Consider the following 114,298-nt stretch of genomic DNA (forward strand, 5'->3'; position numbering starts at 1 on the left):
GCTGGCGGAGAAAAAAATCGCGCCGATGCTGGTGGTTATTCCGGATACCGAAACCGACGCCAAAGGCGTGGTGCCGGAAGATTACGTCACCAAAGATCGCCGTAAGGAGTTTTATCCGCGTAATGCCGCAGCGGCCGATAAAGAACTGACCGGCGACATTATCCCGCTGATTTCTAAAACCTTCCGCGTGCGCGATGACGCCGCCGGACGCGCACTGGCCGGGCTTTCACAAGGCGGTTATCAGACGCTGGTCAGCGGCATGACGCACCTCGACCAGTTCGGCTGGCTGGCGACGTTAAGCGGTGTAACTACCACGACAGTCCCGAATGCCGACGTCGAAAAACGCTTCGCCGAACCGGATAAAATCAACGCGCAGCTGAAAAACTTCACGTTAGTGGTGGGGGAAAAAGATGTAGTGACGGGTAAGGATATCGCCGGACTGAAATCTGAGCTGGAAGAGAAAAAGATTAAATTTGATTACCACGAATACCCGAATCTCGGCCACGAAATGGACGTCTGGCGCCCGGCCTATGCGGAGTTTGTGCAGAAGATATTTAAGTAAGTTTGAACCGCAATGTAGAAAAGTTAGCTCCTCCCCCTGCGAAGGGGAGGAGCTGATCGGCGCTTTAACCTATCGTTAAGCGCTTTTCTTCGCCTGCTGGCTGTGGCGTTCCAGCAACGGTTTCAGGAAGCGGGCGGTATGCGATTCTTTGCACTCCGCGACGGTTTCCGGGGTACCGGCGACCAGAATCTGCCCCCCCCCCGCACCGCCTTCCGGCCCGAGATCGACAATCCAGTCCGCGGTTTTAATCACGTCCAGATTGTGTTCAATCACCACGATGGTATTACCCTGATCGCGTAACTGATGCAGCACTTCCAGCAGTTGCTGAATATCGGCAAAGTGCAGGCCGGTTGTCGGTTCGTCGAGAATATACAGCGTCTGACCGGTACCGCGTTTGGACAGCTCACGCGCCAGTTTCACGCGCTGCGCTTCACCGCCGGACAGCGTAGTCGCTGACTGGCCGAGGCTGATGTAAGTCAGACCGACGTCGATCAGCGTCTGCAATTTACGCGCAAGGGCAGGAACGGCATCGAAGAAATCACGCGCTTCTTCAATGGTCATCTCCAGCACTTCGTGGATGCTCTTGCCTTTGTATTTGATTTCCAGCGTTTCGCGGTTATAGCGTTTGCCTTTGCACTGATCGCACGGCACATAAATATCCGGCAGGAAGTGCATTTCGACTTTGATCACGCCGTCGCCCTGACAGGCTTCGCAGCGTCCCCCTTTGACGTTGAAACTGAAACGCCCCGGCGTATAACCGCGTGAACGTGATTCCGGTACACCGGCAAACAACTCGCGCACCGGTGTGAAAATGCCGGTGTACGTCGCCGGGTTAGAGCGTGGCGTACGGCCAATCGGGCTCTGGTCGATGTCGATGACTTTGTCGAAATGTCCCAGGCCTTCGATTTCGCGATACGGTGCGGCTTCGGCAATGGTCGCGCCATTGAGTTCGCGCTGTGCCAGCGGGAACAGCGTGTCGTTAATCAGCGTCGATTTACCGGAACCAGACACGCCGGTGATGCAGGTGAAAAGGCCCACCGGCAGCGTCAGCGTCACGTCTTTCAGGTTGTTGCCTTTCGCGCCTGAAAGTTTCAGCACTTTTGCCGCATCCGCAGGGACACGCTGCGCCGGTACCGAAATTTCACGTTTACCGCTCAGGAACTGGCCGGTCAGTGAGTTTTCCGTCGCCATGATGTCTTCCGCGGTGCCTTCAGCCACCACTTCGCCGCCATGAACGCCAGCACCCGGACCGATATCAATAATATGGTCAGCGGCGCGGATCGCGTCTTCGTCGTGCTCGACCACAATCACGGTATTACCGAGGTCGCGCAGGTGGATCAGGGTTTCCAGCAGACGTTCGTTATCGCGCTGATGCAGGCCGATAGACGGCTCATCCAGCACGTACATCACGCCCACCAGCCCGGCACCAATCTGGCTCGCCAGACGGATACGCTGAGCTTCACCGCCGGACAGCGTTTCCGCAGAACGGGACAGCGAGAGGTAATTCAGGCCAACGTTCACCAGGAATTTCAGGCGATCGCCAATCTCTTTCAGCACTTTCTCAGCAATTTTGGCGCGCTGACCGCTGAGTTTCATATTGCGGAAGAAATCCATCGCATGGCCGATGCTGAAATCAGAGATTTCCGGCAGCGTGGTTTCTTCGACAAACACATTGCGCGCTTCTTCACGCAGGCGGGTGCCACGACATGAAGTACACGGACGGTTGCTGATGTATTTGGACAGTTCTTCACGCACCGCGCTGGATTCCGTTTCTTTATAACGGCGTTCCATATTGTGCAGCACGCCTTCAAACGGATGGCGACGGATAGACGTATCACCGCGATCGTTGATGTATTTGAATTCAATCGTGGTTTTGCCGGAACCGTGCAGGATGGCGTGTTGCACGTCGCTGCTCAGGTCATTAAACGGCGCTTCCACGTCGAAATCATAATGCTCGCCAAGAGAGCGCAGCATCTGGAAGTAATAGAAGTTACGGCGATCCCAGCCGCGGATCGCGCCACCTGCCAGAGAAAGTTCAGGGTTTTGCACCACGCGTTCCGGGTCGAAGAACTGCTGCACGCCCAGCCCGTCACAGGTCGGACAGGCACCGGCCGGGTTGTTGAACGAGAACATACGCGGTTCAAGCTCGCGCATGCTGTAGCCACACACCGGACAGGCGAAGTTGGCGGAGAACAGCATCTCATCGGCTTTCGGGTCATCCATATCGGCGACCACGGCGGTACCGCCGGAAAGCTCGAGCGCGGTTTCAAACGATTCCGCCAGACGCTGTGCCAGATCATCACGCACTTTAAAGCGGTCAACGACCACTTCAATGGTGTGCTTTTTCTGCAATTCCAGTTTCGGCGGATCAGACAGGTCACAGACTTCGCCGTCGATACGCGCGCGGATATAGCCTTGCGACGCCAGGTTTTCCAGCGTCTTGGTGTGCTCACCTTTGCGGTCTTTAACAATGGTTGCCAGCAGCATCAGGCGCTGACCTTCCGGCTGCGCCAGCACATTATCCACCATCTGACTGACGGTCTGGGCTGACAGCGGAATATTATGATCCGGGCAGCGCGGCTCGCCCACGCGGGCAAACAGCAGACGCAGGTAGTCGTGGATTTCGGTGATCGTCCCGACGGTAGAACGCGGGTTGTGCGATGTTGATTTCTGCTCAATCGAAATCGCCGGAGACAGACCTTCAATATGGTCGACGTCCGGTTTTTCCATTAAGGATAAAAATTGGCGTGCGTAGGCAGACAGCGACTCGACATAGCGGCGCTGGCCTTCGGCGTACAGCGTATCGAACGCCAGAGAGGACTTGCCTGAACCGGATAAGCCGGTGACAACAATCAGTTTGTCGCGCGGGATAATCAGGTTGATATTCTTGAGATTATGGGTGCGTGCGCCCCGAACTTCGATCTTATCCATTCATCATTCCCGGATTAACTTGATAGCTCACCGTGCCGGTGACCGTCGTGAAACAAAGCTTCGCGCCAGCCATCGAATCGGGCACAGAGAAGAACGTAACGCGCAATTATGACACAAATCACAGCCCATGCCACCCCAAAACCTGAATGTATATCCAGTACTCGATGTAACAATGGAATGTTTGCTGAACAATCTGGAAAGAATGCCGCATCCTCAGACATCCATGGTACGAAGGTATCGTTTTATGGTTATAATGCTGCAAAGTGTGACCTTCCACACCTCGGATTGTGGTTTCAACCACGACATACATCATCAGGAGAATCCACATGGCCAGCAGAGGCGTAAACAAAGTTATTCTCGTCGGTAATCTGGGACAAGACCCGGAAGTCCGCTACATGCCTAACGGCGGCGCGGTTGCCAACATCACTCTGGCAACCTCTGAAAGCTGGCGTGACAAAGCCACCGGCGAGCAGAAAGAAAAAACTGAATGGCATCGTGTGGTGTTGTTCGGCAAATTAGCTGAAGTCGCGGGCGAATACCTGAAGAAAGGTTCTCAGGTTTACATCGAAGGTGCACTGCAAACCCGTAAATGGACCGATCAGGCTGGCGTTGAAAAATACACCACCGAAGTCGTCGTTAACGTGGGCGGCACCATGCAGATGCTCGGCGGTCGTGCCGGCGGCGGCGCACCAGCAGGTGGCGGTCAGCCATCCGCAGGCGGTCAGCAAAGCGGTTGGGGTCAGCCTCAGCAGCCACAAGGCGGCAACCAGTTCAGCGGCGGCCAGCAGGCTCGTCCGGCTGCGCAAAACAACTCGCCAGCACAGAACAACGAACCGCCAATGGATTTCGACGACGATATCCCGTTCTGATACCTGCCTTCGGGCATCCATGTCAGAAATGAAAAAAGCCCCGCAAGGGGCTTTTTGTTGTCTGGAATTCAGGGCTTTCTAATTCCTCAAACTTTCCCCACAGCCCCGAACACTAATCTGCCCTGATGGAACGTCGCTTTCACCTCGGACACCCTGGCTACCGCTTCGGCGGAGCAGCTGGCGTCGACCAGGATCATTTCGGCGTTATCGTTCACCGCAGGCCACTGGCGTTTGCCGCTGTCGTCGAGCGGCAGGACATTACCGGTGGCGATAGCGAGGGAGCGCGTCAGGCCGAATTCGTCGGAGTTGCCGTAGAGCTGGGCATACAGGCTGGCTTTTTCCAGCATGCTGCCGGTGCCAAACGGCGACCAGTGGTCGATCACGCTGTCGGTGCCGGTCATCACGAAAACACCGTTCTGGCTGAGCTGCGGCAGCGGCATGTTCAGTTTGCCGAGCGGAATGGTGGAGGCGACGGTGAACTGCTGCTCGGAAAGCCCGGTGATCACGCCCTCCAGTTCTGCACCCTGCATCATTGCCAGCGCGAAACCGTGGCTGAGCGTCACTTTGCCTTTCAGCTGCGGGTTTTTCTCCACAGTCTGAATCATGTATTTCACCGCCGCAATCCCGGCTGGCGTAGTTTCATGCAGATGAATATCCACGCCTTTGTTTGTATCCAGCGCAATCTGGAACATCGCATCGAGGGATTTTTCCATCGCGCCGTCTACATTCGTCGGGTCCAGCCCGCCGACGTACTGCACGTCCATTTGCATCGCTTCGCGCATCAGCCCGTCGACTTTCGAATGCAGTAAACCGTGCTGCGGAAATGCCACAATTTCACAGCTGAAATCCTGCTGATGTTTTTCCAGCGCGATTTTCAGATGCTCGAGGCTTTTCAGGCCACTCACCGGGTCGATATTGCAGTGACTGCGTGCCACGGTCGTGCCTTTGGAATGCAGCAGGCCGATGATTGCTTCGGCGTGTTCCACCGAGGTCGGCAGCAGTTGCGGGATCAGCACCTGTTCGCGGGCAATCATGTCCATGATGGTTTTACCTTTACGCGGGCGCGGCGCTTCCCACTTGCCGCCGTAGAAGGTCTTGTCGAGGTGGATGTGCATGTCGCGCATGGCGGGCAGCAGGAGTAATCCCCGCGCATCAAAGGCAGGTAAGGTACTGGCCGGTGCATCTTTTACCGGCTGGATCGCCACAATTTTGCCGTTATTGATTTCCAGATGGTACAGCCCGGTTTTCGTGGCAATCACGATATCGCCTTCGCGCTCAAAACCCTCTTCCAGCCGGACATTACGCAGCTGGTAGTGCGGAGCAGAAATGGCATTGATCTGACTGGCATCGTCACATTTTTCGTTCATTGCGCCTGCTTTAAACGGCGAGGCCGATGCGATGCCGGAGGCCATCCCTGCGGTGAGCAGTGCGCCGGTGGCGGTGATTTTGGCGCTATGAGAGAGAAAGTTTCTGCGGCTTTGTTGCTGAGGATTTTGCACGTCGAATTCCTTAATCATGATGCGGGAGGATGCTGCTTCCCTTTCACCCTAAAAGATATCGCCGGTTCCGGCTGCGATTTTTCCCACTGCCTGTCAGTGGAAAACCTAATGCCTAGCTGAGCTGGCAAAAATCCTTTAATTTTCCGGCCAGTGCGATTTGCGCAGGCGTCGCGTCAGGGCGGTAAAACAGCGCCAGTTCGACGTTATCAATCTGTGGCAATCCGCTTTGTGCACCCAGAATCCGGTGTTCCGGCAGACGGCAGCTGGCTGGCAATAATGTCACTCCCAGTCCGGCGGCACTGGCGGCGACCAGCGCGGCGAGGCTGGCGCTGCTGTAACTGATGCGCCAGCTGCGCCCGAGTGCATCGAGCGCCTGACACAGTTCTTCGCGGTATAAGCCGTTGAGCGGGAACAGCACCAGCGGGATCGGATCCCGTTCAAACGCCGGAAACGCGGCGCTGTCGAGCCACAACATCGGCTCGGGACGCGAGGCATTGGCTTTCTCACCGGTCAGCTGCTTCACCAGAAGAATATCCAGCATATCCTGTTGCCAGGCGCGGCGCAGTTCGTGGCTCAGGCCGCTGGTGACGTCGAGGCGGATATGCGGATGGGCGCGGCAAAACTGCGCCAGCAGCGACGTGGTGGCGGCCGCGAAATCTTCCGGCACGCCGAGTCGCACCACGCCGTCCGGCCACTGATCGCTCAGCGCATCGTGCGCTTCACCGTTAAGCGCAATGATGCGCCGCGCGTAACCGAGCAGCCGTTCGCCTTCTTCGGTGAGCTGTACCTGATGGGAGGTGCGTTCCAGCAGCGGTTTGCCCAGCGTTTCCTCCAGCCTGCGGATCTGCTGGCTGACGGTCGATTGCGAGAGATACACGCGGTCGGCGGCGCGGGTAAAACTGCCAGTTTCGCAGACGGCGACAAAACTGAGTAACTGCTGCGGGCTGAACATCGGATAGCGATTCATTTTATAAATACTTATGTTTAACGTATTCGAAATACCAATACTACGCAGAGTATCAACCTTCGCGCCCGCGCACCACACTGACTCATTGCGCGGTGTTTTCACCTCTCCTGCTCCAAAAGTACGCCTCGTTTTAGGGCATTTCTTCCGCGCTCCGGCAGTTTCTGATTGCACTTAAGATTGTATACAAGGCTTCGGCAGCAAAATGTCTTTCTGGTACAGAAATTGCTTTTCCCCTGTATGACTCAGGGGAGAAAAATATGAAAGCTGTCGTGATTGGTGGCGGTATTGGCGGTGCGTGTGCGGCTATTGCGCTGAAGCGTTTTGGTATCGAAACGGCTGTATACGAGGCGGTGAAGGAGATCAAACCGGTGGGTGCGGCGATTTCGATCTGGCCGAACGGTGTGAAATGTCTGAACTATCTGGGCATGAAAGACGCGCTGCGCGAACTTGGCGGCAACATGCGTTTTATGGCCTACAAAGAATATCAGCAGGGTCAGACCATGACGCGGTTCAGTATGGATCCGCTGATCCAATGCGTCGGCGAACAGCCGTATCCGGTAGCGCGCGCGGAACTTCAGTCGATGCTGCTCGATACTTATGGCCGCGATCAGGTGCAGTTTGGCAAGCGCGTGACGCACGTTGAAGAATCCGCCGACAGCGTCACCGCCTGGTTTGACGACGGCACCTCTGCGACCGGCGATGTGCTGATCGCCGCCGACGGCACCCATTCTATTATCCGCCAGCACGTTCTGGGCTATGCGACAGAGCGCCGCTACGCCGGTTACGTCAACTGGAACGGACTGGTGGAAATCGACGAAAGTATTGCGCCTGCCGATCAGTGGACGACGTTTGTCGGCGAAGGCAAACGCGTTTCGCTGATGCCGGTGAGCGGCAATCGTTTCTACTTCTTCTTTGATGTGCCGCTGCCAAAAGGTTTGCCACAGGACCGCACCACCGTGCGCGACGATTTGCAGGGCTACTTTGCGGGCTGGGCAGAACCGGTGCAGAAACTGATCAGTCAGATTGATCCACAGACCACCAACCGCGTCGAAATCCACGACATCGAACCTTTTATGCAACTGGTAAAAGGCCGGATTGCGCTGCTCGGTGATTCCGGCCACAGCACCACGCCGGATATCGGGCAGGGCGGCTGTGCGGCGATGGAAGATGCGGTGGTGCTGGCCAATATGCTGCAAACCAATTCATTAGGCATTGAAGATGCGCTGCTGCGTTATCAGGAAAAACGCGCGTATCGCGTGAAGGATCTGGTACTGAAAGCGCGTAAACGTTGCGATGTCACCCACGGCAAAGAAATGGCCGTCACCGAACAATGGTATGAAGATTTAAAAACCGAAACCGGCGAACGTATTCTTTCCGGCATGTGCGAAACCATTCTCGGCGGCCCGTTGGAATAGCGCCGTCATGCGTGAGAAATAACTTTTTACAACTCCTTAAAGTTTCCTGTGTTTTTGCCGAAAATAGCATCAGAAGGATCAAGGTATCCACTGGCGCTATGACGCAAAAACATAGGGACTCATCAGGATGACAGTTATCTCTGCGACAGGTAATCAGGCGCTCAATACGCGGGTTACGGCGACAAAATCACTGACGGTAGTCACCTCTGCCGCCAGTCAGCAGCAAGCGACGACGGCGCAATCCACCGCGGTGATGATCGGCCAGACCGACACCCCGTCGCCGGTCTATAACATCACCAAACCGGCACTGGTCTGGGAACGTTCTTCCAGCGACCTGATGTCTTCAAAGCTCGCGTCGAATTTCAGTAACGCCGGTAATGCAGCGCGTTTTACCGGGCTCGGCGCGGCACTGCTTGAGCGTTTTACCACCGACAGCAGCAGTTATTCGCAATCGGTGATGAAACAAACTTCCGCTCAATCAGCCAGTTCGGCAGGCAACGTTGCCGCTCAAACTCAGCTGCATACCAAAGCCGATAACCAGATAAGCCTGAGCATTAAAACGGCCAGCGGCGCGCTGGTGGATATTACGCTCGGCAGTGATGATGACGGTCTCGGCGTGCAGGTGAATGTCAGTAAAGGCACGCTCAGCGATGCCGATCGCAAAGCACTGGCCGGGCTGGCAGAAGGTTTTCAGAAAGCGATCGATGGCCTGACGGCGCAGCCGCCAAAGCTGGATCTGAGTGGCCTGACAAAATTCGACACCTCGGTGTTGTCGTCGGTGGATTTACACGCCACGCTTGGCACCACCAACACCCAGACGCTGGATTTTCATGCTGATGCCAGTACGCGCTCGGTGAAATCAACCGGTGTTACGGGCACGGTGGATATCAGCGTCGACATGAGCAAGCGCGCGCTCCTGGGCACGGATATCCAGCAGAAACAGGCGCTGAACAGTTATCTGAAGCAGATCAACAGCGCAGGCAGTCGTGGCAATGCCGATGATTCGCTGATGGCGATGTTTAAAGATGCCTTTACCGCGCTGAACAGCAATTACGGCGATACGGCAACAACGTACAAAAGCCGTGGTTCTGAACCGGTGTATTTCTCGCTGACCAAAACCGATAAAAACATGATGACCGGGCTGGCGGATTTCACGGCGTCAGTCTCGCAGACGCCGGTAGATTCCACCAATCCGATGCGTCCGGACGAAACTGATATGTTCTCCTATCAGCTTTCACAGGCCAGCACGATTACCGGCACCGGTACGCAGGATCGCAACATCACGCAGAAGCAGCAGTCACATCTGGTCGCCAGCTATCATCAGTCGCTGACGCCGGGTCTGCAGCTCAACCTGACCAGTGACCGTAACTCGCAGAATTACCTGTATTATCAGATTGATGATAAGTCGGAAAGCACTACCTCCGTGCAGTATCACAAAGGGGCGCTGGTCAGTGCGTCGGTCGATCAGTCGGCCAGCCACTTAACGCATATTCAGAAATATGTGAAAGGCGCGCTGGAGTCCGATACCACCACGCCGGAATCCGTGTCGAAAACCACTGATCTGCTTGGTCAGCTGCAATCGGCCTGGGAAAATAACGCGCCGCGGATGTCATTCCGGGATTATCTCAATCATCAGACCCTGCCGGATCTCAGCCCTCTGGTGCTGATGAAATCTGATCCTGCGCAGCTGAAAAGCCGGTCTTAATAAGCGCAGATGAAACCAAAACAGCCTCTGCCGAGGCTGTTTTTTTAGGGTTTTATGGCGGGTTCACATCTCAAATTTCGTGCCTTTCAACGTGATTTCATCAAATTGCAGATGATGCATAAACTCGCGCAAAATCAGTAAAGTGGCGGCGAAATCATTGCCGTCGGGAATGCCTTCGAAATGTGCGGGACGGCCATTTATCACCAGCGCCAGCCGGTCGAAAGTGCGCTCTACGGCGTCGAGCGACAGCGTCATCACTTCGTTTTCCGCTTCACCGGCAATGCGGGCCAGCGCGCGGATATCATTATCGGTGCTGAATAATCTGGCGCCCGGTGGAATGTCATGCCGGATGCGGATCACTTCGTCCTCGACCACCATAATGGTGGTTTCCATTTCATCCGGCGTCGGCGGCGAATGGCGGAAATAGCCGACGGACGTCAGCTGTGAGCCCAGTGTCAGGAGCAAATTTTTATCTTCGTTATCATCATTTCGGACGATAACCCGCGTTTCTTCGCTGCCGATATGCAGCAATACAGCAGGTGTGGTCATCGGTTTCTCCCAATCATTAGCGTTCTGATTTATTCCCCGACAGCAGGATCAGGCAATCCTTGCACAGTATTGGTCTATCTGAGATTTGCATACAAGTCTTAGCATGAAAGCTCATTCACCGGAGGCTTTCATGAAACAGATTAATCAAATCTATATTAATGGCGAATTCGTCACCCCGCACGGCAATGAAGTGATGGACCTGATTAATCCTGTGACCGAACAGGTCGCGGCGCAGGTTCGTCTGGCTGATGAAACGGATACCCGCCAGGCAATTGCCGCCGCTAAGGCCGCATACGTAACCTTTTCGCGCACCTCAAAAACGCAGCGCATCCAGTATTTACAGCAACTGCACGATGCCGTACTGGCGCGGGCGGATGAGCTGGAAGCGGTAATGAGTGCAGAATACGGCGGCTCGCTGGCAATGGTGCAGGGCACGGTGGCGCGGTCTTCCGGCGCATTTTTGCAGGCGATAAAACTGCTCAATGAATATGACTTTGTGCGCCAGATTGGCCGGGCAAAAGTGGTGATGGAGCCGCTGGGCGTAGTCGGGCTGATTACGCCGTGGAATGCGAATTACGGTTTCATCTGCAATAAAATGGCAACCGCGCTGGCGGCGGGCAGTACGGTGGTGATTAAGCCCAGCGAACTGAGCGCGGGACAAACGCAACTGCTGACCGAATGCCTGCACGCCGCAGGATTACCGGCAGGCATATTTAATATCGTCACCGGTCGCGGCGATGTGGTGGGGGCGGAAATGACCCGTCATCCGGATATCGCTAAAATCTCGTTTACCGGTTCGACGCTGGTCGGCAAAACCATTGCCCGCGACGCGGTAGATACCCTGAAACGCGTCACGCTGGAACTCGGCGGCAAGTCGCCCAATATTCTGCTGCCGGATGCCGACCTCGCGAAAGCCATTCCGCTGGCGCTGGCGGTCGGTACCATGAACAACGGTCAGGCATGTATCGCCGGAACACGTCTGCTGGTGCCGCAGGAACGGCTGGAGGAAGTGAAAACGCATCTGTTGCAAGCGGTGGCAAATGTGAAAGTTGGTGACCCGACGCAGGCAGATATCCAAATCGGCCCGCTGGTGACGGCAAAACAGTACGCCCGCGTGCAGAATTATATTCGTCTCGGTATTGAAGAAGGGGCGCAGCTGCTGTGTGGCGGTGAAGGAAGGCCGGAGGGAGTAGACCGCGGTTATTTCGTCAAACCGACGGTGTTCGTGAACGTCACGCCTGATATGACCATCGCCCGCGAGGAGATTTTCGGGCCGGTACTTTCGGTGCTGACTTACCGCACTGTCGAAGAAGCGGTGCGGATGGCCAACGATACGGTGTACGGCTTGCAGGCGTATGTCAGCGGGGAAAACCGCCAGCAGGCGCGGGAAGTCGCGGCGCAGATTGTTGCCGGAAGGGTGTTCGTTAACGGCATGTATGACGCGCCGGATGCGCCGTTTGGCGGTTTCAAGCAGTCCGGTTTAGGGCGCGAATTTGGTACTTACGGGCTGGAAGCGTATCTTGAACCGAAGACCCTGATCGACGATGAGTGAGACGCCATGAAGTCAGATACGTCCATGATTTCCCTGAGCGCGCGCGTTTTGCGCGCTTTTTCCGCCCTGCAGCCGGAAGAAAATTCCTGTCCGACGGCACTGCCGTGGCTGTCATTTATCCGTTTCACTCATCCGACCGCGCTCAATAAAGGCATGCTGGAACCGTCGATGTGCCTGATTTTACAGGGGAAGAAAAAGGTTTTGATCGGCACTGAGGTGGTGGAATACGGCGCGGGCAGTTATCTGCTTTCCGCCATCGACATGCCGGTTTCGGGGCAGGTGACGCAGGCATCAGAGGATCATCCGTATCTGGGGATCCGTATCGATCTGGATCTGAAAGAAATGGCGGATCTGATGATCGACATGCAGCTCGATCAGCGGCTGATCCCTAAATCCGGCAGCGCGACCTATGTGGCGAAATCGGATGATTATCTGGCAGATGCATTTTTACGGCTGGTGACGATGCTGGATATTCCGCAGGACTTGCAGGCGCTCGGACAACTGGTGAAAAAAGAGATTTTTTACCGGCTGATCACCGCGCCGGAAGGTGGTCATTTTTATCAGCATCTGCTGTCGTATTATCAGGGCAAGGGCGTCAGTGAGGCGATCCAGTGGATCAAAGCTAATTTCGCTCATCCGCTGCGCATGGACGAACTGGCGAAAACGGTCGGCATGAGCGTTTCCAATCTGCATCACCGTTTTAAAGCGCTGACGGTGATGAGCCCGCTGCAATACCAGAAACAAATCCGCCTGCTCGAAGCGCGCCGCCTGTTGCTGAGCGGTAATATCGACGCGGCGACGGCAGCGTTCAGGGTCGGTTATGAAAGCCCGTCGCAGTTTAACCGTGAATACCGCCGCTCATTTGGTGCGCCGCCGTTGCAGGATATCGGCCAACTGCGCCAGCAGGGCGTCACGCTGTAAGCGGATGCGGATCCCGTCGCGCAAACTCTTTCACTATCCAGTCGATGAATACCCGTACGCGTGGCGAAAGCTGACGGTTACGCGGGTAGAGCAGCGAAACCGGCAGCGAACCGGCCGGGAAATCCGCCAGAATTTGCACCAGACTTCCCTGTGCCAGATCCTCCAGCAGACCGTAATGCGGCACCTGAATAATGCCCATTCCGCGCCGCGCCGCTTCTTTCATGCTTTCCGCACCGTTGACCGATAAACTTGTCGGCAGCATAATTTCACGCGTTTTGCCCTGCGACTGAAAAACCAGTGGCAACAGGCCGCCGGTGGCACTGGAACGAAAACCAATCATCCGGTGACCGGCCAGACTTTCCGGCGTTGCGGGTGTGCCGAAACGCCGGAGATACTCCGGGCTGGCACAGGTAATTTCGGGCAGAGTGCCGAGCGCACGCGCCACCATATCGCTGTCTTTCAACTCTCCGGCGCGGATCACGCAGTCTATTCCTTCGCGCACCAGATCCACCAGCCGGTCGCCTTCACTCATGTAAAACTCAATGTCGGGATACTGCGCCAGAAAATCCGGCAGACCGGGCAGCAGAAAATGCCGCGCCATCGAGCCGTGCACATCCACCCGTAACAGCCCTTTAGGCTGCGCACCGGCAAAGGCCATTTCGGCATCTTCCACATCCGCCAGAATGCGCAGACAGCGCTGGTAATAGGCTTCGCCATCCAGCGTCGGGCTGACGTGACGGGTGGTGCGTTGCAAAAGCCGGATGTTCAGCCGCGTTTCCAGCTGCTTTATCGCGTCAGTGACGGTCGAACGTTTCAGGTTCAGCGCCTGGGCGGCCTGCGTAAAACTGCGCAATTCCACCACGCGGGTGAACAGCTGCATGCTGTCGAGTTTATCCATGATGATTGTTCGCTTTTTCCGGATAGTGATAACGAATATCAGGGAATTATCCGGCAGCGTCAATCGGCTACTCTTTCTTCATCGACAACAAATCCTCATCACTGAAAAAAGGAAACACATCATGACTTCATCCAGACAGAAAGTCGCGCTGGTCACCGGCGCATCACGTGGTATTGGCGCAGCCATTGCAGAGCGTCTGGCGCGCGACGGGTTTACCGTGATTGTGAACTATTCACGCGGTGCAGCAGAAGCCGACGCGGTGGTCAGTAAAATCGAACAGGCAGGCGGCAGGGCTATCAGCGCGCAGGCGGATGTCAGTGATGCAGCGGCGGTCAGCCGGATGTTTGCCAGCGCGGAACAGGCGTTTGGCGGCGTGGATGTGCTGGTGAATAACGCGGGCATTATGACGCTTTCGGCGATTGCCGACACCGACGATGCGGCATTTGATCGCCTCATCGACATCAACCTGAAAGGCACCTTCAACACGCTGCGTGAAGCGGCGAAACATCTGCACAATGGCGGGCGGATCATCAACTTCTCATCGACTGTCGTCGGTTTATATCAGCCGACGTATGGCGTGTATGCCGCGACCAAAGCCGCTGTCGAGGCGCTGAGCCGCGTGCTGACCAAAGAAATGCGCGGCCGTCAGATAACCGTTAATACCGTGGCACCCGGCCCGACAGCCACGGATTTATTCCTCAACGGCAAATCGGATCAGCTGGTCGAAACCATCGCCAAAACTTCTCCGCTTGAACGCCTCGGTCAGCCGGAAGATATCGCCTCCGTCGTCGCGTTCCTCGCCGGTCCCGATGGCGCATGGGTCAACGGCCAGACGCTGAAGGCGAATGGCGGGATTATTTAATCGGTTATGATCACGCGTACTGCGCTTCGCCGTTGCCGAAAGACCAGTTTTCTTTCGGTACTTCGACCAGGCTGATGAAGACGTCTTCTAAGCGTAAGCCGACTTTTTCGTGCAGTCCGTAGGCCACGGCGTGGTAGAAAGCTTTTTTCATGTCTGTCGTGCGGCCCGTGTTGAGGGTTATCTGAATCACGATGCAGTTAGGGCTGCGCTGGATATCCAGATAGTCCGGCGAAATCATCATTTCTGCCGGAGAGTGTTCGGAGATGACAATAAACTTGTCGTTTTCCGGTACGTTCAGCGTAGAGCACATCGCGTCATAGACCACATCGCCGACGGTTTTGCGGTAGGTTTCGGGTTTTCCTTCGACCATATCAATACGTACAAAAGGCATTTTATTTTCCTCGTTATTTTCTGAAGGCCGCATCTCTCAGGATGCGGCCTTTAAGGTATGCAACACGAGGAGCCGGTCTGTCGAGCGATTTTTTGTACGCACCGGTAACCCGCTTTACGTCGTTGCTGTCTTTCTGCGTAACATCTCCAGCCACGACGGGCGGCAGAACATCACCAGATTCCCCAGCAGGATCAGTGCCAGCCCGATGACCGCATTAGCGTGCCACTGGTAACCTTCATAAAAAGTGGAAACCGTCAGTGCGACCAGCGGGAAAAGCAGCGTGCTGTAGGCGGCCTGACTGGCACCGATACGCCCGACCAGCGTGAAGTAAATCCCGAATGCCAGTACCGAGCCAAATACGCAAAGATAAACCAGCGAGCCAAGATATTGCGACGTCAGGTCAATGGCGAAAGAAGCGCCCTGCACCAGACTCAGTGCGCCCATCACTGCGGTGCCGTAAAACATCGCGTAAGTATTAGTGGAAAGCACATCCAGCCCGTGATGCTGATGGCGGGCGCTGATCATATTGCCGAGTGAGAAACCGTAGGTGCCGAGCAGGCTCAGACCGATGCCTTTCAGCAGTTCCGGCGCGATATGTGCGGCGCTGAGATCATGCCAGAAAAGGGTGATAATTCCTGCCAGCCCGAGAATGGAGGCCGGAATAACCGCCGGTGCCAGTTTCTGGCGGAAAAACAGCATGCCGTTGAAGGCATTAAACAGCACGGCCATAGAGAAAATCACCGATTCCAGCCCGCTGGTGATGTAAGCCGCCGCGTGATAAAAACAGTAAAAATTGAAGCAAAAAACGCAGCAGCCCTGAACCATGCAGAACAGGTGGTCTTTCAGCGCCAGACGGCGCAACCGGCGTGTTGCCAGCAATGCCACCAGCATAATCACCGCCGCCAGCAGGAAACGGTAAAAAATCGACACCGTCACCGGCACGTCGCCCTGTTGCAGGTAAATGGCGAACCAGGTGGTGCCCCAGATAATAATGACCAAAATATAAAGCAAAGCGTTCATCGGTTTCTCTCACGCAAAAAAAGTAATGGCTGAGAGAAGTCTGCCGGAAGGGGGGATTGCAGGCTTTCAACGACTTGCGCTGAGTTGCATATTCTTGCGCATTTTTTCGTTCACCGGCACAGCTTGATCTGGCTCTGTGGCGGGGAAAAACCGTAAACTGAATCACTTCTTTTCTCCACACGGACATGCCATGACTAAGGTTTATCAGGCTTTCGAAACGCTGCGTCAGCATAAAGCGGTTCTGCATGACAGTGTGGAGCTGGGTTGCGGTATACAGCTGGCGTCGTGGTCGAATAAAAATGACATCGTGAATCAGGAAAGCGCCGATCACCATACGCTGAGTCTGTACGTTGCCGACGGTTACGAGTGTTATCACAAAACCCGTGGCGGCTGGCGCAATGGCGGCGGGCCGGATCGTTTTTGTCTGATGCCCAAAGGCAGCATGTCGAGCTGGGACGTGCGCGACGATTTGTCGTTTGTGCATCTGTATTGTTCCGATGAGCATCTGCGTCATCTGGTCGAACAGACCTGGGATCGCAGCCCGGCGGCAATTGATCTGGAAGAACGCACGTTCAAAGAAGACTCGCAGATTACGCTGTTGTATCGCCACTTTTTACTCAGCAGTCAATGGCAGGAAAACAGCAATCAGCTGATGCTGAGCAGCGCGGCTAATCTGCTGCTGGCGCATCTGGTCAAAAATTACACCCATCTGCAATGGGCGCTGCCGACGATGCGCGGTGGGCTGGCGCCGCATATTCTCAATCGCGTAAAAGATTACATTCACACTCATCTGGCAGAATCTTTATTGCTGCCGGAACTGGCCGCGCTGGCACAACTCAGCGAATTCCATTTTGCCCGCATGTTCAAGCAAAGTATGGGCATGGCGCCGCATCAGTACGTGATGAATGCCCGGCTGATCCGCGCGGAAAATCTGCTGAAAACCAGCCAGATGGACATCACGTCTATCGCACTGGAGTGCGGATTCAGTTCCACCAGCCATTTCAGTAACCGTTTTAAATCCGTCCGTGGTATGACGCCGTCAGCGCTGCGCGGCGGCATTATCGTCTGATTTTCATTTCCCGTTAAAACCCCTCTTCCGGTCCGTGTAATTCCAGTGCTAAGTTAATGGAAACTCACTTTATTCAGAGAAAACTATGCTGACCCAAGCACCTGTTATTGAAACCGAACGCCTGATATTACGCGCCCATCACATGGATGATTTTGAACATATTGCTGCGCAATGGGCCGATCCGGCAGTGGTGAAATATATCGGCGGTACACCGTCGAGCCGCGAAGCCAGCTGGAGTCGCCTGCTGCGTTATCCCGGCCACTGGCAGATGCTCGGTTTCGGTTACTGGATTGTGTTCGAAAAAACGGAGGGTGCAGAAGGCGCGTTTGTCGGTGAAATCGGTCTGGCAGAATATCAGCGCGACATCACGCCATCGCTCCATGGTATGGCAGAAATGGGCTGGGTGGTTTCACCGGCGTTCCACGGCAAAGGTTATGCCTCTGAAGCCGCACAGGCGGTGATCCGCTGGGCTGAAACAAATCTGGACTGTCAGCTATGCTGCATTATTGAACCGGCGCATCAGGCTTCTGTTCGTCTGGCGGAAAAATGTGGTTTCGTGGCCAAAACCGATACCACCTATCACGGCTCAGCCACACGGATTTTTGTTCGTCCGTCGTGACAGGCCATTTGTGCAGCACTTAATAGGGGACATCATGCTGAAGATTCTGGGTAAATCACCGTCGATCAATGTGCGCAAAGTGTTGTGGACCTGCGACGAACTGGGGCTGGATTACGAGCAGGAGCAGTTTGGCGCAGGTTTTCAGTCTACGCAGACAGAGGAATTTACAGCGCTGAATCCGAATGCGATGGTGCCAGTGGTGCTCGACGGCGAATTCGTCCTGTGGGAATCCAACGTGATTTGCCGCTATCTGGCGGCGCGGGAAGGGCGTGAGGATTTGCTGTCATCCGATCCGAAACGTCGTGCGCTGACGGAACAGTGGATGGACTGGCAGGCCGGTGAGCTGAATAACGCCTGGCGCTATGCGTTTCCGGCGCTGGCGCGCAACAGTCCGCAACATCAGGATCCGGCACTGATTGATGCCGGTGTCAGCGAATGGAACCGTCATATGCAGATGCTGGAAGAACAGCTGCAGCGCAGCGGCGATTATATACTGGGGGATAATTTCACCCTGGCAGATATTCCGCTCGGGCTGGCGGTGAACCGCTGGTCGATGACGCCGATGCCCCGTCCGGCGTTACCGGCAGTGACGGCGTACTATGACCGGCTGAATCAGCGCGAAGGTTTTCGTCAGTATGGTCGTAATGGTCTGGTATAAGAACTGGCAGCAAAAATATGACGCAGCAATGTCCCGTGCTGCGTCATGTTGTCTAAATATATTTCTAATATTTAACTGCCGTTGGGATTATTTAAAATCCACCCGCATCAGTTCACTGATTGATTGTCCCCGCGTAGAGGTTACACACTTATCAATATAACTTTTAAAAGCAGTGGGTTTAGGAATGCCCATATTCAATAAGCGTGAGTTATCAAATTTCACATTTAATTGTGCAAAGCCGCCGTAAAGTTTAATGGCGCGTAAAATGATTTTGTCATTACACGGGCCAAGCACATCTTTAAATTGTTTACGGATGCCGGTGAAGTCCTGGTAACTGATCTGCTCATATTCACTGATAATACGCGGGGCGTTATTTGCTTTCGCCACGGATGTATCAATTTCATGGAATGGCGTACACATTTCCTCACCGGAAGAAATATGATAGAAATTATGGCTGAGCTCGGTCGCCAGACATAATTTGGCCAGTACCATTGCGCAATAATCTACCGGAATAACATCCACCTGATCGTCGAGCGTACAGGTAAATTTCTTCAGTTTTATCGCCATCATAAACACCCAGAAAATGCTGCTCGAAGGCTGGCAGCCGTGCTGGGTGTGACCGACGATAATCGACGGACGTGCGACGACAAACGGCAGTGACGGGCATTCTGTACGCACCCGGTTTTCGATGGCGCGTTTGGATGCGGTGTATTGCACCAGGTCTTCGTTCTGCTCGTTATCCGGCATGCCTTCATAGAATACGCTGTCTTTATCCGGCATGGAGGCCATCGCCGTGCCGACATGCACAAATCTTTGCAGCCCTCTGACCTGCGCCATGCGTTTGGCAAAGACCAGCGAGCCTTCAACATTCACCCGCCACATGGCCGGATTATTACCGAATGAAGCAATGGCGGCACAGTTAATGACATGGGTGACATTATCTAAACGCGGATCCAGAATAAAACTTGCCGGCTCAGCTAAATCACCGGTTAATATTGACTGTTCGCTCAGCGCGGAAAGCTGTTCATCACTGAGTTCAAATTTCTTTAAATTATCGATAATTCTGGCGAGTCCCGTCGCATTATCGTCAGCCCTGACTAAAAGTAGTAATTTGTTTTTGGTGGTTAATTGCTGACGCAGAAAATATTCAACAACAGCTCCGCCAACAAAACCAGTGGCGCCGGTAATTAATAGAGTGTTCATAATAGACAACCTGCAACGGGAAATTACCGGCACAGTACCACCACCATTCTAAACGGAGCGTATACCGTTTCCTGACCTTAATAAACGAAGACTAAACAGTACGGAAAGCTCAAATCACGGAAAAAGTTCCGGTGACATTAAAATATAATAACTGGCAGAACTTATTTACAGTGAGAAATAATTATCAGGCGAGAAGTAATTATTTAAGTCAAATTTACAGCGGCGGTGCGCAGGGGGGAAACACCGACACCGGGAGTCTTCTTTTTTACGCAGAATGACAATAACCTGTGTGCAGAAAGTATCCACTCTATCGCCACTGCGTTAAACTGTACCCCTGAAAGCAGTAAGCGATAAGGATTAAGAAAGGATGACGCGAACGGCGTGTCTGGTGTGTAATGAAGGGAATATTGCGCAGGTCATTCCCTCATGCGCTGAAATAAGGTACAAGGCTGCATGAAAATCCCAAATAGAATCCAACCTCTGGTGGATGACGGCCTGATTGATGATGTGGTCCGTCGACTGAAAAGTGGCAAAGAGGCCGACGTGTACACCGTTTTATGCGGTGAAGAGATCCGTTGTGCCAAAGTTTATAAGGAAGCAACGCAACGTAGCTTCAAACAGGCCGTGCAGTATCAGGAAGGCCGAAAGGTGCGTAACAGCCGCAACGCGCGTGCGATGCAAAAGGGCACTAAATTCGGACGTAAACAGCAGGAGGAGTCCTGGCAAACGGCGGAAGTCGATGCACTGTTTCGTCTGGCAAATGCCGGTGTGCGCGTACCGCAGCCCTACATTTGTCTCGATGGCGTGCTGCTGATGGAGCTTATCACCGATGCCGATGGTGTGGTCGCACCGCGCCTCAGTGATGTCATCCTGAGTGAAGAAGAAGCCGTCGCAGATTTCGCAACCATGATCCGCAATATCGTGCGCATGCTTTGTGCCGGTATCGTTCACGGGGATTTGTCAGAATTTAACGTGCTGATGGATGCCGACGGGCCGGTGATTATCGACCTGCCGCAGGCCGTCGATGCCGCTGCCAATAACCATGCCGAATCGATGTTTGAGCGCGATGTGAATAACATGACGGAGTACTACAGTCAGTTCGCACCGCAGTTGCTGGCAACGCGCTATGCCAAAGAAATTTGGGCATTGTACGAAGACGGCAAACTGACACCGGAATCACCGCTGACCGGCTTGTTTGCCGAAGATACGCATAAAGCGGACGTGGATTCACTGCTCGATGAAATCATTGCCGCCGAAGATGAGTATTATGATCGTCAGCGGGCAATGAAGGAACGCGATTTAGATCATTAAGTCTTTATTCCGGCATCACCGAATGCTTTCCGCAAAAACCGGCGTTCTGCAAAATATGCTGGCCGGTTTCTGAAAGAATAAATTCTGCCAGCGGTTTCCCTTTTTCGGTGCAGGTGGCCAGCGCGTAGATGGCGCGGACATTGTAATCTGCCGGAACGTTGAAAACTTCCAGCTCGTCATTCTCCCGCAGCAGCGTGGCATAACTGGTATAGCCGATAAACACATCGGCTTGTCCGCTGCAAATCAGCCATTCCGCCGCCAGTTTCCCTTCCGGCACTTTGGCTGATTTCTCACCGCCCACCAGCCGTAAGGCCTTATTGCGCAAGGTTTCTCCGGCCCCCGGATGGCGACGCTCAATATTTTCAAACATCTGCCAGGTATAGTCGCCGGAGGGATCACTTTTTGGCGTAGATGTCGCCAGCCGGAAACGCGAATCGAGTAATACCTTCAGCCAGCTGAGCGTTTCCAGTTCCGGCACTTTTCGCGCAGTCACACACAGGCTGTTGCCGCAAAAATTGTCCACTGACAGCGCTTTACCATGCTGCTGTAACGCCAGCGGGTGCGACGTATTGGCACTAGCAAACAGGTCGACTTTTTCTCCCTGCTCGATGCGCTCACGTAAAAGCCCGGCAGGGCCGAACTGTGCATTCACTTTCGTGCCGGTTTCTTGAGTAAAGGCTTCACACAACGGTTGCCATGCCCGGCGCAGGCTACCTGCGGCCAGCACTTTGATTGAATTTGTCATCAGGTCTCCTTGTCACATTACCTCAACAATAAACGCCGGGGATGAGGTTATTTCCCCGCGCGCGCCGCGTCTGCCGCGGGTTTAAAATCCGTCCGGTAGAAGCGCTGGTAATACGCGTCTGCCTGTTTTTGCATATCGATGTCTGCGAATTTTTGCGGATACAGTTTTTTCGCCATCCACAGTTCACCGATCGCCAGCGCTTCGGGCATCGGGTAGCCCCAGGCTTTGGCGTATTCCGGCATCAGATAAACACGATGATTTTTAACGGCATCAATACTTTGCCATTGCGGATCACTGTTGATCTGCCCGACCACTTCCGGATATCTGTCCTGCACGAATATGACCTGCGGATCCCAGGCGATCACCTGTTCCATCGCCACCTGTTTGAACCCTTTCACGGTGGCGGCGGCCACGTTCATCGCACCGGCATGTGACATCATCAGCCCGGTATATTTACCGGAGCCGTAAGTGGTCAGGTCTGGATTTGCCATGTACGTGCGGATCCGCTGTTCAGGCGGAATGTCTTTGAGACGCCCGGCGGCCAGCTGGCGCTCTGAAAAAGTATAGTCGATCAATTCCTGAGCCTGTTTCTGGTGATTAACCACTTCACCAATCAGCGCGATGCCTTTCCTTAACCCTTCGCTGTACGCCTTATCTTCATCAGGCAGCACCGGATTCATTTTGTGTTCTTCGCCTTTGGGATCATCACGCAGTGAAATCGCGACTACCGCAATACCGGCCTGGCTGATCTGGTCGATCATTTCCTGCGGCGCGTAGTTGGTGACAAAAACCACCTGCGGATGCAGCGCTACCACGCTTTCCAGATTTACGCTGGTCAGGTCGCCCACTTCCGGCGTTTTTGCAAGCTCTGGTGCGAGACGCACATAACCGCTGCCCAGCTGTTTCTGCCAGTTATTCAGCACGCCGACGATGTCTTTAGTGGCATCGAGCTGAACCAGCAGATTCAGGGTCTGATGTTGAAGAACAACCACGCGGTCCACTTGATTGGGGATCGTGACCTGACGGCCCAGCTGGTCAGTTATCTGGCGAGAGGCCAAAGCGGAAGGGGAGGCAAAGCTCAGGGCAAGCCCGAGCAGGGCGACCGAAGGTAAAAAGCGGGATGATAATGCGCGCACGGATAAATCCTCTGGTTTCGTTGTGCAGAGGATTATATAGCGTTGGCCGCTAAGTGAATATGATCGGTGACAACGGACAGTTTTTATAAACTCAACGCTATTTACGACCGTCGAGCAGCATACGCACCGCCAGCCCGCCCAGAACCGCGCCCATGAACCAGCGCTGAAGCACCATCCACAAAGGGCGCCCCGCGAGGAAGATGGCGATATAACCGGCTGACAGGGCGATCAGCGCGTTAACGGTCGCACTGATCAGTATTTGCGAGCAGCCCAGGATCAGCGACTGCGTCAGTACATGACCCTGACCCGGCACGAGAAACTGCGGCAGTAACGTCAGGTACAGGACTGCCACTTTCGGATTCAGCAGGCTGGTCACCAGCCCCATGCTGAAGAGTTTTTTATTGCTGTCGCGTGGCAGGTCTTTAACCTGAAACGGCGAGCGGCCGCCAGGTTTTACCGCCTGCCATGCCATATACAGCAGATACGCTGCGCCGCCGATGCGCAGGGTGTCATAGGCGAACGGCACCGCCATGAGCAGCGCAGTAATACCCAGCGCGGCGAACAGCATATAAAACAGAAAGCCCAGCACCACTCCCCCGAGTGAGATCAGGCCTGCCTTTGGCCCCTGACACAGTGAACGCGAAATCAGGTAGATCATGTTCGGGCCGGGCGTTAACACCAGTCCGAGGCAAATCAGTATAAAGGGGATCAGGTGGGCGGCATCAGGCATGCAAATCTCCGGCGAAAAGCAGAAAAGTTAAGCACACAGATATAGAGTGTTTTGCGCTGTTTAAGCAAGCGTCAGGTTGTCATTTTTTATTCATCGGTTCTGGTGCATTCTATGGCAATGACTTTTCTCCTTCAGACTGAATATTCAGGATTTATGATGATCAACACGACGATGTCCCTCCGTCTGACGATGGCCAGCCAAATTGCGGCACAGGCGGCTGAGCTGGCGCTGAGCTTTTTTAACCGCCGGGACACCATTGAGGTCAGCAGCAAACGCACGCAGGATTTCGTTTCAGAGGCGGATGTGGCGGTCGAGAAGTTTATCCGTGGTCAGCTGGCAGAACATTTCCCGCAAGACGCCATTATCGGTGAGGAGCTCGGCGGCGTGCTGACAGAGGCACCTTGCTGGGTGATCGACCCCATTGACGGCACGTCGAATTTTTTGCGCGGTTCGCCGCTGTGGGGGGTGTCGCTCGGGCTGGTGGAGAACAAAAAGCCGGTGATGGGCATTGTCGCGCTGCCGGTATTAAACGATCTGTTTGCCGCAGAATCCGGAAAGGGGATTTTCCATAACGGTAAGCCTTTTCGCCGTGATGACCGTTTTGGCGATGTGCAAGTGGTTTCCCTCGGTGACAGTTCTGACGATAAGCTGGCGGAAGCGTCGGCATTTTATCAGGGGCTCCGCGCCGCTGACTGGTCGGTGCATTGCTATCGCTGTACGACCATCGGCATGGTGTTTGCCGCTAAAGGCATTATCGACGGACATCTGCAACGCCGCACGACACTGTGGGACATTGCCGGTGGCGCTGTGCTTTGCCAGGAAGCCGGACTGCAAACCGTGGTGAAATTCGCGAAAGCGCCGGACGGTAGCGACAATTACCGGCATATGTCAGTGGCGGCCGGAACGCCGAATCTGATGTCTGACATTGCGCCGTTATGGCCGGACTTTGAACCGAAGTAAACCGAAATAAATGCGTTGAATTGCTTTCGCTGCGCGCTTATCCCGCACAGCGAAAGCAGGGAGTCATTACGCTTTCTGTTTGATGGTGAGCTGCGGTTCCCAGTCGGTAGCGGGATGTTGGGCAATCTGTTGCGGTGTCATCGGACGCCCGAGCAGATAGCCCTGTAACGTGTCGCAGCCCAGTTGCGTCAGGAAATCCTGCTGCTGGGTCGTTTCCACGCCTTCGGCTACCACTTTCAGATTGAGGGTTTGGCCGAGAGCGATGATCGCCGAAACAATGCTGGCGTCTTCGCTGCCCGCGATCAGGTCATTAATAAATGCCCCGTCGATTTTCAGTTCGCTGGCTGGCAGACGCTTGAGGTACAGCAGGCTGGAATAGCCGGTACCGAAATCGTCAATTGAGGCCTTCACGCCAAACCGGGTCAGCCGCTCCAGAATTTCCACGCTGACGTCCGGATTGCGCATTGCGGTGGTTTCGGTGACTTCCAGCGTCAGCATTTCCGGTGGGATCTGATGGCGTTCAATCGTCTCAATCACCATTTCGACCAGATTCGACTGTTCAAATTGCAGCGTGGAAAGATTGACCGCCACCGTCCAGGAGGTGTGTCCTTCCAGATGCCATTCGCGCAACTGGCGGCAGGCTTCATTGAGCACCCATTCGCCCATCGGGATAATCAGCCCGGTTTTTTCCGCCAGTGGCAGGAACACGTCTGGGCTCAGGGTGATACCGTCACGTTCCCAGCGCAGCAGCGCCTCAAAACCACTCACCGGCCCGTAAGGCGCGATAAATTTCGGCTGATAGTGCAGACGCAGTTCGTGGTGTTCGATAGCGAGGCGCAAATCATTGAGCATCTGTAGCTGGTTTTGCGCGTTGGCATTCATCGAAGGCTGGAAGAAGCTGTGCCCGTTGCGGCCGGAGTTTTTGGTGTGATACATCGCCGCATCGGCATTAAGCATCAGCTCGCGTTCATTTTCGCCGTCGCCCGGATACACCGCGATACCGACGCTGGCGGAAACCAGCAGCTCGTAACGGGAGACGTAAAACGGACGGGCGATCATATGCACCAGTTTATCGGCTAACTGAGACGCATCCGTCGGCTCGGCGATTTCCACCAGCAGGACAAATTCATCGCCGCCCAGACGGGCCAGCGTGTCTGCCGCGCGCAGCTGAGATTTCAGCCGTTCGGTGACAGAAATTAACAGCTGATCGCCGATGTGATGCCCGAAAGCATCGTTAACGGCCTTGAATCCGTCGAGATCTAAAAACAGTACCGCAAACTGAGATTCTCCCCGCGAGGCTTTCTGAAACGCCTGACTGAGGCGGTCTTCCAGCAACAGGCGGTTCGGCAGACGGGTCAGATTGTCATGCAGCGCCAGCTGAGTCAGCTCGCGGTTAGCCTGCGCCAGCGACGATGCCAGAATCGACGTGCGTGCCTGCATCCGGCCATCAAGAATGGAAATAATCAGCGTGATCGCCAGAATGGCCAGCGTCACCACAATCACCAGCAGCGCCAGCCAGTTGTTATCCACGCCACTGAACGCCGCCATGCTGTGGCTGTCCATCGGGAATTCGGCGGCAGCCATGCCGATATAGTGCATACCGACAATCGCCGTGCCCATGACAACGGCGGCACTGATGCGCAACAGACGCACATTCGGCGACTGCTGGCGCAGATGGAACGCCATCCACAGCGCCGCACCGGAGGCGACAATCGCCACCACGACGGATAATGTGACCCAGCGGAAGTCATAAACAATCGGCGGCATCATCAGCATCGCTGACATGCCGGTGTAATGCATGGCTGCAATACCGCCGCCCATCAGCAACGCGCCGGCCAGCAAACGCCGGACAGGCAACTCTTGCAGGCAGACCAGCCAGAGCGCAAACGCCGAAGAGATAATCGCGATCAGCATGGAAAGCAGCGTAATAACCGGGTCGTAACCCATTGGCATAGAAGAATTAAAGGCCAGCATGCCGATGAAATGCATCGACCAGATACCGATGCCCATTGCAATAGCGCCACCAATTAACCAAAGTCGGGAAGCCCTTCCCTCCGTGGTGGCAACCCGGCCAGCCATATCAAGCGCGGTATAAGAGGCAAGCATTGCAACAATGAACGAAAACATCACAAGCACATTGTTGTAATTACTGGAAAACATGTAAGGCTCCACAAACATAGAGTCGAAAGCGACGGGCTGATTTTTATCCGGCGATAATGGCATTAAGATTTATTAAAGGCGAATGAAGTTACGATAATTTTTTTCGTGTAATTAAGATTAATCCGTAAGTGATTTTAATCAAATAAAAAGATTTTCGCGGTATTAATCCGGATAAATACCAGGGTTTTTAAAACGATTGTGATACGGGCATTGAAAGCGTTGTCTATAGTTAACAAATAATTAAATACCCAAGGGCAGAAGACATTTATGTTAACAGTTCATCATTTAGATAATTCCCGATCACAGCGAATCTTATGGATGCTCGAAGAATTGAGTGTCCCCTATGAAGTACAACGATATCAGCGGGATGCCGAAACGATGCTGGCACCTGCATCGCTTAAGAAAATCCATCCTTTAGGCAAATCACCGGTACTTGAAGACAACGGCCTGATCCTTGCGGAATCCGGCGCCATTATCGAATATTTGCAGGAAGTTTATGATGCGGCTGGCACGCTTAAACCGTCGGCGTTCGCCGAGCGTCAGCAGTACCGCTACTGGATGCATTATGCAGAAGGTTCGCTGATGCCGTTGCTGGTCATGAAGCTTATTTTCGGCCGCTTAGGTAAGCCGCCAATGCCGTGGCTGATCCGCCCGATCGGCAGTGCCATCGGGCAGGGCGTGCAGAAAAACTATCTCGATAAGCAGATTTATACTCACCTGGATTATCTCGAGCAGCATCTGACCACCCATCCTTATTTTGCCGGTTACCAGTTCAGTGCCGCCGACATTCAGATGAGTTTCCCAATTGAAGCCGTCAGTGCCCGTACCGGTCTTGGAAAATACCCACATATAAATGCATGGCTTTCTAATGTCACAGCCAGACCGGCTTATCAGCGGGCACTGGAAACGGGCGGCCCTTTGAATATCCTGCGTTAGTTATTTTTAAGTGGCCGATAAATTTTAAGGAAAACGTTCGGGCATTTTCGTCGCCGGAACGTTCTCCCTTTTTATATTTAGGGATGTTTATTCGTGGCCGGTAATTTGCGCAATCAGCGCCATCAAAAAATAACCCTTAATAAATGTCATGTTATTTCCCCTCCGCTCTGTTGCGTCTTGTCATGTGGCAGTCACCCTGATTTGCCCTTTCGGTATCCTGGAAGATGAACCGCGCGCAACCGATACCGCACAGCAAACCGTCAGACGGATAAATTTACAACACAACCGCGTTTTTATTGACCAGACAACGGTAAATTGTCGGCGAACGGAGTTGAAATGGGAGTGGTAAAGGCCGGATAATCGTTTGCGTTAATTTTTGTCCCGCCATACGCGATGCGAGTTAAACGTTTGCTTTGCCGTTCTGACGCCTGTTTTGGCGATTTCAGGCGACAAATAAGGAAGTGAACGTGCAGAAACGGTTTCATAATGACCACGCCGGCTAATAAGTAGAGACATTCAGAGGATTTTCCATGTCGAGTCAACACACTCAGACGGGCAGCGCTGTTGCGCCAAAGGGCCCGTTTGATGCTTTTTTCAAAATCAGTGCGCGTGGCAGTAATGTCCGCCAGGAAGTGATCGCTGGCTTAACAACGTTTCTGGCGATGGTGTATTCGGTCATCGTTGTGCCGTCAATGCTCGGTAAAGCAGGCTTTTCGCCAAGCGCCGTGTTTGTCGCGACCTGTCTGGTGGCCGGTTTTGGCTCGTTGCTGATGGGGCTGTGGGCAAATCTGCCGCTGGCCATTGGTTGCGCTATTTCTCTGACTGCCTTTACCGCCTTTAGTCTGGTGCTCGGCCAGCACATCAGCGTACCGGTTGCCCTCGGCGCGGTATTCCTGATGGGGGTATTGTTCACCATTATCTCGGTGACCGGCATCCGTTCGTGGATATTGCGCAATCTGCCGGTCGGCGTTGCGCACGGTACCGGCATCGGCATCGGCCTGTTCCTGTTGCTGATCGCGGCCAACGGTGTCGGCCTGGTGGTGAAAAATCCGCTGGACGGCTTACCTGTCGCACTGGGCGCGTTCACTTCTTTCCCGGTGATCATGACGCTGCTCGGACTGGCGGTGATTTTCGGCCTTGAGAAACTGCGCGTTCCCGGAGGCATTTTGCTGGTGATTATCGCGATTTCCATTATTGGTCTGATTTTCGATCCTGCCGTTAAATATCAAGGTTTGTTCGCGATGCCTTCTCTGGCAGGCGCTGACGGCAAATCAGTGATTTTCGACCTCGACATCATGGGCGCACTGAAAGCCGCAGTATTGCCAAGCGTTCTGGCGCTGGTCATGACAGCGGTATTTGATGCCACCGGCACCATCCGCGCGGTCGCCGGTCAGGCGAACCTGCTGGATGAAAACGGCCAGATCATCAGCGGCGGCAAAGCCCTGACGGCTGACTCTGTGAGCAGCATTTTTGCGTCACTGGTCGGCGCATCACCCGCGGCGGTTTACATCGAATCGGCAGCCGGTACGGCGGCGGGCGGCAAAACCGGCCTGACCGCGACGGTGGTCGGCGTACTGTTCCTGCTGATGTTGTTCCTGTCGCCGCTGTCTTATCTGGTGCCGGCTTACGCTACCGCACCGGCGCTGATGTACGTCGGTCTGCTGATGCTCAGCAACGTCACCAAGCTGGATTTCAACGATTTTGTGGATGCCATGTCCGGCCTGCTGTGCGCGGTGTTCATCGTGCTGACCTGTAATATCGTCACAGGCATCATGCTCGGTTTCAGCTCGCTGGTGATTGGCCGTATTTTCTCCGGCGAATGGCGGAAACTAAACCTGGGTACGGTGATTATCGCCGTAGCGCTCGTGGTGTTTTATGCGGGTGGATGGGCGATTTAATGCCTGGCCGGGCATCAGGCGGCTTTGGCCGGTTGCACCGGCAGGCCGACCGAGAAAATTTCGGTTTCTCACCTGCGGTGATCGCTTAACGCGCTGCGCCGAAACCGACCAGAGGGGAAAGGCTTTTCCCCTCTGAACTCCCCTCGCTTTTTTCAACAAGCGCTCCGCTTGCTGGTTATGTTTCAGCAACCGCTGCGACAGGCTGGAAATCTTGCCGCTGAGCGGTTCCCTCTCTCGGTCCTGAAGCCCTGGATCTTCAGGCCGCTCCGTTCGGCAAGATTTCTGAAACGCCCGCACGATCTTAAAATCAACGGCAGACTGTTTTTATCTTTTAGATAAGTTTATTGGCGAGCTCAAAAATGGCACTGAATGAATGGTTCGAGACTTGGGGCTCGAATCCTGAAATTCGGGAATCGCGTAGCGATGACATTTTGCGCCACCCGCAGATGTGCCAGAACATGTCCGTCATACCTGCGATAGCGAGCAGTTTAAAAACGCAGGATTCCAAAGGGTTTCGTTTAAAACCCTTTGGGCCAGTGTGGGCGGCGAGCCCGCGGTGTTGACCTTGAGTTTAAGCACGCACTGATTTAAATCTCATCCCATTTTGATCTACTATTCCAAGGTTCGCTCCGGACTCACTCACCTGCGTCCGGCTGAAATTCATAAAAACAAGAGTCTAAGGAAAGCATGGAAATATTCTTTACCATTCTGATTTTGATTCTGGTGGTGTCGCTCTCCGGTATCGTCACCAGAATGTTGCCGTTTCAGGTTCCTCTTCCATTAATGCAGATTCTCGTCGGTGCTTTGCTGGCGTGGCCCAATTTTGGCCTGCATGTGGACTTCGATCCGGAACTGTTTCTCGTTCTGTTCATCCCGCCATTGCTGTTTGCCGATGGCTGGAAAACCCCGACCCGTGAATTCCTCCACCACGGTCGCGAAATTCTCGGGCTGGCGCTGGTGCTGGTATTACTCACCGTCGTCGGTATCGGTTATCTGATTTATATGATGGTGCCGGATATTCCATTGGTTGCCGCCTTTGCGCTGGCTGCGGTGCTGTCACCGACCGATGCCGTGGCGTTAGGCGGGATTGTCGGGAAGGGGCGTATTCCGAAGTCGATCATGGGCGTGCTGGAAGGTGAAGCGCTGATGAATGACGCATCCGGCCTGGTATCCCTGAAATTCGCTATTGCTGTGGCGATGGGGACGATGATCTTTACCGTCGGTGGCGCGAGCGTTGAGTTCCTGAAAGTGGCAATCGGCGGTCTGATGGCCGGTGTGGCGGTGACCTGGCTGTACAGTAAATCGCTGCGCCTGATGAGCCGCTGGAGCGGTGATGACCCGGCAACGCAAATCGTCTTCCTGCTGTTGTTGCCGTTCGCATCGTATCTGATTGCCGAACACATCGGCGTTTCCGGCATTCTGGCCGCGGTGGCTGCCGGTATGACCATCAGCCAGTCGGGCATTATCCGTAACGCGCCGCTGGCGATGCGCCTGCGTGCGAACAGTGTCTGGGCGATGCTGGAGTTCGTGTTCAACGGTATGGTGTTCATCATGCTGGGCCTGCAATTGCCGGGTATTCTGGAAAATTCGATTGATCAGGCGACGCATGACCCTTCAATCGTAACGTGGCATCTGTTTGCTGACGTCGGGATTATCTATTTTGCGCTGCTGATCCTGCGTTTTGTCTGGCTGTGGGTGATGAAGAATTTCAGCAACCGTTTCCTGAAAAAGAAACCGTTGCTGTTTGGCAGCTACAGTACGCGTGAATTGTGGGTGGCGTCTTTTGCCGGTGTGCGCGGGGCGATTACGCTGGCCGGTGTGCTGTCGATTCCATTATTCCTCGCCGATGGTTCGGCGTTCCCGTCACGCTATCAGCTGGTGTTCCTGGCGACCGGCGTCATTCTGTTCTCGCTGATTGCCGGTGTGATTGCCTTGCCGTTCCTGCTCAAAGGCGTGGTGGTAGCGGATGGTACTGCTTATCGCGAAGAAGAACGCATGGCGAAATCCATTGCGGCGGAAGTGGCGATAGAAAGCCTGCATAAGATGGAAGAGCGTCTGGCGGCGGATACCGAAGAAAACATTGATGAGCAGACGCTGAAGGAAATCAGCTCGCGCGTTATCGGTACGCTGCGGCGGCGTACGGCCAACCGCGATGATATGGAAACCGCGCTGAAGCTGGAAAACCTCGAGCGCCGCTTCCGTCTGACCGCACTGCGCGCTGAACGTGGTGAGCTGTATCATCTGCGTGCGACGCAGAAAATCAGCAACGAGACGCTGCAAAAACTGCTGCACGACCTCGATTTGCTGGAAGCTCTCCTCGTGGAAAAAGAAGTATAACGTCCGCCAGATGAGTGTAAAAAGCCCGCTTTAGCAAGCGGGCCATCACCTGTCCTTGTGAAACTTCGTGGCCTGCCTGCGCCATTAGCTTCAATGGCGCATCCCACGGATAAAGGAATAAGCAACATCTTAAAGCGCGACGATTAACGCATGCTGTTTTTAATAACATGTGTATTAAAACATGTGTATTAAAACATGTTATTAAAAACAGTATTGACACTTTTTTAAAAATCCGTAAATTAGCCATCAACAGCGGCGTTATAGAAGTTTGCTGTTGGAGTTGATTAGTTTTGGATATGTGTAAAGTGTTATTTGCGATAAAGGCCACGAAGTGTTTTTGTATGGGATGTCCGATGTTAAGAGAAGTTTAAAATCTTAAATCGGCAATGCTTTAAGGCTCTGTAGTTGATATATCAAATCGCAAAGTAGTGACGTTAGCGCGACGATGTAAGGCCATGATACAAAGAGTGATTGTTTGCGATATGGGTTTTAGGATTTTTTGGTTAAGTCATCGCAACGAAAGTAAGGCCATGCATCAAAAATATATGTCGCGAGGGGAAATGTACTTGTTTAAGGTGCCATTCTCGAGTTGTATTATCAGAGTGGTGTAGTTTAAACGGGAAATAGAGGGAGGTTTTAGTTAGTATTAACCCGATATTATCTTAATGAACGTGTGCATTTAAAAGCAGTACCATGAGCAGTAATAATCAGTAAGTCCATTAATGTTAAATCTTAAGTTCGTAGTACCTTAAAAGCCCTGACTGCAATGGTCAGGGCTTTTATTGTTTATGCATCACAATGAATTTTCCTCTATCCTCCCCCTCTATTAGTGCTTCGCCGCCATCTGCTTAATTATTCATCAAAAATTAATCCTTGCTTAAAAAATCAAACCAGGCCTATTATGATCGCATCGGTTTGGAACACAGACCTTATGAAAGCAGTTTTAGTAAAGCAGTCCTCATTTCAAGCGTTATCCTAGATACCCCTTCTTCATGAGCCTCCTCCTAAGTGCCCAATAAGTAAAACTCTGCAAAACAGGCCATCTTTGCTGCATAAGCGGCTCAAAAAAATGAAAGGAAGTATCTATGTCTAACAAAATGACTGGTTTAGTAAAATGGTTTAACCCTGAAAAAGGCTTCGGCTTCATCACTCCTGAAGACGGTAGCAAGGACGTGTTCGTACACTTCTCCGCCATTCAGAGCAGCGATTTTAAAACCTTAGACGAAGGCCAAAAAGTGGAGTTCTCTATCGAGAACGGCGCGAAAGGTCCGTCAGCAGTAAACGTTGTCGCGCTTTAATTGCCGATAATTGCGCTAACACTTACGACAGCGATGAAGGCCTGGGCCTGAGCAGATAAGTAATAGTGATAAAAAAACCCGCCTTGAGCGGGTTTTTTCATTTTTATCCGTATTGCGCCGGTTTCCAGTAATCCCGACACAGCGTGATCCACGCCTGCGCACTGTGCGAAAGATAACTGCCCTCATGCCAGATAAGCCCGAGTTGCCAGGGCATCAGCGGATCCAGCGGCAGCCACATCAGCGCGTTTTTATCCAGTCGCTGGCAGACAGGTTCCGGCAAAATCGCCACGCCCATGCCGGTTTGTACCATCGCCGCCAGGAAATCCCACTGGCCGCTGCGTGCGGCAATTTTTGGCGTGAATCCGTGAGCGGAAAACGCATCCATCAGCTGGCGATACAGCGCAAAATCTTCGTTATAAATCAGAATGCTTTCGTCAGCCAGATCGCTAAACCCGACGCGCGTGCGGTTCTGCCAGTGCGGCGTGCGCGGCACTACCACGCACAGCGGATGGCTGAACAACAACATTGAGGCGATGGATGGCACCGCATCGGCGGGCAGGGCGGTCAGCGCCAGATCCAGCTCGCCGGAGATCACCGCCTGTTGCACGGTCAGGCCGCCAAATTCGGAAATTATCAGTTCGATGCCCGGATATTGCTGGCGGAAACTGCCGATCAGTGGCGCGATTTGCGTCCCCACCATCGGGGGAATGCCCAGTCGCAGATGACCCGATTTAAGCGAGTTAATGTCTTCGAGTTCGGCTTCCAGCTGGCGGAATTCTTCGAGGATATTCAGCCCGCGCTGATACAACGCCTGACCACTGTCGGTCAGACGCAAACGCCGTCCTTCACGAACGATCAGCGTGCATTCCAGTTCTTCTTCCAGATGACGCAGCATTTTGCTGATTGTCGGCTGGGTGACAAACAGCTTTTCCGCCGCGCGGGTGAAGCTTTGCTGGCGAACCACTTCGACAAAATAGCGTAAGGTACGGACGTCCATAGGCTGATGTTTTCCCGTTCAGATCGGCAAGTAACAAAGTATTCCAAACTGGAATCATTTTTATGATTTTAATTCATTTCTTTACCGGTTTCCTGCCAGCGTATACTTCATTTTCACACTTTTCCCTCCTTCGAGGTCGTTCCCATGTTGTTGGCGTTGCGCACTAAAGCGCCGTCCCTGCTGATCCGCTGTCAGATCCCCGTTCAGGTGGTGCTGTATGCGGTGTTATTCGTGATTGCCGATCGTCTGGTCACTGCATTACATCTGCCTTTGCCTGCCAATATTGTCGGGATGCTGATGCTATTGCTGCTGATTATGTTCCGCGTGTTGCCGGTGAACTGGGTGAAAGCCGGTTCCCGCTGGCTGCTGGCGGAGATGCTTTTATTTTTCGTACCCGCCGTCGTCGCGGTGGTGAATTACGCTCAGTTGCTGATGATTGAAGGCTGGAAGATCTTCCTGGTGATTGGTGTCAGTACGATTCTGACGCTGGGTGCGACCGCGGTGGTGGTCGATAAAGTTTATCGTCTGGAACAACGTCTGGCGGCGAGGAAGGCGAGCCGTGACTGATTTACTCATCAGCATTTTGTGTTTTGTCATCACGCTCGGGTTGTATTACGCCAACAAAAAACTGTATCGCCAGAAGCGCACTTTGCTGCTGATGCCGCTGGTGTTCACGCCAATTGTGCTGGTGGTGTTGCTGGTGGTGACGCACACGTCGTATCAGGATTACATCGGCGAAACGCACTGGCTGCTGTGGCTGCTCGGGCCTTCAACTATCGCCTTTGCGGTACCGGTTTACGAGAATATGGCGGTGATCCGCCGTCACTGGATGTCGCTGAGTGCGGGCGTGCTGACCGCGATTGTGGTCGCTGTCAGCAGTTCCGTCTGGCTGGCGCGTATGCTGACGTTACCCGAAGAAATCCAGCGCAGTCTGGCGGTGCGTTCCATCACCACCCCGTTCGCGCTGGCGGCGGCGAAGCAAATGGGCGGTCAGCCGGATCTGGTCGCGCTGTTTGTGGTGATCACCGGCGTATTCGGCATGGCGGTGGGCGATATGCTGTTTCTGCGTCTGGCAGTGAAAAGCGGCCTGGCAAAAGGCGCCGGTTTTGGTGCCGCCTCGCACGGGGCCGGCACGGCGCGGGCGTATGAGCTTGGCGAGGAAGAAGGCGTGGTATCGAGCCTGGTGATGATGCTGGCGGGAGTGGTCACGGTGGTGATTGCACCGATGATCGGGGTGATGATGTGGTAATGATCTTTGATTTCAGGTTTCGAGCCGTAGGTCTCGAACCGTTCATTCGGTGCCATTTTTGAGCACGCCAATCAACCTTTCTGAAAGATAAAAAACAATCTTCTTTTGATTTTAAAATTCTGCGGGCGATTCAGGAATCTTGCTGAACGGAGCGGCTTCGAGACCTATGGCTCGAAGACCGAGAGAAGGTACCGCGCAGCGGCAAGATTTCCAGCCTGTCGCTGCGGCAACTGAAACATAGCCAGAGAGCGGAGCGCGCATTTGAAAGACGGGGGAGATCCAAGAGGGGCCCGTCATGGCCCCTCTTGGGCGGTTTCGGCGGCAGCCGCTAAGCGATCAGCGTTATTGAGAAACCGAAACTTTCACAGTCCCGCTCTTAAACGGCGCACTTAAACACCGCCTGGTGTTTAATGAATCACCTGTGCCAGGAACTCCCGTGTTCTCGCTGACTTCGGATTGGCAAAGAACTCCAGCGGCGGGGCTTCTTCTACGATCTCCCCGCGATCCATAAAGATCACCCGATCAGCGACGGTTCTCGCAAATCCCATTTCATGCGTTACACACAACATGGTCATGCCTTCTTCCGCCAGCGTGATCATGGTATCCAGCACCTCTTTCACCATTTCCGGATCAAGCGCCGATGTCGGTTCATCAAACAGCATGATTTTCGGCTTCATACACAACGAACGGGCGATCGCCACGCGCTGCTGCTGGCCACCGGAAAGCTGGCCGGGAAATTTATGCGCATGCTCGGCGATACGCACGCGTTTCAGATAATGCATCGCCAGTTCTTCGGCTTCTTTCTTCGGCATCTTGCGCACCCAGCACGGTGCCAGGGTGCAGTTCTGCAATACGGTCAGATGCGGGAACAGATTGAAGTGCTGGAACACCATGCCGACTTCGGTACGCACGCGCTCGATGTTACGCAAATCATCGTTCAGCTCGGTGCCATCCACCACAATGCGCCCCTGCTGGTGTTCTTCCAGATGGTTGATGCAACGAATGGTCGTTGATTTACCCGAGCCGGAAGGGCCGCACAGCACGATACGTTCGCGCGGTTTGACGCTCAGATTGATGTCTTTCAATACGTGGAATTGTCCGTACCACTTATTCACGTTTTCCAGCGTGATCATCATATTTTGGTTTTCAGTGACTTGATGGTCGCTCATGGTTTACCTCAGTGTGCGGAACGTCCGGTGTGAAAGCGTCTTTCCAGATGCTGGCTATAACGCGACATGCTAAAACAGAAAATCCAGTAGACGGCGGCGGCGAAGACGTAGCCTTCGGTCGACATGCCGAGCCATTCTGGATCGACAGTGGCTTGCTGTACGCTGCTGAACAGGTCAAACAGGCCGATGATGATCACCAGACTGGTATCTTTGAACAGCGCGATGATGGTGTTCACCAGACCCGGTATCACCATTTTCAGCGCCTGCGGCAGAATGACTAATCCCTGCGTTTTCCAGTAACCCAGTGCCAGTGATTCAGCGGCTTCGGTCTGGCCTTTCGGCAGCGCCTGTAAGCCGCCGCGCACCACTTCCGCGACATACGCCGACTGGAACAGCACCACACCCACCAGCGCACGCACCAGTTTGTCGATACTCGTCCCTTCGGTCATAAACAGCGGCAGCATCACCGAGGACATAAACAGCACGGTAATCAGCGGCACGCCGCGCCAGAACTCGATAAACACCACTGAGAGAATGCGCACAATCGGCAGCCGCGAGCGGCGTGCCAGCGCGAGCATAATCCCCAGCGGCAATGCCCCGGCAATACCAACGGCGGCGATGATCAGCGTCAGCGTCAGGCCGCCCCACTGGCGGGTTTCGACGCGGCTCAGGCCAAAGAATCCGCCATACAACATGAACCAGGTGAAAATCGGGAACAGCACCATCCAGCAGGCGATATAACGTCCGCGGCGCGGCATCGCTTTGAAGAAAATGGGTGCCAGTGTGAGCAGTCCGATAATCAGCGTGAGGTTGATGCGCCAGCGCTGATCAAACGGGTATAAGCCATACATAAACTGGCCGAAACGGGCGTGGATAAACACCCAGCAGGCGCCGGCTTTGGTGCAATCAGTTCGCGCCGTGCCGACCCAGTTGGCCTGGAAAATCACCCAGTTCAGCAGCGGAGGGATCAGCAGCCACATCAGCCATAAACAAAACAGCGTCAGCAGACTGTTAAACCAGCTGGAGAACAGATTTTTGCGCGCCCAGAGCACAGCGGTACCCAGCGGCGTACCAGGCTTCACGGCTCTGACTCCGGGAGGAAGTGTTGTCATCGTCATGGGTTTCCCTTAACGCTCGACCAGCGCGATACGCCGGTTATAGATATTCATCAGGAACGAAATCACCAGGCTGATGATCAGGTAAACCGACATAGTGATGGCAATGGTTTCAATCGCCTGCCCGGTCTGGTTGAGGACCGTACCGGCGAACAGCGACACCATATCCGGATAACCAATAGCGGCCGCCAGAGAGGAGTTTTTCACGATGTTGAGGTACTGGCTGGTCAGCGGCGGAATGATCACCCGCATCGCCTGCGGCAAAATTACCTGTCGCAGCGTGACCGGATTCGGCAACCCTAACGAACGGGCGGCTTCATGCTGACCCTGCGAAACCGACTGAATACCGGAGCGGATCACTTCGGCGATAAACGTCGAGGTGTAGACTGAGAGCGCCAGCGTTAACGCCGCCAGTTCCGGGATAAGCACCATGCCGCCACGGAAGTTAAAACCGCGCAGCGCAGGCACATCCCAGTGCAGGGCAGGCCCGAAAATCAGGTGCGCCAGCGCCGGAAATGCAATGAGCATAACAATCGCCCACGGCCAGATATGCCAGACGCGTCCGGTGTGGATCTGGCGGAAATGGTTGTAGCGTTGCAGCGCGACGATGCCAAAAATGGCCAGCAGGAGGGCGATAAAACCCGCCAGACTGCCGGGTGCCAGTTCCGGCGACGGCAGATACAGACCACGGTTGCTGACAAAAGCCAGATCAAACGCGTTCAGGCTCTGACGCGGGCCCGGCAGATTGCGCAGAACAGCGAAATACCAGAAGAAGATTTGCAGCAGCGGTGGAATGTTACGGAACGTCTCGATGTAGACCGTCGAGACTTTACGGATCAGCCAGTTATCGGAAAGACGTCCTAAGCCGATAATGAACCCGAGAATCGATGCAAATACGATACACAGTGCGGAAACCAGCAGAGTATTTAGCAGACCGATAACAAATACGCGGGCGTAAGTGTCGCCTTCCTGGTAGTCAATAAGATGCTGAACAATGCCGAAACCGGCACCTTTTTCAAGAAACGCAAATCCCGAGGTGATCCCTCGTGTAGTCAGATTGGTAATGGTGTTGTGGAGCAGGTAACCCAGACAGGCTACCAGCAACACCACCGCGAAAATTTGGTAAATCCAGGCGCGTACCGCTGGGTTGGCCAGCGAGAACGATGCCTTTACGGTTGGGCGTTGCGACATAAAAACCTCGACCTGCAGGTAAAACAGTGGAAATGATGCACCGGGGAACGACCGGTGCATCAGCTTCCTTAAACACTTTTCAACTTCTTGTAGAAAGGATATTTAGCGGACTGGTGGGGCGTACTGGATGCCGCCTTTGTTCCACAATGCATTCTGGCCACGTTTGATTTTCAGCTCGCTGCCCTGACCGACGTTACGCTCAAAGCTTTCGCCGTAGTTGCCGACCTGTTTAACGATTTTCACTACCCAGTCATTAGGCACTTTCAGATCAGCGCCGTAAGTCCCGGTTTTACCCAGCAGGTTGCTCATGTCAGGTGTGGTCGGGTTTGCCGCCAGCTGATCGACGTTGGCAGAGGTGACGCCCATCTCTTCGGCGTTCAGCATGGCGTACAGTGACCAGCGCACGATAGCCAGCCAGTCTTCGTCGCCACGGCGAACGACCGGACCCAGAGGTTCTTTAGAAATCACTTCCGGCAGAACCACGAAGTCATCCGGTTTGCCCAGTTTGATACGCAGTGCGTACAGCTGAGACTGGTCAGAGGCCAGGGTGTCGCAACGGCCTGAGTCCAGCGCTTTGGCGCTTTCGTCTGAACGGTCGAAGGTCACCGGGGTGTAAGTCATTTTGTTGGCTTTGAAGTAATCAGCCACGTTCAGCTCGGTATCGGTACCTGCCTGCAAGCAGACGGTTGCGCCATCAAGCTCTTTAGCGCTTTTCAGACCGGCTTTCTGGTGAGTCAGGAAGCCGATACCGTCGTAATAGTTTACGCCGGCGAAAATCATCCCCATGCCCGCGTCGCGGGAAGAGGTCCAGGTGGTGTTACGTGACAGGATGTCCACTTCGCCAGACTGCAGGGCGGTGAAACGCTCTTTTGCCGTCAGCGGGGTATATTTCACTTTTTCAGAATCACCAAACACAGCTGCCGCCACTGCGCGACAGAGGTCAACGTCGATACCGGTGAATTTGCCTTTAGAATCCGCATACGAGAAGCCCGGCAGGCCGTCGCTGATGCCGCACTGAACAAATCCTTTCTTTTTAACTGCATCCAGAGTGGTACCCGCATGAGCCTGACCAGCCAGTGTCACGAAGCTTGCTGCGGCAATCAGCGTTGAGAGCAATATTTTTTTCATAAAGCGTCCTGTGAGACAAAACTGAAAATTATTATTGTGTGAGTGCCGGAGCACCCTGTCTGTTTATGGGGCAACGCCCTCTGCACCTGTCATTGCAAAGGGAGTGCCAACATGGAAAACGCCTCATCAATCAAGTCACGCACTGGAATTGCACAGTAACATTGACGGGCGTTATAAAACTTATTGCCCTGTTTAAGTGCGCGGTCAATGTGGCTGCTTTAAATGGGTGCGGATTATTTCAATATTGGAGTGCAGATCGCGGTCTTTGAAGGGAAGGGAAATGCGGTGTCATATTTGGAAAAAAAATGAGGCAAAACGATGTGTAAATCTCTCAGACCGGATGGCCTGAGAGACATTCAGAAACAGGCTGGCTCAGAGAAGGGACTTTATCAGTGCAGCCACCAGCGGCGGAAGCTGACCTTTTAGTGCGGCGCGTTTCGGCTGGAACAGCGTCGCGACAAAAAACGGATGGCCGGGCAGTTCGATGGCGCGAACTTCGCCGGTGGCATCGTGCCCTACCATCAGCAACGGCTGTGCCTCCAGCGCGGTCTGAAAGGCGGGATTTATGCCGTAACGACAGCGATAACCCTCTTCGACTTCCAGTTGGCCATAGGCACGTGCTGGCAGGCTGTCCGGGGTAAAGATGATGGAGTTTTTAACTTCCACCATTTCGCACGACAGGGCGCTGATCACCAGCCGGCCTTCTGTATCGGTTTCGCCGTGTCCGGCATCCTGCCAGTCCATCACGTTGCGGGCGTATTCGATTATCGCATGCTGAAAACCGCCACAGGTTCCAAGGAAAGGCTTGTTGTTTTCGCGGGCAAAACGAATGGCGCTCAGGGCACCTTCGGTGGAGCGATACGGGCTGCCGGGCACACACCAGAAAGCGTCGTAGTTTTGCAAAATCTCAGGGGTGATGGTGTCGGTCGCGAGCCAGTCGGCATGAATTTCAGTGCTGAAGTGTTGTGCTGCAAGGTCGATAGCAAGGGGGATAGCTTGGTGGGCGGTGATCGCGCAGTGGTAGTCTCCGACCAGCGCCAGACGAACAGAGGTTTTCATCACTTCTCTCCAGGGCAGGTAAAAAGAGAGGTTACAGAAAAGCGGTTAATCTGTCGTGAGAATTATTTTCATCGAGCTGTCTGCGCAGATAAAAGCCATTAAAAAAACCCACATGAAGTGGGTTTCTGTCAGGCGACGCTTTCACATCATTCGCCCTTGTCAGCGTTGCCTTTGATGAGCTTACGCGCGGCGGCAATCTGCTCGTTATCCGGTGCTTTTGGTTTGGCTTTGTTCAGTGCTGTGCTGAGGCCGGAACGTCCCCAGAGGTCAAAACTGTCATCCTCTTTGAGATGGTCAAAGATGGAAGGTGTCGCGTCAGGTTTTTTAGCCATGAAAATTACAAATCTCTTATGGATGCGTTCAATGAAAAAGCCCGACGCATTGCATCGGGCTTCTGTTTTATCACGTCTGGCGCTAATCAATAAAGAGAAGGCGTTCCTGCCGGACGGGTTTTAAAGCGGCGGTGCAGCCAGAGATACTGGTCTGGCGCACGCATAATTTCTTTCTCGATCACGCGATTCATGTAAGCCGCAGCGGCCATTTCGTCGTCGATCGGGTAGTCCTGCAATTGCGGCTGAATCACCAGCTCATAGCCTTTACCGAGGGCTTTACGCACCAGCACCACTGTGACCAGCGCAGGTTTCGCCAGACGCGCCAGCATGAAGGTGCCGCTGGTGGTTGCGGCCTGATCAACGGCAAACAGAGGTGCAAAAACGCTGCCGCGCGGGCCGTAGTCCTGATCCGGTGCAAACCAGACTGCTTCGCCTTTTTTCAGCGCGTGAACCATACCGCGTAAATCTTTGCGATCGAGCATGGCCTTGTTGGAGCGCATGCGTCCCCACGTCTGCACGAATTCCATCGCTTTATTGTTGTGCGGACGGTACATCGCCATCATCGGCTGACATAAGCCCATCGCACGGCCACCCAGCTCCAGCGACATGAAATGCACGCCAATCACCAGTACGCCTTGTTTGTTTTCCTGCGCCTTTTTCAGGTTGTGTAGGCCGCTGACGTCAAACCAGCGCTTCACACGGGCATCTGACCAGAACCAGGCCATGCCGGTTTCCAGCAAGCCCATGCCGAGAGATTCAAAGTTACTGACAATTCGCGCTTCAACCTGATCAGAAGGCAATTCCGGGAAGCACAATTGCAGGTTACGGCGGGTGATCGACACACGCCGCTTAAGGAAACGCATTGACGTTCGGCCAAGCCAGAGACCAAGACGGTTTAACACCGGATAAGGCAGCTGAACTAACAGGAACAGGACGCCCAGGCCAAACCAGGTCAGCCAGTAGCGTGGATGTAAAAATGAAGCGCGAAAGCGAGGAGATGTCATAAAAGCCTAATCATCTGCATAAAAAACCGGGGTAACGCGTAAGGAGTTGGCTCAGTCGCGATACGGATTGTCTGACAAAGAGTGAGACAGCGTGTGTCGGCAATCGTTTTTGAAAAGACACAAGTTGACGCATTTTTTTACTCTATCAAGACACTGTTAAAAGGCGGGATCGCGAAGCTGAAGGGCTGTCCGTAGGCGTTGAGCGGGCGAGTACGACTCTTACGTAGAGTATAACATGTAGCTTGATCTAACCGGAGGGGGTAATTGTCCGATAAACGCACTATTTACCGTTTATTTACGTCTACTTTTGGATAGGAGAGCGAAAGCACAACACAAAGAAGGCATTAGCTTAAGAACCCAAAATGGCTGGCATGCTGTATCAGCATGCCTGACGGATCAGACATGCTGAAACGGAATATCAACGGTACAGCGGATTGCTCATTACGGAATAACGCCCACTGCCGTACAGGGCAATCACGATGGCGGCCATGAAGTAATACACAATGTCTTCGATTGCCCAGGCACCGACCGGTGACAATGCAAAGGTATGGTGAATACCGACCATCAGCCAGGCCACGACCATCGTCGCTGCCGCAGACAGCGCGGCGAGGCGGGTGAAAATCCCCAAAATCATCATAACAGGAGCGATAACTTCACCGATAATCACGCCATAGGCGACAAACGCCGGAATGCCATAACCCGCCAGCATGCCCTGAATGCCACCAAGGCCGTCATGCAGCTTATGCCAGCCATGAAATATCAGCAGACCGTAGGTGATACGCAACAGTAAAATGGCCAGATCAGGTTTGTTCAGTGCTGCGGTAAAGCGAAGATAGAGTTGCTTCATCAGTATGACTCCCGGAGATGTTTTTATTGTCTCTCTAAAGTAATTCTTAATTGATGAACAGAGGGGAGAATTATTCTCATTTGGGTTGATCTGGGTTAGGTTTTGAGCAAATTTTAGGCTAAAGGCCTGCTGGTAAAGCAGAAAACAAAAAGGCGCCCTCCTTGCGGAAAAGCGCCTTTTTAAGACATCGACTGATTAGTATCAGTTCATGCCGTATTTTTTCAATTTCTTACGCAGCGTACCGCGGTTGATACCCATCATCAGGGCCGCACGAGTCTGGTTGCCACGGGTGTACTGCATCACCATGTCTAACAGTGGCTGTTCAACTTCAGCCAATACCAACTCATACAGGTCATTCACGTCCTGACCATTCAATTGAGCAAAATAGCCCTTAAGTGCTTGTTTTACCGAGTCACGCAGGGGTTTTTGGGTTACCTGATCCTGAGAATTAACGGTAGAAACGGTCAGTACGTCAGAATTCACGCGTTGTTCGAACATAGTTCTGTCAGCTCTTTTTTGTTACGCAAGATTTTCGAAATATGCTTCCAACGCCTCCAGCTGTTCGCTGGCATCCTCTATGGCGTTGAAGGAGCGCCGAAACTGGTCACTCGGGGCATGTTCCTGGAGATACCATGAAACATGCTTACGGGCGATACGGAATCCCTTGCCTTGACCGTAAAAGTCGTGCAGTTCCCGTACGTGCCCTATTAACAAGCGCTGTACCTCACCCAAAGGCGGTGGCGGTAACAGTTCCCCTGTGTCCAGATAGTGCTGGATTTCCCGGAAGATCCAGGGTCTCCCCTGAGCGGCACGTCCTATCATCAGAGCATCAGCTCCGGTGTAGTCGAGCACCGCTCTGGCTTTATGCGGGTCAGTTATGTCGCCATTCGCGATAATCGGAATGGAAACACTCTGCTTAACTGTCCGAATACTGTCGTACTCTGCTTCTCCATTGAAGAGGCAGGCACGGGTTCGGCCATGAATAGTCAGGGCCTGAATTCCACAGTCTTCAGCCAATTGGGCAATTTGTACACAGTTACGGTGTTCCGGTGCCCAACCAGTACGAATTTTCAACGTGACTGGCACATCTACCGCATTCACAACGGTAGTGAGGATTTGTTTAACCAAATCCGGATACTGCAGTAATGCAGAACCTGCCAGTTTGCGGTTCACTTTCTTGGCCGGGCAGCCCATATTGATATCAATGATTTGCGCACCGCTTTCCACGTTAATTCGTGCAGCAGCCGCCATATCTTCGGGGTCACAACCGGCAATTTGCACGGCGCGGATCCCCGGTTCATCGTTATGTACCATGCGCAAACGTGACTTATCCGTCCGCCACACCTCCGGATTGGAGGAAAGCATTTCAGATATTGCCATTCCAGCCCCCATCGCATGACATAAGGCACGAAACGGTCGGTCAGTGATACCGGCCATTGGGGCCGCAATCAGGCAATTTGTAAGCTGGTGGTGTCCGATGCGCATGAACTAGGAATGACCATACTGATGTCCGCAAGGGCGCGTATATTACGCATTTTCGTTGCGATATGAAAGGCCAAACTTTGAGCAATTCGATAAGAAAATACGTTGCCAACGGTGAAATTCAGCGCAATTAAAATTTTTATCTTGGTTTTACATCGGCTTATATGACGCCGGTCAAATTGTGCGCTTAAGCAAATTCCTAATATCTGTCTGAAACATACTGTTATATCAGTTGAATCTAAGGGCAGAGCTGACGTTTAAAGCAGCAACTACCACAAAATTCCGTGATGCAGATCGTCTTTTGCTCAAAAAGTGACTTATTTTTAGTAAGCGCGGATAAGTTTCAGAAACAACTAAAAAGAGGCAGCAGCGTCGAATTCTGTGCCTCCGGTTTCGGGAAGGATTATTCAGCGACAATCGTGCGGCCGTGGAGGTCCTGTACGGGGCGATTGTTTGCATGGTGCATCGCGTGCTGGAATTGCTCCAGTTGCGCTTGTGAGAGAGTCACAGGCTGTTTTAACACCAGCCAGCGAACGCCTTCAGTACAAGGCGGGGTGGTCAGAGAACCGCTGAAACGGTAGTGCGTCCTATCTTTCGGCAGCAGGCCTTTGAGAATGACTTTATCTTTCAGCGTGACGGTTTCTCCGATCTGTTCCGGCATCTGCTGCCAGATTTTTTCCAGTTCAGGATTGGTTTTGCCGGTTTCAAACATCACGGCAACCACAGCAATTTCTCCTTCGGCATTCATATGAACAAAATGCGCTTCCATCGGGAAGGGTTTACCGTTGAGCGTATTTTCACTTGGAGAGTGGAAATGGAATTGCTGAAGGACGAATTTCTCCCCGTCAAGCGTGACAAAATCGCCCTGCTGAACATTCACCTGCACGCTGTGACCGTTATTGATGACACTCACCGGCGGTAACTCATAGCTGACCTTGAGAGGATGCGGGTGCACCTGCAACGCCTCTTTGATATCAACCGGAGACTGATTCTTGCCTTGCTCACACAGATGGAAATCAGGGCTGAGTTTCGACCAGTTTTGCGGCGCGGCATCGCCATCGTAGGACCAGTGTGGCGCTTCGTTAGCGGCAGCGGCTGACAGTGAGAAAACCGCCAGGGTGGCGAGCAGTAACTTTTGTTTCATGAAATATCCCTTTCATAACAATGATTGAAAACCACGTTAAGTATAAGGAGATAATGAGACAGGAGAAACGAGAGAAAAGGCCGGAAAAGGATTTGGAGGGAAAACCCGCTCTTTCAGCACAAAGAGAAAAAGCGGGTGACAGTTATCAGGCCTTTTTAACGCCGGTAATACGACACCATTCTTCTTTTTCGGCAACCGGGTCCAGCTCGAACTTATCTTTGTACGCATCCGCGACGCTCTGCGCCTGGCTCGCCAGTACGCCGGACAGACCCAGATGACCACCTGCGACCGGCAGAACACCAATCAGCGGTGCCAGTTCACGCAGCGGGCCTGCAAGGATGTTCGCGACGACCACGTCGGCGGACAGGTTATCGGGCTGGTCTTTCGCCAGATACAGCGACAGACGTTCTGAAACCCCATTACGCCCGGCGTTATCACGGCTGGCCTGGATCGCCTGCGGATCGATGTCGATCCCGACCACGTGTTTTGCGCCGAGTTTAAGGGCGGCGATCGCCAGAATGCCGGAACCACAACCGAAGTCGATCACGGTCTTATCCGTCAGATCCAGACTGTCGAGCCATTGCAGGCACATCGCGGTGGTCGGGTGGGTGCCGGTACCAAACGCCAGACCCGGATCGAGCATCACGTTGACCGCCGTCGGATCCGGCACATCACGCCAGCTCGGGCAAATCCACAGACGCTCGCCAAAACGCATCGGGTGGAAGTTGTCCATCCATTCGCGTTCCCAGTCTTTGTCTTCCAGTTGTTCAATTTTGTGCACGAAGCCTTTGCCCAGCAGCGGTTCGTTTTCCAGCATGGCGATCACTTCTTCCATGTCGGTTTCTGCATCGTACAGGCCGATGGCGTCGGTATCGCCCCACAACAGGGTTTCGCCCGGCAGGGGCTCGAACACCGGATTATCGTGCGTGTCCTGGAAAGTCACAGACACAGCGCCACTTTCGATAAGCGCGTCGCTCAGCGTTTCTGCGTCGTTACCGGTAGTATTAATTTTCAGTTGGATCCAAGGCATAGCCATTCTCTTCTTAACAATCTGTAAAATCAGTGCCGCCCGGTCAGGACGGCTTGAGTACGGTTTCTTGTGGCTGTTTGCCAAATTTATTGCCGACATAAAACGCCAGCAGGCTCAGCGACAGCGACGGCACAATCGGATGCAGACCGGCAATATGCAGGTCAATACTGGCGAGCAGGGTATAACAAACTCCGCCAACAATCATTGAGCTCAGCGCCCCCGTGGCGTTGGCCCGCTCCCAGTACAAGCCGAGCACCAGCGGCCACAGGAATACCGCTTCCAGTCCGCCAAAGGCCAGCAAATTCAGCCAGATAATCATTTCCGGCGGGCGCCAGGCGGCCAGCAGAACCAGTAATCCCAGCACAAACGTGGCCCAGCTTGAGAAGCGTTTTAATTTGCGCTCATTGCTAAGCTGTTCCGGCTTAACGCCCAGGTATAAGTCTTTAACGATAGTCGCTGATGACTGTAAAAGCTGTGCGTTGATGGTCGACATAATTGCGGCCATTGGCGCGGCCAGGAAAATACCGGCGGCATAAGGCGGCAGCACGGTGATCATCAGCGTCGGGATCACCTGATCGGGTATTTTAAGATCCGGTAAAATAGCACGCCCGAGCGCACCGGCCAGATGCATACCGAACATCAGAATGGCGACGACAATCGTACCCAGCACAATGCCGCGATGCACCGCTTTGCTGTCTTTATAAGAGATACAACGCACGGCAGTATGCGGCAGACCAATTACGCCAAAACACACTAAAATCCAGAATGAAGCCATAAATGGCAGCGAAAGAACGTCACCTCCGCCATGAACCGACACCAGTTTCGGATCAATTTGCTGAAGCTTATCGACTGCGCTGTGCAGACCGCCAGCGGCATGAACGACGCCCACCAGCAGCAAAATGGTGCCCAGCAGCATTACCAGCCCCTGCATGGCATCGTTGAGTACGCTGGCACGAAAACCGCCAAATGCGGTATACAGCGCGATGCTGATGCCGAAAATCAGCAGACCGGTGTCGTAAGGAATTCCGGCCGCCGTTTCCAGCAGGCGTGCGCCGCCGATGAACTGGACGGTCATGGCACCCAGAAACGCCACCAGCAGGCTCAGGCTCGCCAGCCAGACCAGCAGACGACTCTGGTAGCGGGCAAACAGCATATCGTTGAGTGTGACGGCGTTATAGCGCCGCGCCAGAATGGCGAATTTCTTACCCAGAACCCCCAGTGACAGCCAGACCGCAGGCAGCTGGATCATCGCCAGTAACACCCAGCCGAGGCCAAATTTATAGGCCGCGCCGGGGCCGCCGATAAAAGAACTGGCGCTGATATAGGTGGCGGTCAGAGTCATGGCCAGCACGAAGCCGCCCATTGAGCGATTACCAAGAAAATACTCAGTGAGGAAGTTGCCCTGTTGGCGGCGTGTGTAGGCATATACAGACAGGCCGAATACCAGCAGCAGATAGGCGATAAGTGGCAGCAGAACTTCAGTCTTCATCACTGTCCTCCAGCGGAATATCGCGGAAAATCACGCGAACCATCAGCCAGCTTAAAAGCACGAAAATCAGCGGAACCAGCAGGCACGCCATTTCAAACCAGTGCGGCAATCCGGTAATGCCCTGTTTATCATCAGGAATATAAGCGGCAAAACTCCATGCCAGCAGATAAGCAATCGTCAGCCCAAACGCCCAGCGGGCTTCACGGTTGGCTTGTAAGAAACGTTTATCCATTTCCCCTCCCCATAAATGAAAAAAAGGCCGGAATATCCGGCCTTGATAAGAATGTACGCGACGGTACGGTCTTATTATTTTTCCTGCAAACCGAGTTTTTTCTCCAGATAGTGGATGTTGGTCCCACCATGCTGGAAGTTCTCGTCGTCCATAATACGCATTTGCAGTTCAATGTTGGTTTTGATGCCGTCGATGATCAGTTCTGCCAGCGCATTTTTCATGCGGGCAATCGCCACTTCACGGGTTTCGCCGTAAGTGATCAGCTTACCAATCATGGAATCGTAGTACGGAGGCACTGTGTAGCCTGCGTAAATGTGCGATTCCCAACGAACACCGAAGCCACCAGGAGCGTGGAAACGAGTGATTTTGCCCGGGCTTGGCAGGAAGGTGTTAGGGTCTTCCGCGTTAATACGGCATTCCACCGCATGGCCTTTGACTTTCACTTCGCTCTGTTTGATCGACAGTGGCTGGCCGGACGCAATGCGCAGCTGCTCTTTGATCAAATCCACACCTGTGATCATCTCGGTAACCGGATGCTCAACCTGGATACGGGTGTTCATTTCGATGAAGAAGAACTCGCCGTTTTCGTACAGGAACTCGAAAGTACCTGCGCCACGGTAGCCGATATCCACACAGGCTTTTGAACAACGTTCGCCGATGAAACGACGCAGTTCTTCAGTAATGCCTGGTGCCGGCGCTTCTTCCACGACTTTCTGGTGACGACGCTGCATGGAGCAGTCACGTTCTGCCAGATAAACCGCGTTGCCCTGACCATCAGCCAGTACCTGAATTTCCACGTGACGTGGGTTTTCCAGGTATTTTTCCATGTAAACCATGTCGTTGTTGAAAGCCGCTTTGGCTTCCGCACGGGTCATGTTGATGGACTGCTCGAGGTCTTTGTCGCTGCGTACAACGCGCATACCACGACCACCGCCGCCGCCAGAGGCTTTGATGATGACCGGATAGCCGATGCGTTTAGCGAAGCCACGGTTTTGATCCATGTCATCGCCCAGCGGGCCGTCTGAGCCAGGTACGCAAGGTACGCCAGCCGCTTTCATCGCGTGGATCGCAGAAACTTTGTCACCCATCAGGCGGATAGTTTCAGCTTTCGGGCCGATGAAGATAAAACCAGAACGCTCAACCTGCTCGGCAAAATCGGCATTCTCGGACAGGAAACCATAGCCCGGGTGAATAGCCACCGCGCCAGTGATTTCTGCCGCAGCGATAATGGCAGGGATGTTCAGATAGCTTTTTACTGAAGGTGCAGGACCGATACAGACGGTTTCATCTGCCAGCAGCACGTGTTTCAGGTCACGGTCAGCGGTGGAGTGCACAGCAACGGTTTTGATGCCCATTTCTTTACAGGCACGCAAAATACGCAGGGCAATCTCGCCGCGGTTCGCGATAACAATTTTATCTACCATGGTACGCCTCGTTATTCGATGACGACCAGCGGCTCGTCGAATTCAACCGGTTGGCCGCTTTCTACCAGAATTGCTTTAACAACGCCGGATTTGTCTGCTTCGATTTGGTTCATCATTTTCATCGCTTCAACGATACACAGGGTATCGCCGGCGTTCACTTTCTGACCCACTTCGATGAAGGCTTTAGCGTCCGGGCTTGGCGTACGGTAGAAAGTCCCTACCATCGGTGAGCGAACGATATGGCCACTGATTGCAGCAGGCGCTGCTTCTGCTGGTGCAACTGGAGCAACCGCAGCAGCCAGACCTGGCTGTTGTTGAACAGGCATTGCATAAGCCTGTTGCATCATAGGATAAGCCTGCGCAGGTGCAGCACGGCTGATACGTACTGATTCTTCGCCTTCAGAAATTTCCAGTTCAGAAATGCCTGATTCTTCAACCAGTTCGATCAGTTTTTTGATTTTACGAATATCCATGGGTGTGATTCCGTACTCTTTTTGCGTAGAAATTAGTGGATTTTTGACAAGCGGTTAACCGCTGCCTGTAATGCAAAGTGGTAGCCATCTGCGCCAAGTCCGCAAATAACGCCCACTGCGATGTCGGAAAGATAGGAATGATGCCGGAACGCTTCACGGGCATGTACATTCGACAGATGGATCTCGATAAACGGAATCGACACCCCCAGTAATGCATCGCGCAGCGCCACGCTGGTATGGGTAAAGGCCGCGGGATTGATCAAAATAAAATCGACGTTTCCGCGTGCCTGATGAATGCGTTCAATCAGGACATGTTCTGCGTTGGATTGCAGATGGCTGAGTGCTACGTCAGCAGCAGCAGCCTGAACTTCCAAACCTTTAACAATATCGTTGAGCGTGGTGTGTCCGTACGTTTCAGGCTCACGGGTTCCTAGCAAATTCAGGTTAGGACCGTTTAGTAGCAAAATGTCAAACTTATGCGCCATTGTGAGCCTATCTCCGGCAATTAGACAAAGATTGTAGAAAATACCCTGATGTCACCGATTTGTCACCTATTTCGCGGCAAATCGTCCCGTCTCTTCACCATGAGGTCGGGCATTATAATGATATCGTGGCAATTCGCAGCTAAATACTGGTCTTATCAGCGAAGATAATCAACCCTCGCCCGGTGAATGTGAGGGTGATTGCCGAAATTTTGAGGGGCAGAACACATAAAAGTTCCGCAGCTTATCGCAGCCACTGGCGGAATTTTTTATAGCGAAATGCCAGCAGGATGACCGCCAGTAACGCGTAAATGACGGGTTGCGGGGATAATACTTTTACCGACCAAAGGTAGTGGATCGGTGCAAGAACCGCGATCAGATAAATGAAGTTGTGCAACTTCTGCCATTTTGCCCCCATTTTACGCTGTGCCCACAGGGTAGAAGTACAGGCCAGTGCCAGCAGGAGAACCCAACAGATGATGCCCAGCGTGAGATACGGGCGGGAAATCAGCTCACTGCCGAGCAGGCGGATGTTATTAATGCCCAGTTCAAGGAACGAATAACTCAGAAGATGCAGCGTTCCCCACGCAAAACACCACAAACCGAGCAAACGGCGGGTGCGGATCAGCAGCGGCTGTTTACCGTAACGCGCGACGGGCGTGACCAGAAGCGTGACCAGTAAAAATTTCAGAGTCATCCTACCGGTAAAATGCTGAATATCCTTGGCCGGATCGGCACTAAACCAGCCTTGATTAATCGAAAGAATAATCCAGAGAAAGGGCAAAATGGCGCAAAGATAGATGATCACCTTCAGCCAGGTAATATTTGCAGGGCTTAAACGACGCATAACTGACACTTCCCCTTCCTTAATAGAACTTACGCAAGTCCATACCGTGATACATCGATGCGACCTGCTCGGCATAACCGTTGAACAGCAGGGTTGGCTGGCGCTGCACATCGAGCAATCCGCCCGAACCGATAAATCGCTCTGTCGCCTGCGACCAGCGCGGGTGATCAACATGCGGGTTCACGTTGGCGTAAAATCCGTATTCATTCGAGGCAATCTGATTCCAGGTCGTCGGCGGCTCATCTTTGGTGAATTTGATATTCACGATGGATTTAATCCCCTTAAAGCCATACTTCCACGGAATGGTCAGGCGGATAGGCGCCCCGTTCTGAGGCGGAAGGGCTTTGCCATAAACGCCGACCGTCATCATCGCCAGCGGGTTCATCGCTTCATCTATACGTAACCCTTCTACATAAGGGTAATTCAGCCCGCCGCCGATAAACCGGTCTTTCTGACCGGGCATATGTTCCGGGTCATATAAGGTCGTAAACGCGACATAACGCGCATTGCTGGTCGGTTCGGCGAGTTTGAGGATTTCACTGAGCTGGAAGCCTACCCAGGGCACCACCATCGACCAGGCTTCAACGCAACGCATGCGGTAAATGCGCTGCTCGAGCGGGAAGCGCTTCATGATGTCATCCATATCCAGCGTCATCGGCTTGCCGACCTCGCCATCAATGGTGATTTTCCACGGTGATGTGACCAGTTGCCCGGCATTGGCTGCCGGATCGGCTTTATCGAGCCCGAATTCATAGAAATTGTTATAGCCGGACACTTTGTCTTCCGGCGTCAGCGGCAGATCGTTCTGGTAGGCAGCAGGCTTGGTGAAGTCCAGCGGTTTACCCGCAGGCGCAGGCGGCCGGTCATGGCCTTTAAACCAGGAAAGCAGATCAGCCCGGGCATTTTGCGGGATGGCAAGCGCCGCCGCACTGATCCCCAGCGCCTGCAGGACTTTGCGACGGTCATGGAAAATATCTTCGGGTGTGACATCGGCTTCAGTGAGTTTGCGGGGTTTGAACATAGCATTCTCCGGCATTCTGTTTTATATGATTAATTTTTATGGTTATAGACAGAGCATGGCGTGAAACCGGGGGTTTTGCGAGATGTACTCTTCAAATACATGATTTAAAAAAAACCGCCTTGGCTGATTTTGACCATTTCTATAAGAATTCTGAATTGATTGTTTTTTGAGTTGCTATGCTATCAATGTATGCAAAGGGCATTTTTCAGCCAGATCGGGGAATGAAATCGTGCCTGATGCGAAAGAAATGACGAAACATTCGATTAATTCTGTTTCGTAAATTTCTCCAGCCCCCCCTTTGTTCTGTTTTATAGTAGCGGCGTTTTTACGCAGCAGGCTCAGTCAACGGGTTTGTGTTCATCTAACCGTAGCGAGTAAGGCACAGGGATGCGATTTACTACCAGACTATCGGCACTGATTTCGATGTTAGTCGCGCTGGCAATGCTGTTGATGTTGCTGGGCGTCACTTTTAGTTTTCTCTATCTCAATAAACAAAGCACAAAGCAGCATCTTCAGGCGCTGGCAACAACGTATGATCAGGCGCTCCTGACCCATACTCCCGCAGAAGCCCAGCGCTGGTTACCGCAGGCGATGCGCATGCTTGATGTCACTGATATTGAAGTCAAAATCAATAACACCACCATTTATGAATATCACGAAAGTCCCAATATGCACCGCTCCTGGGACAGCGTAATGCCTGAATATGACACGGCAATTTATCCGCTGATGCAGAACCATTCGATGTCTCTGCAAATGTCGTATATCGATCCCGTCAGCACTTATATCCGTTCCCTGCGCTCAACATTTGCTATTGGTCTCGCCATTCTGGCGATGCTCGGCATGCTGTTGCTCAGCTTCCGCTGGCTGCGCCAGGAAACCGACGGCGTGGAAAAACTGGAAGACCGCGCGGTGCGGATTTTACGCGGTGAACGCGAGGGACTGACCGGTGATGTCGGCGAATGGCCGCATTCTGCCAGCAGTGCTATTGATATGTTGCTGACCGACCTGAATGAGGCCCGCGAACAGCGCAGCCGGGTGGATACGCTGATCCGCGCGTATGCTCAGCAGGACGCACAAACCGGGCTGAGTAACCGCCTGTTTTTTGATAATCAGCTCGCCACGCAGCTGGAAGAAAAGGGCGCGCATGGCGTGGTGATGCTGTTGCGTTTGCCTGATTTCGATCTGATGCGCGAAACCCACGGTCAGGCGGTGGTTGATGAATTACGCTCGGCGATGGTGAATTTATTGTCGACGTTTGTCATGCGCCACGTTGATGCTTTGCTGGCGCGCTATTTCCACAGTGATTTTGCCGTACTGCTGCCGCACCGCACCCTGAAAGAAGCAGAAGTCATGGCGGCTCAGCTGGTTAATGCGCTGGGCGTGTTGCCGACGTCTTCGCTGCTCGACCGCGATGCGTTGATGTACATTGGCATCAGCGCGTACCGTTTCGGGCAAACGCCGGATCAGGTGATGGATATGGTCGAGCAGGCCACACGCCATGCGGCTTTCCAGGGCAGTAACAGCTGGTTTATCTACGATAAAAATGTGCCGGAAAAGGGCAGGGGCAGCGTTCGCTGGCGCACTTTGCTGGAAAATACCCTGGCGCGCGGCGGGCCACGTTTATACCAGAAACCTTCTTTCTCTAAAGAGGGTAAACTTGATCATCGGGAAGTCCAGCGCCGTGTCTTTGACGGAGAACAGGAGCTGTTGGCTGCTGAATTTATTCCTCTGGTGGTACAGTTTGGCCTGTCACAAAGCTTTGATCGGGTGATGTTAAGTCAGATTATTCCGTTACTTAACCGCTGGCCGGATGAAACGTTGGCATTTCACATGACGGTTGATTCATTATTGCAGCGCTCATTTGTTCGCTGGCTGCGAGATACGCTGCTTCAGTGCGAAAGAACACAACGAAATCGAATTTTGATTGAACTTGCAGAGGCAGATCTCTGTCAACATACCGACCGACTGCGTCCGGCGATCAGATTATTGCAAGGTTTAGGCTGTCGTCTGGCTGTTACGCAGGCGGGTTTGTCGGTCGTCAGTACCTCTTATCTGAAAACTTTCCCGGTGGAAAGAGTCAAGCTTCACCCGGGGTTAGTGCGTGATATTGATAAAAGGGTTGAAAATCAGCTTTTTGTACAAAGTTTGATCAGCGCGTGTGAAGGAACTCAGGCCTTGGTTTTTGCCAGCGGAGTGAGGACAAAAGAGGAGTGGGCAGTCCTGTTGAAAAGCGGGATCCACGGCGGTCAGGGCGATTTATTTGCGGTGCCGGAGCCTGTTGAACCGGTCGGTAAAAAATATTCACATAACCGCGATGTTTAAGTGACCGTTATGGGATTATTTAACGTAGAATGAGCCAGCTTTTGACCGACTCCCTTGCCTGGCCTCCGGTGCTTGTTATCAGGCCGCAGATAAGCGGAAAATTTCGGTAAAAGTGTAAGAATTTATGTGCGGTGTTGCTACTTCGCCTGGGTGCCTGCCCGAGGTAAACCGAGCCTGCGATACAGAATTTTGTCGCAGTGCCATCAGCCTCAAAAAGTAACAACAAGTGAATGGCGACATCGCTGACTATTTTCACGGAAGCAGGACGTTTTTGCGCCTTGTCGCTGCTTCGCGTGGTTGGTAAAGTAGGCGGATTTTATTTTTCGCCCCCAGCTAGCAGGATTATCCTTTCGTTATGTTTAAGAAATTTCGTGGCATGTTTTCCAACGACTTGTCCATCGACCTGGGTACCGCCAATACCCTTATCTATGTAAAAGGACAAGGCATCGTGCTGAATGAGCCATCTGTAGTGGCTATTCGTCAGGATCGTGCTGGTTCACCTAAAAGCGTCGCTGCTGTTGGTCACGACGCAAAACAGATGCTGGGGCGTACTCCCGGCAATATCGCAGCTATTCGTCCAATGAAAGACGGCGTTATCGCTGACTTCTTCGTGACTGAGAAAATGCTGCAACACTTCATCAAGCAAGTTCACAGCAACAGCTTCATGCGCCCAAGTCCGCGCGTGCTGGTGTGTGTGCCAGTCGGTGCAACGCAAGTTGAACGCCGTGCTATCCGTGAATCTGCACAAGGTGCAGGCGCTCGTGAAGTGTTCCTGATTGAAGAACCGATGGCTGCGGCAATCGGTGCAGGCCTGCCAGTATCTGAAGCGACCGGTTCAATGGTGGTGGATATCGGTGGTGGTACGACTGAAGTGGCGGTGATCTCCCTGAACGGCGTGGTTTACTCTTCTTCTGTACGTATTGGTGGTGACCGTTTCGACGAAGCTATCATTAACTACGTACGTCGTAACTACGGTTCACTGATTGGTGAAGCGACTGCCGAACGTATCAAACACAGCATCGGTTCTGCGTATCCGGGCGATGAAGTGCACGAAATCGAAGTGCGTGGCCGTAACCTGGCTGAAGGTGTTCCACGTGGTTTCACGCTGAACTCCAACGAAATCCTGGAAGCCTTGCAGGAACCGCTGACGGGTATCGTCAGCGCGGTGATGGTTGCACTGGAACAGTGTCCGCCGGAGCTGGCTTCTGATATTTCCGAACGCGGCATGGTGCTGACCGGCGGTGGCGCATTACTGCGTAACCTTGATCGCCTGCTGATGGAAGAAACCGGTATTCCGGTGGTCGTCGCAGAAGATCCGCTGACTTGTGTAGCCCGCGGCGGTGGTAAAGCATTAGAAATGATCGACATGCACGGCGGCGACTTATTCAGCGAAGAGTAATCTGAGCGAAGACTTATGGTTTTGGGCAGGGCTTGCGGTAAGCAGGTCTTGCCGTAGTTAACAAAATCAGTCTGCCCGGAAAGGTGGTTGTCCGTCAGGTAAAACCTGCAACGTGAAGTGTGCAGTGTTCAATGTGGATCCGTGCAAACACTGGCCGAGCGATAAACGCTTTGCCGGTGTTTTGTCTATCCCATGAGATTGCCGCCTTTTCTGTCAGGGGAAGTCTTTACTTCGACTGGCTGAAACCTTCTGTTGCCGAGGAACTCGCATATTTTATGAAGCCAATTTTTAGCAGGGGACCTTCCCTGCAACTGCGACTTTTTTTGGCTATTCTCACGGCCATTGTCTTGATTGTTGCCGACAGTAAAATAGGTACGTTTGTTAAAATTCGCACCTATATGGATACTGCCGTCAGTCCCTTCTATTTTTTGTCCAATGCCCCGCGTGAATTCTTAGATCAGGTCTCTTCTACATTTGCCACTCGTGGTCAGATGGAGCTCGAAAACCGCGCTCTGCGTCAGGAACTGTTGCTGAAAAACAGCGATCTGATGATGCTCGGCCAATACAAACAAGAAAACGCCCGTCTGCGCGAACTGCTGGGATCACCGTTGCGTCAGGACGAGCACAAAATGGTGACGCAGGTTCTGTCTACCAGTAATGATCCCTACAGTGATCAGGTGGTGATCGACAAAGGCAGCAACAGCGGTGTGTATATTGGTCAGCCCGTCATCAGCGACAAAGGTGTTGTCGGTCAGGTTGTTGCCGTTGCCGCACTGACCAGCCGCGTATTGCTGATTTGTGATGCTTCACACGCATTACCGATTCAGGTGCTGCGTAACGACATCCGCGTGATTGCAGCCGGTAGCGGCTGTGCGGATGACCTGCAACTTGAGCATCTGCCAAGCAATACCGACATTCGTGTCGGCGATGTGCTGGTTACATCCGGTCTTGGCGGCCGTTTCCCTGAAGGGTATCCGGTAGGTGTGGTGTCTTCTGTCAAAGTGGATAACCAGCGTGCTTATACCGTGATTCAGGCGCGTCCGACCGCCGGTCTGCAACGTCTGCGTTATTTGCTGCTGTTGTGGGGTTCTGACCGTAATGGCGAGCACCCGCTGCCGCCGGATGAAGTTCATCGCGTTGCTAATGAGCGTCTGATGCAGATGATGCCGCAAGTCCTGCCACCTCCGGGTGATATGGGCCCTCCGGCACCGGTTCCGCCACCGGCTACCGGCACGGTGACCGCACCTGTCAGCACACCTGCTGTGCAGGGAGCGACACGATGAACAGTTACCGGAGCCACGGGCGTTGGATTATTTGGCTATCCTTCTTAATAGCCATGCTGCTGCAGGTAATGCCGTGGCCGGAACAGATTTACATGTTCAGGCCGTCATGGCTGATGCTGATCCTGATTTACTGGGTGATGGCATTACCGCATCGCGTCAACGTGGGTACCGGTTTTATTGTCGGTTTCATCATGGACTTAATCCTGGGATCGACGCTGGGTATCAGGGCGCTGGCATTTGCCATCGCCGCCTATCTGGTTGCGTTCAAATTCCAGTTATTCCGCAATCTGGCGCTCTGGCAACAGGCGCTGATTGTGATGGTGCTTTCACTGGCCGTGGACGTGATGGTGTTCTGGGGTGAATTCCTGGTCGTCAACGTTTCGTTCCGGCCTGAAGTTTTCTGGAGTAGTGTGGTTGACGGTATTCTGTGGCCATGGCTGTTCCTGCTGATGCGTAAAATTCGTCGTCAGTTTGCCGTGCAATGAGGGTGTTATGACCGCACTTTATCTGGCCTCCGGGTCGCCGCGCCGCCGTGAATTACTCACTTTGCTGGAACTGCCTTTCGAGCGCCTGTCTACGGACGTGGCAGAAGAACGTCAGCCCGGTGAAGCGCCGCAAGATTATGTTTTGCGGTTGGCAAAAGATAAAGCGCAGGCCGGTGTCGCCGTCGCGGCAGAGGATTTGCCGGTGCTGGGCGCAGATACCATTGTGGTACTTGACGGTAAAGTGTTGGAAAAGCCACGTGACGAAGCGCAAGCCGCTGTTATGCTTACAGCATTGTCTGGCAGACAGCATCAGGTGATGACCGCGATTGCGTTTGCCGACCGGCGGGATTGCCTCAATACGTTGGTTGTGACCGATGTCACCTTCCGTTCACTATCCTCCGACGACATTGCACACTATATTCTGAGCGGTGAGCCCATGGATAAAGCGGGCGCTTATGGTATTCAGGGAAAGGGCGGTTGTTTCGTCCGTGAAATTCGCGGCAGTTACTATGCAGTTGTGGGGCTTCCTCTGGTGGAAACTCAGGAACTGCTAAATGAATTTTCTGCCTTACGCGAGCTTAGGAGAAAACATGACAGCTGAATTACTGGTCAATGTCACCCCGTCTGAAACCCGCGTGGCCTACATTGACGGTGGCATTCTGCAGGAAATCCATATTGAGCGTGAGACTAAACGCGGGATTGCCGGCAACATTTATAAAGGACGTATCAGCCGTGTTCTGCCGGGTATGCAGGCAGCATTTGTCGATATCGGCCTTGAAAAAGCAGCATTTTTGCATGCTTCAGACATCATGCCCCACACCGAATGTGTCGCGCGTGATGAGCAGAAAAATTTCCATGTCCGTGATATCGCAGAGCTGGTGCATCAGGGTCAGGATCTGATGGTGCAGGTGGTGAAAGATCCGCTGGGTACCAAAGGCGCGCGCCTGACGACCGATATTACCTTGCCTTCCCGCTATCTGGTGTTCATGCCCGGAGCTTCGCACGTTGGCGTTTCGCAGCGTATTGAAAGTGAAGCGGAACGTGATCGTCTCAAGCGCATCGTCTCCGAGTATTGTGACGAGCACGGTGGTTACATTATCCGAACCGCCGCCGAAGGCGTGGGCGAAGAAGAACTCAAGCAGGATGCTGCTTACCTGAAACGCTTGTGGACCAAGGTGATGGAGCGCAAGCGTCGCAACAAAACCAAGTGCAAGTTATATGGCGAGCTGGCGCTGGCGCATCGTGTTTTACGTGATTTTGCCGGCGAAGCGCTGGACAGGATCCGCGTTGATTCCCGTCTGACATACGAATTGCTGGTGGAATTCACCGGCGAATACATGCCTGAAATGACCAGCAAGCTGGAACATTACAGCGGCAAGCAGCCTATTTTCGATTTGTTCGATGTGGAGAATGAAATCCAGCGTGCGCTTGAGCGCAAAGTGGAACTCAAATCCGGCGGCTACCTGATTATCGATCAGACCGAAGCGATGACCACGGTGGATATCAACACCGGTGCATTTGTCGGCCATCGTAATCTTGAAGACACCATTTTCAACACCAATACCGAAGCGACGCAGGCCATTGCCCGTCAGCTGCGCCTGCGGAATCTCGGCGGCATTATCATCATCGACTTTATTGATATGTCGAATGAAGATCACCGCCGCCGCGTATTGCACAGTCTCGAGCAGGCATTGTCGAAAGACCGTGTGAAAACCGGTGTTCACGGTTTCTCAGCGCTCGGACTGGTGGAAATGACCCGTAAACGCACGCGTGAAAGCGTCGAGCATGTACTGTGCAGCGATTGCCCGACCTGTCATGCGCGCGGCACGGTGAAAACCGTTGAAACCGTCTGCTATGAAATTCTGCGTGAAATCGTGCGTGTGCATCATGCCTACGATTCCGACCGTTTCCTGGTTTACGCGTCGGCTTCCGTGGGTGAAGCCCTCAAGGGAGAAGAATCCCATGCACTGGCCGAAGTTGAAATCTTCGTCGGCAAGCAGGTAAAAGTGCAAATTGAGCCGCTCTACAGTCAGGAACAGTTCGACGTCGTTATGATGTGATCTGCGGATGACTGGCTTGAAGCATCTGATTGTTCAGGGTTTCCATTGCCGTCTGTGCGGGTGAAAACCAGCATGGAATGGAAAACAAGGAGAGAGGTTTGAGGCGACTGCCCGGTATTTTATTAACCACCAGCGCAACCCTTGTCGTGATAGTGGCTTTGGTGATTAGCGGCTTGCGTCTGGCATTGCCGCAGCTTAGCCGCTTTCAGGATCAACTGGTCGGGAAAGTAGAGGCGGTCACCGGCGTACCCATAGAACTGTCGCAAATCAGCGCCAGCTGGAAGACCTTTGGCCCGATCATGGAAATCCGTGGCCTGGAGGTCACAATGCCTGATGCCAAATGGCGGGTTCAGCGCATCACCATGGCGCTGGACGTCTGGCAATCACTCCTGCATTTTCGCTGGCAGTTCCGCGATCTCACCTTCTATAACCTGCAACTGGATTTAAATACCCCGCTCGGTGGCCATGCTAATAAAGGCAGCGGCATCAAGCCCGGTCGTGCCAGCGATATTTTCCTGCGTCAGGTCGACCATTTTGACCTGCGCAACAGCCGCATTACCTTCCCTACGCCTTCCGGCCCGCGCGCGGAATTCGACATTCCCCAGCTGACCTGGCTGAACACCCGCAACCGCCACCGCGCCGAAGGGCAGCTAAGCCTTTCGAGCTTTAACGGCCAGCATGGCGTTGTCCAGCTACGTATGGATCTCAATGACTCAAACGGTTTGCTCAATAACGGCAAAATATATCTGCAAGCCGATGATATTGATATGAAACCCTGGTTCAGCCGTTGGCTGCGCAGCAATACCGGTCTGGAAAGTTCTAACTTCAGCCTCGCTGCCTGGCTGACGGTGCACAATGGCGATATTTATGCCGGTGATGCCCTTCTAAAAACCGGGTTTGCCACCTGGAAAACCGGTGCCGATGAACACCGTCTCGATGTCGATAATCTGGCGTTGCATGGCAGCCGTCAGGGAAGTGGCTGGCAGATTGGAACGCAGCAACTGAACCTGAAAACTGACGGCGTGGCGTGGCCGAAAGGCCGTCTCGAAGCGCTTTATCTTCCTGAAAACACCGATTTCCTCGGCCCCTCGCAGAGCGAAGAGTTGCGCATCCGCGGTACAAATCTGCAACTGGAGCGCTTAGGGCCGGTGATCCCGGCGATTTCATTCCTGACTCCGGCCTTGCTGGAACGCTGGCAGGATTTAAAACCCGCCGGTAATGTTGATCGCCTCGCGCTGGATATCCCGCTCAAACAATTGGATAAGACCCGTTTTGATGCCAGCTGGCACGATGTCAGTTGGCAGCGCTGGGAACTCCTTCCGGGCGTAAACCATTTCAGCGGCAGCCTTAAAGGCAGCGTGGCCGGCGGTCAGCTGGCAGTCAATCTCAAAGACAGCGTTTTACCTTATGGCGAAATGTTCCGTGCCCCGCTGGAAATCGGTGCAGCGACCGGCACCTTTAACTGGACCAACGGCAAGGACGGCTGGGCGCTGTCCGGTAAAGATGTCGATGTTAAAGCCAACGCGCTGTGGGCGAAGGGTGATTTCCGTTACCACCAGCCAGCAGAAGGCCAGCCGTGGCTGAATATTCTGGCCGGTATCCGTTTATATGACGCCGGTCAGGCGTGGCGCTATTTCCCTGAGCCGCTGATGGGCAAACATCTGGTGGATTATCTGAGTGGCGCCATTCAGGCCGGTCAGGTGGATAACGCTACGCTGACGTTCAACGGCAATCCGCATGATTTCCCGTTTAAAAAGAACGAAGGGCAGTTTGAAGTGTGGGTTCCGCTGCGCCATTCCACCTTCGAATTCCAGCCGGGCTGGCCAGCGCTCACCAATCTGGATATCGATCTCGACTTCCTGAATGACGGCCTGTTTATGAAAGCCGCGCATACCAAACTGGGCAATGTTGATGGCGATAATGTGATTGCTAATATTCCTGATTACCTGAAGGAACGCTTGTTTATCGATTCAGATTTGCGCGGGCAGGGCAAAGATATCAGCGACTACTTCATGGGGACACCATTGCATGATTCGCTGGGCTCGGCGCTACAGGAATTGCAGATTGACGGCGAAGTGAATGGTCGCCTACATCTGGATATTCCGCTGAATGGCGAGATGGTTCGCGCTTCCGGCGGTGTGACGTTAAACGACAACAGTCTGTTTATTAAGCCGCTGGACAGCAAAATCAGCCATCTCAGCGGTCAGTTCAGCTATGACAATGGCAATCTGCAAAGTAACCGTCTTACCGGTGAATGGTTCGGCCAGCCGGTGAACGTGATGTTCAGTACGCAGGAACTGGCGAATGACTTTAAAGTTCAGGTCGGTCTGGATGCCAACTGGCAGCTGGCGAAAATCCCTGGTATGCCGGCAGCGGCAGCCAGCAAAATTTCTGGCGGCGCACCGTGGAAAGGCGATGTAAATATTACACTGCCACATAAAGGTATCCCGACTTACACCGTCGATGTGAATGCCGATCTGAAAGATGTGAGCAGTCACTTACCGGATCCGCTGAGCAAAAAAGCCGGGCATGCGATGCCGCTGGTGGTCAATGTGAAAGGCGATCTGCACAGCTTTAATCTGGAAGGCGTGCTGGCCGGTAAAGACCGCTTTAACAGCCGCTGGTTACTGGGCAAACAGCTGAAACTGGATCGCGCTTCCTGGCAGGCCAATGCCAAGAAAACGCCGCCATTACCGGCAGACAGCAGCCTGACGTTAAACCTGCCGCCGCTGGATGGCGAAAACTGGCTGGGCCTGCTTTCGCCGGATAAAGCGACACAGAGCACCAGCAGCAAACTGGCGGGTTTCAGCTTCCCGCATCAGATAACCCTCACCACGCCTGCGCTGACACTGGGCGGACAGGTGTGGAATGACCTGACCCTGACCTCGGTACAGGGAAATGAGGGGATGGAAATCATCGCCAAAGGCAAAGAAATTGACGGCCAGCTGAATATGAATGACAACGGTCCGTGGCTGGCGAATCTGAAATATGTATATTTCAATCCGCAATGGACCGTGGCTGATGTCGCCAGCAGCAGCCAGCCGGGCGGAAACCCGTTTGCCACCAGTAAGATTTCTTTCGCTAACTGGCCTGCGCTGCAACTGCGTTGCGAAGCCTGCTGGTTCCTCGGACAAAACTTCCGCAAAGTGAATGCCGATCTCACTCCGCAGGGCGATCAGCTGATGCTGCGCAACGGCCTGATCGACACCGGCGTGGCGCGGCTTAATGTTCAGGGCGACTGGAAGCAGAACGCCGAAGGCGAAAACACCGGTCTGAAAGGGAAGCTGACGGGTAAAAACATCGATCAGGCGATGTCATTCTTTGGTGTTACCACGCCGCTGAAAGGCGCGCCATTCGATATCAATTTCGACCTGCACTGGAAATCTGTCCCCTGGAAGCCGGATATCAGCACGCTTAATGGCACGCTGAAGAACACCTTAGGCAAAGGTGAAATCGCCGATATCGGCACCGGCCGTGCGGGACAGTTGCTGCGTCTGGTCAGTTTCGACGCCTTGCTGCGTAAACTGCGTCTCGATTTCAGTGACACCTTCGGTCAGGGATTCTATTTCGACTCCATCAAATCGACGGAGTGGATCAAAGACGGTGTGATGCATACTGATGATCTGCTGATTGACGGTCTGGAAGCGGATATTGCTATTACCGGTCAGGTGAACTTTGTTAATCAGCGCCTTGATCTGGAAGCCGTTATCGCACCGGAAATTTCTGCTACCGTCGGCGTGGCAACGGCATTTGTTATCAACCCGGTGATCGGCGTGGCGGTATTTGCGGCCAGTAAAGTGCTGGCGCCACTGTGGAATAAAATTTCTCTGATCCGCTATCAGATTGACGGCACCATTGCGGATCCGCACATCAACGAAATTCTTCGCAAACCAGCAGAACACCCGAAGGCCGCCGCCGCTCAGTAACATCACCGTGAAGGTGGCAGGAAACCTCGTTCGGGCTGTGTTAGGCTGTTAATAACCTTGTAACAATGGATTGTCCGGCGGGTTGACGTTTTTTTGACGTTCAGCTCGCCGGATTTTCGTCTTAAAAGAGAGTGAACATCTATGAGTCTGGCCTTAGTAAGTGAGCAGTTACTAACTGCTAATAATCTGAGTCATCAGGATTTGTTTTCCGTTTTGGGCCAGTTGTCTGAACGTCGCCTTGATTATGCCGATCTCTTTTTCCAGTCCAGTTTCCACGAAGCCTGGGTTATCGAAGACAGCATCATCAAAGATGGTTCTTACAATATCGATCAGGGCGTTGGCGTCCGTGCGGTCAGCGGTGAAAAAACCGGTTTCGCTTACGCCGATCAGATTACGCTGAATGCCCTGAACCTGAGCGCTACAGCAGCCCGCAGCATTGTCCGCGAGCAGGGTAATGGCAAAGCGCATACGCTGGGCGAAATTGCGTACAAATCTCTTTATTCACCGCTGGATCCGCTGCAAAGCCTGCCGCGTGAAGCGAAGATTGAACTGCTGCACCGTGTAGACAAAATCGCCCGCGCGGCAGATAAGCGCGTGCAGGAAGTCAGTGCCAGCATTACCGGCGTATACGAAACCGTGCTGGTTGCAGCGACGGATGGCACGCTGGCGGCGGATATCCGTCCGCTGGTGCGTTTGTCCGTCAGCGTTTTGGTCGAACAGGACGGACGTCGTGAGCGTGGCTCAAGCGGCGGCGGCGGTCGTGTCGGTTATGATTACTTCCTCGAAACTGTTAACGGTGAAGTCCGTGCAGAAGCGTTTGCCCGTGACGCCGTGCGTATGGCGCTGCTGAACCTGACCGCTGTTGCCGCACCCGCTGGCGGTATGCCGGTAGTACTGGGCGCAGGCTGGCCGGGCGTGCTGCTGCACGAAGCGGTCGGTCACGGTCTGGAAGGTGATTTCAACCGTCGCGGCACCTCTGTCTTCAGTGGTCAGATGGGCAAACTGGTGGCGTCAGAACTGTGTACAGTCGTCGATGACGGCACTATCCCGGGTCTGCGCGGTTCATTGGCGATTGACGATGAAGGTGTGCCGGGCCAGTACAACGTACTGATCGAAAACGGTGTGCTGAAAGGTTATATGCAGGACAAGCTGAATGCCCGCCTGATGGGGGTTGCGCCGACCGGTAATGGCCGCCGTGAATCTTATGCGCATCTGCCGATGCCGCGTATGACCAACACCTACATGCTGGCAGGAAAATCGACGCCGGAAGATATCATCAGCAGCGTGGAATTTGGTCTGTATGCACCAAACTTCGGCGGTGGTCAGGTGGATATCACCTCGGGTAAATTCGTGTTCTCTACTTCTGAAGCCTATCTGATCGAAAAAGGCCGCATCACCAAACCGGTGAAAGGCGCGACGCTGATTGGCTCTGGTATTGAAGCGATGCAGCAGATATCCATGGTCGGCAACGATCTGGCGCTCGATAAAGGCGTCGGCGTATGCGGCAAAGAAGGCCAGAGCCTGCCCGTCGGGGTCGGTCAGCCAACCCTGAAACTGGATAATCTGACGGTGGGTGGTACGGCTTAGTAGAAGATTATTTTGGTGTTATCCCTCCCCTTTCACAAGGGGAGGTGTCAGGTGGAGTTTTGGTTTGATCCGAATTCAATTCCACTGCGCCCCCTTTTTCCCCTGCCGGTATCCCTGATACACCTTACTCACCCGTTTAAAATAGTCCGTCAGATAATCAATGCAGACCTGCACTTTCAGCGGCAGTTTGTCCTTTTCGGTATACAGAGCGTAGACCGGTCGCGGGTCGGACTGGTAGCGACTGAATAAGATTTCCACTTCCCCGGCGTTAATTTCCTCAATTACCCACATCAGCGGCACATAGGCGATACCCACACCGGCTTTTAGCCAGCGGATCATGGTTTGCGAATCGTTGGTGACGAAGCGGCCTTGCGGCGTAATGCGGGTGGAGATTCCTTCAGGCGCGATCAGCTCAAATTCACTGTCGGGACGTACGCTGTATTCCAGCCACGAGAAATTCACCATATCCGCCGGTTTTTCCGGTGTGCCGTGCTGAGCCAGATAACTGCGCGCGGCGCATACCACCATCGGCATCGAGCCTAAGCGGGTGCAGAACAGGCTGGAATCCTGCAACGCACCGACGCGGATCACTACATCCAGCCCGTCGGCGATTAAATCGGGGGCGGGAATACCTGTCACCAGATTCACCGTCAGGCCGGGGTATTCGCTGAGCATTTCCGCGGTCATCGCAGCAAGAACATTTTGTGCCATTGTTGATGAACTGCCGATGCGCAATGTCCCGGTCGGGGTGTTGTTGAAGGCATACAATTGTTCATGTACTTCGCGGACATCGTGCAGCATTTTCCTGCATCCCTGATAGTAAATCTTGCCAGCCTCTGTCAGACCAATACTGCGCGTACTTCGGTTTAATAACTTGATTTGTAAATCGTTTTCCAGCTTTGAAATAGTCTGGCTGATGGCGGAAACGCTCATATCGAGGCGTCGTGCCGCGGCAGTAAAAGAACCGCTTTCTACCACCTGAGCGAAAATCGACATGCGTTTTAATCGGTCCATTGTTAACTCTGGCTTAAAAGTGATTTAGATCACAGAATGTTGATTACTTGATAATAAGCACGCTAATATACCCTTCCGGGCGATAAAACTCAGGTTTCTGTTTTCCTGACATAATGCTTACCTTCGCACACTTCCCTGGCAACTCCACAACTTCGTTTCGTATTTCCCAGTGAATTATTTATCTCCGGGTGCGCGTGGTGTTGCCTAAAATAATGAATAATGTGCGCGCGGGAATAGAGCGTTTATCCGTGGCTAAACTGACCGTCGTAATGCCATTCCTGATGATAATGTAAGGATTTTTTGATGAGTTTGCTTCCGGTAATGGTGATTTTCGGATTGTCGTTTCCTCCGGTGTTTTTTGAAATACTGCTGGCGCTGGTCATATTTTTCGTGGTGCGACGCGTGTTACAGCCCACCGGTATCTATGACTTTGTCTGGCATCCGGCGTTGTTCAACACAGCATTGTACTGCTGCCTTTTCTACCTGATCTCCTGCTTGTTCGTTTGAGGGCGTTGTGAAAAATTTCTCTATAAAAATAATACGTTATGCAATAACGTTGATTCTGGTCGTGCTGGCTGTCATCGCAATCTTTAAAGCCTGGGCGTTCTACACCGAATCTCCGTGGACCCGTGATGCCAAATTTACTGCTGACGTGGTATCTATTGCACCCGATGTCACCGGTCTGATCACTGATGTGCCGGTGATTGATAACCAACTGGTGAAAAAAGGCCAGGTGCTGTTCAAAATCGACCAGCCGCGCTATCAGCAGGCGCTGGACGAAGCGAATGCTGATGTCGCGTATTATCAGGCACTGGCCTCTGAGAAAAAACGTGAAGCCGGGCGCCGTGTGAAATTGGGCGTGCAGGCTATGTCGCAGGAAGAAATCGATCAGGCCAACAACGTGCTGCAAACCGCTCAGCATCAGCTGGCAAAGGCGCAAGCTGCGCGTGATCTGGCGGTACTGGATCTCGAACGTACCGTGGTTGTCGCGCCTTCTGACGGCTGGGTCACTAACCTCACCGTGCATCCGGGGAACTACATTAACCGTGGTTCGACCGCCGTGGCACTGGTGAAGAAAAACTCCTTCTATATTCTCGCCTATCTGGAAGAAACCAAACTGCCGGCGCTGAAAAAAGGCGACCGGGCGGAAATCACCCCGCTGGGCAGTAATCGCATCATGCACGGTACCGTCGACAGCGTCGCTGCTGCGGTCACAAACAGCTCTTCGTCCGCCGCGACCAACGGTCTGGCGACCATCGACAGCAACCTCGAATGGGTACGTCTGGCACAACGTGTGCCGGTGAAAATCCTGCTCGATGATGAAGACCAGCAACATCCTTATCCGGCAGGGACGACCGCGACCGTGGTTATCACCGGCCAGCATGACCGTAAACAAGATGAAGGTTCTCCGTTCCTTCGCATCCTGCATCGCCTGAGAGAGTTTGGCTAAGGCCGGAAAGATGAATAGTTTACTTATCCCGCGCATACGTTTTGCCTGCAAGCTGACGTTCGCGATCCTCGGCGCTCTGGTTCTCGGGTTCTATCTGCAACTCGAGACACCGCGCTGGTCAGCGATGACCGCCGCGATTGTGACTTCCGGCCCGGCGATGGTGGCAGGTGGTGAACCCTTTGCCGGTGCTATTCGTCACCGTGGTTTTCTGCGTGTTATCGGCACGTTTATCGGCTGTCTTGCGGCGCTGGTGATTGTTCTCTCCACCGCCCGCGCGCCGGTTGTGATGCTGCTTTTGTGCTGTATCTGGGCGGGCGTCTGCACCTGGTGGTCCTCTCTTGTGCGCATTGAGAACTCCTATGCGCTGGGTCTGGCAGGGTATACCGCGCTGATTATTGTGGTGACTTCCGCCAGTGCGCCATTGCAGACACCGCAATTTGCCGTTGAGCGGTGCAGCGAAATCGTAATCGGGATTTGCTGCGCCATCGTGGCTGACCTGCTGTTTTCTCCCCGCTCTATCAAAAAAGACATCGATCGCGCCGTCAGTCAGCTGATGCTGGATCAGTTTGCGCTGATGCGGATTTGCGTCAATATCGGGACCAGGGAAGAAATCGATAAGTCCTGGAATAACCTGGTGAAAAGCACGACTGCGCTGAACGGTATGCGCGGCAGCCTGATGATGGAATCCTCGCGCTGGCAGCGTTGCAATCAGCGTCTGAAAGCGCTGCACAGCACCTCGCTGAGCATGATCACTCAGGCCTGTGAAACGTACCTGATTATGCAGGACATGCCACAAAGAGTGTCCCCTGAGTTCAGAGCTCTATTTGCTGAACCGGCAGAAACTATTGCGGATGTTCATCGCCGCCTGAAACAGTTGCGCCAGATTATTACCGGTACGCACAGTGATAATGTGCTGGTGACGCTCAGCGCCTGGACCGGTGCCGGAACCCGCGCGCTGTTGCTGATGAAAGGTATTCAGACCAACAGCAGCATCAGCAGCACTGAAAGCGGCGTGCTGGAAGGCGAAGTTGTGGTGCGTCCGATGTCAGCAGAGCGGCATCATGCGCTGATCAACGGTCTGCGCACTTTCACCGCGACCGCCATTGGCTGTCTGATGTGGCTGTGGACCGGCTGGACGTCGGCCAGCGGCTGCGTGATTATCATCGCCGTGGTGACTTCGCTGGCGATGCGTACCCCGAATCCGAAAGGCATGGCGATGGACTTTATCGTCGGAATGTTGCTGGCGATCCCGGTTGGCTCAGTCATGTTTATGCTGATCATGCCTGCGACGCAGCAGAGTTTGTTTCTGCTGTGTCTGATGCTGGGGATTTTCACCTTCTTTATTGGTATCGAAGTAACCAAGCGTCGTCTCGGGATGCTCGGTTTGCTGGCGGGCACCATCAATATTCTGGTGCTCAGTAATCCGATGAAATTCAACGTGACATCGTTTCTCGACAGCGCGCTGGGGCAGGCGGTGGGCACGGTGATCGCGATGGCAGTACTGCTGATTATTCGCGATAAGTCCCGCGATAAAACCGGCCGTACCTTGCTGAACCGCTTTATGAGCAGCGCGGTATCGGCGCTGACTACCAAGGCGTACCGTCGCCGTGAAAACCACCTGCCGGCGCTTTATCATCAGCTCAATCAGTTGCTGGTGATGTTTCCGAATGACATCGGCAAATACCGTCTGGCGCTGATGCTGATTATTGCGCACCAGCGCATGAAACTTGCCGAAGTACCGGTGAATGATGAGCTGTCGGCGTTCCACAAGAAAATCCGTAACACGGCAGATCACGTGGTTTCGGCGTCGGGAGAAGGCAAGCGGACTTACTATTATCAGCGCCTGCTTAAGGAGCTGGGTGAGTATCAGCAAAAGCTGGTCGATTACGACGCGCCTTTGAAAGTGACCGAACCGGTGCGGCGTCTGACAGAGATGCTCCATCGTTATCAGCATTCGTTTGTGGCGTAATTGCCTGCAAAAACAAAAGGCCGGTGTTTAAACGCACCGGCCTTTTTTAGTTTTATTGTCAAATCTGCACGTTATTTCATGAACGTTTCGCGGTCGGCGGCGGTGATCGGACGTATTACACGGCAGGGTACGCCAGCCGCCACGACATCAGCGGGAATGGATTTTGTCACCACGCTGCCCGCGCCAATCACGCTGTTGCGCCCGATCGTTACCCCCGGATTGACCATCACACCCATGCCCAGCCAGACGTTATCTTCGATGACGATGGGCAGAGAGAATTGCTCTCCTGTGATACGGATTTCCGGATCGATCGGGTGACCGGCCGTTGCCAGCGTTACGTTTGGCGCGAACATCACGTTATCGCCGATGGTGACGGTAGCGTCATCCACCACGGTGAGATTGAAGTTGGCGTAAAAGTTATTGCCGATGTGAATATGCGTGCCATACGCGACACGCAGCGGCGGCTCAACCCAGCCGTTCTCGCCCAGGCTGCCCATGATGTCTTTCAGCATCCGCTGGCGTTTTTCTTCTTCTGACGGACGGGTGAGATTGTAATCGTAAACCCGCTCTTTGCCGTCACGCCGCTCCTGCGGCAATCCTTCGCCCATGTCTGTATAGAGTTCACCGATATTCATTTTTTCGCGCGTCGACATGCTTTCTTCCTTTGTAAAAATGGGTGGAGTGCATTGCAGTCTACTGAGGGAAGGTTAAATTGTGAACGTGTGACATTTCACTTTGCGATCTGTGTCTCTCAGTGCTGTCTGACAGACGCTTCCCGCTAAGCCGCTATACTGACTTAACAGATCGCTTAAAACGGCTTAAATCAGGAGGATCCTCATGTCTGCCCATTCTCATAAACTCTCCGCGCATCCTTTGTTCAAAACCGGCTATTTTGTCGGAGGAAAATGGCTGGAAGCGAAAGACACATTTGATGTGCTGGATCCCGCGACCGGCGATGTGGTCGCCAAAGTGTCAAAGGCCGGAAAAGCGGAAACAGAAGCCGCCGTCAAAGCCGCCAGTGACGCTTTCCCGGCATGGCGCAAAACCACCGCCAAAGCACGTTCTGAAATTTTGCACCGCTGGTATGAACTGATGCTCGAGAACAAACAGTTCCTCGGCGAGCTGATGGTGGCTGAACAAGGCAAGCCGCTGAAAGAGGCGCTGGGCGAAGTCGATTACGCCGCCAGTTATCTGCAATGGTTCAGCGAAGAAGCTAAACGCGCCAACGGCGAAATCATTCCTCCGGCCAAATCCGGTTCGCGCATTCTCGCGACCCGTGAACCGGTCGGCGTGGTGGCGGCGATCACACCGTGGAATTTTCCGCTGGCGATGCTGACCCGCAAACTCGGTCCGGCGCTGGCTGCAGGTTGCACCGGCCTCATCAAACCGGCCAGTAATACGCCGCTCTCGGCGTTTGCGCTGTTGCAGCTGGCGAAAGATGCAGGCGTGCCGGACGGGGTGATTAACGGCGTGGCGGGTGATACGAGCGCCATCAGCGAAGTGATTATGGCAAGCGATGCGGTGCGCAAAGTCTCCTTTACTGGCTCGACCGCCATCGGCAAAACGCTGGTGCGTAACAGCGCCGACACCATGAAAAAAGTGTCGATGGAACTCGGCGGCAACGCGCCATACATTGTGTTTGATGATGCGGATATCGAAGCCGCCGTGAAGGGCGCTATCACTTGTAAATTCCGTAACACCGGACAGGTGTGCGTGTGCATCAACCGCATTTATGTGCAGGACGGCGTCTACGAGGCGTTCACTTCGCGTCTGGTGGAAGAAGTGCGCAAGCTGAAAGTCGGTAACGGTATGGACGAAGGCGTGATTGTCGGCCCGCTGATTGACATCAAAGGCCTGGAAAAAGTGGAAGAACACGTCAAGGACGCGCTGGAGAAGGGGGCGAAACTGATGGAAGGCGGTCAGCGTCACAAACTGGGTGGCAATTTCTTCCAGCCAACGGTGATTATCAATGCGACCGACGACATGAAAGTGGCGCACGAAGAAACCTTCGGCCCGCTCGCCGCCTGTTTCCGTTTCAAAACGGAAGAGGAAGTGATTAAACGCGCCAACGACACCCCGTTCGGGCTGGCGGCGTATTTCTACAGCCAGAATCTGCAGCGTATTTTCCGCGTCGCGGATGCTATCGAAAGCGGGATGATCGGCATTAACGAGTGCGCGATTTCCAATGAAGCCGCGCCATTTGGCGGCGTGAAAGAGTCCGGTCTGGGGCGTGAAGGGTCGGTGCTGGGGCTGGAAGAATACTTGCAGGTGAAAACGCTGCATTTAGGAAATCTGTAAGCTCGCTTTCCAGAAATCGATTTTTAAGAAACAATAAACAGGCACCGATGATGGCTGGCTTACACTCTGGCCTGTATACAAAGGACAATATAAAGGACGTCAATGAAGGCATTTAACGGGCTGCGTTCGCGCAAAATGATGATGGCAGTCGCGGTCATTCTGGGGCTGTCCGGTGTGGCCGGGCACGTTGTCGCGAAATCGACATACAAGCAGGGCACAATCGTTGCGGGCACGGATGAACAAGCCGTGGTGAGTTATTTGCGCCAGAATCACAGTCTGCCAGACAATTATATCACCAAGAAAAAGGCGCGCGAAGCCGGCTGGGATGCGCGTTCAGGTAATCTGTGTGATGTGTTGCCGGGGAAAGCCATTGGCGGCGACCGGTTCTCAAACCGGGAAGGTCGGCTGCCATCGGCCAATAAACGGGTATGGCGTGAAGCAGATATCAACTATCGCTGTGGCCGCCGTGGTGCTGACCGCGTGCTGTTTGCCAGCGACGGACTGATTTACGTCAGTAAAGACCATTATCAGAACTTCGTTCGGGTGGAGTAATGTCGATGAATAAAGTGAGCTTCGATTTTAATCACATCCCGGATTTACCCGCATTCTACGCCGAGTTTGCCCGTCAGTTTGAACTGACCGACAGCTTTGGCGCGAATCTGGATGCACTCTGGGATGAGGTAACTGGCGGGATCGCGTTGCCGATTGAGATAGATTTTATTAACCTGAATGCCAGTCGCAAGCGGCGTTTCGGCGCACTGATTTTGCTGTTTGAAGAAGCGGAAGAGGAGCTGGAAGGCGATCTGCGGCTGAACCTGCTGGATGGCAAAATACGGGCGAAAGAGTAATGCAATATCACCGGGGAACGGGGGTTTCCCGGTTTAGAATTCGTTTGGAATATTATCGGCCAGATATTCCAGATAACCGTCTTTGAGGACGATATAACCACCTTTCTTTAATTCGGACAGTATCCCCATCACACCACTGCGGGACAGACCAGAGCGGCGCACAATATACTGGGTCACCGTCATTTTTGATTTTTTCTCATCCGGCAATTCATTGAGATCCTGCAGGTAAGATTTCACGATATTGTAGCGGTCGCGGTTAATCAGATTCACATCCCGGCGGATTAAATAGGTCACGGTATGGGTAGCGACGATAAATAAGGTTTCCCAAAGGTCATGCTCTCTGGCAATTTTCATAAAATCATCATAAGGCAGAGTGAGGAATTTTGTGGGTCCTGTGGCCTTAATATAATAATAATCGCTTTCTATTCTGTTGTGCATGATACCAAATGCATAAGGTGCAACTATTTCAGAAATCAGCAGGTCATCTTGCCGCCGGTAAAGTTGTATGCCGCCTTGTGCGAGAAAAATCACGTTTTCCTCAGCCTGTGAAAGAGCCAGACGTTTGCCTGCTTCAAACTCCAGGACCTGAGCCACCGGTTCGCAGATATCAACCAGTATCTGAATGGTATGGGCAGGCTTTCTGAACCTCATTTTGCGGACCCCTGATGCGACCGGTGAAAGTATTATAAAAGTAGTCTACCTACATTGTTTTTTCAACTTAATGATAAATAATGGTTTTATCTAAAGCGTGACGACGTGCTTATCGTAAGGCACCTGGCGTCCGGTATTCTGATGGCGACATAACCCCCGATTTTTAAATGCCCGGCTAAATGATTGCAGGCTGACGGATTTACCGGACGGTATTGCGGACTGCTTTAACGCCTGAATGATTGCTGGCATCAGAAACTTTATCTTTTGCATCGGCGATTTTGTCTTTTTTAGCATCGAGGTTAACGGTATCCGCTGCGGCTTCTTTGGCTGAGCAGCGTCCGCTAATGCCTGTTGTGGCATTCATGGCAGCGCTTTTAGCGGCTTTTTCTGCGGTGCAGTCAGGATTAATAATGCCAGCGCTGGCGCTGAAACAGGCAAAAGCCAGTAAACTGGTGATTAAGATACGCATGGTATTCTCCGGATAATATAACGGGTGACAGTACATGTTTAAGCTGCGCTTTTGGGCAGCGAAACGGATTTCTTTGCAGACAATTCATTACGGTGTAAATGCACATCCATTTGCGGATAAGGGATGCCGATATTATGTTTGTCCAGCGCGGTTTTAATGCCTTCCATGACGTCGAAATACATATCCCAATAATCTTCATTACTGACCCAGGCGCGAACCACATAATTTAAAGATGACGGGCCCATATCATGCAGGCGAACCATCAGTTCGGTGTTGGGCAACAGCCGTTTGTCCGGACTGACGACGGCCATGATCACCTCTTTGACATGTTCAATGTCGGTGTTGTAGGCAACGCCCACCATAATCTCGAGCCTGCGTGTGGGATGGCGTGAGAAGTTGACGATATCACCGGCAATGATTTTCCCGTTGGGCATCACCACCGATTTATTATCGACCGTACGCAGCGTGGTGGAGAAAATATGCACCTCTTCCACGGTGCCGGAAACGCCGCCAATTTGTGTGTATTCACCTGCCTTGAACGGGCGTAATGACACCAGCAGCACACCGGCGGCAAAGTTGGAAAGTGAGCCCTGTAAGGCCAGACCGATGGCCAGGCCAGCGGCACCGACCACGGCGATAATGGATGATGTTTCTACGCCCATCCGGCCCAGCGCGGCAATCACGGTGAAGGTCAGCAGCGCGTAACGCAGCAAGGTGCAACAAAACTGTGTCACCGTACGGTCGACGCCACGGGCGTTCATCAGTTTGCGCAGTCCACCTGCGGCCAGCCGGGCAATGGCACTACCAATAAACAGTAACAGGATGGCGACGACGAAATTAATGAGCATCTGGAACATCAGATGTTCATTATCCGCTATCCACGCCGTGGCATTTTTTATAATAGAGAACTTTTCATTTTGCACAGTTTACGCTGCCTAAATTAATTCATCAGAATACAGTGCTCAATTTTATACACTGGCGGGAGTGATGAGAATTCGAACAGGTGCCCATAATTGGGCATTGAATTATCCGGTATAAATGGATGAAGATTCCGTCACTAAAATGGCTGTAGTTTTTCGATCATTATTCTTTTTACTGAACGAATATAAGAAAAATAGCTGCCTGGGGAATATCTATTTCCCCGTGTTTTCTGGAAGGTATTTACAGCCTGAAAATACCGGTCATCCGATAAGAGATACCTGCATTATGATACGTAATAAATACGCTAACCGGGCGCTGATGCTGGCACTGCCCACTTTATTTTCTGCCTCTGCTTTCGCGACTGATTACACTGATTCCGTTACGGCTTCACCTGCCGATAATGTCACTTTAAATCCGGGCGATACGGTCACGCCAGATGCCGGAAAGAGTGGCCTTAATACCAAGGGCGGCACAATTTCCGGCAACCAGATCACTATCAACACCACAGGGGTTTATGGGGCAGGCGTGGTGGTGACGGAAAACGGCTCCGTTTCACTGACGGACAGCCAGATCACGACCGGGAATAATGCCGGAGTGGGCGTGTATACCGATGGCGGCAACGCAAACATGAACGGCGTGACCATTGCTACCTCCGGCACTAAGGCGGCGGGTGTTCAGGCGGATAACGGCAGTCATGTCAGTCTGAATGATGTTTCGGTGAGCACCGGCGGCACTTTTTCATCTGGTATTGATGCTGAAAATGGCAGCAGCGTTTCGCTGAGTGGAAACAACACCATTTCGACTGATGCGCTGGCCTCTGTGGGTATTTTCGCCGATTCCGGCTCTGATGTGACTCTCTCCGGCACGACCAATGTGAATACCTCCTATTCCAGCACCTACGGTGTTTATGCCGGCGGTGGCAGCACTATAAGCGGCTCCGGACTCAATGTGACGACCACCGGTAATGAGGCGTCCGGCATACAGGTGGATGACTCAGTGGTCGATCTCACCGGCAGTGCGGTAACCACCCGAGGTCAGCAGGCCGCTGGGGCGCGTGTTATCGGGGAATCGTCGCAAATGACGCTGGATAGCAGCAAGATCGCCACCTCTGGTGATTTTTCTGTGGGGGTGCAGGTTGACAGCGGGGCACAAATCGCCCTGAGTAATACCCAAATCACCACCAGCGGAGACGAAGCGAAGGGAATTACTTTAGATGATACCTCTAAAACCGGTGCGCAAACCTCCGTTACCCTGAGCAATGTGGCTATCGACACCCGTGGCAATAACGCCACCGCACTGATGATTTTTGCCCAGACCGATGGCCTGATCCAGGCCGATCATCTGAGCATCGCCACCAGCGGAAGCAGCGCTTACGGACTGGATATCAAAAACGGTAGCGCGACATTCAGCAGTTCGGAAATCTTCACTTCCGGTGACCACGCTTCAGCATTGTATGTAGAGGGCGGGGACGTGGCACTGGCTAACAGCACCGTTCAGGCCAGTGGTGCAGACTCTTCTGCGTTGGCGCTGCAGGATACCAAGGGATCCCTGGTTTCAGCGGATAACAGTTCGCTCAGCGCACAGCAGGCGGCGGCGATCACCGCCAGCGGCTCGGTGGCCGATATCAGCCTGACCAATGGCAGCACGGTGGCCTCTGACACGGGCGTCGTGCTGGATGCCCATAGTAATGACACCGGTACTGCCAGTGACGTTACGCTCAGTGCCGACGGCAATGTTTATCTGGCCGGGGATATTCAGGCTGACGCGGGCAGTACGGCGAATGTTTCTCTGAGCAACGATTCGATGCTAAGCGGCGGAGCAACCCACGGCGGGACTTTCACGCTGGATGACAGCAGCCGCTGGGACGTCACGAAGGATTCGGATGTGCAGACGCTGGTACTGAATGGCGGCGTGATTAATTTCGAGCAAAACGCGAATTGCACCACGCTGACCACCGGTTCGATCGACGGCAGCGGCGGCACATTCAACATGAATGTGATGCTCAATGAGGGCGGCAGTAATACGCAGTCTGACCAGTTGGTGGTTAATGGCGATGTCTCCGGGCAGAACACGATTTATGTGAATAACACCGGTGGCACTGGCCAGCAAACTGTCGGCGACGGGATTGAACTGGTCGATGTTCAGGGCACTTCCGGCAGCGACAGCTTTCAGCTTGGCGCACCGGTCGAATCCGGCGCGTATGAATACATGCTATATCAGGGGGGCGAAACGCCCGGTTCCAATGACTGGTACCTGCGTTCACAGCTGGTCAGTGATGATGATTCCACCACCGCTTACCGCCCCGCAGTGCCGGGCTATGTCATGATGCCTTCACTGGATCTCGATTATGGCTTCACCACGCTGGGTCGCCTGAATGAACGTTCGGGAGATATCGGGGCTTTCGAAAACTCAGGCAGCCGGAAGGACAGCGACGGCGTCTGGGGACGCGTCAGCGGAGGAGGCAGCAGCCAGAATTCGGGGCGCTTTGGTGCAGATCAGGACAGTATCTTTGCGCAATTTGGTAAAGACTGGAAAGTGACTGATACTGCCGATGGCGGCAGTGTTCACGCCGGCGCGATGTTCACCGTAGGCAGCATGAGCGCAGATTTCACTGACAGTATGCGCAACCTCAATTCGACCCTCTCCACCGATACCGGCCACAGTGATATGCAGGCTCAGGGCATCGGCGGTTATGTCACCCGCTATTTTGCCGATAATGCCTATTTCGATTTCGCCGGGCAATTTACCCATTATCGTAATAAATACAGCGATACCTACGGCGTGACGGGCAATCAGAATGGTCTGGGCGGGGCACTTTCGGGGGAAACCGGCAAACCCTTTACGCTGGATAATGGCCTGGTGCTCGAACCTCAGGCGCAGCTGATGTATCAGTTTCTTTCGCTGGATAATTTCAACGACGGTATCTCTGACGTGTCCGGTGAAAACCAGAATGCCGTGCGGGGTCGTATCGGGTTACGGATGTACCATGCTGCTGAAAACGCGGATAAAACCAAAGGTATTCAGCCACAGCTGACGGCAGATATTCTGCACGACTTTATAAAACCGCATTCTATGAGGGTAGGGGACACGGAGTTTTCTCCTGAAACAGCAAAAACCTGGTATGAAGTCGGTGCTGGCGTTACCGGAAATATCACCACTAACAGCCAGCTTTATGCGAACGTGAAATATGAGCACAGCTTTAATGATAATGATCGCGAAGGCGTTTCTGGCCAGATAGGTTTTCGTTATAGCTGGTAAATGCGTCACGCTTTTATTGAAGAAATAGAATGAAAAAGGCCAGTGCGGGAATTCATCCTGCACTGGCCTTTTTAGGACATTTATTACATCGAAATCAGTGATCCTGACCTTCAGCCAGTTCGCGCAGATACTGGAAGATCTGGCGGTAAGATTTTGGCGGCTTGTTCGTCGCTTTCTCTTTCTGCGCGTTGCGGATCAGCGCACGCAGTTGCTGGCGGTCGGCTTCCGGGTACAAATCCAGTACGGTAGGCACTGCATCGTCACCTTCTTCTACCAGACGGTCACGCAGCATTTCCAGTTTATGGAACAGGGAAACCTGCTGATTATGGCGGTTTTTCAGCTTATCCAGTGCGGTTTCAATCGGCTCGACGTCGCGGGAACGCAACATTTTACCGATCAGCTGCATCTGACGACGACGGCCTTCTTTCTTGATCTTCTGGCATAAATCGATCGCAGCGCGCAGATCTTCATCCAGCGGCAGTTTGTCCAGCGAGTTTTTACCCAGATCCACCATTTCTGCACCGAGATCTTTCAGCGCCTCGGCGTCACGTTTGATTTCACTTTTACTGACCCAGATGATTTCTTCTTCATCATCGTTCTCGTTTTTCTCGGGAACGTCATCCAGCCAGTCGTCAATTTTCTTTGTCATGGGCGCTTCCTCTTATCGAGGTAATCCTGTCAGTTTGATTGTGCTTTATTGCTTCGGCCGCATTATGCCACAGAGATGGCGGTTCTGTTGCAACTTCGGTTTCAACAACCAGGGAGTGAATGCGAAATTGTAGCGAGTCTCTGTTAGACTCAAAGGTAAGAGTTTCTGTATATCAGTGTAGAACAATCCCTTTTATCTCATAAGCGATGGCATGCCGATGAACGTAGTGAATCAAGTAGCGCAGCAGCGTAAGACTCTGGAACAGGCCGTATCTCAGGCACTTGAACTGGCGAAAGCGGGTTCAGACGCCGCAGAAGTGGCGGTCAGCAAAACCACCGGTATCGGCGTCAGTACGCGTTTTGGCGAAGTCGAGAACGTGGAATTTAACAGCGACGGCGCGCTGGGCATTACCGTTTATTATCAGAACCGTAAAGGCAGCGCGTCTTCAACCGATTTAAGCCCGGACGCTATTTCCCGCACCGTGCAGGCCGCGCTGGATATCGCCCGTTACACATCCCCGGATCCGTTCGCGGGCGTGGCCGATATTGAAATGCTGGCGTTCGAGGCACCTGATCTGGATTTATTCCACCCGGAAGAGCTGGATCCGGATCGCAGCATTGAGCTGGCCGCCCGTGCAGAACAGGCCGCATTGCAGGCCGACAAACGCATCACCAATACCGAAGGCGGCAGTTTCAACAGCCACTACGGCATTCGCGTATTCGGCAACAGCCACGGCATGCTGCAAAGCTACTGTTCGACGCGTCATTCAATTTCTGCGTCAGTGATTGCCGAGCACGAAGGCGATATGGAACGCGATTACGCCTATTCCATTGCCCGTAAAATGAGTGACTTGAAAGACCCTGAATGGGTGGGTGCCGAGTGCGCGCGTCGCACGCTTTCACGTCTGGCACCACGTAAGCTGCCAACCATGCAGGCTCCGGTATTGTTCGCTTCCGAAGTGGCGACCGGCCTGTTCGGACATCTGGTGGGGGCGATCAGCGGCGGCAGTATTTACCGCAAATCCTCCTTCCTGCTCGACAGCCTCGGTAAACAAATTTTGCCCGAGTGGCTCACCATCGAAGAACATCCGCACCTGCTACAGGGGCTGGCTTCAACACCGTTCGACAGCGAAGGTGTCCGCACTGAACGTCGCGATATCGTCAAAGACGGCATCCTGCAAAACTGGCTGATGACCTGTTATTCCGCGCGAAAACTCGGTCTGCAAACCACCGGTCATGCGGGCGGCATCCACAACTGGCGCATCGCTGGTCAGGGTGATGATTTCGCCGGTATGCTGCGTAAGCTCGACAAAGGCCTGGTGGTGACGGAACTGATGGGTCAGGGCGTCAGCGGCGTGACCGGTGACTACTCGCGCGGCGCGGCTGGCTTCTGGGTTGAAAACGGCGAGATTCAGTATCCGGTAAGCGAAATCACCATCGCCGGTAATCTGAAGGACATGTGGCGCAATATGGTCGCCATCGGCAGCGATATCGAAACCCGCAGCAACATTCAGTGTGGTTCCGTGCTGTTACCTGCGATGAAAATCGCCGGGGAATAATCCGTCATAAAGCAGCGATCGCCCGGTCGCTGCTGCTTCTTCCGCTACCATTCTTTACAAAAAATTCATCCCGTTTTTCTCTCTCTCAGCCTATTTTTATAAAGCCTTACAAGCAATGTCGTTTTATTTAACAAATAAATAACAATAGAGAGAATAAATCATTATGCGTAAACAACTGATGGCGTTAGCGGTAGTCGCAATGCTGGGAAGCAGCACGGTGGCACTGGCGGCAGATTTAGAATCTGACATGGACACGATTTCTGATAACTACAGCAAAGTGCTGAAAACCAGCGATCAGGCGGAACTGACGACGGGTCTGGCCAACATGAAAGCCGCGGCGGAAGATGCGAAAAAAGCCACTCCACCGAAGCTGAAAGGCAAAGCGCCGGACAGCCCGGAAATGCAGGATTACCACAAAGGTCTGGATACGCTGATCGGCCAGATTGATAAAGCGTCTGAACTGGCGAAAGCCGGTAAAGTGGATGAAGCCAAGAAAGAAGCAGAAGGGTTTAAAGCGACAAGGAATGAGAACCATAAGAAGTTTAAGTAACGGATCCCTGCCTTGCTCCCTGTGAAATAGCCGGAACTTTTCTCGTCTTGCTCCTCCCCCTGCGAAGGGGGAGGTTGGGAGGAGGTTTTAAATACAAAACAATGAGTTAAAAGCACACTTTAAATTTTGTTTTTGACCTTAATACCCCACCGCAGCCCTCCCCTTCGCAGGGGAGGGAGTCACTGCCTTAACTACGCATTTCTCCCGCCGCTTCCGGCTGAAACAATAACGCCAGCACCTCGATCCGGCTGTCTTCTCCGTTCGGCATCTTCCATGTGATACTTCCACCCACGCGCAGGCCCAGCAACGCTGCCCCAAGCGGTGCCATCACTGATAACTGCTCGTTACTGTCTTTCAGCGCCGCCGGATACACCAGCGTGCGGATGTGTTCTTCGCCTTCTTTACCTTCCGTAAAGCGAACCTTGCTGTTCATCGTAACTACGTCGGCCGGGATTTGCTCGGGCGGCAAAATCTCTGCGCGATCCAACTCTTCATTCAGTGCATCGGCGACCGGGCTGCTGGCAAACGCCGGTTGCGCCAGCAGTGTGTCCAGGCGTTCTGCGTCAAGTTCATTGATGATCAGTGTCGGTTTACTCATAACATTCTCCAGGGTTCCTTTTGCATCACAGGCTTCATGCGAGTGGGGTGCCGGTAGGCAAAAAATAACACCCCCGCGGGTAAGCGCGGGGGTGTCAGTGATTTGCATCTGTTCTTTGATACTAGGCACTCTTAAGCGGAAATGAAAGCGTTGTGAGGGAATTAATCCGCATTGCGAAAATTCCGATTACCAGTGAAATACGCTGCTACAGACGGCAATATTCAGTGATATGGCGACTTAACTTTTCGTTTTGCGAATTGGATCTGCTCAGCTCATCGTATTTCCACTTCGAACTGGAAAAAGACCCACTACACAGGAAATCCCCCCAGGGTTAGGGTAAAGACAGACGAAATAAACGGCTGAAATAGTGAGTCAGGTAAGGAGAGAGGTAATCGCGAGTGAATAACGCAATCGCATCTGTGAACGGAATCGGGCGGATTGAACTGGAAGACGCCCCGGCGATAACAGAGCAAGTTTTAAAAGATATTCAGACAATGCAAAGCGCGAAGAATATCTACACCACAGATGTTCAGTTGCAGATGTTAACGTCTCATGTAAAAGCCATGGTATTACGCTCCATTACCGGCGAGCCGTTACCTGAAGTTGAGAAAGATTTATTTGATGAAATTTCTGCCGAGTCCATGCAAATGGCAGGGGAAGTGGTCAGCTGGTTCGGAAATTTACCGATTGAGGAAGCGTATTTGCTCTCGGTACATTTTGAAGTCGCAAGAGACAACGAGCCGAAATAACTTTTTAGAATACAGCGAATTAATTAATCGGAGATATGAATTATGGGACAAGTATTAGTCGTGATCGGCGACCGTTTAGGTAAAGGCCAGAAAGTGGCGGCAGGCGTGGAAGCGGCTGGCGGAAGAGCCATTGTTGTCCCTGGTATGGCAGCAGATATGAAACTCGGCGACGTGATGAAAGCAGAAGGTGCCAGCATTGGTATTTCTTTCTGCGGCAGTGGCGGCGCAGGTGCGATTACCGCACAAAACAAATACGGATATAAAGCCAAGTACGGGATGCGCTCAGTGGATGAAGGTGTCACGGCAATTAACGAAGGCTGTCTGGTATTAGGGTTCGGATTTATGGATAAAGAAGAACTGGGTCAGCGTCTGGTCGAAGCTTATAACAAGAAGTATGGTCAGGCTTAATGAAGCAGCAATTAACCACGACAGTTCGGGTTGAAGGAAAAGGCGAAAATAAGGCTGCCGCCTTTTCTTCCGCACTGAGTCAGGTTCAGAGAACGGTTCTCAAATCTTCTGCCAATAATGTCTTGCTGCGTATTGAACCGCAGGACGTCAAGGTAATAAAGGCAGAAGAGTCAGTGAAAAGAGAAAAGTTTCTGTTCTTTTTTCTGGCCAGGGAAAGAAAAAGTTATTACGTGGCGTTAGACATTATCGTCAACCTGACTGTTATTGATACGGAACAGGTAGTTTTTGTCACGAAATAAAAACGTTAGCTATAAATGACAAGGATATACTGATGTTTTTAATTATTTTATTTAAGTCGCTTATTATCGGCGGACTGGTAGGTGTGGGCGTAGGTGCGGGTGCCGCACGTATGTTCCATGCACCTACCGTGCAAGGGATGGGGGCTTTTCGTACTCTTGGGGAATTAAACTCCTGTGAAGGCGATCCGGCTTCGCATTTCTCATTTGGTCTGGGCTTCTTCTTTAACGCCTGGGCATCTTCCGTTGCAGCAGGTTCTTTCACGCAGGACGTCGACCACCGCATCATCCCTCACTGGGCTACCGCGGCGCTGATGTTCAAAAACCGCAATGTCGCTGAAACCATGCATGATCCGCGCAAGATGGCGATTGCCGGCGGCATCATCGGCATGATTGTGGTGGCGTTCCTTAACACCACCGCATCAGCCGTTCCTCCGGCGTTGCAGGTCACGGCCATCAAAGTGCTGGTGCCCGCGGCTAACCTGCTGGTGAATACCGTCATGCCGGTGATCTTCTGGCTAGCGGCTATCGATGCAGGGCGTCGTTCCGGTTTCTGGGCCACCATCTTTGGCGGTCTGGCGCAGATGATTATGGGGAACGCCGTACCGGGTCTGGTGCTGGGTATCCTGATCGGTAAAGGCGTCGAAGAGAGCGGCTGGAACCACGTCACCAAAGTGATGATGGGCGCGATTATTGCGCTGTTCGTCCTCAGCGGTTTCTTCCGTGGTTTCGACGTCAAACTGTTGCAGTCATTCATGCTGGACGTTCCGACATGGCTGAACGGTATTCACAATTCACTCAGCGGTAAGTAAGGGAGCATGACAATGGAAGAACAAGCCAAACGTGGTTTCTGGTACGCCGAGTGGTCGTTCCCGATTTTTGTCGGACTGTTGTCCTCCGGCGTTTTCGCCGGGACACACATGTACTACCTGTACGGTATCGGCGCGTTTAACGAAGTGGCATTCGTGTCGATGTTACGTTCCGGCATGGACACCGGTGTGTACGGCGCAGTGGCGGCCTTCGGTGCCAGCTTCCTGTTTGCCCGTATCATCGAGGGCTCACTGGTTGGGATCCTTGATATCGGCGGCGCAATCCAGACAGGTATCGGTCTGGGCGTCCCGGCGCTGCTGCTGGGTGCCGGGATTATCTTCCCGGTGGCGAACTTCGCCGCTTCACTGGTGACCGGCCTGATCCTCGGTTTAGCCGTAGGTTACATCATCATTCTGGCACGTAAATTCACCATCAATCAGAGCAACTCGACCTATGGCGCTGACGTGATGATGGGTGCGGGTAATGCCTCCGGCCGTTTCCTCGGGCCGTTGATTATCCTGTCAGCAATGGCGGCCTCGATTCCTATCGGTCTGGGATCGTTGCTCGGCGCACTGGGTTTCTATCTGTGGCAGAAGCCAATCACCGGTGGTGCGATCCTCGGTGCCATGCTGCTGGGTGCCATCTTCCCGGTTTCACTGTAAGAACCGCAGTGCCGTAGTACAGAAGAATAGAAGCAGCAGTACATAAGCAGTATAAGGGCGTCGGGAACACTCCTGGCGCCCGGGATTATGGAGAACGTCGTATGTATGACTTAATCATCCGAAGGGCAAAGCGCACAGACGGCAGCCTGACAGATATTGCAATTCAGGACGGCAAATTCGCCGCCTTTGGTACTCTGGCAGCCGATGCGACTGCCCGCCAGACTCTCGATCTTCAGGGCAAGGTTTACGCCAGCGCTGGCTGGATCGACTCCCACGTTCACTGTTACCCAAAATCGCCGATTTATCATGACGACGCCGACCTGATTGGCGTGGCCTGCGGTGTCACCACCGTGGCGGATGCCGGAAGCACCGGCGCGAATGATGTCGACGATTTCTACCAGATAACCCGCACGGCGAAAACCAACGTCTACGCATTTCTCAATATCGCCCGCACCGGCATTGTCACGCAGAACGAACTGGCGGATATGTCGCAAATCGACAAAGCCGGCGTGCGTGACGCCATCGCGCGAAATCCCGGTTTTATCATTGGTATCAAAGCGCGCATGAGCAGCAGCGTGGTCGGCCAGAACGGCATCAAGCCGCTGGTACGTGCCAAAGAAATTCAGCAGGAAAACGACGACCTGCCGCTGATGGTGCATATCGGCAACAACCCGCCGAATCTCGATGAAATTGCGGATTTACTGACGTCCGGCGACATCATCACTCACTGCTATAACGGCAAGCCGAACCGCATTCTTTCGCCAGAAGGCGTGCTGCGCGATTCCATTAAACGTGCGCTGAGCCGCGGCGTGCTGCTGGATGTCGGTCACGGTACCGCGAGTTTTAGTTTTGAAGTGGCGGGGCTGGCTATTAAACAAGGCATTTTGCCGCACACCATCAGCTCCGATATTTACTGCCGTAACCGTATGAACGGGCCGGTGCATAGCCTGGCAACGGTGATGTCGAAGTTCTTTAGCGTGGGTATGACGCTGACGCAGGTGATTGATTGTGTCACGTCTCACGCCGCCGACGCGTTGCGCCTGCCTGCTAAAGGCCGTCTGGAAGTCGGTGCTGACGCCGACCTGACCCTGTTCGAGCAGCGTTTTGCGCCGCAGGTGTTTGTTGATTCCGAAGGACAGTCCGTGAAGGGCGAAAGTTTGCTGGTGCCTCTGGCCGCTGTGGTTGCGGGCGTCACCCTGTTAACTGAAGAAGGGAAATCTGCTCATGTCTTCTGAACAATCTTTGTATGAAAAGTACCAGTTAAAACAAGTTATTAATGCCTCAGGCCGTATGACGATTCTGGGCGTTTCGACGCCGCGTGAAGAAGTGGCTGCGGTGGTGAACACCGGTCTGAATCATTTCTTTGAGATGAAAGATCTGGTGAACAAAACCGGCGCTTACATCGCAAAACTGCTGAACGTCGAAAACGCGGTGGTGGTTTCCTGCGCTTCCGCCGGGATCGCGCAGTCAGTTGCGGCTGTGATCGTCAAAGATGACGCCTGGTTGCTGGAAAACCTGCACGCCGCGCCGCTGGAAATTCCGCACGATATCGTGTTGCCAAAAGGCCATAACGTGAACTTCGGCGCGCCGGTCGCGACGATGGTCACGATGGGCGGCGGCAAAGTGGTGGAAGCCGGTTATGCCAACGAATGTTCTGCCGCGCAGCTTGCTGCCTGCATCACGCCGCGCACGGCCGCCATTCTGTACATCAAATCGCACCACAGCGTGCAAAAAAGCATTCTGTCGGTTGAGGAAGCCGCCGAAGTGGCGCGGGCGAATAGTCTGCCGCTGATTGTCGATGCTGCCGCAGAAGAAGACCTGACCTGTTATTACGAGATGGGCGCGGATCTGGTGATTTACAGCGGTGCGAAAGCCATTGAAGGGCCGACCAGCGGTTTGGTGCTCGGCAAAAAACAGTACGTCGAATGGGTAAAACTGCAATCGGGCGGGATTGGCCGTGCGATGAAAGTCGGTAAGGAAGGCATTCTTGGTCTGACGCAGGCAATTGAAAGTTACATCACGCTGCCGAAAACGACCGGGCAGGAAATGGTCGACAAGATGACGCCATTTATCGCCAGTCTGAATGAAATCAACGGCGTCACAGGCCGCGTGGTCTGGGACAGCGCCGGACGCGATATCGCGCGCACGGAAATTACTTTTGATGAAGCAGTACTTGGCTGGAAAACCAAGTCCATTGTGGACGCCATGAAAAACGGCGATATCGCCATTTATTTCCGTGGCTACCGCGCCAACGAAGGCAAGATTGAAGTCGATGTGCGCAGCGTGACGCCGCCGCAACTCGCCATCGTCGCAGAACGTTTTAAACAACTTTTTAGTGGAGAGAAAGCATGAAGCTGACCCCGAATTTCTACCGTGACCGTGTATGCCTGAATGTGCTGGCGGGTTCGAAAGACAATGCCCGTGACATCTATGAAGCGGCAGAAGGTCATGTGCTGGTGGGTGTGCTTTCCAAAAATTATCCGGACGTCGCAAGCGCGGTAGCGGACATGAAAGAGTATGCCGCACTGATTGAAAACGCGTTGTCCGTCGGTTTAGGCGCGGGCGACCCGCGTCAGTCGCTGATGGTCAGCCAGATTTCTGCACAGGTTCAGCCGCAGCACGTGAATCAGGTCTTTACCGGTGTGGGCACCAGCCGCGGAATGCTTGGGCAAAACGACAGTGTGGTCAACGGTCTGATTTCACCGACCGGTAAAGTCGGTTTCGTGAAAATCAATACCGGGCCGCTGAGTTCAGCCTCTGCTGACGCCATCGTGCCGGTAGAAACCGCCATTGCGCTGCTCAAAGACATGGGCGGCAGCTCGGTGAAGTATTTCCCGATGGGCGGTCTGAAAACCCGTGACGAATTCGCTGCGGTGGCCCGTGCCTGCGCAGAACAGGATTTCTGGCTGGAGCCGACCGGCGGTATTGATTTGGAAAACTTCGAGCCGATTATGGAAATCGCGCTGGCGGCAGGTGTGACCAAAATCATCCCGCATATCTACAGCTCAATCATCGACAGCGCATCGGGCAACACCCGTCCTGAAGATGTAAAAACTCTGCTGGCCAGCGTCAAAAAGCTGGTGGGCTGAAGGTTCTGACCTTTCCTGCGCGGTAAGCCGTCTGCGCGGTTAAACACCCTGCATCCCACAGTCACTGAGCGGATGCAGGGTTCTCTCGTTTGTCTGATATCCCAAATTCTGAGGAAATATATGAGAAACTGGTTTCTGATTTCAGGTTTAACCTCCGCGATACTGGCAGTTTCTGCCATGCCGCTTTATGCAGCAGAAAAAACAATGACTTCGACGACTCCACATTTTGCTTATGTCGGCACCTACAACCCCAACGGTGAAGGTGTCTACCGCTTTAAATTCGATTCGAAAACCGGCGCGCTGAGTGATAAAACGCTCGCCAGCCAGTTGCCAAATCAGGCGCAGATGGTGCTCAGCCACGATGGCAAAACACTGTTTATTGGCAGTGAAATAGATAATTACAACGGCGGCAAACATGGCGCTGTGGCGGCCTATCGCATTGCGCCGGAAGACGGCAACCTGACGCTGATTAATCAGGTGGATTCGCAGGGCGCAGGGCCGGTGTATCTGTCACTGACGCCAAAAGGTGATCATCTGCTGGTGGCGAACTACATCAGCGGCGTGGTGGCGGTCTTCCCGGTCGATGCCAGCGGAAAATTGAGTGAAGCCAGTAACAGTCAGCAGGATTCCGGTCCGGCGGGCGCGGGTAAACCGGCAGCAGCGGCAGAAGGCAGTTTTGCCATCAGCGACCACAACGGGCCGCACGCGCATATGGTTGCCACCGATCCTTCCGGAAAATTCGTGTTCTCCACCGATCTGGGGCTGGACCGGATTTACCAGTGGAAGCTCAATAGTGAAAGTGGCGTGCTGGAAGCTAACGATCCGCCGTTTATCAAAGCCTCATCGGAAGGTGCCGGACCGCGCCATTTTGTTTTCCATCCAAACGGCAAAGTGGTTTTCCTGATCAACGAAGAAGCCTCGACGCTGACCAGTTATCGCTTTGACGCGGCAAAAGGCACGCTGACGGAACTGCACAGCCTGTCATCGCTGCCGGCCGGTTTCAAAGGCTCCAACTTTGCCGCGGGCATTGTGCTGAGCAAAGACGGCAAGCATTTGTATGTGGCGAACCGTCTGCATAACAGCATCGCGCAGATCAACGTGACCGGCGAAGGCGCGATGACCTGGAGTGATGAAACCTGGACGCGCGGCGATTATCCGAGAACGCTCACTTTGTCACCGGATGGCAAATATATTTACGCAATGAATCAACGAAGCGATAACATCACCAGATTCAAGGTATCTGGCGAAAACGGCAAACTGTCATTCGTTGATGATTATGTGGCTGTGGGCAGCCCGTCACAGATGGTGATTGCGCCCTGACAGCGTCCTGCATCAGAACTAAACCCTTTGCGTGGAAACCTCATCCGGTGACTGCGCAGAGGGCGTATCCGCAATAATATGGAAGAATAATGGTGAGATTTCCCAATCAACGTCTGGCGCAATTGTTTGATGCGCTGCAAACCGAAACCCTTCCTCAGGATGAGCTGGCAAAACGTCTGTCCGTTTCAACGCGCACGGTGCGTGCCGATATTACTGCGCTGAACGAAATAATCGCTGACTTCGGCGCGACCTTTGTTCACAGTCGCGGCAGCGGGTATCAGCTGCGCATTGACGATCAAACGCTTTTCTCAACGTTACAGCAATCAACGCAACGTAAGCCTAACCCGACGCCGCGCACTGCCGCTGAGCGGGTGAAAACGTTGCTGATCCGCTTTTTGACCTCAGCTTTTTCATTAAAGCTGGAAGATCTGGCCGATGAATGGTTTGTCAGCCGGGGAACCCTGCAAAATGATATGGCTGAGGTGAGGGAGCATCTGGCTCGCTATCACCTGAATATCGAAACAAAACCGCGCTACGGCATGAAACTCTTCGGTGCGGAACTGGCGATCCGCGCCTGTCTGACCGATCTGCTGTTTCAGCTGGATGCCGAAGAGCAGGCCAATCCGTTGCTGAAGGCGGAAAGTCTGGAGCCGGAAGCGCTGGTGCCGCTGACGCGGCTGATGCATCAGGTCCTGACGCAGTCTTCTATTCAACTGACCGATGAAGGAGAGCAGTATCTGATCCTGTACTGTGCCGTGGCTATCAAACGCATTACCGGCGGTTATCCGCTGACGGATTTTGATGCAGAAGACGGTGACCCGGCGGTGAAACAGGTTTCCGTGCGGCTGGCGGCAGAGCTCCGGAATCTGGTCGGTAAGGAAATCCCGGCCTCTGAGGAAGCGTATCTGCGGGTGAACATCGCCGCGCGGCGCGTGCAGCAAATACTTCCGACCGACATTAACGCCGACGACGACGAATCGCTGGTCGATTACATTCTGTCGTATATCAACGCTCACTATAACTATGATTTACAAGGCGATAAGCAGCTGCGCGCCGACCTGCTGACGCATATCAAGACCATGATTACGCGGGTTAAGTATCAGATAAACATCCCTAATCCGCTGCTGAATAACATCAAACAGCATTACCCGATGGCGTATGACGTCACGCTGGCGGCAGTCTCCAGCTGGGGGAAATACACGCCGTATACGCTGAGTGAAAACGAGATTGGTTTTCTGGTGCTGCATATCGGCGTCGGACTGGAGCGGCATTACAACATCGGTTATCAGCGCCATCCGCAGGTGATGCTGGTGTGTGACACCGGCAACTCCACCATCCGCATGATACAGGCGCAGATTAACCGCAAGTATCCGCAGCTGGTGATGAAACAGGTGGTTTCACTGCGCGATTACGAGCAGCTGGAGCATATCGACGAAGATTTTATTATCTCCAATGCGCGCATTACCGAGAAGAATAAGCCGGTAGTGGTGCTGTCGCCGTTCCCGACCGAATACCAGATGGAACAGCTTGGAAAACTGGTGCTGGTCGATCGCACGCGCCCTTATATGCTGGAAAAATTCTTCGACGAAAAACACTTCATGATCGTCAACGAGCCGATGACGCAGGCAGAATTGTTCCGCCATGTGTGTTCGCAGCTGGAAGAAGAAGGGTATGTCGATCAGGCGTTTTATCCGTCAGTGGTAGAGCGCGAGGAGATTGTGTCGACCATGCTGGGCGAGGGGATTGCGCTGCCGCACTCGCTGGGATTGCTGGCGAAGAAAACCGTGGTGATCACGCTGCTTTCACCGCAGGGCATTGCCTGGGGCGAAGGGGAAACGGCACACGTAATATTCCTGCTGGCGATCAGCAAGGCAGATTACGAAGAGGCAATGGCGATTTACGATTTGTTCGTGACGTTTGTGCGGGACCGCTCAATGAGCCGTCTGCTGAGCAGTGAAAACTTTGAGAGTTTCAAGGCTATCGCTATCGACTGTCTTTCAAGAATTTAGCCTGCGTCCCTGACGCCGCAGCGGCGATAGCGGCGTTCGTTCACCCAAATCACTGACTGATGTCAGCTCATCGGGACTCTCTCGCTTGCTGCCTTGCTGCAACGCCGATGACTTTGGCTAAGAGTGGGGAGTATTAGTCCTCGTCAAAACCTGAATTAATCAGATTTACGACGGCGGTCAGCGCCTGTTCTTCATCGGGGCCGGTGGCTTCGATTTCGATTTTCTGACCTTTCGGGGAATCGAGCATCAGCAGCGCGATAACGCTGCTGGCTTCTGCTTCAATGCCTGTGCCGTTACGCAGCATCACTTCTGATTCAAAGCTCTGCACCAGTTCAAACAACTTCATCGCCGGACGGGCATGCATCCCTAACCGGTTTTTGATTTCTACCGTTTGTTTTACCGTCATGATTTACGTTTTTCCAGCGTGCGATGGCGGGATTGCACATTCTTCCCGCGGGAACGGAAATAGTCGGCCAGTTGCTCTGCGATATACACCGAACGGTGTTTACCGCCGGTACAGCCAATGGCGACGGTCAGATAGCTGCGGTTATTGGTTTCCAGCATCGGCAGCCACTGTTCGAGATAACTGCGGGTCTGGTAGATAAAGTTGTGTACTTCGGTATGACGGTCAAGGAACGCCGCCACCGGTTTATCGAGGCCGGTCATCGGACGCAGTTTCGGATCCCAGTGCGGGTTCGGCAGGAAACGCACGTCGAAGACGTAATCCGCATCAATCGGAATGCCGTGCTTGAAACCAAAGGATTCGAAGACCATCGTCAGTTCACGTTCGCGTTTACCCAGCAGGCGGGTACGCAGCATTTCTGCCAGCTCATGAACGGACATTTCGGACGTGTCGATGATGAGATCGGCGGAGGAACGCAGAGGCTCGAGCAGGTCGGCTTCTTCATCAATGGCACTTTCGAGAGAGAGGTTTTTGCTGGAAAGCGGGTGCAGACGACGGGTGTCGCTGTAGCGGCGGATCAGCGTATTGCGGTCAGCGTCAAGGAACAGCAGCTGTGGAGAGAAGCTCTCAGGTAACTGAGACATCGCGTATTCATAAACTTCCGGGGTTTCCGGCATGTTACGTACGTCGATGCTGACGGCCGCTGACGTATTACGTTCAACGAGGGTTTGGGCAAGCTGCGGCAATAACACCACCGGCAGGTTATCCACACAGTAAAAACCCATGTCTTCCAATGCCCTTAGGGCAACCGACTTCCCGGAACCGGAACGGCCGCTGACAATCATCAGCACCATGGTGTCACTCCCCTGGCATTCAGTGTTCAGAATTCATTTTCCCGGCACCGTACCGGGAATCAGCAATTTATTCGTTTTCAGTCATTATCTGGAACAGTTCTTCGTCACTTTGTGCGCCACGCAGGCGGCGACACACTGTTTTATCAGCTAATTTCTTAGCCACCAAAGATAATGTATGTAAATGGGTTTTACATTGATCCGCCGGTACCAGCAAGGCAAAAAGTAAGTCTACCGGCTGATTATCGATGGCATCAAAAGCGATCGGTTGTTCCAGCTGAATGAACACCCCGACAGCACGTAAAGTATCTTCTTCCAGCTTACCGTGCGGGATGGCGATCCCGGCACCGATCCCGGTGCTGCCCATACGTTCACGGGTCAAAATGGCGTCGAAAATCACCTGTGGCGACAAATTCAGTTGCTTAGCGGCCAGTTCGCTGATGATTTCCAGTGCGCGTTTTTTGCTGGCGCAATGAACGCCGCTTTTGGTGCATTCGGCATTAAGCACCGACGTTAATTGCATTGCTATATCGTTGATCATGTCATCTTTCACTTTTGCGCTGTTTCACCCTTAAAGCTATATCGGCTCGTTTCCCGAAGGTCACAAGCCGATGCCCGAAGGTTTGTAGCACAGGGTTGGCTACATGAATGTCAGTGCTGTTTCAGTTTGTCTTTATGTTTATTCAGCTGGCGGGCCAGTTTATCAACCAGTCCGTCAATCGCTGCGTACATATCCTGATGTTCCGAGGTGGCATGTAACTCGCCTCCATTCACATGCAAAGTCGCTTCAGCAACTTTTTGCACCTTTTCGACGCTCAACACCACATACACCTGATTAATCCTGTCGAAATACTGCTCAAGCTTGGCCAGCTTCGACGTGATGAATTCTCTCAGGGGATCCGTGATCTCAATGTGATGTCCGGTAATGTTGAGCTGCATAATGTCTTCCTTCTCTGTTGAGGTCAAACTAACTGTTTACGTTGGTTTGAGGGCGGGATGGACAAAGACTCTCGGTATTTGGCGACAGTTCGACGTGCAACCATAATTCCCTGATCGGAAAGCAGGGTTGCTAACTTACTGTCACTGAGCGGTTTTACAGGATTCTCCGCTGCAATTAATTTCTTCACCAGCGCCCGGATCGCGGTTGACGATGCCTCGCCGCCGCTGTCTGTACTGACATGGCTGGAGAAGAAATACTTCAGTTCGAAAATGCCACGCGGGCTGTGCAGAAACTTCTGCGTCGTCACGCGGGATATCGTCGATTCGTGCATTTCTACGGCGCTGGCGATATCGGCCAGCACCATAGGCTTCATAAATTCTTCACCCAGTTCAAAAAACGCCTGCTGCTGCTCAACGATACAACGGGTGACTTTCAACAGTGTGTCGTTACGGCTTTCCAGGCTTTTGATTAACCACTTGGCTTCCTGCAGATTGCTGCGGATAAATTGCCCGTCGCTGTCGCTGCGTGCGGAATTTCCCATCGCGGCGTACTGCTGGTTAATCTTCAGACGCGGAATGCTGTCGGAATTGAGTTCTACCGTCCAGACACCCGAGACTTTTCGCACAAGGACATCCGGGATGACGTATTCAGATTCGCCGGTGTTAATCGACTGGCCCGGACGCGGATCAAGAGACTGGATCAGGAGCATCGCTCCTTTCAGTGTATCTTCTTTTAACCGGGTTGAGCGCATAAGTGCGCGGAAATCATGGTTCGCCAGCAAATCGAGATGTTCGCTGATGATAAGACGGGCTTCGGTGATGAAAGGTGTCTCAGTGGCATACTGGGAAAGTTGGATCAGCAGACAATCGCGCAGGTCGCGCGCAGCCACGCCCACCGGGTCAAAACGCTGTACGCGTTTGAGAACGGCTTCCACTTCATCCATCGTGACGTCTTCATCCCCGATACTTTCCAGGATGTCGTCAAGGGAAATGGTCAGATAACCGGTGTCATCCACTGCATCCACAATCGACGTCGCAATGGCGGCGTCAGTATCAGTAAACGGGGTCAGCTCGACTTGCCACATCAGGTAATCCTGAAGTGTCTGGGTGGTCTCACCCTGATAAATCGGCAGCTCGTCATCGCTGTAATCGTTACCGGTGCCTGAAGGGGTGCCTGCAGTATAAATTTCATCCCAGGTCGCATCCAGCGGCAACTCTTCGGGCATATCTTTTTGCTCGAGCGCTTCGCGGGTGTCTAACCCTTCGCTGTCGGTGACTTCTACGGAGTCGATTTCTTCATGAAGGTCGGTTTGTTCCAGCAGAGGGTTGCTCTCCAGCGCGAGTTGGATCTCCTGTTGGAGCTCGAGCGTGGACAATTGCAACAGGCGGATGGCCTGTTGTAACTGTGGAGTCATTGCCAGTTGTTGGCTGAGTCTGAGTTGCAAACCTTGCTTCATATCTTGGCTTTATTTCCGTTGATGAGTGAATACGGCAACACTTCTGTCAGAGACGGCCTGTTTCAGTTTAAAGCGAAACAGGCACGGTTCCGGCGGCACAGATCACAGACGGAATTCTTCACCAAGATAAACGCGTTTAACTTGTTCATCAGCAAGAATATCGGCTGGCGTGCCGTGGGCAATCAATTTCCCCTGACTGACGATGTAAGCACGTTCACACACGTCGAGCGTTTCGCGAACGTTATGGTCGGTAATCAGTACGCCGAGGCCGCTGTCACGCAAATGCTCAATGATTTTTTTGATGTCGATAACTGAAATCGGGTCAACACCGGCGAACGGTTCATCCAGCAGGATGAATTTAGGATTCGCCGCCAGTGCACGGGCGATTTCAACACGACGGCGTTCACCACCGGACAGTGACTGACCGAGGTTATCGCGCAAATGAGAAATATGGAACTCTTCCATTAGTTCATTGGCGCGGTCGTTACGCTGCTCTTTGTTCAGATCGTCGCGGATCTGCAACACGGCCATCAGGTTATCAAACACGCTGAGGCGGCGGAAAATGGACGCTTCCTGAGGAAGATAGCCAATACCGCGACGGGCGCGGGTGTGCAATGGCAACAGGCTGATGTCTTCATCATCGACGATAATACGGCCTGCATCACGCTGCACAATGCCGACGACCATGTAAAACGTTGTGGTTTTACCCGCGCCGTTTGGTCCTAATAATCCGACGATTTCGCCGGAGTTCACCATCAGACTGACGTCTTCAACGACCTTGCGGCCTTTGTAAGCTTTTGCCAGATTCTCTGCGATTAATTTAGCCATATAAATCAGTTACTCTTTTTGGTCGGCTGCGGCTGGCCCGCCGCTGCAGGTGTTTTCTGTTGCAGCTGCGAAGGAACCAGAACGGTCGTCACACGGTTGCCTTTATCACTGAAGGCTTCCATTTGCTGTTTCTGCACCAGATAAGTAATACGGTCGCCTTTCACGTTGCTGTCGAGCTGTTCCAGGTAAGCGTTGCCGGTCAGGGTCACCAGATCGTTTTCCACTTCATAGCGGACTTTCTGCGCGTGGCCTTTTACCGGCTTGCCGTTGTCCTGCATCTGATAGAACGTCACCGGGTTACCGTAACCTTCAACCACCTCTTTGCCGGAAACGCCTTGCGGGCGAATAACGACAACTTTGTCCGCTTTAACCTGGATCGTGCCCTGGTTGACGACCACGTTACCGGTAAAGGTCGCGGTATTAGTATTAACGTCCAGCGCCTGATTGGCCGAATCAATAGTGATCGGTTTGGTCGTGTCATCTTTTAAGGCAAATGCCGGCACGCTGACGGCTAACAATGAGCTGACGATCAGGAGATTACGGATTTTGTTTTTTGCTTTGAATTTCATAAGAGGTCGTTACCTTTTCGATCAGCTCTGCTGTTTTATCACGCAGATTACCACGCATTTTCATGCCGTTAGATGTAAAACCTGTGCCATAAAGCGTTACTTCATCGTCTGAGGCAACGTCCTGTGTCGTCAGGTTAACCCGTGCATTGTCCGTTTTGATTCTTTGCAACTGTGAAGTGTCAGGCGTCAGACTGTCTGCCTGCACATGCCCGTAAAGATAGAGCATTTTATCCTGAGTCAGCTTGGCCTTGTCAGAATGCAGCACCCACGTCGGGACTTTATTTTTGTCGTACATGGTCGCTACCGGATTGGTAAACCATGTCACCTGATCAGTGGTGTAATACTTCACCTGATCTGAAACCAGTTTATACGTCAGGCTGCCCAGCGGATCGTACACCATCGTGACGGTGTGGGAACTCTGATAGGTCGGATCCTGATCGTTGACTTCCGGCTGGACTTTATCGCTGTTGTCAGAAATTGATAAGCCGATCAGCACCAGAACAATGGCTGTCAGCGCCAGAATAATCCAAAGTCTTGTTTTACTCATATTGAGAGCCCTTTGGCGTCCTCCAGCTTACCCTGTGCCAGTAAAATCAAATCGCACAATTCGCGGACTGCACCACGTCCGCCGGCAATGTGGGTGACATAATGCGCCTTCGGCAACAGGATGGGATGCGCGTCCTGAACAGCGACTGAAAGACCGACTTCAGCCATCACTGGCCAGTCAATCAGGTCATCACCGATGTAGGCCACTTCGTCGGCCCGCAAAGACAGTGTATCTAACAGTTCGCGGAAGGCCAAAAGCTTATCCGATTGTCCCTGATACAAGTGGCGTATACCGAGGGTTTTAGCGCGATCTTCCAGTAATTTCGCATTGCGGCCTGTAATAATCGCGACCTCAATGTCAGAAGTCAGCAGGCAGCGGATACCATAACCGTCGCGAACGTTAAAACTTTTCAGCTCTTCTCCCTGATTTCCCATGTAGATCAGGCCATCAGACATCACGCCATCTACATCGCAAATCAGCAGGCGGATAGCTTTTGCCCGTTCAAGCACTTGCGTGCTGACCGGACCGTAGCAAGTCTCCACCAGGGCTGCGCTATTACTCATTCAGGGATTTCCTCAATTAAACTACGCCAGCGCGCAGCATATCGTGCATATGTAACACACCCAGCAACTGGTCACCATCAGCGACCATCACGCAGGTTATGTTTTTTTCCTGCATTAAATTCAACGCATCCACCGCCAGAAGAGAAGGGCGGACGCGGATGCCGCCGGTCGTCATGACCTCGGCAATCGAGGCTTCGTTGATGTTAACGCCCATATCGAAGATGCGGCGTAAATCACCATCGGTAAAGATACCTTCGATTCTCATCAAATCGTTGCAGATAACCGTCATACCCAGATTCTTACGGGTGATTTCCAGCAACGCGTCACGCAAAGAGGCATCGCGGCTGACATGCGGAATTTCGTCACCGGTGTGCATGATATCGCTCACGCGCAGTAAGAGCTTGCGACCCAGTGCTCCGCCCGGATGGGAAAGGGCGAAATCTTCAGGCGTGAAACCGCGGGCTTCCAGCAGAGCCACCGCCAGCGCGTCGCCCATGACCAGTACCGCCGTGGTGCTGCTGGTCGGTGCCAGACCCAGCGGGCAGGCTTCTTTGGGCACTTTGACGCAAAGGTGTACATCGGCGGCTTTGCCCATGGTACTTTCCGGATTAGACGTCATGCAGATAAGCGTGATGTCCAGGCGTTTGAGTACCGGGATGAGCCCGAGAATTTCGTGAGCCTCGCCGGAATTGGAAATCAGGATAACAACGTCCTGTTTCGACACCATGCCCAGATCACCGTGGCTGGCTTCGCCTGGATGGACAAAGAACGCGGGCGTGCCGGTGCTGGCAAAGGTAGCGGCCATCTTGCGGCCAATGTGGCCGGATTTGCCCATGCCCATGACGACGACCTTGCCGTTGCAGGCGAAGATTTCTTCGCAGGCACGGGTAAAATCACCGTTAATGTATTGATCTAACTGCTCAAGTCCTTCACGTTCTGTTTTCAGCACATCACGCCCGACGGCCTGAAAATCAAAGTCGGAGGCGAAGGTATAGTTAGCCATAGTCAGTTCCTGACAAAGTTCAGAAGGCAATGCTGTCCGGTAACAGGAACAGCACCGCCATATAGGCGATAAATCCACACAGTAACAGCGCACCGGCGAGATGACCGATACGGTGTTTACGCATCAGACACAACCCGGAAAGCACGATACTGACCGCCAGCATGACCCAGTAATCGCGGTGAAACGCGTCCGGGTTGAACGAGCCTGGCGCAACCAGCGCGGGTAATCCCAGCACCAGACAGGTGTTAAAAATGTTGGCACCAATGATATTGCCCAGTGCGATATCATCTTCGCCTTTAATGGCACCGGCGATAAACGTGGCGAGTTCCGGCAGGCTGGTGCCGATGGCGATGACCGTCAGGCCTATCACCAGTTCGCTGACGCCAAAGTAACGGGCAATCACTGTACTGTTATCGACAATCATGCCCGACGCCAGTGGCATAATGATAAAGCCCAGTGCCAGCCACAGAAACGCCACGGTGTTACTGCTGTCCTGCGGAAGTTCTGACATCTGCTCGTACGTCAGCGTATCCAGCCCTTCTTTTTCTGCTGCGCGGGCGATTTTTATCACCAGCATCATAAACACGGCCGCACTGGCCAGCAGCAGAACGCCATCGATCCGGCTGAGTTCTCCGTCACTTAGCAAAAAACCACATAGTGCGGTGACCAGTAACAATAATGGGAGTTCGCGGCGTAATATATCAGAACGAACGGAAAGTGGATGGATCAGGGCTGCGCCGCCCAAAATCAGAAGAATATTAATGATATTAGAACCAATTGCGTTTCCGACGGCCAAATCCATCTGATCATTGATGGCTGCGGTAGTGGAAACCACCAGTTCCGGAAGGGATATTCCGACACCGACGACGGTTATGCCAATCACCAGTGGTGGTATGCCTATTGAGCGTGCCAGCACTGCGGCTCCGTACACCAGACGATCGGCGGCGTAAACTAATAATAACAAGCCGACAATCATCAGTACGATAGCGAGAAGCATGAAACATCCTTTATTGGGTATAATGCGAGATTCGTTGCCTTTTCAGGCAGGCGATTCCTTCGTCAACATGAGCCAGGGCGACATTTTGTCTGAAATGACACCGGCAACTTCCTTTATGTTAGACGATGAAGGCTTTTATTTTAAAATGGTAATTCGTCGATTTTGACCGTCCGGGGCGGAAAAGTAAATCGATGGCAACTTTGGTAACGAAACTGGGGTAAGTTTTTGTAAAAATACCAAAGTTATACGATACCCTATGCGGGTCAGCCGTATTCTTAGCGAAAGCATTCCGAAGGGAAAAACTGAATGAGTCAAAGCGAATCGAATCTGGTTGAGATCAAGGGCATGAGTTTCGTGCGCGGCGATCGTCCCATTTTCGAAGAGATTAATATGACCGTGCCACGCGGCAAGGTCACTGCCATCATGGGGCCTTCGGGGATCGGCAAAACGACCTTGCTGCGCCTGATTGGCGGGCAACTGGCCCCTGACAGTGGCGAAATCTGGTTTGACGGGGATAATATTCCTTCGCTCTCCCGCCGCAAGTTATACGAATCACGTAAAAAAATGAGCATGCTGTTTCAGTCCGGTGCATTGTTTACTGACCTGACTGTATTCGAGAATGTGGCTTTCCCGTTGCGTGAGCACAGTAAATTACCTGAAGAGTTACTGCGCAGTACGGTGACCATGAAGCTCGAAGCGGTAGGTTTACGCGGTGCCGGCGATCTGATGCCAGCCGAATTGTCTGGAGGGATGGCGCGTCGTGTGGCGCTGGCGCGTGCTATCGCGCTTGATCCGGAACTCATCATGTTCGATGAGCCTTTTGTGGGTCAGGATCCGATCACAATGGGCGTGCTGGTGAAGCTTATCGATGAGCTTAACCATGCGCTGGGCGTGACCTGTATCGTCGTCTCCCATGACGTACCTGAAGTACTCAGTATTGCGGATTATGCCTATATTGTGGCAGCGCAGCATGTCATTGCTGAAGGTACACCAGAGGAATTGCAAAATAACCCTGATCCGCGAGTTCGCCAGTTCCTCGACGGTATTGCCGACGGACCGGTACCTTTCCGTTTCCCGGCCGGTGATTACAAAACCGAGCTGCTCGGATGATGGAGTTCCCAATAAATGTTCCTTGTTTTGAAAATAAATAGGGCGTTAGCCTCAGTCGGGCGCCGCGGAATAAACACCTGTGCGTCTTTTGGCCGTGCCGGTCTGATGCTCTTCCGGGCGTTGGTCGGTAAGCCGCAATTTGCCAAACAATGGCCGTTGCTTATCAAGCAGCTCTACAGCGTTGGCGTGCTTTCCCTGCTGATCATCCTCGTTTCCGGCTTGTTTATCGGCATGGTGCTGGGCTTACAGGGATACCTGATTTTAACCACCTACAGTGCAGAGGCCAGCCTCGGCATGATGGTGGCGCTTTCCCTGCTGCGTGAACTGGGTCCGGTGGTGACGGCATTACTGTTTGCCGGTCGTGCAGGTTCTGCGCTGACCGCTGAACTGGGTCTGATGAAAGCCACCGAGCAAATCTCCAGTCTGGAAATGATGGCTATCGATCCGCTGCGCCGCGTTGTGGCACCGCGTTTCTGGGCCGGTCTGATTTCCATGCCTCTGCTGACGGCGATTTTCGTCGCGGTTGGGATCTGGGGGGGCTCGCTGGTCGGCGTGGACTGGAAAGGGATTGACAGTGGTTTCTTCTGGTCAGCAATGCAAACTTCAGTAGACTGGCGGACTGACCTGCTTAACTGCCTGATTAAAAGCCTTGTTTTCGCTATCACAGTGACCTGGATTGCGTTGTTCAATGGCTATGATGCGATACCGACGTCCGAAGGGATTAGCCGGGCAACGACACGTACTGTGGTGCATTCGTCACTGGCGGTGCTGGGATTGGATTTTGTGCTGACAGCACTGATGTTTGGAAATTAAACCATGCAAACGAAAAAGAGTGAAATCTGGGTAGGCGCATTTTTGATCATCGCACTGATAGCGGTGTTATTCCTGTGTCTGAAAGTGGCCGACATCCGTTCTATCGGCTCAGACCCGACTTACCGTATTTCTGCGGACTTTGACAATATCGGCGGCCTGAAAAGTGGTTCTCCGGTCAAAGTCGGCGGCGTGGTGATTGGCCGCGTCAGCAGTATATCGCTTGATAAGAACTATTCTCCACGCGTGGAAATGGACATTGATCAGAAATACAACCAGATCCCGAGTACCAGTACACTGGCTATCCGTACCTCGGGCTTACTGGGTGAGCAATTCCTGGCGCTGAACATTGGTTTTGAAGACCCTGACATGGGAACGACTATCCTTAAAAACGGTGGCGTCATTCAGGACACCAAATCGGCGCTGGTTCTCGAAGACCTGATTGGCCAGTTCCTTTATAAGAGCGGCGACGGTAAAGCGGATCCGGATGCGGGGGCTGCCAGTGCAGCACATGCGGGTGATTCTGCCCCGGCGCCTGACGCTAACACGGCTCCACAACCGGCTGCTCATTAAGAACTTGCTACTACGGATTCTCCATCAAAGAGGAAATGATTATGTTTAAACGTTTAGTGATCGCCGCACTGCTGGTGGTTATGGCTCCGTTGGCCAATGCTGCGGTTGATAAAACCAACCCATACAGCGTGATGAATGAAGCGGCGAACAAAACCTTCACCCGTCTCAAAACCGAACAGCCGAAAATCAAGCAGGATCCTAACTACCTGCGCCAGATCGTTCGTGAAGAACTGCTGCCGTACGTGCAGGTCAAATACGCCGGTGCGCTGGTGTTAGGCCGCTACTATCAACAGGCGACCCCTGCGCAGCGTGATGCGTATTTCGCCGCGTTCTCAGACTATCTGCAACAGGCCTATGGTCAGGCGCTGGCGATGTACAACGGTCAGAACTACACCGTGCAGCCGGAACAGTCTTACGCAGATAAAGACATCATTGCTATCCGCGTGACCATTACCGATCCGAACGGTCGTCCGCCAGTACGTCTGGATTTCCAGTGGCGTAAAAACAGCCGCACCGGCGAATGGCAGGCATATGACATGATCGCCGAAGGCGTCAGCATGATTTCGACCAAGCAAAACGAATGGGCGGATATCCTGCGTCAGAAAGGGATTGATAGTCTGACTGCACGTCTGAAACAAGCGGCTGCAGAACCGATTACTCTGGATAAAAAATGAGTGAAGCATTGCGCTGGGAATCGCAGCCGCCGCGACTGACGTTGCACGGTGAACTGGATCGCGAAACGCTGGTCCCCCTGTGGGATGTGCGCAAAAAGCTGATGTCGGGGATTACCTGTCTGGATGTGTCCGGACTGGAGCGTGTGGACTCATCCGGCCTGGCGCTGTTAGTGCATTTGCGTGAAGAGGCCAGCCAGCAGGGCGTTGATCTGACGATTGCCGGTATTACCGACAGGCTGAATACTCTGATTACGCTCTACAATCTTCAGGACATCATTCCGGCTGCCTGAGCAAATAAGCCAGCAGTTCCGGTAAGTTAGGCGGCTGAATACATCCCGTCGCCTGACTCTCTCCAAAGCCCCTGTGCGAAACTCTTGCTCAGGGGCTTTTTCGTGGTTTAAGAATTGCGCCGATCCCTATAAGATATCGGGCTGTTATGATTCTTTAGAAGAATAGATCCCCTATGGAAACGAATGAAATTAAAGACGTGCTGATGAACGCATTGGCACTGGACGAAGCCCACATTACTGGCGATGGCAGTCATTTTCAGGCCATTGTCGTTGGTGCGATGTTTGATGGCATGAGCCGCGTGAAAAAACAGCAGACCGTTTACGCCCCGCTGATGGAATACATCGCCGACAACCGAATCCACGCACTGTCTATCAAGGCTTATACCCCTGAAGAATGGGCGCGTGACCGTAAACTGAGCGGTTTATAAGACTGCCGGAGTTCCGGCAGCTTCCTCGTATCTGACCTGTCGTATTAATGAATAGAGAGCAGTCATAATGGATAAATTTCGTGTACAGGGTGGGACTCGTCTAAGCGGCGAAGTCATTATCTCTGGTGCAAAAAATGCAGCACTTCCTATTTTGTTTGCCGCACTGCTTGCTGAAGAACCTGTTGAACTCCAGAACGTTCCTCACCTGAAAGATATTGATACCACTATCAAACTGCTGAGCCAGCTGGGCACCAAAATCGAACGCAACGGTTCGGTCTTTGTGGATGCCAGCGCGGTAAACGAGTTTTGTGCGCCATACGATCTGGTGAAAACCATGCGTGCTTCCATCTGGGCGCTGGGCCCGCTGGTGGCGCGTTTTGGTCGCGGTGAAGTTTCACTGCCGGGCGGCTGTGCTATCGGCGCACGTCCTGTTGACCTGCACATTACCGGTCTGGAGCAGCTGGGCGCGACGATCGTGCTGGAAGAAGGCTACGTGAAGGCGTCCGTAGACGGTCGTCTGAAAGGCGCACATATCGTGATGGATAAAGTCAGCGTTGGCGCGACAGTCACCATCATGAGTGCCGCAACACTGGCCGAAGGCACCACCATTATTGAAAACGCCGCGCGTGAGCCGGAAATTGTCGATACCGCCAATTTCCTGAATACGCTGGGCGCGAAAATTACCGGTGCAGGCACTGATAAAATCACCATCGAAGGCGTTGCACGTCTGGGTGGCGGTGTTTACCGTGTGGTTCCGGACCGTATCGAAACCGGGACTTTCCTGGTGGCTGCGGCGATTTCCGGTGGCAAAATTGTCTGCCGTGAAGCCCGTCCTGACACGCTGGATGCCGTTCTGGCTAAGCTGCGTGAAGCCGGTGCAGAAATCGAAGTGGGCGAAGACTGGATCAGTCTCGACATGCATGGCAAACGCGCTAAAGCGGTGACCTTCCGTACTGCGCCGCATCCGGGCTTCCCGACTGACATGCAGGCACAGTTCAGCCTGCTGAACCTGGTGGCTGAAGGGACCGGTGTTATCACCGAAACTATCTTCGAAAACCGTTTCATGCATATTCCTGAGCTGATCCGTATGGGCGCTCACGCTGAAATCGAAGGCAGCACGCTGATTTGTCATGGCGTTGAAAAACTGTCTGGCGCTCAGGTGATGGCGACTGATTTGCGTGCTTCCGCGAGTCTGGTTCTGGCAGGTTGTATCGCAGAAGGCGTGACCGTGGTTGACCGTATTTATCACATCGATCGTGGCTATGAGCGCATCGAAGATAAACTGCGTCAGCTGGGTGCCAAAATCGAGCGTTTTAAAGGCGAGTAATTCGTTAAGCCTGACGCAATAAAAAAGCCGGAAGGGGAGACCTTTCCGGCTTTTTGCTTTGTATGATTCAGCGACTGTCAGTGATCAGGATATTCCTGCACGGTAACCTGTAAGGTCAGCTGCTGACCGTCGCGAATGATCTCCACCGGAATAATTGTACCGGGGCGAACTTCTGCCACCTGATCCATTGTCTCGATAGCAGACACGGCCGGTTTATTATTAACGTTAACAATGACATCCCGTACCTGCATGCCCGCATTCGCCGCCGGACCGTTCGGAGTGACTTCGTTAACCACAATCCCCTGAATGCGATCCAGCCCGCTGTTCGGCCCGTGCAGAGGAGAAACTTCGCGGCCGCTGATACCGATGTAACCACGAATAACGCGCCCATCACGGATAAGCTTGCCCATAACTTTTGTTGCCAGCGCTGTCGGGATCGCAAACCCAATGCCTTCGGGTGTCGCACCGTCATTACTCTGGTCGAACGACAGCGTGTTAATCCCCATCAGTTCGCCCAGTGAGTTCACCAGCGCACCGCCGGAGTTCCCCTGGTTGATGGAGGCATCCGTTTGCAGGAAGTTCTGACGACCGGACGGGCTCAGACCGATACGACCGGTGGCGCTGATAATCCCCTGAGTGACGGTTTGCCCGAGATTATACGGGTTACCAATCGCCATCACGACGTCACCGACATGCGGAGTACGGTGGGAATTAATCGGGATCACCGGCAGATTACCGGCATTAATTTTGAGTACGGCCAGATCAGTCAGGCTGTCCGAGCCGACCAGTAAGGCTTCAAACACGCGACCATCTTGTAAAGCGACGATGATCTGGTCGGCATTATTAATGACGTGTTTGTTGGTCAGGATATAGCCGTTGTCATTCATGATAACGCCGGAACCCAGCGTGCGAATGGCCAGTTCGTTTTGCGAACTGTTGCCCATGTTTCGGTTATAAACGTTCACGACGGCAGGCGCGGCGTGACGAACGCCCGAGTTATAGCTGACAGGTTCTTCGCTGGTTTGGGTGAAATTGCGTTCGAACAGCGGGTCTGTGATGTTTTTACGCAACATAGGTACCGCTGCCAGCAAAATGCCAGCAACAATCAGGCCGATAACAGCGGATCTCAATAACTTAACAAACATGGGAGTATGGGATGCGAGATGAAAAGTGCCTGAAGAATAGCATGACTTAATCGGACGCAGCAGCACCTGCGTCCGATTTTCAACCCTTTACGGCATGAATAAGTAGATATTCTGCCCTTTACGCACAATGCTCAGCGCAATCAGGTCAGGTTTGCTTTCCAGAATTTTGCGGAAAGCGGCCAGATTTTCGAGCGGCTCGCGGTTTACACCGATGATCACATCGTCTTTTTGCAGACCTATCTGATCGGCGGGTGTGCCTTTTTTCACGTCATCGACATGCACGCCTTTCGCGTTTTTATCGGCCGGATCACTGAGCGTCACACCCTGCAAGGCAGGATTGAGTTTCTCAATGCTGACCTCCACGGCCGGACTTTTATCCAGCGTGACATTCACGGTCATCGGTTTGCCATCGCGCAGCAAACCAATCTGCATGGTGACACCCGGACCGGCGGTGCCGACTTTGGCGCGCAATTCTGCAAAGCTGCTCAGCTTTTTGCCCTGAAGGGTGACCAGCACGTCACCGGATTTAATCCCGGCTTTTGCTGCTGCCGAATCTGGCAGCACTTCGTTGACGAATGCGCCACGCTGGCTGTCGAGTTTAAATGCCTGTGCCAGTTCCGGCGTCATTTCACTGCCACGAATACCCAGCAGGCCGCGTTTCACTTCGCCGAATTCAATCAGCTGATGGCTGAGGTTTTTCGCCATGTTCACCGGAATAGCAAAGCCGATACCGACGCTGCCACCCTGAGAAGAAATAATGGCGGTGTTGATACCAATCAGTTCACCTTTCAGGTCGAGCAGGGCGCCGCCGGAGTTACCGCGGTTAATCGATGCATCGGTCTGAATAAAGTTTTCCAGCCCTTCAAGATTAAGGCCGCTGCGACCGAGGGCGGAGACAATGCCGGACGTCACGGTCTGACCGAGTCCGAACGGGTTGCCGACGGCGACCGCAAAATCGCCCACGCGCAGATTGTCTGAATCGGCCATGGTGATTTGTGTGAGATTTTTAGCATCGATCAGCTGGATGACGGCGATATCAGACTGATCGTCTTTGCCGATGAGTTTGGCTTTATATTCGCGGCCATCGTTGAGCTGTACGCTGATTTTGTCGGCGTTATTCACCACGTGATTGTTGGTGAGCACGTACCCTTTAGCGGCATCAATGATCACGCCCGAGCCCAGACCTTCAAACGGCTGTGGTCCCGGATTAGGCTCCGGATCCTGCTGACCAAAGAAGAATTTGTATTCCGGTGGCACATCCGCACTTGGCGGCTGCGTGCCGGAAACCTGAACACCCACCACGGCCGGCAGCACTTTCTCCAGCATCGGTGCCAGGCTTGGCAAAGGTTGTCCCTGAACTTGTGTCGGTAAAGCCGCATTCGCCATAGGCGCAGAAGCGAAAGTTAATCCAAGGCTAACAGCTAACACACTGAGCAAAAATGACTTTTTCTTCATCACGATAACTCTCTCGCTTTCTGTAAGGGACGTCAGTTATGGGCAATAGAACGGTGATTCACAACACGGAAGGGTCTTGAGAACGGCACATGCACGGAACATGTGCCGTAAATACGTCTGCACAACGATTGTCGTGCAGGACAGCAGCGTCGGTTATTTACGAATCGGACGCTCGCCGCGCAGCAAACCTGATGCGCCATCTGAATAATCGCGTGGCATCTGTACCGGAACCTGATCGTTGTCCGCTTCGGAACCGGTCAGACGGTAGTTAAACGGATTGTCCTGTTCTGGCATATCAGGCAGCAGATTGTTGGAGCTCTTCGCCATATGCTGATAAAGCTGACGGTAATCCGTCGCCATGTTATCAAGCAACTCTGCGCTGCGGGCAAAATGGCCCACCAGCTCCTGACGGTATTCGTCGAGTTCGGCTTTGCTTTTCTCCAGTTCGTTTTTCATGACTTGTTGATCACGTAATTTACGATTACCAAAGCGCATCGCTACCGCACCAATTGCGATACCGACCACTAATCCAATAAGTGCATACTCCCAGGTCATAATGACTCCTATTTTGACTTCGTTGTCCCGCAGGGCTTTTTCACGTAACTTTTATGACTTAACTTTTTTACACAATGGTTTTAACGTAATTCTCACACGCATTGGTCATGCAATAGCTCCACTATAACCGTTAACCTTGTCAGAGTGGAATCCTGCCGGGAAAATCGCTGCCGTCTGATGGTTTTTTCGCACACAGACAGCAGGGAAAAGCGGCGAACCCACCGCAAAAAAGCGGCAAAACGACGTGAAAAACTTAAAATTTTTTTCTCAGGGACGTTAACTAAGATGCAACCCAAATCACCACTTTTCGTGTATCAGAATGCCGTTGATGCTGGCGAGTTCCAGCCGGACGCGGTTCAGAAACAGGCTGTTGCCCAGCTCGACGCTATCTACCAGGCATTATCTTTCCGCCCGGCGACGGAATCTTCGACTGCGACCCCCCGCGGCGGCTTGCTGGGGCGACTCTTTGGCAAAAGTGCGCCAAAAACCACGCAACGTCCGGTTCAGGGTTTATATATGTGGGGCGGCGTGGGGCGCGGCAAAACCTGGCTGATGGATTTGTTTTTCCACAGTCTGCCGGGAGAGCGCAAACTTCGTCTGCACTTTCACCGTTTTATGCTGCGCGTTCACGAAGAGCTGACGCAGCTTCAGGGACAGGAAGATCCGCTGGAAGTGATCGCCGACCGTTTCAAAGCGGAAACTGATGTTTTATGTTTCGATGAGTTTTTTGTCTCGGACATTACCGACGCCATGCTGCTGGCCACGTTGCTACAGGCGTTGTTCGCCCGTGGCATCACGCTAATCGCCACGTCCAACATTCCGCCTGATTCGCTGTACCGTAACGGCCTGCAACGCGCGCGCTTCCTGCCGGCTATCGATCTGATTAAAGAGTATTGCGATGTGCTGAATGTGGATGCAGGGATTGATTACCGCCTGCGTACGCTGACTCAGGCCAATTTATGGCTCGCTCCGGCGGGCGGCGACACCACCACAGCCATGCAAAGTATGCTGGGAAAACTGACCGGTAATCACAGTGGTTCTGGGGGTGCCGAGGCGGTCACGCTGGAAGTGAATCACCGCCCGATGCGGGCGATTGCTGCCGTTGACGGCGTGCTGGCGATAGAATTCCATACGTTATGCGAAGAGGCGCGCAGCCAGCTCGATTACATTGCGCTGTCAAAAATCTATCACAGCGTGCTGCTGCATAATGTGCCGGTGATGAAATCGGACAACGAAAATGCGGCGCGACGTTTTCTGGCGCTGGTGGATGAGTTCTATGAACGTCACGTCAAACTGGTCGTTTCTGCCTCGGCGCCGATGTTTGAGATATATCAGGGCGAACGGCTGAAGTTCGAGTACCAACGCTGCCTGTCGCGTTTGCAGGAAATGCAAAGTGAGGAATACCTCAAGCGACCGCATCTGCCGTGATTTTTAACTGGTTATTTTTTGTTCTCTTCATGATATAAGAACACGCAGTACATCCTGCATGGCGAACCTTTCTGCTGTCGTGAAGGAAATCTTCCTTTTCGTCGAAAAAGGGTTCGATCTTTGCAGGAGACTTCTCTATAATCTTGCGACCCCACGTTACTACAAAGTTTTTTTCCCGAAACTTTATAAGTGCCAGCATTGGCTATTCGAAGGGGTAGGTTTGCTGGACGATGGTCGTGTGAACCTCCAATACTTATTTTATAAACCTGGGTTCTTATGTGGTTTATAAAAACATATAGGCGTTTGGGTGTTCGCCAACGTGTAACTTTAATTGGGTAAGCTTTTAATGAAAACTTTTACAGCTAAACCGGAAACCGTACAACGTGACTGGTTCGTAGTTGACGCTACCGGCAAGACCTTAGGTCGCCTGGCCACTGAACTGGCCCGCCGTCTGCGTGGCAAACATAAAGCGGAATACACTCCGCACGTTGATACTGGTGATTACATCATCGTTCTGAACGCAGAAAAAGTTGCTGTAACCGGCAACAAGCGTAACGACAAGATTTATTACCATCACACCGGTCACATCGGTGGTATCAAGCAAGCGACCTTTGAAGAGATGATCGCTCGCCGTCCTGAACGCGTGATCGAGCTCGCGGTTAAAGGCATGCTGCCAAAAGGCCCGTTGGGTCGTGCAATGTACCGTAAAATGAAAGTTTACGCGGGTAACGAGCACACTCATGCGGCGCAACAACCGCAAGTTCTTGACATTTAATTCGGGATTATAGGCAATGGCTGAAAATCAATACTACGGCACTGGTCGCCGCAAAAGCTCCGCCGCTCGTGTTTTCATCAAACCGGGTAGTGGTAACATCGTAATTAACCAGCGTAGCCTGGAACAGTACTTTGGTCGTGAAACTGCCCGCATGGTAGTTCGTCAACCACTGGAACTGGTCGACATGGTTGAGAAATTCGACCTGTACATCACCGTTAAAGGTGGTGGTATCTCCGGTCAAGCTGGTGCTATCCGTCACGGTATTACCCGTGCACTGATGGAATATGACGAAAATCTTCGTGGCGAACTGCGTAAAGCTGGCTTCGTTACTCGTGATGCTCGTCAGGTTGAACGTAAGAAAGTCGGTCTGCGTAAAGCACGTCGTCGTCCTCAGTTCTCCAAACGTTAATTTTCTGCTGCTTTGCAGCACAGTGCTTCGGCACGAAAATCAGCGTCAAAAACCCGGTGCTTCACCGGGTTTTTTTATGTCTTTTTTTCAGCAATCGCAGGGGAAATGATCTCCTGACACACAATTCGCCACGAAATCGTCTCACCGTCCCCCACAGCGTGCGTAAAATCTGGTAAACTATCACACACTTTTGTGCCTATTCGCCGAGCAGTTGACGTTGCCGCGCTTCCTGGCTGGGTTCGCCTTGCCGATGGTTGTCTATGAAACTACGGGACAAAAACTGCAGGCTGGCGATAACTCGCTGTATTTTTCTAGATAAACTTGGAGGTTTTCATGGCTGTCGCTGCCAACAAACGTTCGGTAATGACGCTGTTTTCCGGCCCGACCGACATTTTTAGCCATCAAGTACGTATCGTACTGGCGGAAAAAGGTGTCAGTGTCGAGATCGAGCAGGTTGAGATGGATCACCTGCCGCAGGATCTTATTGACCTCAACCCTTACCGCACCGTACCGACGCTGGTTGATCGTGAACTGACCCTGTTCGAATCCCGCATCATCATGGAATATCTTGATGAGCGTTTCCCGCATCCACCGCTGATGCCGGTTTATCCGGTTGCCCGTGGTGAGAGCCGTCTGATGATGCACCGCATCGAAAACGACTGGTATTCGCTGATGCGTCAAATCGAACAAGGTTCTGCAACTGAAGCCGATGCTGCGCGTAAGCAACTGCGTGAAGAGCTGCTGGCGATTGCGCCAATCTTCTCGTACATGCCTTACTTCAAAAGCGAAGAGTTCAGTCTGGTCGATTGCTACCTGGCTCCGCTGCTTTGGCGTTTGCCAGAGCTGGGCATTGAGCTGTCAGGTACCGGTTCTAAAGAGCTGAAAGGCTATATGACCCGCGTCTTCGAACGTGATGCTTTCCTGGCTTCCCTGACTGAAGCAGAGCGCGAAATGCGTTTGCATACCCGAGGCTAAGGTATGGAGATGACCGACATGTCTGCGCGTCGCCCTTATCTGCTGCGGGCTTTTTATGACTGGTTGCTCGACAACCAGTTAACTCCGCATCTGGTGGTTGACGTAACGATGCCTGGCGTGATGGTGCCGATGGAGTTTGCGCGTGACGGACAAATCGTTCTGAACGTCGCGCCGCGTGCTGTCGGCAATCTCGAACTGGGTAACGATGATGTGCGCTTTAACGCCCGTTTTGGTGGCGTACCGCGTAACGTGTTTGTACCGATTGCTGCTGTGCTGGCGATTTATGCCCGTGAAAACGGTGCAGGTACCATGTTTGAACCTGAACCTGCTTATGAAGCTGAAGGTGCCTTTGACGGCGACCTGAGCGCGGATGAGCCGACAGAGCCGACCATGTCAGTCATTGATGGCGATTTGCCGGATGTGGCTGAAGAAGACCCGAATGATGAGCCGCCGACTCCGCCACGCGGTGGTCGTCCGGCATTGCGCGTTGTGAAATAACAACCTGACTCAGCCTGGCTTCACGCTTAAACCCTGCGTTGTTACGCGGGGTTTTTTATTGCCCTGAATCCGCAGGTCTCTCCTTTCGCCTGTGCAGATTTGCTGTGTTATCATTCAAAAAATCATTCTCACACCTTCTATTAATCAGGGTCTGATCCCGACGCTATGAGCACATTCGACGAACAACCGGCAGAGACCAGTGACACTTTCGGGCATGCAATGCGCCGCCGTCCGCTCGCCCGCAAGAAGCTTTCAGAGATGGTGGAAGAGGAGCTGGAGCAGATGATCCGCAGGCGCGAATTTGCTGAAGGGGAGCAACTGCCGTCCGAGCGTGAGCTGATGACGTTCTTCAATGTCGGCCGTCCGTCCGTGCGTGAAGCGCTGGCGGCGCTTAAACGCAAAGGGTTGGTGCAAATCAGCAACGGCGAGCGCGCCCGCGTATCCCGTCCTTCGGCTGAAACTATCATCAGCGAACTGTCCGGTGTGGCGACAGACTTTCTGGCGCGTCCGGAGGGCATTGCCCATTTCGAACAGCTGCGGATGTTTTTCGAATCCAGTCTGGTGCGTTACGCCGCTGAATTTGCTACTGACGAACAGGTTGAGCGTCTGGGCAAAGCGCTGGAAATGAACAGCCAGTCGCTGGATGACAACGATCTCTTTATCCGTTCTGATATCGAATTCCACCGCGAACTGGCTGAAATCCCGGCCAATCCTATCTTCATGGTCGTACACGTTGCCTTGCTGGACTGGCTGATTGCGGCGCGTCCTTCCGTCCCTCAGGAAGAACTGCATGCGCATAATAACGTCAGTTATCAGCAGCACATCGAAATCTTCAATGCCATTCAGGCCCGCGATCCTGATGCTGCGGATGCGGCGCTGAAGGCCCATCTGAAAAGCGTATTTGCGGCGTACTACGCAGCAAAGCCTAAGCGCGGATCGAAGAAGTAATCTCATCTGAACTGAGATCTTCCCCGCATTCTTTTTGATCGTCCCTGATCAGCCATAACTATTTCATATGCACGAGATCACATCCTGAGCCTTCAGTTGTATTGTGTTTGTTTTTTGGTCTGGTATAACAGGTATAAAGGTATATCGACTTTACTCCAAACCCAATAACCAGGATGCGTTTATGAAACAGAATCTGCGGGGCGTGATGCCGGCATTGCTCACTCCTTTTAATCAGCAACAACAAGTGGATACCGACAGCCTGCGCCGTCTGGTGCGTTTCAATATCGAACAGGGAATTGATGGCCTGTATGTCGGCGGTTCTACCGGCGAAGCTTTTCTGCAAAGCCCGCAGGAGCGTGAGCAGGTGCTGGAAATTGTGGCAGAAGAAGCGAAAGGTAAGGTGACGCTGATTGCCCATGTCGGTGCTATCAGCACCCGTGAAAGCCAGACACTGGCCGCCGCCGCGCATCGTTACGGCTTTGACGCCGTCTCCGCAGTGACGCCTTTCTACTATCCTTTCAGCTTTAATGAACACTGCGATCACTACCGCGCCGTTACGGATTCCGCCGAAGGCCTGCCGATGGTGGTTTACAACATTCCGGCACTCAGCGGCGTGAAACTGACACTGGAACAAATCGACACGCTGATCAAACTGCCCGGCGTTGGCGCGCTCAAACAAACATCCGGTGACCTGTATGAAATGGAAAAAATCCGCCGTGCGCATCCGGATTTAGTGCTCTACAACGGTTACGACGAAATCTTTGCATCCGGCTTGCTGGCGGGGGCAGATGGCGGAATCGGCAGTACCTACAACGTGATGGGATGGCGCTATATGGCCATCAAAAAAGCCGTGCAGGAAGGAGACGTACAGCGCGCCATGCATCTGCAAAGTGAATGCAACAAGGTCATCGACCTGCTGATCAAAACGGGCGTATTCCGCGGGCTGAAAACGATTCTGCATTACATGGATATCGTTGCCATGCCGCTGTGCCGCAAACCTTTTGCGCCGGTAGATGAACAATATCTGCCTGCCCTTAAGGCGCTGGCCGCGCAGCTCCAGGCAGAGGGCAGCACCTTCTGAATCCGGATGCCGGGATGTCCGGCATCACCCATTCTTTATCAGTCCTGACCAAAGGGGGGATTAATGCTAATCCGCCCGGGGGTGATTTATGCGTAACAATGCCCGA

Annotated in this window: 113 protein-coding genes (2 of these 113 only partly in view); 60 read left to right on the forward strand and 53 right to left on the reverse strand. The window is 53.1% G+C overall.

Annotated features, from left to right (window positions below):
* Positions 1–562: the 3' portion of an alpha/beta hydrolase-fold protein gene (locus D6C13_RS03795; protein WP_120131505.1), read on the forward strand. 620 nt of this gene lie to the left of the window's left edge; the window shows 562 of its 1,182 coding nt (coding positions 621–1,182); its start codon lies beyond the left edge, outside the window; the stop codon is at positions 560–562.
* Between the two features lie 75 nt (positions 563–637).
* Here D6C13_RS03795 and uvrA read toward each other — a convergent pair whose 3' ends face one another.
* Positions 638–3,493, reverse strand: a complete 2,856-nt coding sequence (gene uvrA / locus D6C13_RS03800) for an excinuclease ABC subunit UvrA (RefSeq protein ID WP_120131506.1) — start codon at positions 3,491–3,493, stop codon at positions 638–640.
* A 326-nt stretch (positions 3,494–3,819) separates the two neighbouring features.
* On the opposite strand from uvrA, the gene D6C13_RS03805 reads away from it, so the two are divergent.
* Positions 3,820–4,362 (forward strand): single-stranded DNA-binding protein, encoded by a 543-nt coding sequence (locus D6C13_RS03805; protein ID WP_120131507.1) that lies wholly within the window; start codon positions 3,820–3,822, stop codon positions 4,360–4,362.
* Between the two features lie 86 nt (positions 4,363–4,448).
* On the opposite strand, the gene D6C13_RS03810 is transcribed toward D6C13_RS03805, so the two are convergent.
* Together D6C13_RS03810 and D6C13_RS03815 are read right to left on the reverse strand one after the other, a co-directional pair.
* Entirely contained in the window at positions 4,449–5,879 is a 1,431-nt protein-coding gene (locus D6C13_RS03810; RefSeq protein ID WP_120131508.1) for an amidohydrolase family protein, read from the reverse strand.
* 94 nt (positions 5,880–5,973) lie between these two features.
* Entirely contained in the window at positions 5,974–6,828 is an 855-nt protein-coding gene (locus tag D6C13_RS03815) for a LysR family transcriptional regulator (protein ID WP_120131665.1), read from the reverse strand.
* A gap of 257 nt (positions 6,829–7,085) precedes the next feature.
* On the opposite strand from D6C13_RS03815, the gene hpxO reads away from it, so the two are divergent.
* Complete coding sequence (hpxO, locus tag D6C13_RS03820; protein ID WP_120131509.1) at positions 7,086–8,243, forward strand: FAD-dependent urate hydroxylase HpxO; 1,158 nt, start codon at positions 7,086–7,088, stop codon at positions 8,241–8,243.
* A 127-nt stretch (positions 8,244–8,370) separates the two neighbouring features.
* On the forward strand, positions 8,371–9,948 hold the full coding sequence (locus tag D6C13_RS03825; RefSeq protein ID WP_120131510.1) for a hypothetical protein: 1,578 nt from the start codon (positions 8,371–8,373) through the stop codon (positions 9,946–9,948).
* 63 nt (positions 9,949–10,011) lie between these two features.
* Here the strand turns inward: D6C13_RS03825 and D6C13_RS03830 are convergent, their stop codons facing one another.
* Positions 10,012–10,497 carry a hypothetical protein gene (locus D6C13_RS03830; RefSeq protein WP_120131511.1) on the reverse strand — a complete coding sequence of 162 codons (486 nt, stop codon included), beginning with the start codon at positions 10,495–10,497 and terminating at the stop codon, positions 10,012–10,014.
* Positions 10,498–10,627: 130 nt separating this feature from the next.
* On the opposite strand from D6C13_RS03830, the gene D6C13_RS03835 reads away from it, so the two are divergent.
* Both D6C13_RS03835 and D6C13_RS03840 read left to right on the forward strand, forming a co-directional pair.
* Positions 10,628–12,049 (forward strand): aldehyde dehydrogenase family protein, encoded by a 1,422-nt coding sequence (locus D6C13_RS03835; RefSeq protein ID WP_120131512.1) that lies wholly within the window; start codon positions 10,628–10,630, stop codon positions 12,047–12,049.
* Between the two features lie 6 nt (positions 12,050–12,055).
* Positions 12,056–12,970 carry an AraC family transcriptional regulator gene (locus D6C13_RS03840; protein ID WP_120131513.1) on the forward strand — a complete coding sequence of 305 codons (915 nt, stop codon included), beginning with the start codon at positions 12,056–12,058 and terminating at the stop codon, positions 12,968–12,970.
* On the opposite strand, the gene D6C13_RS03845 is transcribed toward D6C13_RS03840, so the two are convergent.
* Positions 12,960–13,868, reverse strand: a complete 909-nt coding sequence (locus D6C13_RS03845) for a LysR family transcriptional regulator (protein ID WP_120131514.1) — start codon at positions 13,866–13,868, stop codon at positions 12,960–12,962. The two genes, D6C13_RS03840 and D6C13_RS03845, sit on opposite strands and share 11 nt — an antisense overlap.
* Before the next feature lie 121 nt (positions 13,869–13,989).
* Here D6C13_RS03845 and D6C13_RS03850 point away from each other — a divergent pair, with 121 nt between their 5' ends.
* Entirely contained in the window at positions 13,990–14,730 is a 741-nt protein-coding gene (locus D6C13_RS03850; protein WP_120131515.1) for an SDR family oxidoreductase, read from the forward strand.
* Positions 14,731–14,740: 10 nt separating this feature from the next.
* On the opposite strand, the gene D6C13_RS03855 is transcribed toward D6C13_RS03850, so the two are convergent.
* A complete protein-coding gene (locus tag D6C13_RS03855; protein WP_120131516.1) occupies positions 14,741–15,121 on the reverse strand; it encodes a tautomerase family protein in 381 nt (126 codons plus the stop codon).
* Positions 15,122–15,235: 114 nt separating this feature from the next.
* Entirely contained in the window at positions 15,236–16,141 is a 906-nt protein-coding gene (locus D6C13_RS03860; RefSeq protein ID WP_120131517.1) for a DMT family transporter, read from the reverse strand.
* A 190-nt stretch (positions 16,142–16,331) separates the two neighbouring features.
* On the opposite strand from D6C13_RS03860, the gene D6C13_RS03865 reads away from it, so the two are divergent.
* From D6C13_RS03865 to D6C13_RS03875, 3 genes are all read left to right on the forward strand, one after another.
* Positions 16,332–17,210, forward strand: coding sequence for an AraC family transcriptional regulator (locus D6C13_RS03865; RefSeq protein ID WP_120131518.1), 879 nt, complete (start codon positions 16,332–16,334; stop codon positions 17,208–17,210).
* A gap of 85 nt (positions 17,211–17,295) precedes the next feature.
* Positions 17,296–17,829, forward strand: a complete 534-nt coding sequence (locus D6C13_RS03870; RefSeq protein WP_120131519.1) for a GNAT family N-acetyltransferase — start codon at positions 17,296–17,298, stop codon at positions 17,827–17,829.
* A gap of 34 nt (positions 17,830–17,863) precedes the next feature.
* A complete protein-coding gene (locus D6C13_RS03875; protein ID WP_120131520.1) occupies positions 17,864–18,487 on the forward strand; it encodes a glutathione S-transferase family protein in 624 nt (207 codons plus the stop codon).
* An 87-nt stretch (positions 18,488–18,574) separates the two neighbouring features.
* On the opposite strand, the gene D6C13_RS03880 is transcribed toward D6C13_RS03875, so the two are convergent.
* The gene (locus D6C13_RS03880) at positions 18,575–19,690 is read right to left on the reverse strand and encodes an SDR family oxidoreductase (RefSeq protein WP_120131521.1); all 1,116 of its coding nucleotides are present in this window, start codon (positions 19,688–19,690) and stop codon (positions 18,575–18,577) included.
* A 453-nt stretch (positions 19,691–20,143) separates the two neighbouring features.
* Between D6C13_RS03880 and D6C13_RS03885 the strand changes: the two genes are divergently transcribed.
* Positions 20,144–21,001, forward strand: a complete 858-nt coding sequence (locus D6C13_RS03885) for a PA4780 family RIO1-like protein kinase (RefSeq protein ID WP_120131522.1) — start codon at positions 20,144–20,146, stop codon at positions 20,999–21,001.
* 4 nt (positions 21,002–21,005) lie between these two features.
* On the opposite strand, the gene modA is transcribed toward D6C13_RS03885, so the two are convergent.
* The 3 genes from modA to D6C13_RS03900 all read right to left on the reverse strand — a co-directional run bounded on the left by modA (position 21,006) and on the right by D6C13_RS03900 (position 23,612).
* Entirely contained in the window at positions 21,006–21,746 is a 741-nt protein-coding gene (gene modA, locus D6C13_RS03890) for a molybdate ABC transporter substrate-binding protein (protein ID WP_120131523.1), read from the reverse strand.
* Positions 21,747–21,793: 47 nt separating this feature from the next.
* A complete protein-coding gene (locus D6C13_RS03895) occupies positions 21,794–22,882 on the reverse strand; it encodes an ABC transporter substrate-binding protein (protein ID WP_120131524.1) in 1,089 nt (362 codons plus the stop codon).
* A 97-nt stretch (positions 22,883–22,979) separates the two neighbouring features.
* Complete coding sequence (locus D6C13_RS03900) at positions 22,980–23,612, reverse strand: LysE family translocator (protein WP_120131525.1); 633 nt, start codon at positions 23,610–23,612, stop codon at positions 22,980–22,982.
* 156 nt (positions 23,613–23,768) lie between these two features.
* On the opposite strand from D6C13_RS03900, the gene D6C13_RS03905 reads away from it, so the two are divergent.
* Positions 23,769–24,572 carry an inositol monophosphatase family protein gene (locus tag D6C13_RS03905; protein WP_120131526.1) on the forward strand — a complete coding sequence of 268 codons (804 nt, stop codon included), beginning with the start codon at positions 23,769–23,771 and terminating at the stop codon, positions 24,570–24,572.
* A 66-nt stretch (positions 24,573–24,638) separates the two neighbouring features.
* Here the strand turns inward: D6C13_RS03905 and D6C13_RS03910 are convergent, their stop codons facing one another.
* Positions 24,639–26,732 carry a putative bifunctional diguanylate cyclase/phosphodiesterase gene (locus D6C13_RS03910; protein ID WP_120131527.1) on the reverse strand — a complete coding sequence of 698 codons (2,094 nt, stop codon included), beginning with the start codon at positions 26,730–26,732 and terminating at the stop codon, positions 24,639–24,641.
* Positions 26,733–26,999: 267 nt separating this feature from the next.
* On the opposite strand from D6C13_RS03910, the gene D6C13_RS03915 reads away from it, so the two are divergent.
* The 4 genes from D6C13_RS03915 (at position 27,000) to cspE (ending at position 33,201) form a co-directional block, all read left to right on the forward strand.
* A complete protein-coding gene (locus tag D6C13_RS03915) occupies positions 27,000–27,668 on the forward strand; it encodes a glutathione S-transferase family protein (RefSeq protein WP_120131528.1) in 669 nt (222 codons plus the stop codon).
* Between the two features lie 530 nt (positions 27,669–28,198).
* Positions 28,199–29,566 (forward strand): NCS2 family permease, encoded by a 1,368-nt coding sequence (locus D6C13_RS03920; RefSeq protein WP_120131529.1) that lies wholly within the window; start codon positions 28,199–28,201, stop codon positions 29,564–29,566.
* Positions 29,567–30,253: 687 nt separating this feature from the next.
* The gene (locus D6C13_RS03925; protein ID WP_120131530.1) at positions 30,254–31,903 is read left to right on the forward strand and encodes a Na+/H+ antiporter; all 1,650 of its coding nucleotides are present in this window, start codon (positions 30,254–30,256) and stop codon (positions 31,901–31,903) included.
* A gap of 1,085 nt (positions 31,904–32,988) precedes the next feature.
* Positions 32,989–33,201: a transcription antiterminator/RNA stability regulator CspE gene (cspE, locus tag D6C13_RS03930; RefSeq protein ID WP_120131531.1), complete on the forward strand. Its 213-nt coding sequence runs from the start codon at positions 32,989–32,991 to the stop codon at positions 33,199–33,201.
* 103 nt (positions 33,202–33,304) lie between these two features.
* On the opposite strand, the gene D6C13_RS03935 is transcribed toward cspE, so the two are convergent.
* On the reverse strand, positions 33,305–34,198 hold the full coding sequence (locus D6C13_RS03935; RefSeq protein ID WP_120131532.1) for a LysR family transcriptional regulator: 894 nt from the start codon (positions 34,196–34,198) through the stop codon (positions 33,305–33,307).
* 144 nt (positions 34,199–34,342) lie between these two features.
* Between D6C13_RS03935 and D6C13_RS03940 the strand changes: the two genes are divergently transcribed.
* Both D6C13_RS03940 and D6C13_RS03945 read left to right on the forward strand, forming a co-directional pair.
* A complete protein-coding gene (locus D6C13_RS03940) occupies positions 34,343–34,765 on the forward strand; it encodes a CidA/LrgA family protein (RefSeq protein WP_120131533.1) in 423 nt (140 codons plus the stop codon).
* A complete protein-coding gene (locus D6C13_RS03945; protein WP_120131534.1) occupies positions 34,758–35,447 on the forward strand; it encodes an LrgB family protein in 690 nt (229 codons plus the stop codon). The genes D6C13_RS03940 and D6C13_RS03945 overlap by 8 nt, the downstream gene beginning before the upstream one ends.
* A 407-nt stretch (positions 35,448–35,854) precedes the next feature.
* Here D6C13_RS03945 and D6C13_RS03950 read toward each other — a convergent pair whose 3' ends face one another.
* The 19 genes from D6C13_RS03950 to msrP form a co-directional block, all read right to left on the reverse strand.
* Complete coding sequence (locus D6C13_RS03950) at positions 35,855–36,616, reverse strand: amino acid ABC transporter ATP-binding protein (protein ID WP_120131535.1); 762 nt, start codon at positions 36,614–36,616, stop codon at positions 35,855–35,857.
* Positions 36,617–36,624: 8 nt separating this feature from the next.
* The gene (locus tag D6C13_RS03955) at positions 36,625–37,734 is read right to left on the reverse strand and encodes an amino acid ABC transporter permease (protein ID WP_425272693.1); all 1,110 of its coding nucleotides are present in this window, start codon (positions 37,732–37,734) and stop codon (positions 36,625–36,627) included.
* A gap of 9 nt (positions 37,735–37,743) precedes the next feature.
* Positions 37,744–38,922 (reverse strand): amino acid ABC transporter permease, encoded by a 1,179-nt coding sequence (locus tag D6C13_RS03960; protein WP_120131667.1) that lies wholly within the window; start codon positions 38,920–38,922, stop codon positions 37,744–37,746.
* Positions 38,923–39,024: 102 nt separating this feature from the next.
* A complete protein-coding gene (locus D6C13_RS03965; protein ID WP_120131536.1) occupies positions 39,025–40,050 on the reverse strand; it encodes an amino acid ABC transporter substrate-binding protein in 1,026 nt (341 codons plus the stop codon).
* Between the two features lie 372 nt (positions 40,051–40,422).
* A complete protein-coding gene (locus tag D6C13_RS03970) occupies positions 40,423–41,109 on the reverse strand; it encodes a CTP synthase C-terminal region-related (seleno)protein (RefSeq protein WP_120131537.1) in 687 nt (228 codons plus the stop codon).
* 146 nt (positions 41,110–41,255) lie between these two features.
* Positions 41,256–41,441, reverse strand: coding sequence for a hypothetical protein (locus D6C13_RS03975; protein WP_120131668.1), 186 nt, complete (start codon positions 41,439–41,441; stop codon positions 41,256–41,258).
* Between the two features lie 86 nt (positions 41,442–41,527).
* Positions 41,528–42,445, reverse strand: coding sequence for a kdo(2)-lipid IV(A) palmitoleoyltransferase (gene lpxP, locus D6C13_RS03980; RefSeq protein WP_120131538.1), 918 nt, complete (start codon positions 42,443–42,445; stop codon positions 41,528–41,530).
* A 418-nt stretch (positions 42,446–42,863) separates the two neighbouring features.
* Positions 42,864–43,292: a DoxX family protein gene (locus D6C13_RS03985; RefSeq protein WP_120131539.1), complete on the reverse strand. Its 429-nt coding sequence runs from the start codon at positions 43,290–43,292 to the stop codon at positions 42,864–42,866.
* A 201-nt stretch (positions 43,293–43,493) separates the two neighbouring features.
* Positions 43,494–43,790 (reverse strand): DNA-binding transcriptional regulator Fis, encoded by a 297-nt coding sequence (gene fis / locus D6C13_RS03990; RefSeq protein ID WP_004097144.1) that lies wholly within the window; start codon positions 43,788–43,790, stop codon positions 43,494–43,496.
* 21 nt (positions 43,791–43,811) lie between these two features.
* Positions 43,812–44,777, reverse strand: a complete 966-nt coding sequence (dusB, locus tag D6C13_RS03995; protein ID WP_120131540.1) for a tRNA dihydrouridine synthase DusB — start codon at positions 44,775–44,777, stop codon at positions 43,812–43,814.
* Positions 44,778–45,177: 400 nt separating this feature from the next.
* On the reverse strand, positions 45,178–45,918 hold the full coding sequence (locus tag D6C13_RS04000) for a carbonic anhydrase (protein WP_208642856.1): 741 nt from the start codon (positions 45,916–45,918) through the stop codon (positions 45,178–45,180).
* 145 nt (positions 45,919–46,063) lie between these two features.
* Entirely contained in the window at positions 46,064–46,948 is an 885-nt protein-coding gene (gene prmA / locus D6C13_RS04005) for a 50S ribosomal protein L11 methyltransferase (RefSeq protein WP_120131541.1), read from the reverse strand.
* 43 nt (positions 46,949–46,991) lie between these two features.
* Complete coding sequence (panF, locus tag D6C13_RS04010; RefSeq protein ID WP_120131542.1) at positions 46,992–48,437, reverse strand: sodium/pantothenate symporter; 1,446 nt, start codon at positions 48,435–48,437, stop codon at positions 46,992–46,994.
* Entirely contained in the window at positions 48,427–48,669 is a 243-nt protein-coding gene (locus tag D6C13_RS04015; protein WP_120131543.1) for a YhdT family protein, read from the reverse strand. Before D6C13_RS04015 ends, panF begins: the two co-directional genes overlap by 11 nt.
* A 74-nt stretch (positions 48,670–48,743) precedes the next feature.
* Positions 48,744–50,093, reverse strand: a complete 1,350-nt coding sequence (gene accC, locus D6C13_RS04020; protein ID WP_056776169.1) for an acetyl-CoA carboxylase biotin carboxylase subunit — start codon at positions 50,091–50,093, stop codon at positions 48,744–48,746.
* An 11-nt stretch (positions 50,094–50,104) separates the two neighbouring features.
* Positions 50,105–50,566 (reverse strand): acetyl-CoA carboxylase biotin carboxyl carrier protein, encoded by a 462-nt coding sequence (gene accB, locus D6C13_RS04025; RefSeq protein ID WP_120131544.1) that lies wholly within the window; start codon positions 50,564–50,566, stop codon positions 50,105–50,107.
* Between the two features lie 32 nt (positions 50,567–50,598).
* On the reverse strand, positions 50,599–51,051 hold the full coding sequence (gene aroQ, locus D6C13_RS04030) for a type II 3-dehydroquinate dehydratase (RefSeq protein ID WP_120131545.1): 453 nt from the start codon (positions 51,049–51,051) through the stop codon (positions 50,599–50,601).
* A gap of 241 nt (positions 51,052–51,292) precedes the next feature.
* Positions 51,293–51,895, reverse strand: a complete 603-nt coding sequence (gene msrQ, locus D6C13_RS04035) for a protein-methionine-sulfoxide reductase heme-binding subunit MsrQ (RefSeq protein WP_120131546.1) — start codon at positions 51,893–51,895, stop codon at positions 51,293–51,295.
* Between the two features lie 19 nt (positions 51,896–51,914).
* Positions 51,915–52,916 carry a protein-methionine-sulfoxide reductase catalytic subunit MsrP gene (msrP, locus tag D6C13_RS04040; RefSeq protein WP_120131547.1) on the reverse strand — a complete coding sequence of 334 codons (1,002 nt, stop codon included), beginning with the start codon at positions 52,914–52,916 and terminating at the stop codon, positions 51,915–51,917.
* A 387-nt stretch (positions 52,917–53,303) separates the two neighbouring features.
* Here msrP and csrD point away from each other — a divergent pair, with 387 nt between their 5' ends.
* The 8 genes from csrD (at position 53,304) to tldD (ending at position 65,978) form a co-directional block, all read left to right on the forward strand.
* Positions 53,304–55,238 carry an RNase E specificity factor CsrD gene (gene csrD, locus D6C13_RS04045; RefSeq protein ID WP_120131548.1) on the forward strand — a complete coding sequence of 645 codons (1,935 nt, stop codon included), beginning with the start codon at positions 53,304–53,306 and terminating at the stop codon, positions 55,236–55,238.
* 355 nt (positions 55,239–55,593) lie between these two features.
* Positions 55,594–56,637, forward strand: a complete 1,044-nt coding sequence (mreB, locus tag D6C13_RS04050; protein WP_013577291.1) for a rod shape-determining protein MreB — start codon at positions 55,594–55,596, stop codon at positions 56,635–56,637.
* A 275-nt stretch (positions 56,638–56,912) separates the two neighbouring features.
* The gene (gene mreC, locus D6C13_RS04055; protein ID WP_120131549.1) at positions 56,913–57,920 is read left to right on the forward strand and encodes a rod shape-determining protein MreC; all 1,008 of its coding nucleotides are present in this window, start codon (positions 56,913–56,915) and stop codon (positions 57,918–57,920) included.
* The gene (mreD, locus tag D6C13_RS04060; protein ID WP_120131550.1) at positions 57,917–58,405 is read left to right on the forward strand and encodes a rod shape-determining protein MreD; all 489 of its coding nucleotides are present in this window, start codon (positions 57,917–57,919) and stop codon (positions 58,403–58,405) included. Before mreC ends, mreD begins: the two co-directional genes overlap by 4 nt.
* Before the next feature lie 7 nt (positions 58,406–58,412).
* Positions 58,413–59,006 (forward strand): Maf family protein, encoded by a 594-nt coding sequence (locus tag D6C13_RS04065; protein WP_120131551.1) that lies wholly within the window; start codon positions 58,413–58,415, stop codon positions 59,004–59,006.
* On the forward strand, positions 58,996–60,465 hold the full coding sequence (rng, locus tag D6C13_RS04070; RefSeq protein ID WP_120131552.1) for a ribonuclease G: 1,470 nt from the start codon (positions 58,996–58,998) through the stop codon (positions 60,463–60,465). The genes D6C13_RS04065 and rng overlap by 11 nt, the downstream gene beginning before the upstream one ends.
* Positions 60,466–60,563: 98 nt before the next feature.
* A complete protein-coding gene (yhdP, locus tag D6C13_RS04075) occupies positions 60,564–64,391 on the forward strand; it encodes an AsmA2 domain-containing protein YhdP (RefSeq protein ID WP_120131553.1) in 3,828 nt (1,275 codons plus the stop codon).
* 141 nt (positions 64,392–64,532) lie between these two features.
* Positions 64,533–65,978, forward strand: coding sequence for a metalloprotease TldD (tldD, locus tag D6C13_RS04080; RefSeq protein WP_120131554.1), 1,446 nt, complete (start codon positions 64,533–64,535; stop codon positions 65,976–65,978).
* Positions 65,979–66,053: 75 nt separating this feature from the next.
* On the opposite strand, the gene aaeR is transcribed toward tldD, so the two are convergent.
* Positions 66,054–66,992 carry an HTH-type transcriptional activator AaeR gene (gene aaeR, locus D6C13_RS04085; RefSeq protein WP_120131555.1) on the reverse strand — a complete coding sequence of 313 codons (939 nt, stop codon included), beginning with the start codon at positions 66,990–66,992 and terminating at the stop codon, positions 66,054–66,056.
* 303 nt (positions 66,993–67,295) lie between these two features.
* Here aaeR and aaeX point away from each other — a divergent pair, with 303 nt between their 5' ends.
* From aaeX to aaeB, 3 genes are read left to right on the forward strand one after another with little or no spacing between them, the layout of a single operon-like run.
* Positions 67,296–67,499: a p-hydroxybenzoic acid efflux pump operon protein AaeX gene (aaeX, locus tag D6C13_RS04090; protein ID WP_120131556.1), complete on the forward strand. Its 204-nt coding sequence runs from the start codon at positions 67,296–67,298 to the stop codon at positions 67,497–67,499.
* A 7-nt stretch (positions 67,500–67,506) separates the two neighbouring features.
* On the forward strand, positions 67,507–68,442 hold the full coding sequence (gene aaeA / locus D6C13_RS04095) for a p-hydroxybenzoic acid efflux pump subunit AaeA (protein ID WP_120131557.1): 936 nt from the start codon (positions 67,507–67,509) through the stop codon (positions 68,440–68,442).
* Between the two features lie 10 nt (positions 68,443–68,452).
* Positions 68,453–70,411, forward strand: a complete 1,959-nt coding sequence (aaeB, locus tag D6C13_RS04100) for a p-hydroxybenzoic acid efflux pump subunit AaeB (RefSeq protein ID WP_120131558.1) — start codon at positions 68,453–68,455, stop codon at positions 70,409–70,411.
* Positions 70,412–70,482: 71 nt separating this feature from the next.
* Here aaeB and D6C13_RS04105 read toward each other — a convergent pair whose 3' ends face one another.
* A complete protein-coding gene (locus D6C13_RS04105; protein WP_120131559.1) occupies positions 70,483–71,064 on the reverse strand; it encodes a maltose acetyltransferase domain-containing protein in 582 nt (193 codons plus the stop codon).
* Between the two features lie 184 nt (positions 71,065–71,248).
* Here D6C13_RS04105 and D6C13_RS04110 point away from each other — a divergent pair, with 184 nt between their 5' ends.
* The 3 genes from D6C13_RS04110 (at position 71,249) to D6C13_RS04120 (ending at position 73,557) form a co-directional block, all read left to right on the forward strand.
* The gene (locus tag D6C13_RS04110; protein WP_120131560.1) at positions 71,249–72,709 is read left to right on the forward strand and encodes an NAD-dependent succinate-semialdehyde dehydrogenase; all 1,461 of its coding nucleotides are present in this window, start codon (positions 71,249–71,251) and stop codon (positions 72,707–72,709) included.
* A gap of 102 nt (positions 72,710–72,811) precedes the next feature.
* Positions 72,812–73,261, forward strand: coding sequence for a ribonuclease domain-containing protein (locus D6C13_RS04115; protein ID WP_120131561.1), 450 nt, complete (start codon positions 72,812–72,814; stop codon positions 73,259–73,261).
* A gap of 5 nt (positions 73,262–73,266) precedes the next feature.
* Complete coding sequence (locus D6C13_RS04120) at positions 73,267–73,557, forward strand: barstar family protein (protein WP_120131562.1); 291 nt, start codon at positions 73,267–73,269, stop codon at positions 73,555–73,557.
* Positions 73,558–73,590: 33 nt separating this feature from the next.
* On the opposite strand, the gene D6C13_RS04125 is transcribed toward D6C13_RS04120, so the two are convergent.
* The 3 genes from D6C13_RS04125 to mscS form a co-directional block, all read right to left on the reverse strand.
* Positions 73,591–74,208: a helix-turn-helix domain-containing protein gene (locus tag D6C13_RS04125; protein ID WP_120131563.1), complete on the reverse strand. Its 618-nt coding sequence runs from the start codon at positions 74,206–74,208 to the stop codon at positions 73,591–73,593.
* Positions 74,209–74,407: 199 nt separating this feature from the next.
* The gene (locus tag D6C13_RS04130) at positions 74,408–74,677 is read right to left on the reverse strand and encodes a hypothetical protein (RefSeq protein ID WP_120131564.1); all 270 of its coding nucleotides are present in this window, start codon (positions 74,675–74,677) and stop codon (positions 74,408–74,410) included.
* A gap of 38 nt (positions 74,678–74,715) precedes the next feature.
* On the reverse strand, positions 74,716–75,600 hold the full coding sequence (gene mscS / locus D6C13_RS04135; protein ID WP_279630045.1) for a small-conductance mechanosensitive channel MscS: 885 nt from the start codon (positions 75,598–75,600) through the stop codon (positions 74,716–74,718).
* Between the two features lie 283 nt (positions 75,601–75,883).
* On the opposite strand from mscS, the gene D6C13_RS04140 reads away from it, so the two are divergent.
* Positions 75,884–78,856, forward strand: a complete 2,973-nt coding sequence (locus D6C13_RS04140; protein ID WP_167457982.1) for an autotransporter family protein — start codon at positions 75,884–75,886, stop codon at positions 78,854–78,856.
* Positions 78,857–78,950: 94 nt separating this feature from the next.
* Here the strand turns inward: D6C13_RS04140 and yjgA are convergent, their stop codons facing one another.
* A complete protein-coding gene (gene yjgA / locus D6C13_RS04145) occupies positions 78,951–79,505 on the reverse strand; it encodes a ribosome biogenesis factor YjgA (RefSeq protein WP_120131566.1) in 555 nt (184 codons plus the stop codon).
* Positions 79,506–79,722: 217 nt separating this feature from the next.
* Between yjgA and pmbA the strand changes: the two genes are divergently transcribed.
* Together pmbA and cybC are read left to right on the forward strand one after the other, a co-directional pair.
* Positions 79,723–81,063: a metalloprotease PmbA gene (pmbA, locus tag D6C13_RS04150; protein WP_120131671.1), complete on the forward strand. Its 1,341-nt coding sequence runs from the start codon at positions 79,723–79,725 to the stop codon at positions 81,061–81,063.
* A gap of 163 nt (positions 81,064–81,226) precedes the next feature.
* Positions 81,227–81,613 (forward strand): cytochrome b562, encoded by a 387-nt coding sequence (cybC, locus tag D6C13_RS04155; RefSeq protein WP_120131567.1) that lies wholly within the window; start codon positions 81,227–81,229, stop codon positions 81,611–81,613.
* Between the two features lie 187 nt (positions 81,614–81,800).
* On the opposite strand, the gene rnk is transcribed toward cybC, so the two are convergent.
* Positions 81,801–82,211, reverse strand: a complete 411-nt coding sequence (rnk, locus tag D6C13_RS04160; RefSeq protein ID WP_120131568.1) for a nucleoside diphosphate kinase regulator — start codon at positions 82,209–82,211, stop codon at positions 81,801–81,803.
* Positions 82,212–82,609: 398 nt separating this feature from the next.
* On the opposite strand from rnk, the gene D6C13_RS04165 reads away from it, so the two are divergent.
* The 10 genes from D6C13_RS04165 to D6C13_RS04210 all read left to right on the forward strand — a co-directional run bounded on the left by D6C13_RS04165 (position 82,610) and on the right by D6C13_RS04210 (position 91,554).
* A complete protein-coding gene (locus tag D6C13_RS04165; RefSeq protein ID WP_120131569.1) occupies positions 82,610–82,960 on the forward strand; it encodes a PRD domain-containing protein in 351 nt (116 codons plus the stop codon).
* Positions 82,961–83,002: 42 nt separating this feature from the next.
* Positions 83,003–83,368, forward strand: coding sequence for an SFCGS family glycine-rich protein (locus tag D6C13_RS04170; protein ID WP_120131570.1), 366 nt, complete (start codon positions 83,003–83,005; stop codon positions 83,366–83,368).
* Positions 83,368–83,667, forward strand: coding sequence for a DUF4312 family protein (locus tag D6C13_RS04175; protein WP_120131571.1), 300 nt, complete (start codon positions 83,368–83,370; stop codon positions 83,665–83,667). The genes D6C13_RS04170 and D6C13_RS04175 overlap by 1 nt, the downstream gene beginning before the upstream one ends.
* Positions 83,668–83,699: 32 nt before the next feature.
* On the forward strand, positions 83,700–84,476 hold the full coding sequence (locus tag D6C13_RS04180) for a DUF4311 domain-containing protein (RefSeq protein ID WP_120131572.1): 777 nt from the start codon (positions 83,700–83,702) through the stop codon (positions 84,474–84,476).
* A 12-nt stretch (positions 84,477–84,488) separates the two neighbouring features.
* Entirely contained in the window at positions 84,489–85,136 is a 648-nt protein-coding gene (locus tag D6C13_RS04185; RefSeq protein WP_120131573.1) for a DUF4310 family protein, read from the forward strand.
* Positions 85,137–85,237: 101 nt separating this feature from the next.
* Positions 85,238–86,371 carry an amidohydrolase/deacetylase family metallohydrolase gene (locus D6C13_RS04190; RefSeq protein WP_120131574.1) on the forward strand — a complete coding sequence of 378 codons (1,134 nt, stop codon included), beginning with the start codon at positions 85,238–85,240 and terminating at the stop codon, positions 86,369–86,371.
* Positions 86,361–87,488, forward strand: a complete 1,128-nt coding sequence (locus D6C13_RS04195; RefSeq protein WP_120131575.1) for a DgaE family pyridoxal phosphate-dependent ammonia lyase — start codon at positions 86,361–86,363, stop codon at positions 87,486–87,488. Before D6C13_RS04190 ends, D6C13_RS04195 begins: the two co-directional genes overlap by 11 nt.
* Complete coding sequence (dagF, locus tag D6C13_RS04200) at positions 87,485–88,225, forward strand: 2-dehydro-3-deoxy-phosphogluconate aldolase (protein WP_120131576.1); 741 nt, start codon at positions 87,485–87,487, stop codon at positions 88,223–88,225. Before D6C13_RS04195 ends, dagF begins: the two co-directional genes overlap by 4 nt.
* A gap of 120 nt (positions 88,226–88,345) precedes the next feature.
* Entirely contained in the window at positions 88,346–89,545 is a 1,200-nt protein-coding gene (locus D6C13_RS04205; protein WP_120131577.1) for a lactonase family protein, read from the forward strand.
* Positions 89,546–89,634: 89 nt separating this feature from the next.
* Positions 89,635–91,554 carry a BglG family transcription antiterminator gene (locus D6C13_RS04210; RefSeq protein WP_120131578.1) on the forward strand — a complete coding sequence of 640 codons (1,920 nt, stop codon included), beginning with the start codon at positions 89,635–89,637 and terminating at the stop codon, positions 91,552–91,554.
* A gap of 133 nt (positions 91,555–91,687) precedes the next feature.
* Here the strand turns inward: D6C13_RS04210 and npr are convergent, their stop codons facing one another.
* The 11 genes from npr to D6C13_RS04265 all read right to left on the reverse strand — a co-directional run bounded on the left by npr (position 91,688) and on the right by D6C13_RS04265 (position 99,711).
* Positions 91,688–91,960 (reverse strand): PTS phosphocarrier protein NPr, encoded by a 273-nt coding sequence (npr, locus tag D6C13_RS04215; RefSeq protein WP_120131579.1) that lies wholly within the window; start codon positions 91,958–91,960, stop codon positions 91,688–91,690.
* A complete protein-coding gene (gene rapZ, locus D6C13_RS04220; protein WP_013577261.1) occupies positions 91,957–92,811 on the reverse strand; it encodes an RNase adapter RapZ in 855 nt (284 codons plus the stop codon). The genes npr and rapZ overlap by 4 nt, the downstream gene beginning before the upstream one ends.
* Positions 92,812–92,878: 67 nt before the next feature.
* Positions 92,879–93,361: a PTS IIA-like nitrogen regulatory protein PtsN gene (ptsN, locus tag D6C13_RS04225; protein WP_208642857.1), complete on the reverse strand. Its 483-nt coding sequence runs from the start codon at positions 93,359–93,361 to the stop codon at positions 92,879–92,881.
* Between the two features lie 98 nt (positions 93,362–93,459).
* The gene (hpf, locus tag D6C13_RS04230; protein ID WP_013577259.1) at positions 93,460–93,747 is read right to left on the reverse strand and encodes a ribosome hibernation promoting factor; all 288 of its coding nucleotides are present in this window, start codon (positions 93,745–93,747) and stop codon (positions 93,460–93,462) included.
* A 23-nt stretch (positions 93,748–93,770) separates the two neighbouring features.
* Positions 93,771–95,204 (reverse strand): RNA polymerase factor sigma-54, encoded by a 1,434-nt coding sequence (gene rpoN, locus D6C13_RS04235; protein WP_120131581.1) that lies wholly within the window; start codon positions 95,202–95,204, stop codon positions 93,771–93,773.
* A gap of 102 nt (positions 95,205–95,306) precedes the next feature.
* On the reverse strand, positions 95,307–96,032 hold the full coding sequence (gene lptB / locus D6C13_RS04240; protein WP_112288368.1) for an LPS export ABC transporter ATP-binding protein: 726 nt from the start codon (positions 96,030–96,032) through the stop codon (positions 95,307–95,309).
* Positions 96,033–96,037: 5 nt separating this feature from the next.
* On the reverse strand, positions 96,038–96,601 hold the full coding sequence (gene lptA / locus D6C13_RS04245; protein WP_120131582.1) for a lipopolysaccharide ABC transporter substrate-binding protein LptA: 564 nt from the start codon (positions 96,599–96,601) through the stop codon (positions 96,038–96,040).
* The gene (lptC, locus tag D6C13_RS04250; RefSeq protein WP_120131583.1) at positions 96,570–97,148 is read right to left on the reverse strand and encodes an LPS export ABC transporter periplasmic protein LptC; all 579 of its coding nucleotides are present in this window, start codon (positions 97,146–97,148) and stop codon (positions 96,570–96,572) included. Before lptC ends, lptA begins: the two co-directional genes overlap by 32 nt.
* Positions 97,145–97,711 (reverse strand): 3-deoxy-manno-octulosonate-8-phosphatase KdsC, encoded by a 567-nt coding sequence (kdsC, locus tag D6C13_RS04255; protein ID WP_120131584.1) that lies wholly within the window; start codon positions 97,709–97,711, stop codon positions 97,145–97,147. The genes lptC and kdsC overlap by 4 nt, the downstream gene beginning before the upstream one ends.
* Positions 97,712–97,727: 16 nt before the next feature.
* Complete coding sequence (gene kdsD / locus D6C13_RS04260) at positions 97,728–98,714, reverse strand: arabinose-5-phosphate isomerase KdsD (protein WP_120131585.1); 987 nt, start codon at positions 98,712–98,714, stop codon at positions 97,728–97,730.
* Positions 98,715–98,733: 19 nt separating this feature from the next.
* Positions 98,734–99,711, reverse strand: a complete 978-nt coding sequence (locus D6C13_RS04265) for a calcium/sodium antiporter (RefSeq protein ID WP_120131586.1) — start codon at positions 99,709–99,711, stop codon at positions 98,734–98,736.
* A gap of 306 nt (positions 99,712–100,017) precedes the next feature.
* Between D6C13_RS04265 and mlaF the strand changes: the two genes are divergently transcribed.
* The 7 genes from mlaF (at position 100,018) to murA (ending at position 104,923) form a co-directional block, all read left to right on the forward strand.
* Complete coding sequence (gene mlaF, locus D6C13_RS04270) at positions 100,018–100,821, forward strand: phospholipid ABC transporter ATP-binding protein MlaF (protein ID WP_120131587.1); 804 nt, start codon at positions 100,018–100,020, stop codon at positions 100,819–100,821.
* Positions 100,822–100,836: 15 nt separating this feature from the next.
* Positions 100,837–101,634 (forward strand): lipid asymmetry maintenance ABC transporter permease subunit MlaE, encoded by a 798-nt coding sequence (gene mlaE, locus D6C13_RS04275; protein ID WP_120131588.1) that lies wholly within the window; start codon positions 100,837–100,839, stop codon positions 101,632–101,634.
* Positions 101,635–101,637: 3 nt separating this feature from the next.
* Positions 101,638–102,204: an outer membrane lipid asymmetry maintenance protein MlaD gene (gene mlaD, locus D6C13_RS04280; RefSeq protein ID WP_120131589.1), complete on the forward strand. Its 567-nt coding sequence runs from the start codon at positions 101,638–101,640 to the stop codon at positions 102,202–102,204.
* 41 nt (positions 102,205–102,245) lie between these two features.
* On the forward strand, positions 102,246–102,878 hold the full coding sequence (gene mlaC, locus D6C13_RS04285; protein WP_120131590.1) for a phospholipid-binding protein MlaC: 633 nt from the start codon (positions 102,246–102,248) through the stop codon (positions 102,876–102,878).
* Entirely contained in the window at positions 102,875–103,168 is a 294-nt protein-coding gene (mlaB, locus tag D6C13_RS04290; RefSeq protein ID WP_120131591.1) for a lipid asymmetry maintenance protein MlaB, read from the forward strand. Before mlaC ends, mlaB begins: the two co-directional genes overlap by 4 nt.
* 173 nt (positions 103,169–103,341) lie before the next feature.
* Positions 103,342–103,596 (forward strand): BolA family iron metabolism protein IbaG, encoded by a 255-nt coding sequence (gene ibaG / locus D6C13_RS04295; protein WP_120131592.1) that lies wholly within the window; start codon positions 103,342–103,344, stop codon positions 103,594–103,596.
* A 67-nt stretch (positions 103,597–103,663) separates the two neighbouring features.
* Positions 103,664–104,923: a UDP-N-acetylglucosamine 1-carboxyvinyltransferase gene (murA, locus tag D6C13_RS04300; protein WP_120131593.1), complete on the forward strand. Its 1,260-nt coding sequence runs from the start codon at positions 103,664–103,666 to the stop codon at positions 104,921–104,923.
* A 77-nt stretch (positions 104,924–105,000) separates the two neighbouring features.
* On the opposite strand, the gene degS is transcribed toward murA, so the two are convergent.
* The 3 genes from degS to zapG all read right to left on the reverse strand — a co-directional run bounded on the left by degS (position 105,001) and on the right by zapG (position 108,078).
* Positions 105,001–106,068, reverse strand: coding sequence for an outer membrane-stress sensor serine endopeptidase DegS (gene degS, locus D6C13_RS04305; RefSeq protein WP_120131594.1), 1,068 nt, complete (start codon positions 106,066–106,068; stop codon positions 105,001–105,003).
* A gap of 87 nt (positions 106,069–106,155) precedes the next feature.
* Positions 106,156–107,523 (reverse strand): serine endoprotease DegQ, encoded by a 1,368-nt coding sequence (gene degQ, locus D6C13_RS04310; protein WP_120131595.1) that lies wholly within the window; start codon positions 107,521–107,523, stop codon positions 106,156–106,158.
* 153 nt (positions 107,524–107,676) lie between these two features.
* Positions 107,677–108,078 carry a Z-ring associated protein ZapG gene (gene zapG, locus D6C13_RS04315; RefSeq protein WP_120131596.1) on the reverse strand — a complete coding sequence of 134 codons (402 nt, stop codon included), beginning with the start codon at positions 108,076–108,078 and terminating at the stop codon, positions 107,677–107,679.
* Between the two features lie 285 nt (positions 108,079–108,363).
* Between zapG and zapE the strand changes: the two genes are divergently transcribed.
* The 8 genes from zapE to D6C13_RS04360 all read left to right on the forward strand — a co-directional run.
* The gene (gene zapE / locus D6C13_RS04320) at positions 108,364–109,506 is read left to right on the forward strand and encodes a cell division protein ZapE (protein ID WP_120131597.1); all 1,143 of its coding nucleotides are present in this window, start codon (positions 108,364–108,366) and stop codon (positions 109,504–109,506) included.
* A gap of 346 nt (positions 109,507–109,852) precedes the next feature.
* Entirely contained in the window at positions 109,853–110,281 is a 429-nt protein-coding gene (rplM, locus tag D6C13_RS04330; RefSeq protein WP_013577239.1) for a 50S ribosomal protein L13, read from the forward strand.
* A 16-nt stretch (positions 110,282–110,297) separates the two neighbouring features.
* Positions 110,298–110,690, forward strand: a complete 393-nt coding sequence (gene rpsI, locus D6C13_RS04335) for a 30S ribosomal protein S9 (protein ID WP_013577238.1) — start codon at positions 110,298–110,300, stop codon at positions 110,688–110,690.
* A 333-nt stretch (positions 110,691–111,023) separates the two neighbouring features.
* Entirely contained in the window at positions 111,024–111,665 is a 642-nt protein-coding gene (gene sspA / locus D6C13_RS04340; RefSeq protein ID WP_013577237.1) for a stringent starvation protein SspA, read from the forward strand.
* A gap of 3 nt (positions 111,666–111,668) precedes the next feature.
* Positions 111,669–112,163 carry a ClpXP protease specificity-enhancing factor gene (sspB, locus tag D6C13_RS04345; RefSeq protein WP_120131599.1) on the forward strand — a complete coding sequence of 165 codons (495 nt, stop codon included), beginning with the start codon at positions 111,669–111,671 and terminating at the stop codon, positions 112,161–112,163.
* Between the two features lie 165 nt (positions 112,164–112,328).
* A complete protein-coding gene (locus D6C13_RS04350; protein WP_120131600.1) occupies positions 112,329–113,111 on the forward strand; it encodes a transcriptional regulator NanR in 783 nt (260 codons plus the stop codon).
* 181 nt (positions 113,112–113,292) lie between these two features.
* Positions 113,293–114,192 carry an N-acetylneuraminate lyase gene (nanA, locus tag D6C13_RS04355; protein WP_120131601.1) on the forward strand — a complete coding sequence of 300 codons (900 nt, stop codon included), beginning with the start codon at positions 113,293–113,295 and terminating at the stop codon, positions 114,190–114,192.
* An 88-nt stretch (positions 114,193–114,280) separates the two neighbouring features.
* A protein-coding gene (locus D6C13_RS04360) for an MFS transporter (protein WP_120131602.1) crosses the window boundary here: on the forward strand, positions 114,281–114,298 show its beginning. Its footprint extends 1,476 nt past the window's final position; only the first 18 of its 1,494 coding nucleotides appear in the window; the start codon lies at positions 114,281–114,283; the stop codon falls past the right edge of the window.

This window comes from Rahnella woolbedingensis (assembly GCF_003602095.1).
Lineage (GTDB): Bacteria > Pseudomonadota > Gammaproteobacteria > Enterobacterales > Enterobacteriaceae > Rahnella > Rahnella woolbedingensis.

What these genes read in the sequence shown, in the direction of transcription:
- rpsI (WP_013577238.1), top strand. Translation starts at nt 110,298, where the DNA reads ATGGCTGAAAATCAATACTACGGCACTGGTCGCCGCAAAAGCTCCGCC.
- D6C13_RS04265 (WP_120131586.1), bottom strand. Translation starts at nt 99,711, where the DNA reads ATGCTTCTCGCTATCGTACTGATGATTGTCGGCTTGTTATTATTAGTT.
- rng (WP_120131552.1), top strand. Translation starts at nt 58,996, where the DNA reads ATGACAGCTGAATTACTGGTCAATGTCACCCCGTCTGAAACCCGCGTG.
- D6C13_RS04120 (WP_120131562.1), top strand. Translation starts at nt 73,267, where the DNA reads ATGAATAAAGTGAGCTTCGATTTTAATCACATCCCGGATTTACCCGCA.
- msrP (WP_120131547.1), bottom strand. Translation starts at nt 52,916, where the DNA reads ATGTTCAAACCCCGCAAACTCACTGAAGCCGATGTCACACCCGAAGAT.
- prmA (WP_120131541.1), bottom strand. Translation starts at nt 46,948, where the DNA reads ATGCCTTGGATCCAACTGAAAATTAATACTACCGGTAACGACGCAGAA.
- D6C13_RS04185 (WP_120131573.1), top strand. Translation starts at nt 84,489, where the DNA reads ATGGAAGAACAAGCCAAACGTGGTTTCTGGTACGCCGAGTGGTCGTTC.
- mreC (WP_120131549.1), top strand. Translation starts at nt 56,913, where the DNA reads ATGAAGCCAATTTTTAGCAGGGGACCTTCCCTGCAACTGCGACTTTTT.
- hpxO (WP_120131509.1), top strand. Translation starts at nt 7,086, where the DNA reads ATGAAAGCTGTCGTGATTGGTGGCGGTATTGGCGGTGCGTGTGCGGCT.
- dagF (WP_120131576.1), top strand. Translation starts at nt 87,485, where the DNA reads ATGAAGCTGACCCCGAATTTCTACCGTGACCGTGTATGCCTGAATGTG.
- lptC (WP_120131583.1), bottom strand. Translation starts at nt 97,148, where the DNA reads ATGAGTAAAACAAGACTTTGGATTATTCTGGCGCTGACAGCCATTGTT.
- csrD (WP_120131548.1), top strand. Translation starts at nt 53,304, where the DNA reads ATGCGATTTACTACCAGACTATCGGCACTGATTTCGATGTTAGTCGCG.
- mlaE (WP_120131588.1), top strand. Translation starts at nt 100,837, where the DNA reads ATGTTCCTTGTTTTGAAAATAAATAGGGCGTTAGCCTCAGTCGGGCGC.
- D6C13_RS04015 (WP_120131543.1), bottom strand. Translation starts at nt 48,669, where the DNA reads ATGGATAAACGTTTCTTACAAGCCAACCGTGAAGCCCGCTGGGCGTTT.
- D6C13_RS03840 (WP_120131513.1), top strand. Translation starts at nt 12,056, where the DNA reads ATGAAGTCAGATACGTCCATGATTTCCCTGAGCGCGCGCGTTTTGCGC.
- nanA (WP_120131601.1), top strand. Translation starts at nt 113,293, where the DNA reads ATGAAACAGAATCTGCGGGGCGTGATGCCGGCATTGCTCACTCCTTTT.
- rplM (WP_013577239.1), top strand. Translation starts at nt 109,853, where the DNA reads ATGAAAACTTTTACAGCTAAACCGGAAACCGTACAACGTGACTGGTTC.
- mlaD (WP_120131589.1), top strand. Translation starts at nt 101,638, where the DNA reads ATGCAAACGAAAAAGAGTGAAATCTGGGTAGGCGCATTTTTGATCATC.
- accB (WP_120131544.1), bottom strand. Translation starts at nt 50,566, where the DNA reads ATGGATATTCGTAAAATCAAAAAACTGATCGAACTGGTTGAAGAATCA.
- D6C13_RS03975 (WP_120131668.1), bottom strand. Translation starts at nt 41,441, where the DNA reads ATGGCTAAAAAACCTGACGCGACACCTTCCATCTTTGACCATCTCAAA.
- sspB (WP_120131599.1), top strand. Translation starts at nt 111,669, where the DNA reads ATGGAGATGACCGACATGTCTGCGCGTCGCCCTTATCTGCTGCGGGCT.
- D6C13_RS03870 (WP_120131519.1), top strand. Translation starts at nt 17,296, where the DNA reads ATGCTGACCCAAGCACCTGTTATTGAAACCGAACGCCTGATATTACGC.
- D6C13_RS03985 (WP_120131539.1), bottom strand. Translation starts at nt 43,292, where the DNA reads ATGAAGCAACTCTATCTTCGCTTTACCGCAGCACTGAACAAACCTGAT.
- D6C13_RS03810 (WP_120131508.1), bottom strand. Translation starts at nt 5,879, where the DNA reads ATGATTAAGGAATTCGACGTGCAAAATCCTCAGCAACAAAGCCGCAGA.
- D6C13_RS03955 (WP_425272693.1), bottom strand. Translation starts at nt 37,734, where the DNA reads ATGACGATGACAACACTTCCTCCCGGAGTCAGAGCCGTGAAGCCTGGT.
- kdsC (WP_120131584.1), bottom strand. Translation starts at nt 97,711, where the DNA reads ATGAGTAATAGCGCAGCCCTGGTGGAGACTTGCTACGGTCCGGTCAGC.
- zapE (WP_120131597.1), top strand. Translation starts at nt 108,364, where the DNA reads ATGCAACCCAAATCACCACTTTTCGTGTATCAGAATGCCGTTGATGCT.
- D6C13_RS03845 (WP_120131514.1), bottom strand. Translation starts at nt 13,868, where the DNA reads ATGGATAAACTCGACAGCATGCAGCTGTTCACCCGCGTGGTGGAATTG.
- D6C13_RS04140 (WP_167457982.1), top strand. Translation starts at nt 75,884, where the DNA reads ATGATACGTAATAAATACGCTAACCGGGCGCTGATGCTGGCACTGCCC.
- modA (WP_120131523.1), bottom strand. Translation starts at nt 21,746, where the DNA reads ATGACAAATTCAATCAAAGTGCTGGCCGCAGGTAGCCTGCGCCGGGCA.
- rnk (WP_120131568.1), bottom strand. Translation starts at nt 82,211, where the DNA reads ATGAGTAAACCGACACTGATCATCAATGAACTTGACGCAGAACGCCTG.
- D6C13_RS03910 (WP_120131527.1), bottom strand. Translation starts at nt 26,732, where the DNA reads ATGTTTTCCAGTAATTACAACAATGTGCTTGTGATGTTTTCGTTCATT.
- mlaC (WP_120131590.1), top strand. Translation starts at nt 102,246, where the DNA reads ATGTTTAAACGTTTAGTGATCGCCGCACTGCTGGTGGTTATGGCTCCG.
- lpxP (WP_120131538.1), bottom strand. Translation starts at nt 42,445, where the DNA reads ATGACATCTCCTCGCTTTCGCGCTTCATTTTTACATCCACGCTACTGG.
- uvrA (WP_120131506.1), bottom strand. Translation starts at nt 3,493, where the DNA reads ATGGATAAGATCGAAGTTCGGGGCGCACGCACCCATAATCTCAAGAAT.
- D6C13_RS04195 (WP_120131575.1), top strand. Translation starts at nt 86,361, where the DNA reads ATGTCTTCTGAACAATCTTTGTATGAAAAGTACCAGTTAAAACAAGTT.
- D6C13_RS03815 (WP_120131665.1), bottom strand. Translation starts at nt 6,828, where the DNA reads ATGAATCGCTATCCGATGTTCAGCCCGCAGCAGTTACTCAGTTTTGTC.
- D6C13_RS03960 (WP_120131667.1), bottom strand. Translation starts at nt 38,922, where the DNA reads ATGTCGCAACGCCCAACCGTAAAGGCATCGTTCTCGCTGGCCAACCCA.
- tldD (WP_120131554.1), top strand. Translation starts at nt 64,533, where the DNA reads ATGAGTCTGGCCTTAGTAAGTGAGCAGTTACTAACTGCTAATAATCTG.
- D6C13_RS03965 (WP_120131536.1), bottom strand. Translation starts at nt 40,050, where the DNA reads ATGAAAAAAATATTGCTCTCAACGCTGATTGCCGCAGCAAGCTTCGTG.
- D6C13_RS03925 (WP_120131530.1), top strand. Translation starts at nt 30,254, where the DNA reads ATGGAAATATTCTTTACCATTCTGATTTTGATTCTGGTGGTGTCGCTC.
- D6C13_RS03905 (WP_120131526.1), top strand. Translation starts at nt 23,769, where the DNA reads ATGATCAACACGACGATGTCCCTCCGTCTGACGATGGCCAGCCAAATT.
- D6C13_RS03855 (WP_120131516.1), bottom strand. Translation starts at nt 15,121, where the DNA reads ATGCCTTTTGTACGTATTGATATGGTCGAAGGAAAACCCGAAACCTAC.
- pmbA (WP_120131671.1), top strand. Translation starts at nt 79,723, where the DNA reads ATGAACGTAGTGAATCAAGTAGCGCAGCAGCGTAAGACTCTGGAACAG.
- D6C13_RS03970 (WP_120131537.1), bottom strand. Translation starts at nt 41,109, where the DNA reads ATGAAAACCTCTGTTCGTCTGGCGCTGGTCGGAGACTACCACTGCGCG.
- D6C13_RS03940 (WP_120131533.1), top strand. Translation starts at nt 34,343, where the DNA reads ATGTTGTTGGCGTTGCGCACTAAAGCGCCGTCCCTGCTGATCCGCTGT.
- yjgA (WP_120131566.1), bottom strand. Translation starts at nt 79,505, where the DNA reads ATGACAAAGAAAATTGACGACTGGCTGGATGACGTTCCCGAGAAAAAC.
- D6C13_RS03935 (WP_120131532.1), bottom strand. Translation starts at nt 34,198, where the DNA reads ATGGACGTCCGTACCTTACGCTATTTTGTCGAAGTGGTTCGCCAGCAA.
- rpoN (WP_120131581.1), bottom strand. Translation starts at nt 95,204, where the DNA reads ATGAAGCAAGGTTTGCAACTCAGACTCAGCCAACAACTGGCAATGACT.
- zapG (WP_120131596.1), bottom strand. Translation starts at nt 108,078, where the DNA reads ATGACCTGGGAGTATGCACTTATTGGATTAGTGGTCGGTATCGCAATT.
- D6C13_RS04350 (WP_120131600.1), top strand. Translation starts at nt 112,329, where the DNA reads ATGAGCACATTCGACGAACAACCGGCAGAGACCAGTGACACTTTCGGG.
- npr (WP_120131579.1), bottom strand. Translation starts at nt 91,960, where the DNA reads ATGACGGTAAAACAAACGGTAGAAATCAAAAACCGGTTAGGGATGCAT.
- murA (WP_120131593.1), top strand. Translation starts at nt 103,664, where the DNA reads ATGGATAAATTTCGTGTACAGGGTGGGACTCGTCTAAGCGGCGAAGTC.
- D6C13_RS03885 (WP_120131522.1), top strand. Translation starts at nt 20,144, where the DNA reads ATGAAAATCCCAAATAGAATCCAACCTCTGGTGGATGACGGCCTGATT.
- D6C13_RS03825 (WP_120131510.1), top strand. Translation starts at nt 8,371, where the DNA reads ATGACAGTTATCTCTGCGACAGGTAATCAGGCGCTCAATACGCGGGTT.
- accC (WP_056776169.1), bottom strand. Translation starts at nt 50,093, where the DNA reads ATGGTAGATAAAATTGTTATCGCGAACCGCGGCGAGATTGCCCTGCGT.
- aroQ (WP_120131545.1), bottom strand. Translation starts at nt 51,051, where the DNA reads ATGGCGCATAAGTTTGACATTTTGCTACTAAACGGTCCTAACCTGAAT.
- ibaG (WP_120131592.1), top strand. Translation starts at nt 103,342, where the DNA reads ATGGAAACGAATGAAATTAAAGACGTGCTGATGAACGCATTGGCACTG.
- sspA (WP_013577237.1), top strand. Translation starts at nt 111,024, where the DNA reads ATGGCTGTCGCTGCCAACAAACGTTCGGTAATGACGCTGTTTTCCGGC.
- D6C13_RS03830 (WP_120131511.1), bottom strand. Translation starts at nt 10,497, where the DNA reads ATGACCACACCTGCTGTATTGCTGCATATCGGCAGCGAAGAAACGCGG.
- mreD (WP_120131550.1), top strand. Translation starts at nt 57,917, where the DNA reads ATGAACAGTTACCGGAGCCACGGGCGTTGGATTATTTGGCTATCCTTC.
- lptA (WP_120131582.1), bottom strand. Translation starts at nt 96,601, where the DNA reads ATGAAATTCAAAGCAAAAAACAAAATCCGTAATCTCCTGATCGTCAGC.
- D6C13_RS04105 (WP_120131559.1), bottom strand. Translation starts at nt 71,064, where the DNA reads ATGTCGACGCGCGAAAAAATGAATATCGGTGAACTCTATACAGACATG.
- degQ (WP_120131595.1), bottom strand. Translation starts at nt 107,523, where the DNA reads ATGAAGAAAAAGTCATTTTTGCTCAGTGTGTTAGCTGTTAGCCTTGGA.
- D6C13_RS04205 (WP_120131577.1), top strand. Translation starts at nt 88,346, where the DNA reads ATGAGAAACTGGTTTCTGATTTCAGGTTTAACCTCCGCGATACTGGCA.
- aaeR (WP_120131555.1), bottom strand. Translation starts at nt 66,992, where the DNA reads ATGGACCGATTAAAACGCATGTCGATTTTCGCTCAGGTGGTAGAAAGC.
- D6C13_RS04130 (WP_120131564.1), bottom strand. Translation starts at nt 74,677, where the DNA reads ATGCGTATCTTAATCACCAGTTTACTGGCTTTTGCCTGTTTCAGCGCC.
- D6C13_RS03920 (WP_120131529.1), top strand. Translation starts at nt 28,199, where the DNA reads ATGTCGAGTCAACACACTCAGACGGGCAGCGCTGTTGCGCCAAAGGGC.
- degS (WP_120131594.1), bottom strand. Translation starts at nt 106,068, where the DNA reads ATGTTTGTTAAGTTATTGAGATCCGCTGTTATCGGCCTGATTGTTGCT.
- D6C13_RS03805 (WP_120131507.1), top strand. Translation starts at nt 3,820, where the DNA reads ATGGCCAGCAGAGGCGTAAACAAAGTTATTCTCGTCGGTAATCTGGGA.
- D6C13_RS04170 (WP_120131570.1), top strand. Translation starts at nt 83,003, where the DNA reads ATGGGACAAGTATTAGTCGTGATCGGCGACCGTTTAGGTAAAGGCCAG.
- mlaF (WP_120131587.1), top strand. Translation starts at nt 100,018, where the DNA reads ATGAGTCAAAGCGAATCGAATCTGGTTGAGATCAAGGGCATGAGTTTC.
- mreB (WP_013577291.1), top strand. Translation starts at nt 55,594, where the DNA reads ATGTTTAAGAAATTTCGTGGCATGTTTTCCAACGACTTGTCCATCGAC.
- D6C13_RS03860 (WP_120131517.1), bottom strand. Translation starts at nt 16,141, where the DNA reads ATGAACGCTTTGCTTTATATTTTGGTCATTATTATCTGGGGCACCACC.
- D6C13_RS04125 (WP_120131563.1), bottom strand. Translation starts at nt 74,208, where the DNA reads ATGAGGTTCAGAAAGCCTGCCCATACCATTCAGATACTGGTTGATATC.
- D6C13_RS03875 (WP_120131520.1), top strand. Translation starts at nt 17,864, where the DNA reads ATGCTGAAGATTCTGGGTAAATCACCGTCGATCAATGTGCGCAAAGTG.
- fis (WP_004097144.1), bottom strand. Translation starts at nt 43,790, where the DNA reads ATGTTCGAACAACGCGTGAATTCTGACGTACTGACCGTTTCTACCGTT.
- D6C13_RS03915 (WP_120131528.1), top strand. Translation starts at nt 27,000, where the DNA reads ATGTTAACAGTTCATCATTTAGATAATTCCCGATCACAGCGAATCTTA.
- D6C13_RS04180 (WP_120131572.1), top strand. Translation starts at nt 83,700, where the DNA reads ATGTTTTTAATTATTTTATTTAAGTCGCTTATTATCGGCGGACTGGTA.
- D6C13_RS03900 (WP_120131525.1), bottom strand. Translation starts at nt 23,612, where the DNA reads ATGCCTGATGCCGCCCACCTGATCCCCTTTATACTGATTTGCCTCGGA.
- hpf (WP_013577259.1), bottom strand. Translation starts at nt 93,747, where the DNA reads ATGCAGCTCAACATTACCGGACATCACATTGAGATCACGGATCCCCTG.
- msrQ (WP_120131546.1), bottom strand. Translation starts at nt 51,895, where the DNA reads ATGCGTCGTTTAAGCCCTGCAAATATTACCTGGCTGAAGGTGATCATC.
- D6C13_RS04115 (WP_120131561.1), top strand. Translation starts at nt 72,812, where the DNA reads ATGAAGGCATTTAACGGGCTGCGTTCGCGCAAAATGATGATGGCAGTC.
- D6C13_RS03865 (WP_120131518.1), top strand. Translation starts at nt 16,332, where the DNA reads ATGACTAAGGTTTATCAGGCTTTCGAAACGCTGCGTCAGCATAAAGCG.
- D6C13_RS04065 (WP_120131551.1), top strand. Translation starts at nt 58,413, where the DNA reads ATGACCGCACTTTATCTGGCCTCCGGGTCGCCGCGCCGCCGTGAATTA.
- D6C13_RS04175 (WP_120131571.1), top strand. Translation starts at nt 83,368, where the DNA reads ATGAAGCAGCAATTAACCACGACAGTTCGGGTTGAAGGAAAAGGCGAA.
- kdsD (WP_120131585.1), bottom strand. Translation starts at nt 98,714, where the DNA reads ATGGCTAACTATACCTTCGCCTCCGACTTTGATTTTCAGGCCGTCGGG.
- cspE (WP_120131531.1), top strand. Translation starts at nt 32,989, where the DNA reads ATGTCTAACAAAATGACTGGTTTAGTAAAATGGTTTAACCCTGAAAAA.
- aaeB (WP_120131558.1), top strand. Translation starts at nt 68,453, where the DNA reads ATGAATAGTTTACTTATCCCGCGCATACGTTTTGCCTGCAAGCTGACG.
- D6C13_RS04190 (WP_120131574.1), top strand. Translation starts at nt 85,238, where the DNA reads ATGTATGACTTAATCATCCGAAGGGCAAAGCGCACAGACGGCAGCCTG.
- dusB (WP_120131540.1), bottom strand. Translation starts at nt 44,777, where the DNA reads ATGCGCATCGGACACCACCAGCTTACAAATTGCCTGATTGCGGCCCCA.
- cybC (WP_120131567.1), top strand. Translation starts at nt 81,227, where the DNA reads ATGCGTAAACAACTGATGGCGTTAGCGGTAGTCGCAATGCTGGGAAGC.
- D6C13_RS04210 (WP_120131578.1), top strand. Translation starts at nt 89,635, where the DNA reads ATGGTGAGATTTCCCAATCAACGTCTGGCGCAATTGTTTGATGCGCTG.
- mlaB (WP_120131591.1), top strand. Translation starts at nt 102,875, where the DNA reads ATGAGTGAAGCATTGCGCTGGGAATCGCAGCCGCCGCGACTGACGTTG.
- D6C13_RS04110 (WP_120131560.1), top strand. Translation starts at nt 71,249, where the DNA reads ATGTCTGCCCATTCTCATAAACTCTCCGCGCATCCTTTGTTCAAAACC.
- aaeX (WP_120131556.1), top strand. Translation starts at nt 67,296, where the DNA reads ATGAGTTTGCTTCCGGTAATGGTGATTTTCGGATTGTCGTTTCCTCCG.
- D6C13_RS03835 (WP_120131512.1), top strand. Translation starts at nt 10,628, where the DNA reads ATGAAACAGATTAATCAAATCTATATTAATGGCGAATTCGTCACCCCG.
- D6C13_RS04000 (WP_208642856.1), bottom strand. Translation starts at nt 45,918, where the DNA reads ATGAAACAAAAGTTACTGCTCGCCACCCTGGCGGTTTTCTCACTGTCA.
- D6C13_RS03950 (WP_120131535.1), bottom strand. Translation starts at nt 36,616, where the DNA reads ATGAGCGACCATCAAGTCACTGAAAACCAAAATATGATGATCACGCTG.
- panF (WP_120131542.1), bottom strand. Translation starts at nt 48,437, where the DNA reads ATGAAGACTGAAGTTCTGCTGCCACTTATCGCCTATCTGCTGCTGGTA.
- lptB (WP_112288368.1), bottom strand. Translation starts at nt 96,032, where the DNA reads ATGGCTAAATTAATCGCAGAGAATCTGGCAAAAGCTTACAAAGGCCGC.
- D6C13_RS03880 (WP_120131521.1), bottom strand. Translation starts at nt 19,690, where the DNA reads ATGAACACTCTATTAATTACCGGCGCCACTGGTTTTGTTGGCGGAGCT.
- D6C13_RS03850 (WP_120131515.1), top strand. Translation starts at nt 13,990, where the DNA reads ATGACTTCATCCAGACAGAAAGTCGCGCTGGTCACCGGCGCATCACGT.
- rapZ (WP_013577261.1), bottom strand. Translation starts at nt 92,811, where the DNA reads ATGGTGCTGATGATTGTCAGCGGCCGTTCCGGTTCCGGGAAGTCGGTT.